Source organism: Pseudoalteromonas rubra (assembly GCF_000238295.3).
In the GTDB taxonomy this organism is placed as follows: domain Bacteria; phylum Pseudomonadota; class Gammaproteobacteria; order Enterobacterales; family Alteromonadaceae; genus Pseudoalteromonas; species Pseudoalteromonas rubra.
This window is the reverse complement of sequence record NZ_AHCD03000035.1, coordinates 1,149,678-1,265,020: the sequence shown is the minus strand read 5'-3', so window position 1 is coordinate 1,265,020 and position 115,343 is coordinate 1,149,678. Positions and strand designations below refer to the sequence as shown.

Genomic DNA, 115,343 nt, shown 5'->3' with positions numbered 1-115,343 from the left:
GTTAGTTCTTCAATATCAACCCAGGCGCTAGTGGTGATTTCACCACCGACCATCACCATGCCGGTTTTTACGTAAGTTTCACACGCAACACGTGCTTTTGGATCTTGCTCAAGGATAGCATCTAGTACCGCATCAGAGATCTGATCGGCGATTTTATCCGGATGACCCTCAGAAACAGATTCAGAAGTAAATAAATGTTTTGCCATTGTATTTATGCTCACAAATATTGCGCTTCACAAACAACAGGAATAGCGCGAAAAAATCAGAGCGATATATTATCGAAAACGCGCTCGGCTGCATAGCTTTTTTACGCCTAGACGTCTAATTTTAAACCTTTGCGAAAAACGCAGTAAAAAAGTCCCCAATGACGCTAAGATTTCATTGATTTTTAATTGCAGTGGTTACCCTAATAGGTAAGAATGGGGACCAATTTTCTAATCGAGTTACCTGCATTTCGGCGTGTCATGCATTGAATTGCCACACATTAAGGTAAACGTGACAACGTCGCCACACGGGTATATTAGGTACAGATTTGCCACTCAAATGACAAAAAAAGTAGGAGACTTCATGCCATCTCGCAAAGAACTTGCAAATGCCATACGCGTTCTGTCCATGGACGCAGTTCAAAAGGCCAAATCCGGTCACCCGGGTGCCCCAATGGGTATGGCCGATATCGCAGAGGTATTGTGGCGCGATTATTTAAAGCACAACCCAAATAACCCAGATTGGGTCGATCGTGACCGTTTTGTATTATCAAATGGCCATGGCTCCATGCTCATTTATTCTCTGTTGCATTTGTCTGGTTATGATCTGTCGATCGATGAACTGAAAAACTTCCGCCAGATGCATTCCAAAACGCCTGGCCACCCTGAGTATGGTTATGCTCCAGGTATCGAAACCACGACTGGACCTCTGGGCCAGGGTATCACCAATGCGGTAGGTATGGCGATTGCCGAAAAAGCACTGGCAGCACAGTTTAACCGCGATGAATACGACATCGTGAACCACTACACGTATGCCTTTTTAGGCGATGGCTGTTTGATGGAAGGTATTTCTCACGAAGCGTGTTCTTTGGCAGGCACTCTGGGCCTGGGCAAGCTTATCGCATTTTGGGATGACAACGGCATTTCTATTGACGGTGAAGTGGAAGGCTGGTTTAGCGACGATACACCAAAACGTTTCGAAGCATATGGCTGGCATGTGATTGCAGATGTAGACGGTCATGACAGCGAGGCGATCACGGCTGCAATCGAAGCGGCGCGCGCTGAATCAGATAAGCCAACCCTGATCTGCTGTAAGACAGTCATTGGTTACGGCTCGCCAAACAAGTCGGGTAGCCATGATTGTCACGGTGCACCGCTGGGTGACGACGAGATTAAAGCGGCACGCGAATTCCTGGGCTGGGAGCACGAAGCATTTGATATTCCAGAGTCAGTGTACGCTAAATGGGATGCTGCGGCGCACGGTCAACAAATTCAGAGCGAATGGCTGGTTAAATTCACTGAGTACCAGATGCATTACCCTGAACTGGCGGCAGAGTTTGAACGTCGTACCAAAGGCGAGTTACCTGCTGACTGGGCACAGAAAAGTGCAGAGTACATTGCACAGTTACAGGCTAACCCAGCCAATCCGGCGACCCGTAAAGCGTCACAAAATGCATTGAATGCGTTTGGTCCATTGCTACCTGAATTTATGGGTGGTTCTGCGGACCTGGCGGGTTCAAACCTGACTTTGTGGGACGGCTCTAAAGGTCTGAGCGCTGACGATGCGTCAGGTAACTACATCTTCTATGGTGTACGTGAATTCGGCATGTCAGCCATCATGAATGGTATTGCTTTGCACAAAGGCTTCATTCCTTACGGTGCGACCTTCCTGATGTTCATGGAATACGCGCGTAACGCAGTGCGTATGGCTGCATTGATGAAGCAACCAAGTATTTTCGTTTACACTCACGATTCAATCGGTCTGGGTGAAGATGGCCCGACACACCAGCCGGTGGAGCAGCTTGCAAGCATGCGCATGACACCAAATCTGGTTAACTGGCGTCCGTGTGACCAGGTTGAATCTGCGGTTGCCTGGCAGCAAGCTATTGAACGTAAAGATGGTCCTACGTCACTGGTATTTACCCGTCAGGGGCTTGAGCAACAGGCGCGTAGTGACGAGCAGGTAGCAGCCATTAAGCAAGGTGGTTATGTGCTGAGCTGTGACGGTGAGCCTGAGCTTATCCTGATTGCAACTGGTTCAGAAGTTCAGTTGGCTGTAGAAGCAGCAGCTCAGCTTCGTGACAGTGGCAAGCGCGTACGTGTTGTGTCTATGCCATCTACCGATGCGTTCGATGCACAATCTTCTGAGTATAAAGAGTCAGTATTGCCAGCTGCCGTGACACGTCGTGTTGCGATTGAAGCGGGTATCGAAGACTACTGGTACAAGTATGTAGGCCTGAATGGTGCAGTAGTGGGCATGAGTACTTTTGGTGAGTCAGCGCCTGCGGCTGAGCTGTTCAAGCATTTTGGCTTCACGGTTGAGAATGTGGTTGCTAAGGCGAATGCCTTGTTCAACTAAGCTCAAACGCTAGCATTGAAAAAGCCGTTTAAGGAAACTTAAACGGCTTTTTTGTGGCTTAAAAAAGCCCCTTTAATACTTCTTCAGGGGTAAATTGTATGGTTACTGCAGCGTTGAGCGCCAGTTCGCTTTCGTCCCGGTTGTACCAGTCGGCATGCAGATAAGTGCCTTCGAGCGTCACAAAGACATACTGAAATGGCTGATACTCGGTACTCAGGCTTAGTCCATAATTGCTGCTGGTTTGTTCGTACAGGGTACCGCTCAGGCAGTTCTGCTGACAGTGACTGCGATGGTCATCCGGGTTGTAACTGACTTCCAGGTTGCCGCGTTGGTAAAACAAGCTGCCATACAACAGCCATTGTGGCGTCAGTCGATATCCACTGATCCAGGCAATATCGTAGAGGGCTAAACTCTGTGAGTAATGGTTGCCCTGGTCATCGTTTCCTTCGCCATTCCCCGAGGCATGGTAAGCCACTGAAATCGCATGAGAGATATTGCCAGGTTTGGCCTCTTCGCGCGATTCCCCTGACAGTTGGTATTTCAGGCCGTAACCGAATGTCGGAGACGATGGGCTGACCTCAGCATTGAATTCAAATCCGTGACTTAGGGTGATATCAGCCCCAAGGTATAGGTCTTCTTCGTCATGGATTGGTTCACCTGTGTCTCTGGGTATCACATTGGTTTTGTTTGTTCCAAGCTTATAGTTGATGATAAGTGGTGTATTAGCAACCTCTGGCGCATCAAAGCGTGCCAGATGAGAGTGTACTGCGGGTGGTGTAGAACAGGCACTTAGCAACGCGCTGGCAATGAGCGCAATTGAGGGGGTTATTTTTTTCATACTGTGTTGTTAAAACCGATAGCCTACATTCAAGTTTGCAGAAGATTCAGACTTGGTTCTGTCAAACCAGTCTGCCTGGTGCAAGGTTGCTTCAAGCGTACCAAATACGTTGCGTGTGAAAGCATATTCCAGTGCGACACTGACGCCATAGTTTTTACCGTCACTGTTGATGGGATCCGTTTTGCACCCGGTTGTGCAGAGGCTAGGGTCTTTGATGTAATAGCGACCATCAATCTCGCCATCCTGATAAAACACGCTGCCATATACTAAGAGGTCGGGGGTGAGTCGATAGCCACTGATCAGTGCCACATCAATGGCGTTTTTATCAAATTCCCAATGGGACTTATTATACTCCTGAAAGCCGACAAAGTTGCCAGCTTCTACCCCGGAGTCATCGCCACTGACATAACCAATACTCATAGCAAGAGAGATATCGCCGCTACTGGCCTCCTCGCGGCCTTTGCCATAGAACTGGTATTTGAGGCTATACTTGCCTTCTCCGCCGGCTGCCCAGCCAAACTCGAAGCCGTGACCCAAAGACAGTTCTGCAGCAGCGCGCAAATGTGAATCTTCAGTCACTTCATGGTTTGCGTTCAACGCAACCACATTGGAAGTATCGGTGCCTAGCGACATACTGAGCTTAAATGGGGCTTTATTCACTTCGGGACTATGAAAGCGCGCCATACTGTTTAGAGATTCAGGGCTGGAGTAGCAGCCACCAAGTAAAGTTGATAAAGCGATAAGAGAGAGTGTTTTTTTCATTATTTTTTACTCCATTAAAAACCGCATCAGTTTGCAGGATTGTCCCTTAAATTACAACTGTAGATACCAGATACCAGATACCAGATACCAGATACCAGATACCAGATACCGGTAGTGGCGACTGTGGTGGCGGGGACTTCAATGAGGAAGAGCTATTCATCTCAAGCATCAAAAGTGATCGCTTGTTACTGACAGACTTAAAAGCATCAGTGAGTGGCCATACTGAGGATCTAAATTGGTATGATGTCCGCGTTAAAAACAAAGGCCCGCTCATTGAGCGGGCCTTTTACTTTGACTATCTCGGGTTATCAGACTCTGAACTGGTCAACAGACTGTCTCAGCTCTTCGGCTAGCTTGGCCACTTCTGAGCTTGAAATAGAGGTCTGGTTCGCGCCTTCAGCCGTTTGTTCGGCGATGGTCACAATGGATTCAAGACGTTCACTGATCTCCTGAGAGACTTGTTGCTGTTCATTAGCCGCGTTGGCAATTTCTTCACTCACGTCATGTGCACGAGACACGGCATCCGTGATTGAATTAAGTGCTTCATTGGCCACATCGCTTTGATGGACACAGGATTCAGCCTGTTGCTGGCCTTTCGACATCGCGCTGACGGCTTCTTCTGCACCGCTTTGCAACGACTCGATCATCGCCTGGATTTCTTGTGTCGATTCCTGTGTTTTGCTGGCCAGGGAACGGACTTCGTCGGCAACTACCGCAAATCCACGACCCTGTTCACCGGCACGCGCCGCTTCGATGGCGGCATTCAGTGCAAGCAGGTTAGTTTGTTCTGCAATACCGCGGATCACATCCAGGATACCGCCAATCGCTGAGCTGTCCTGATGTAGCTTGTTGATTACTTCGGACACCGCTTCGACTTCATGAGCCAGCTGTTCAATGGTGTGTTTGTTATCCTGAGAAATACCCTTAACGCGCTCGGCCTCTTTATCGGCATTCTTGATTTCCTGCAACGCCTGATGGGCACTGTTGCTTACACCATGGGCTGTGCTGCTCATCTCTGTGGTTGCAGTGGCGGCTTGCTCAACCTGAGATTGCTGACTCTTAATCGCCTGGCTCGACTCAATGGTAATGGCTGAGGTCTCTTCTGAGGCTGCAGCGAGCTGAGTTGAGCGGGATACGATACCCGTGATCAATTCGCGCAAACTGGCAATGAGGCTGTTGCAGCTGCGCGCCAGCTCACCAAACTCATCTTTTGCTGAGTCATCCAGTGTCTGGGTCATGTCGCCACGTGCGACGATATTTAAGACGCGATTAACTTCAGACAATGGTTTAGTGATACGACTGACAGTGAGGTAAGCGATGACAATTGCCAGCAAAGCAGCCATGATCATCCCAACCCAGGTCCACATATTTGCAGAGGTAACGTCTGCGCGTACTTCATCCTGAATATCAAACGCCAGTTGCTTTGATTGTGCAACCAGTTCACCAAGCTGTTTCAGTGCGGTATTGGTGGTCGCTTCTGCGGTGTCTAATTCTGTGCGGGTTGTTTGTCGTGCCGCGATTAGCTGACCTACATTGCTGGAAATGCCATTAGCGCCCTTTAGCTGAGTCAACAGGTCATCGTAGTATTGCTGTAAGTCGTCTACCAATGTGCTGTCGAGCTGAGCCACTGTCGCTGTCATTAAAGACATGTTGCGTTCCAGCTCCTCCAATACATAGGCTTGCTCCTTGTCAACGATGTCCAGCGTGTTGCGCTCTTTGATGGTCATCATATCTGTACTGGTTGTCACTGCAGAACTAAACAGGTTTTCTAATTTTGTTGCTGCCTGATAGGCGCGACTGTCATTATCCTGTAAGCCGTCTAGATCAAGGATATCTAGTACCACTGTAGTGGCATCCTCGGCGGCCATTTCTGTGTCTTCCAGTTGTTGTTTCAGTGTCTTTACCAACATGAGCTCGCGGGCCTTGTTACTCAACAAGTCCTGCACAGAGGTCGAGAATTGGTTAAAGCTCGATTCGACCTGGCGTTTGCTTTGTGCCAGACCCGGGTCTTGATCAACCACAGCACCTAACTCAGAAAAGGTTTTATTGAACGCTTGCTGACGCTCATTGAATTTTGCCTTAAGCGAGTTCAGTTCATCGGGTGATTGCGTAAAGTAACTCCCCTGGGCGAGCTTACTCATTTGAGTGAACTCAATTTGTAACGCAGCACTGCTGTCCAGAGCGGGCAATGAAAGCGAATTAACCAGTCTTGTGGAATTATCTATATTGGCGATCCTTAGCAGCGAGTTTCCTCCGATCATCAACAGGAGTAGAGTGATTATAATAAAACCACCCCAGATACGTTGGCTTACAGTCAAATTCATACGGGTACCATCAAATTAAAGCTGAATGAATGCTTATCGGATTTATTGCGCGATAGTTAAGTATTTTATAGCAGATGTGAATTCAAAATTCAGTAAAATCGGCTGAGAAACAGTTAATTGCTCGAAATTTGCTCATTTGCGTCTAAATCAAGCAGGGTCATCGGTCCTCCCCATACACAACCTGTATCTAAAGCAGTGACATTGGGGACTTTTGTGATCCCTTGCAAGGCTGCCCAGTGCCCAAAAAGGTAACGGTTAGCATCGTTTTGGAAACGCGGATGCGTAAACCAGGGACGTAATTCACCGGCATCATCGAGCGTGCCTTTATTGTCAAAATCGAGATGCCACTGCGAAGTCAGGAAGCGCATCCGGGTAAAGACATTGACTATGGTATTAAATCGGCTTTGTTCGTCTGCATCAAGTAGCAGATGAGGCTCTTTACCGTACATCGCGGGCAGAAATTGGCCGGCCTCATCGCCCTGATATTTTTGTTGCGCCCAGCGACCCAATGACAGGGCTTGTTCAATCTCCCAATCAGGGTGAATTCCGGCATGAGAAATAAAGGTGCGATAGTTATCAAGATACACACACAGTGGCTGACGGCGCAAAAAGGTCAGGTAATCTGGTAATTGGGGGTGCTGGTATAGGGCGTCGAGCTTATCTTTAGGGTTGGGCGTTTTGCCAAGCAATACATTACAGATAAGGTGCAAATCGTGATTGCCGAGGGTGATAGTGACGCAATCCTGATGGCGAAACACAAAGTCGAGACAGCCGAGTGAATCCGGACCCCGGGCCACAATATCGCCGACCAGATAAAGATGGTCACGGGCTGGGTTGAAGGCCACTTCCTGCAACAGCTGCTTTAACGGTGCAAAGCAGCCTTGCAGATCACCGACCACATAGTTGGCCATTAGTGCAGGATATCCGGACGGCTCAGTCTGAATACCTGGATTGGTGCGCGAAATTCAGTGCCAAATTCATTGCGCATCACATAGTAGCCTTCCATTGTGCCAACAGGCGTATCTAACACTGCACCGCTGGTGTATTGGTAGCTTTCTCCCGGACGGATCGTCGGTTGTTCACCGACGACGCCATCACCTTCGACTTCGGTTTCTTTACCGTTGGCGTCGGTGATCAGCCAATAGCGGCTTTCCAGCTTGGCATTGCACAAGCTGTGATTTTTAATGGTGATGGTGTAGGCAAAGACATATTTGTCTTTTTCTGGCTGAGATTGGCCTTCAACATAGAAGGCTTCTACAGATACTTTGATCGGTGAGCCGATCTCACTCTTTGTTGTCATAGATCCAGTTTGCTATCTCAATAAATTGCGAAAGGGAAATATTTTCGGCACGTAAACCTGGGTCGATCCCAAGGTCACTCAGTTGCTCGGCAGTCATCAGGTTCGATAAACTGTTGCGCAATGTTTTACGTCTTTGATTAAAGGCTTCAAGACACACAGTGTTAAGCACTTTGGTGCTCTTAGCACTGCGTTGTTGCGCGTCTTTGGGGATCAACCTTACAACCGCAGAGTCAACTTTAGGTGCTGGTTTAAAGCACGTAGGAGGCACCTGGATCACCGGAATAGCATGACAATAATATTGTGTCATGACACTCAGGCGGCCATAGGCTTTACTGCCCGGTCCGGCAACCATACGATTTACCACTTCTTTTTGCAGCATGAAATGCATGTGCTCAACCTGATCTGCAAATTCAAATAAATGAAACAGCAGTGGTGTAGAGACATTATAGGGCAGGTTACCAAAAATCTTGAGCTTTTCGTCGCCTTTCAGCAGCGTAGAAAAGTCAAACTTCATGGCGTCGCCCTGATGTACCGTGAGCTTAGGTCCCATAAATGGGTGATGGATCAGGCGTTCTGCCAGATCGCGATCCAGTTCCACAACAGTTAGCTGGTCACTCAGCTCTACCACGGGCTCAGTGATGGCGCCTAAGCCTGGACCTATCTCTACCAGATTGTCTGTGGGCTTAGGATCGATGGCCGTCACAATCTTATCGATAATGTTGCTGTCGTTAAGGAAGTTTTGGCCGAAGCGTTTACGGGCTCGGTGGCCCAAATGTACTTTATCTGTCATGAACTCTGTGTTTTCTCGGTGGCGAGCTTAATTGCTTCGCGGATCGCTAATTCGAAACTACCGACTTCTGCGTTGCCACTGGCGGCAAGATCGAGTGCCGTGCCATGATCAACAGAAGTGCGGATGAAGGGCAATCCGAGTGTAATATTTACCGAATTGCCAAATCCTTTGTATTTTAACACAGGTAAGCCCTGATCGTGATACATTGCCAATACGGCATCGGTATTTTCGAGATATTTCGCCTGAAATAGCGTGTCTGCAGGGAGCGGGCCAACAAAATGCATGCCCTGCGCATTGAGCTCGGCCAACACCGGCTCTATGGTATCAATCTCTTCATTGCCCAGATGACCACCTTCACCAGCATGTGGGTTTAGCCCGCATACCAATACATTTGGCTGCTCAATCCCAAACTTGGTTTGCAAGTCCTGATAAAGAATATGTGCCACTTTCGTGAGTCGTTCATGGGTAATGGCTTTAGATACGTAAGCCAGCGGAATATGGGTTGTCACCAGCGCCACTCTCAGTCCTTCGGTGGCAAGCATCATCACTACATCAGGCGTATTGGACTGCTGTGCAAAATATTCCGTGTGACCACTGAAGGAAATGCCTGCACGATTAATAATTCCTTTGTGTACGGGCCCTGTTACAACGGCATCGAATGTGCCGTCCATATTTTTTTCAGAGGCGATACGTAAGGTATCCAAGACATATTGACCGTTGCGCTCGTTCAGCTCACCTGCGGTAACGTCACAGCCGCGGTCTACCTGAAGGTAATAAATACTGCCAGGCGGTGCAGCTACGGCTGGTGCATTAGGGTCAAACGGGATGAGCTTAATGGTCGTATTTAGCTCCCTGGCACGCTGTAGCATGATGTCTTTATCCACAACCGCGACCAGCTGTGCTGGCCAGTCGTGTTGTGCAAGTTTGATGACCAAATCAGGCCCTATCCCTGCCGGCTCGCCGGGGGTGATTGCGATTCTTAAACTCATCTTAGTTCTTCTATTAGTCGATTACTTCTATGTGCGCCTGCTCGCGCATTTCACGCATCCACTTAAAGCTCTCTTCTTTAAACTTACGACGAAACAGAAGTTGGTGGGCACGGTTCGCTTTCGCTTGCTCTGTTTTATCAGCAACACGCTTATCAAGCAACTGAACGATGTGCCAGCCAAAGGTACTTCTGAATGGCTCACTGATCTCATTTTGCTCCAGCGACATTAAGGCATCACGAAACGCGGGCACGTAAGTAGTCGGATCAGTCCAGTCATATTCACCGCCTTTTAGCGCCGAACCGGGATCTTCTGAGTGTTCTTTGGCCAGTTCAGCAAAGTCTGCATCGCCATTGCGTAGATCGGTCACAAAGCCTGCTAACATATCACGTGCTTTTTCTTCGCTGAGGATGATAGACGGCTTCACCAGGATATGACGAGAGCGCATTTCTACCCGCTCAACCACCTGGCGTCCGCGAATGTCTTGTACTTTAAGAATATGGAAACCGGCACCAGAGCGCAGCGGACCAATGATGTCATCTTTTTTCTTGCCTTTTACCGCTTCGGCAAACAGGGTGGGCATTTCATTGATGCCCATCCAGCCTAGCTGACCACCATCCAGTGCTTTAGCACCACTGGATGAGGCGATGGCGATACGCTTAAATTCGCGGCCCTCATTGAGAAACTCAATGACTTTTTCAGCACGCTCACGGGCGTCTTCGATGTCTTCCGGATTCGCTTTGCTTTCAACTTTGATCAGGATGTGGCCGATATCATATTCTTCCGACTGGCCAGTTTGTTGTGCCAAAATTTGTTGCAAATTAGCAATTTCCTGCGGGCTGATATAGATACGGCGGTCCACTGCGGCGCGCTGTACTTGCGAAACCATGATTTCAGTACGGATTTCTTCTCGGTAGGCCTGAAAGCTTTCGCCCGTGGCTTCGATTGAAATACGTAAATCGGCAATGTTACCGCCCTGATCTTTGGCCATGCTGGCCAGTGTCTGATCAAGCTGAGCATCAGAGATTTCCATGCCCATGCGTGCGGCCATTTGTTCCATCAACACCTGGTCAATGAGTTTTTCAATGGCCTGGATGCGCAGTACTTTATCTGATGGCAGCTCTGTGTTTTGTTGCTCTGCTTGTTCTTTCACGCGGTTAAGGATCTTGTCCACTTCACTTTTCAGTACCACACCGTCGTTAACCGTTGCGACTACTTTGTCCAGCTGGACACGCTCAGCCCAAACGGGTTGTGCCAGCGTCATACTTAAAATTGGAACTAATAATAGCTTTTTTAAATTCATAAGAGTCTTTGTTGTTAATTATTTAAAAAGAACGGTCTGCGGTAACCAAAGATACCCGAACGTAGTAACTGGCTAGCATCATATCTTGATTTGCTGCCTAACCCTTTTAACACAAAATTGATACCAAAGCTTGTGTCAAAAATTGCGTCATCACGCGAAATCGTTTGGTTAAGATCAGTTTGTATTTGACGTTTACCTGTTATGCGCACTGCCCAGCAGCATGATTCGTACTGCAGGCCGGCAAATACTTCAACGCTGCGGTTTGCCGTCATATCACGATGATAGCTGGCAACCAGCTGCCAGTTTTCGTCTATCGGTAAACTACTGAACAGACCGATTTGATCAATTTCGTATCCTGAGACATCACTTGCGTAGTGATGGTTCAATTGAACGAGTTTTTTATTGCTGCCTCGATAATCGAGCGTCATGTGAGACTGGATCAGCTCTTTTTCATCGGCATCATACTGTAAACCGGCTGAGAAATACCAACGCCGGTGCCAGTGCAGCATACTTTCGGCCGCAAACAAGGCGTTGTAGTTTTTACTGCCAAATTCCTGACTGTTTTGTGTCAGCAAATTGGGTTCCAAAGATTGCTCTGTGGGCTTAGCTGAGTCACTCAGATAGAGGATCTGTCCCATGCTGAAGTTAAAGCGTTCGCTGTTGTTGCTGTCGAATAATCGGGTCGTTGCGCCCAGTGTAAATTGGTTTGCCTGTGCGATAAAGTCGACACCGGAAAAGCGCTGCTCCCGGAACAGACCAAAAAAGTCGTCCTGCATTTTGATGGTGTCATACAAAGCGATACCGGACTGGTCTTTTCTGGGTGTATACAAATACTGGATCTGTGGTTCCAGCGTTTGTGTACCTTGTTGCAAAATAAAGTTAGTTGGCCGTTCCAGGTTTAGCTGGCCATGTAAGCGCAGTTTAGGGAGCGTACGGGAAACGGATTTCTTATATTGGGATTGTGAGAATGCCTCATCTCCGTCCTGCTCATAATAGGTGTGCATCAAACTCAGGTTAGATGCAAATGACCAGGCATAGGCGTTGTAGTCATAAGACACACTTGGCTCGATGTGAATTCGGGTTGCGTCTGTGACAGTCAGCTCATCGTTAGTAAAGTGGCTGATTTGGCCTGTGAGCCCCCAATTAAACCCTTGGTAGTTTTGCGTCACGTGGTTAACCGTGAGCTGGGGCAACACCGCGTAGGACTCAGTGTGATTACCCAGCACTTCGAAGTTTTGGATCTTCAGGTCAACGGCCCATTCATCCCCCAGATAGCTGAGCTGACCGGTACGGTAGAGCTGAGTGTCTGTTTCATTGGCGTATTGGGAGTCTAAATCTGAAATATAGGCATCATCACTGACATTGGTAATGTCAACACTGGCACGCCAGTTTTCATCGAAGTAGCTGTTTTGTGTCCAGTTGACTAAATACCGCTCATCAAGTTGTTTGGCAGAGTCGTCCTGCTCCAAAAACTCTATGGCCAGCTGGCCCTGGTGATGTTTGGTCAGGTAACGAAATTCCGAAATCAGCTGAGTGCCTTTTTTAGACATATAGCGAGGTGTGATGGTTGCGTCATAATTTGGTGCCAAGTTTAAATAGTATGGCACAGCCACCCCTAAGCCTCGACGACTGGAGCTGCTAATCGTCGGCGTGAGCACACCGGATTTACGGCGATTGTCTATGGGAAATGTAAAGTAGGGCACATAGACAACCGGCGTATCTAATATTTTGAGAATAGTATGATGCGTTTCTCCCCAGCCACTGTCACGATTCATGACGATACTACTGGCCTCGATTGACCAAAAAGGGGTTTCTCCGGGACAGGTGGTAAAGCTGGAATTGAGCAAATCAACCTGACTGGCGGTGGCATGCAGTTTTTCGGCGCTGCCATGACCATTTTGTTGGGTCAGCCAATAATCTGCACCGAGCAGGCTGAATTCGTACTCCTGGAGATTGGCAAACATACCAGTACTGTTAACCAGGGTATATTTATCCTGAAAAACGAGTGGGCCAGTGGCATTGAGTAGTCCCTGCTGTTTGTCTATCAGGGCAGCCTGAGCTGACAAGCTCATGATATTGGAGCTAATCACGACATTGCCACTGAATTCAGCACTGTCGACGCCCTGCAATTCAACATTGTCAGACTGAATATCGATAGCGCCATTGGGCAAATCAGCGATGGGTTGCCAGTTTTTAGGCTGAAAGTAGTCTTTACACTGAAGGCCATCAATGTTCGAATTAGCAAAAGTCGCTGTACTGATTAGGGGAAGCACGAAGAGGCCCCAAGCTTTGCTCATTTATCAACCTTGTTTGCCGAAATTCATTTTCAAGCCAGACATAATAAATGAAAAGCGTGTTAATTACAGTAGTTAAGAATAGGAAATAGTAAGAAAAATGACCCCAAGCCTGTCACCAGAGGTTGCGCTGAGAGCGCAGGCCCGCGCGGCCTTTTTGCACAATCATTATCATGTCTTACCGGAGCAGGTAACTGCCCTTGACGGAGACGCCAGTTTTCGTCGCTATTTTCGTGTCACACATCAGGGCAACTCATTTATTTTGCTTGATGTGGCCCCAGAAGTGGGTGACGTCACGGCATTTGTTGAGCTGAACACGATTTTTAGCCAGGGCAAAGTAAGGGTACCAAAGATTATTGCTGCAGATTGTGCGCTAGGGTTTGTGTTGTTAGAAGATCTGGGGGCTGAGCACCTGGCCGACCGGCTTACTGCAACGTCTGAGGTACAGGGGTACTATGAATCCCTGATTGATATGTTGCCTGACATTGCTCGTCTGCCAGCCAGCCCACATATGAAGCCCTATGATGCGGCCTTCATTGAAATGGAATTGGATATATTCAGCGAGTGGCTACTTACTAACTGGCTGAGCTTCGAACCGCAGAAGGCCTGGTACCAACATTGGACAGATCTGAAGCAGGCGCTGATCAAAAATATGCTGGCACAGACGCAGGTGACCATGCACCGGGATTTTCACAGTCGCAACCTGATGTGGCACGACCAGCAGTGGGTGGTGATAGATTATCAGGATGCGGTGCAGGGCCCGGTAACGTATGACGTGGTGTCCTTGCTTAAAGACTGTTATTACCGGTTACCTGAAGGGCAACTGGCCCATTTGCAACGCTATAGTTTTGACGTTTTGCGTGAAACCGGGCTGCTGCCACCACACAGTCATTTTGAGGAATACCAGAAGCAGCTGGCATTGACCGGGCTACAGCGTCATCTCAAGGCGGCTGGGATCTTTGCGCGATTATATTTACGAGATGGCAAGCCCGGTTATTTACATAACATTCTGCCAACTTTGCAATACATTCTGGACACTGCAAAGTGTGTTGATGCATTTCAATGGCTTGCAACCAGTTTGCAATCCGAGATAATACCCCTGGTACAGGCTAAGCTGGAACAACAAAAATGAAAGCAATGATTTTGGCCGCGGGCCGGGGCAAGCGTATGATGCCGCTGACGGCGACTATGCCAAAGCCCTTGCTTGAGGTTGCAGGTAAGCCCTTGCTGGAATACCACATAAAACGGTTGGCTGACGCAGGCATTACCGACATCGTCATTAATCTGGCGTGGCAAGGCGAGAAAATACGTGATTACTTCGCTGATGGCAGTGCGTTTGGTGTGTCTATTCAATACAGTGATGAACCTGAAGGGGGGCTGGAAACGGCGGGGGGCATTGTCCGGGCTTTGCCTTTGTTGTGTGATGATGCAGACACCTTTGTTGTGATCAACGGCGACATTTATACGGATTATGCTGTGCATGACTTGTCTCGTTTGCACCTGTTACCAGGTGAAGCCCATCTGGTACTGGTGGAAAATCCACCTCATAACCCGGACGGAGATTTTCCTCTGGCCCATCAGAGCATCTCTACTCAGGCTTATACGTTTGCTGGTATTGGCTTGTATCATAAAGATTTCTTTAACCAAGTGACTGAACAGTTTGCCGCTCTGGGCCCTATGCTCAGAGCAGGCCTGGCGCAGGGCAGCATCTCAACGGAACTTTATTTGGGGCAATGGCACGATATTGGCACGCCAGAGCGGTTAGTTGAGATCAACAACGCAGTGGAGCACACATATGTGGGGTAAGTTGTTGGGGGCAGGTTTCGGCTTTATGTTTGGCAAATGGCTGGGCGCTATTCTCGGCTTTTATCTGGGTCATTTGTTCGACAAAAGCCTGAAGCAGGACTTTGACAAAGTGGGTGGATTTCAGGGCTTTTTAAATGGTGACGATCTCAGTGAACGCCAGGCGCTGTTTTTTTCCAGCTGCTTTTCTGTCATGGGCCATATTGCAAAGTCAAATGGCAGAGTCAGTGAGGTACATATTCGCGCGGCAACGGCCTTTATGGATGAAATGGCATTGGCGGGTGATGATCGACGCGAAGCACAGCATGCCTTCAGAGCGGGCAAAGAAGCAGATTTTTCGGTGAAAGATGCGGTGCGGGAAGTCAGAGAGGCCTTTGCCAGGCGTTATGACTTATTGCAGTTGTTTCTGGAAATTCAAATTCAGATGGCGTTTTCGGATGGCCATGTATCTGAGCAGGAGCAGGCGCTGCTGCGTGAAGTGAGCAAGTATCTGGGGATTTCTCCGACTCAGTTTAACTTCTTGTTACGGCGCTATCAGGCCGAGTATCGTTTTCGTCAGCAGCGTGCTCAATGGCAATCACAACAATCACAGCAGCGTCAGAGTGGGGGTCAGCAAAGACAGCAGCGTGATTCTGCACGTGAACCTCAATCATCAGCCGTATCACGCAGCGAAGCGCTTGCGGTATTGGGTCTCAGTGATGGCGCATCAGACAAGGACATCAAACGTGCGTATCGCAAACTGATGGCGCAACACCATCCTGACAAGTTGGTTTCTCAGGGTCTGCCCGAGCATATGATGGAAATTGCCAAGCGAAAAAGCCAGAGTATTCAGTCAGCGTATGAACTACTGAAACAAAAACGCAGTAGTTAACTCAGCCTTTAATTCAGACTAAAGCCGGCGTAAAAACCCGGTTAGTTCTTTACGCAGTCGCTGATGCTGTAAAGGCTGATGCTGCTCTCCAAAAAGCTCCCTTTGACGATAATCGAGCTTGCTGTTACGTCTGGCCCAACGGCGGCGATCGTCAATGGTTTCCAAAACCAGGGGACTGTCGAATGTGTAAAAGACATCCAGCAGGGCTGGCGCGACCAGTGACAAACTGGCTGGTAAGTGGCTGTTGCGTTGTGCATTGGCTAGCTGAGCGCTCACGGTGACTAGCGCATCAACCCGAACGCTTGGTAAAGTGGCCAGATACTCCGCAAACAGGCCTGCACTGTTGCCAAATGCTACTATGGCAATGTGTTCCTGCTGACGCAGCGCCAGGGTTTTGTAGAGGGCTTCAAAGCGGGCAATCAAAGCGGCTTTGTAATTGTCTAGGGCTAGTTCACTGAGCACCGGGATCGCCGAACTTTTCACTTCATTGGGCTGCGCGTCAATGAGATCCGCTGCAAGGTCACCGTTGCTTGTGAGATCGGGGACCGGCAAGGTATATGTATCGTAGCCATCATCCGTTAATGCCTGATGTAAGTAACTTAAGCCATTATTGTAGAGTTGGCTTTGCTCTAGTCCGGGCAACAAAACAATGATGCCACGTTTTGGTGCGGCCATATATTCTGAGAATAAAACGGAGATTTCCTGTTCTTCATCTTTAATCGTCAGTAGCTTTTCGCTGCTCAGCCAGTAGCGTAGATCGCTGTCAAATTGTGAGGACTTACTCGGTGGATTCTGTTGCTCTGCGGCCTGAGTCGGTGTCGTCACGACCAGGCTTAGCACCAGGCTGACTGTCAAAAAAAACCGGGAATAGTTAAGCATGTTTGCGCACCTTACCTTGCTAATGCCCTTGTATCGGCAATTTACCGCAAAGCTTGAGGACATTCTGGTTGTCACTATGTGCAGCGTCACAAAATTTCGGTAAACTCGTGCCGAAAAAATCGATGGAGAGTGCTTTGAGCAATAAAACTGACACCAAACGTGATTTTATCTGGTTGTTTTTTAAAGGGGCAGGTATGGGCGCCGCCGACGTCGTGCCGGGTGTATCCGGTGGCACCATTGCGTTTATTACCGGTATTTATGCCCGCCTGCTTGGGGCAATTAAAAGTGTCAACCTGGACGCCATTAAAACACTCAGAAGCAATGGATTAAAGGCCGCGTGGCAACATATAGACGGCACTTTTTTGGTGGTGTTATTTGCGGGTTTGCTGACCAGCGCCGCTTCTTTGGCGAAACTCATTACTTATTTACTTGAGCATCATCAGCTATTTGTCTGGTCGTTCTTTTTTGGCCTGATCATCGCGTCGTTTATTCATGTCGGTAAGCAAGTCTCTCGCTGGGACCTGCCGACCATCAGTGCGTGTCTGGCAGGTGCGGTCATTGCCTATGTGATCACTTCTTTGGCGCCTGCCGAAGCGGTGCCACAGACCTGGTATTATTTTGCCGCTGGCGCAATCGCAATTTGTGCCATGATTTTGCCCGGCATCTCCGGTAGTTTTATCTTATTATTACTGGGAATGTATGGTCATGTACTTAGCGCGGTCAATGAGATGCAGGTGATGTTGATCGCTTTGTTCTTGGGTGGATGTGTGGTTGGCCTGATGGCATTTTCACGTTTGTTGTCATGGTTACTTAGTCGCTTCGAGCAGGTCACCTTTGCCTTGCTATGTGGGTTTTTGCTTGGTTCACTGAACTTATTATGGCCCTGGAAGCAAGTGTTAACCACCTACACTAACTCCAAGGGGATAGAGAAGCCGTTAACGCAGGCCAATGTGTTGCCGGGAGAATTTGCTCGTCTATCTGGCCAGGAACCTTATGTTCTGAGTTGCGCTTTATTGGCTGTGGCGGGCTTAGCCCTGATCCTGATGATTGAGCGGATCAGTCGTAAAGACGCCTAGTTGGCACTGAACAGTGGTCAACTGATAAAATTTCATCATCTTATCATACGGGTGTGTGACAGTGGTTACACACCCGTTTTTTGTTGTCTGGCGGGAGAGAGCAACTCTAAGTAAGGCGGTGGGCTTAGACTTGTGTCGAATGCAGATGGAGCGAAAAGTGTGCTATCAAGTAGCCGCGCTCAAGTTAACCACGTTTTAACCCTGTTTCGGACCTGATAACACATGAAAAACTCGCTTTACGTTTTGCTCGCCTTAATCTTTATGCTCTGGCACCCGGCTGCGATGTCGGCTGCGGCCAACCACGTTGCAACACCCATCGATCTCACCTCGGCTGCCCTTGGCTGGATCTGTATCGCTATCTTTGTACTGGCTTATATTCTGGTCATGCTAGAAGAGAAGCTTCACATGCGTAAATCCAAACCTGTGCTGGTGGCGGCCGGACTGATCTGGATGCTGATCGGCGGCTACTATGTGATGCACGATATCCCTGAGCTGACTGAGCATGCTTTTCGGCATAATTTACTCGAGTTTTCAGAGTTGATGTTATTTCTGTTGGTGGCGATGACTTATATCAACGCCATGGAAGAGCGGCGCTTATTTGATGCCTTACGGGTATGGATGGTACGCCGCGGGTTTAACTTCAGAACGTTGTTTTGGCTCAGCGGTTTTCTGGCTTTTGTTATCTCGCCGATAGCGGATAATCTGACGACGGCCTTGTTAATGTGTGCGGTCGCCATGAAAGTGGGCCAGGGTGACAAAGAATTTATTAACCTCAGCTGCATTAATATTGTTGTGGCGGCGAACGCGGGTGGGGCATTCAGCCCATTCGGTGATATTACCACGCTGATGGTGTGGCAGGCCGGTATCGTGCATTTTGCTGAGTTCTTCTCTCTGTTTTTCCCGGCACTGGCCAATTACCTGGTGCCCGCTTTGATCATGAGCTTGTTCGTAAAGAATAAGAAGCCTGCGGCCAGTGATGAGCACATTGAGCTTAAGCGCGGTGCGCGGCGTATCATGGTGTTGTTTTTAGTGACCATTGCCACAGCGGTCTCTTGCCATAGTTTGTTACACCTGCCGCCGGTTCTGGGTATGATGATGGGGCTAGGGTATTTGCAGTTTTTTGGCTATTTTTTACGGAGCACTTTACCCAATTCATTGGACAGAAAGCGCGCTGAGGCAGAGCAGGCCGGCGATCAGGAACGTCTGAAAGCACTGGGCAATGTGGTGCCTTTTGATGTGTTTGCGAAAGTGTCACGCGCTGAGTGGGATACCTTGCTGTTTTTCTACGGCATTGTGATGTGTGTTGGCGGGCTGGGCTTTATGGGATATCTGAGCCTAATGTCAGAAGTGTTGTATGGTGACTGGTCTGCAACGGCCGCCAATGTGTTCTTAGGTGTGGTTTCGGCCGTGGTTGATAACATTCCGGTGATGTTTGCCGTACTATCAATGCAGCCTGAGATGTCCCATGGCCAGTGGTTATTGATCACGCTGACCGCCGGGGTGGGGGGCAGTCTGCTTTCCATTGGCTCGGCGGCGGGCGTGGCATTAATGGGACAAGCCAGAGGCTATTATACCTTCTTTGGTCACCTCAAATGGACGCCTGTGATAGCTTTGGGCTACGCTGCCAGTATCCTGGTGCACTTGTGGTTAAACGCCGAGTTATTTACGGTGTTTGACTAAGTACTCGGTGAGCACTTCATGTTGTGCCTTTATCCAGCGTGCGTCGACCGGCTTGGCGGCGCTGATCGCATGTGACAGGGGCACATCGTGTAGTGCTGTGCCTTGTTTGCCTATCATAATTCCAGTTCGGCTATCCATTACGGCATTGACGGCTTCCAGTCCCAGCTCTGTGGCCAGTAGCCGGTCTTCTGGTGCCGGGCTGCCGCCACGCTGAATATGACCAAGCACACAGACTGCACTGTCGATACCAGCCTGTTCAGCCAATTGTGCTTTGAGGGCCTGAGGTCCGCCGGGCCAGAGGTTTTCAGCCAATACAATCACAAAGCTGTCGTGGTTGTGTTGCTGTTGCACCTGGATTTGGTTTATCAGCCGATCCAGTTGTTGTCTGGTGTCGGCAGAATCACAATTTTCGAATGACAAGATAGCCTCTGCGCCGGTCGCCAGTCCGACATGAAAGGCAATATGGCCGCTATGTCTGCCCATGACTTCGACAATAAACACGCGCTCAAAGGCGTTTGCGGTGTCGCGGATCTTATCTATGGCATGGGTGGCGGTCGTGACCGCAGTGGCAAAACCTATGGTGTTGTCGGTGCCAGCCAGGTCATTGTCTATGGTCCCGGGCAGGCCGATAACCTGACCTTCCCAGTGGGCCTTAATCGCTTCAAGTCCCCTAAATGAGCCATCTCCTCCAATTACGATCAAAGCATCAATCTGGTGCTTTCTGAGTGTATTAACGGCTTGTTTTGGGCCTTGCGGTTCGCACATTGCGCGGCAACGGGCACTTTTTAAGATAGTGCCGCCAAATTGCAGGACATTGGCTACATCCCGGTGTGTCAGAGTTTGCCACTCATCGTTTAACAGGCCATTATAGCCATGGAAAAAGCCAATGCAGTCATACTGGTTGTGCTGAGCGCTGTGCACGATTGCACGGATAGCGGCATTCATCCCGGGCGCATCGCCCCCGCTGGTGAGTATTGCAATTTTGGTCATTCAGTTCCCTGTACTGTGGCTGAGCTATACACCTTGATTAATGTACAGCACAGAGCAGCCACAGTACAAGACAGGGCGCTTTACTTCTGAGTCAGCGACCAGACGGCAATACTGCCGGAGATTTCATTGCCGACGATCAGCAATGGGGTGTTGGTTGGGCTGTGCTCGGCACTTACAAAGGTCATTCCTTCCGGTGCCAGATCACCCGAAATGTCAGCCCCTTCTTCCAGACCTCGGTTAATGAGGTAAGTGGTAAAGGTGACATTGAATGGGTTGGTGACATCATAGATCAAAATACTGCCCATGCGCTCCAGTCCGACAAATGCGTAGGTACGTTCACCTATCTGGCCCAATGTCAGCGCTTCTGGTTCAGCCCCTTTGGCGTCTGAGCGCGTATCGCCTTCGTTGGTGTCTTCATCGTTGTTAAACTGCTCACCGTGTAGCGCGGTGGTGATACGTACGATTTCGTCTCCAGAGTCAAACACCCGGGCACCACGTTGATCCCAGATAGAGAATGAGCGTGCACCATAAGTGTAGAGTTTCTCATACTGGCCATCACTGTCCTGATCGCCCATCACTGTGGACACTTTCAGGCGACCCAGGTCGTCGTTGTCGTTATTGATATACGCAAAGTTATCTGCCAGAGTCAGATCTTTGGCTCGGATCTCGTCGGTATATGCCAGGCAGCCATCGTCCTCGTCGAAGTCTAGTCCGCCATTAGCGGTACACTCGGCTTCATCGGCAGCAGGGAAGAAGTACTCTCGTCCATCCCCTTCGTTAGCTGTGACGATGAAGTTCGCGCCTTGCCATTGATAGCTGGCGATGGTATCCGGTTGGTACATGCCGTATAAACCCGGATAGCTACGCAGATTGATGCCGCCATCTTTGTCGGATGCATCTAAAGTCCATTTACCCCAGTCTTTGTAACCCAAGCCCTTTATTGTTAGTGAGTTATCACTTAGGTCAACGATAGCCAGTGCATTGTTCTCTTGTAACGAGACATAGGCATAGCGGTTATCTTTACTGACAGTAACGTACTCAGGTTCAAGATCCATAGCAACACTGGTATTGATGGCCTGCCCTTTGATGGTGCGCCCGGTCGGGTTGGCGAAGACGACGCCCTGGGCCTGTAACTCGGCTTGTTGATCATTGAAGGCTTCAAACCCTAACAGAGTAGCCTGAGCGGCAACCTGACCGTTATTGACCTCTATAATGGCAATACTGCCTTGCGGGTCAACGCTATAGTCGCCTGCTGGTTCACCTTCATTGGCCACCAAAATTTTGCTGCCATCCTGATTAAAGGTCACCATATCAGGCAGGTAACCTACTTCGACTGATTTCAGTAATTGAGGTGTTTGTGCGGCAATATCATAGACCAGCACAAATCCGGTCTCACCGGTTTCGCGCGCCATTGCAACGGCGAGTAAGTCGCCATGAATCGCCAGGCTGTTTGCATCAGCGGCAACCACATCGCTGACAGCAATCGTCTCAGTAACGGTAAGGTTGGTGTTAGTTATTACACCCTGGTTGTCTTTGTTGAGCTTATCCGCATCAAGTTGTGCGGCTGAAATCAAGGCGATTTGCGGCCTGTCTCCGGAGCTGTCCAGTGCAAAGATACGCTGACTGGTCGCATGATAAGCGACGATTTCGGCTGCGCCTTCCGGGCTTGCCACGTTTAATACGGCACGGCCGACCAGCTGTGCAGACAAATCACCCGTCATGCGCGCGCCTGTCTCGCCTTGCGGGCCTTGTGCACCGGTTTCACCTTGTGCGCCAGCGTCTCCTTTATCGCCTTTTTCACCTGCTGTGCCCGCCTGGCCTGTTTCACCTTGCAGGCCTTGCTCACCTGCTTGTCCATCGTCGCCATCCAGGCTGCAGCCACTGAGTAAGCCCAGTAGCGTTAAAGAGATCAGTGTTTTTTTCATTGTCTTTATTCTAAGTTGAGAAAATCACCGTCATTAAAACAGGGATAATTGACATCAGAATGACAAAGGCGGGGTTTTGATAAAAGGAGAGAGAAAATGGCCCTCGCACTTGGTGCGAGGGAAGCCAATGATGACGGTCACTCTAAGACTGAGTGAGGCGATCAAGCTCTGCGCGTTGCGCGCTGGGTAAGTTATCAACCACAATCTGATACGAATCATCAATCATGCGTTTGATTTCTTCTTCCGGGATGCTGCCATCAAGTACGATGGTGTTCCATAATCGTTTATTCATGTGATAGCCAGGCACAATTGCAGCGTACTTGTCGCGTAACAGCAGTGCTTCATCTGGATCACATTTTAGGTTAAGCCACCAAACTGGCTCACCATTTTCACCCAATTGACCCTCTTTCCCTTCATATAAGGTGGCAAACATTTTGTGCTGCACCTTGTAAACGTCCACGTCCTGTGCAAACGGTTTTGTGATAAAGGTCCCAGGCTTAGCCTATAAATACTCATGTACGAATTTCTGATCCATCGCCCGTGTCCTTGAAATAACAAATTAAATTTAAACAACATGGGGCTGATTTTAGCAGCTTTTGTGAGATTTCTGTAATTGGGAATAAGTAAAAATTATCAGTCAGTTAAGACCAAATAAGAATATAACTGAATAACCTTATCTAAGCTGCGCAACAATATAAGTATATTTCACCCTACTGAGAAAAATACGTATTAAAACGCACAGAGGTTAACCAGTCCATTTATCTTTACAGTTCCAATTTCAAATCTGCTCAAGGAGGAGTGTCCTCCCGCTCATTGACTGCTAACCACACCATGACCAAATGACAAATGCCCACTTCATTAAACATTCACGTGCTTCTGGGTGAGACAGGAACCTCGCCAGATGCGGTGAAAGTGCAATCAAATTGGCACGCATAAGCTTTCAATCCCGTTCGGCTTAACCTAAGTGTAGGAAAATCAAACAGGATCGCCAGCGAAAGTGAGTTGTGTTCAGACCGGCCCATGATCTGATGGTGCACTTTGCTGCGCTTATTTCTAAGTCAGTGCAAATAATACCTAGTTAAAATAATAAGTTAGTAGTTATTTGCAATTTCAGGTGCCCGATGTCTCGGGTACCTGAGTGAGAAACCAATCGTTTCTGGGGACGTATTAAATTAAATAATGCAATATTTTGCAACAATTTAAGTGTTTTTGCGTGCTTTTTAGACTTATTGTACACTGCGCGGGAAAAAAGTTACCCATTTACTTAACGTGTCGCCCAGTCTGACCTTGCGTTCACGTTTGGATCTCGAATACGGAGGCGATGTGTTGGTGTTGTATGTTGTTTTGATGTGCCTGGGCGGATTGCTGATGCTTAATGAATTGCGCTGTACGGGCGTCACACGGCGCTCCTGGGTGTTGTTGGCTGCATTTGCTGGGCCTGTGGTGTGGATCCTGTTTCGTGCGCACTACCGGCTTGCCTGGCTCAAACAGGTGGGGCAGCAGTATTGTATTTTGCGCGCCTGAATAAACAGCATATATGCGCCATGTCCTTGGCATGCTCAGGAGGCACACAGTGCCTGATGCAGGGCAAATTAGCTGCGCGGCCTTTAAATCCACAAGTCTGGATGAAAAATGTGTCAGTAAGTCAGGGTTAACGGGCCCAGATAGGTGTGTATTGCTGTTTAGGGTCGTTAAGGCTGCTAGTTTACCAGCTGTAGTGTGGGCTTGTCAGACTGCTGTGCATGCAGGAATTGCTCGAACTCTTCGGCTGAGAGCGGCTTTGCGTAGTAATAGCCCTGAATGGTCTGGCAGTTCAGACGCTGTAACTGATGCAGCTGTTGTTCCTGCTCGACGCCTTCAGCGACAACATGCAGACCCAGGTTATGTGCAATCGTAACGATGGAATCCACCATGTTACAGCCACGCTCTGTATTCATATCGTCCACAAATGCTTTGTCTACCTTGAGGGTATTCAGTGGAAACTGTTTCAGGTAAGCGAGTGAGGAGTAGCCGGTACCAAAATCATCCATAGCCAGATGGATCCCGCGAGAGCTCAAAGAGCGCATAATTGAAATTGCTTCTTGTGGATCATCCATAACAGTGCCTTCTGTAATTTCCAGCTCGAGAAAATAAGAAGGAAGTTGATTCTTTTGCAAGATGAGGTCTATACGAGCGGTAAGGTCCGGTAAACTGAACTGTCGGGCAGACAGGTTAACGGCAACCCGGCCATTAAATAGTCCCATATCAACCCAGCGTTTGACGTCTTTACAGGCTTTGTCCAGTACCACTTCACCGATTTCAACAATCTGACCTGTTTCTTCTGCGATGGGAATAAACAAGCCCGGGCTGATCACGCCTTTTTTCGGTGTGATGAAGCGGACCAGGGCTTCCATACCAACCAATGCGCCACTGGCAATGTCCATTTTGGGCTGATAGTAAACGACAAAGTGATCTTCCTTTAAGCCAAAACGCATCAGGTTTTCAATTTGCAGACGCTTAACCGCTTGTTCATTCATCGAGTCATTGAAGAACAGGTAGTGGTTGCCTTTTTGTTTGGCATGATACATGGCCGTGTCCGCATTTTTCAGCAAAATCTCCGGCGTGCTGCCATCTTCAGGGAATAGTACAATGCCCACGGATGAGGTGATCACCAGCTCATGGTTGGCCATTTTAAACGGCGTTGCAATGACCGCCAGAAACTGTTTAGCGGCTTTACTGATGGTGTGAATGTCGTTTGTGCCCGACATCACCAGGGCAAACTCATCGCCACCCAGACGGTAAAATGTATCTTGCTGACGGCACAGTTTGTTGAGGCGCATGGCGAGCTTAGCAAGCAGGCTGTCTCCCAGCTGGTGGCCAAGAGAGTCATTAATTTTCTTAAAGTTATCGAGGTCAAAGACCAGCAAAGCGTGATCGCGCTTTTGGTCGACGAGCTTTTTCAGATTGGTAAAGAAGAGATTTCGATTAGGCAGGCCCGTAGTGCGGTCTCGATTTGACAAGTTGTGCAGTTGTGACTCTGCTTTTTTGCGTTCGGTCAGATCAGAGAATACCACCACGTAATTGGTAATGTGGCCATGGTTATTTTTAATCTCGTCAATGGAAATTTCGATTGGCAGCATAGTGCCCGTCTGGTCGTAGAGTTTCAGCTCTTCCTGCCAGTGCTCGCTCTTTCTCAAAGCGGCTTTGATTTGATTGATGAACTGGCCATCATAGCCCGGGAGCTTGAACTCGGTATTGATATATTGTTCACGCACACCACCAAAGATTCGAATATAGCTCGGATTCAGGTCAACCAGACGGAAGGTATGATCGTAGATTGCAATGGCATCGGTCAGAGATTCGACACATTTAGCAAACAGGTTCAGGCGCTCTTCGGTACTTTTAAGGTGGTTAATATCGCGAATTGTGCCTGTCATCCTCAGTGGATTGAGATTGTCATCTTTTTCTATAATTTTGCCTTTGTCCAGCACCCAGTGATACTGCTCCAGGCTGTTTTTGACCCGGTAAGTGGCTTCAAAAAAGGCCGTTTTCTCTGCAAAGTGGAGTTTCAGTTGCTTTTCTACCAGCGGGAGATCCTGAGGGTGTATCTGGCTGGCGTTGGGGATCAGGTGGGTGCCTGGTGTTGTATCCAGCATGAACTTATCGTTAATACGAGTGATTTCACCACTGCGGATATTCCAGTCCCAAAGTGTGTCTCCACTGCCTTCTACGGTACTTTTGAGGCGTTGCTCTGAATGTCTGAGTGCTCTCAGAGAGTGTTTTGTTCGGCGGTTTAAGATGACCAGGTAGAGCAAAGTGGCGGCTGTGACAAAGCCCACCAAAGCGAGCAGTGTCGAAGAATGATTTTGCATAATGCCTGTTGGCAGGGGCGCACTCATTGTCGGCCAGGCCAGAAGCAACAAAACAGATGTAATTGTTTTTATAATTGTTGTTTTCGTCATAAGGCTTAAAGATTCAATTACATTTGCTAATCTAATCTATGCCCCAGGCAGAGTCAAAAAGAAAGTCAGAAAAAATCCCTAATTTCGGACCTAAAAGGTACATCTGCGTGTATTTTGCGCATTGAGACGGTCATTGTGACATTTAAATGTCGAACTGATGGAGTGTGTATCACTTTATCGCTGCTAATGTTTTGTTTAGTGGTGCGCATTGGCACAGATGCGCCACTGAAATATCGGGGGCTAATTACACCTGAGCGTAACTTTCGCAAAGTCTTCAGAAATCAGCTTAACTATATACTGTTTCAGGTCATCAAACGTGAGCGCCTCAAGTGCTGCAATGAGTTTTTCCTGCATTGAAAAGGCGTGATCGTCAGTGCCGATGGCTATCCACAATCGTTGAGAGCGCAACCTCAGGTTTTTGTCCTTTTCTGCAATTTGGGAATGCAATGCTGCTTTGACTTGTGTCCATTGGGTAGCCTCATAGCTATCCAGCTGGACAATTAAATCAGCCAGGTATTGGTGATGACGTTGTAGCAAAGTGGCGCTGTCATAACCGGATGACTGTACATAAAATGCGATACCAGCGCGGGTATTGAAGGGCGCATAGCCAGCACCTACCAAATAGCCAAGCTGTTGCTGTGTGCGCAAAGACTCAAAGTAATCCTGACTGACTAGCTGGTTGAAAGCCATCACTTTGACTTTATCGTCCACGCTGCTAGTTGGTGCTTGAATGTATTCAACAAAAGCATGTTCGGCACCGGATTTTTCAATTTGCACTTGTTGATTTGACGTGACCAGGTTGAGTGGTTTTTTCAGGTCGTCCAGAATTTCGCTGTAGGCAAACAGGGCATGCAGTTGCTTTTGCATATCGAGCGCATGATCCAGTTGCCAGTTACCGTGCATAAAGGCCTTAATGTGGATTTCTTTAAAAAAGTTATCCCGAAACAGGCAAAACTCATTGAAGCTGATATTTTTGAGCGCTTTGGCCAGTTGCTCTGGTGTTGGGTTCCAGGGCATCAGGTGGGCCCCCAATAAACTGAACAACTCGCTGACCGGTTTACTCTTATTGTGGTTTTTCCAGTGCCGGATCAGTTGTTTTTTGTATTCCGCAAAGCGGGTGGCGCTGATTGGTTGTTTAAGCAGGGCTTCGACCAGTTGCAGCACCAGTTTGAGCTGGCTGGCAGACAGACCTGCGGTTTGTAAGGTCAAACCACCCTGATGGGAGCTGAGGTGATAGCTCAATCCGGCCAGTTCTGCAGCATAAAATTGTTCTGCGACACTGTCCATAAACAAATCGGCAAACAGCCTGGTCATGGCCATGCTCTTATGGTTTTCGACCGAACAACGGGAATCTATCTCTAAATAAAAATGGCCTTTGGTAACCCGAAAGCGCGTATCTTGTTTGAACCAAAAGGCAAATCCAGGCCTGTCTGTGAGCAGGGTGGGGGTTTTACGCCCAGGCTCTATGTCATACAGGCGGTTTTCAAACGCCAGGTATGGGTTCGCAGCAGGCAAGCGCATTTCAGGCAGAGGGGTGGTAATGTGTTCAAGCGTTTGTAACCACTCGGTGTTGATACGCTCTACCTGGTAGGGCGTATTGTACCATTGTGCTACCTTGCGGGTAGCATCGTTCTCGCAGGTAATATCGGGGTGGATCAGGATCAGGCGCATGTTATGCGGCGATAACAGCTCCATGAGCTCTTCATGCAGTGCATGATTGAAAGCACTCATACAGTAGTCACCATATAAAGTGTCTTCGTCGTCGTAATGGTGCATATTGATGCTCAGCGCGCTAACCCAGTCGAGTAGTTTGCTGGGTTCCTGATTTTCAAATGCCAGCTCAAGCAAGCGCTTTTTGTCTTCGTAGAGTGCAGGTAAAGCGGCAATCTGTTCGCGGATCAGGCTGATATACTCGAACAGCATTTCTACGATATCTTCGTAGTACTCAATGCCCTCGTCAGTCAACGCGAAACTGATATTAAAGTCTTTAAAATTGCTGCCGTCTGCGCCACCGCCTGCGGACAGGGCGTTGATCCAACCATTTTTCTTTAAAATTGCATAGAGTGAGCCGTCACCTTCATAACCCAATAGGTGTGCCAGAAAGCTCAGGCTTTTGAACTTATACAGTCGCTCTACGTCGGGCATAGCAAAGCTGACAATCAGCTTTTGCATGTGTTTGCGCGGTTCAATGTGGAGTAATAGTCCCAGGTCCTGTTGGCGGTATAAGGGCACTTGAATGGCCGGTTTTGGGATGTCATGACCGGTTACAGGGGTAAAGTTGCGACGTGCTAGCTCGGCCAGCTCATCTAAAGGGTGTGGCCCGGCCAGTACGAGTGTCATCCATTGTGCCTGATAATGAGCGGCAAAAAAGGCTTCAATTTCTTGTTTAAAATCACCACTGTGATCGGCCAGCGTGTTGTGGTTACCAACAGAAAATTTGGCAAAAGGGTGGGCCGGATTGACGGTTTCTTTGTGCACCTGAATGATTCTGCGGTTATCATCTTTGACCTTCAGATTAAATTCTGAGTCAATGGCGTTGCGTTCATCCTGTAATGCCTCTTCACTAAACAGCGGTGCATAGAAGAATTCACTGAATCGTTGCAACGCCTCAGCAAACAGTGCCGCACGACAATCAAAAAAGTAGCAACTGTGTTCGGTGCCTGTCCAGGCATTACTTTGTCCACCGGCGTGACTAACAAACTGAGAAAATTCGCCGCGCACAGGGAAACTCTGAGTACCGAGAAACAACATATGTTCAACAAAGTGTGCCATGCCCTGCCGGCTTTGCGGATCATCAAAATGGCCGACGTTAATTGCGAGGGAGGCTGCTGCCTTATTACTTGATGTATCTTCGACAAGAAGCACTTTTAGACCATTGTCCAGTGTCAGGTGACGATAATTTCTTTTATCATTATTACTCAGTTTCAATTGTGTGCCGCCGATATATTAGTTAGAGACGTGGCTGCTGTTTCCGGGCTACTGCTGGCAAGCGCCCATCAGGACGGTTGCGATAGCCGGTCACCTCTGAATTAGCCTGTATTTAAACTTAAGGTTTAGGTGCTTTTGTTTTAATATAGCGGACAATTTGGGGCAATAGCTACTGCTTGCTTCTAATTTTCTTGCCAACTTTCGGAGTGCTATGAAAACAATTCTGATCATGCGCCATGGCGAAGCGGGCCCTATGCAGGCCAACGATGCGGCCAGAATATTGACTTCACGCGGGCACGCTCAGGCTGCTGAAATGGGTCAATGGTTAGCTGAACATTATCCGCCACAGGCTGTCCTAGTGAGCCCCTATATCAGGGCGCAACAAACGGCTCAGGCTGTCCTGCAAAGCAACCCTGTATCATTCGAAGAGACATGCCAGGATATTGTGCCCAGTGGCAATGCTGCTGTTGCTATCGATTATCTCGAAACCTTAATCAGTATGCATGACACCTTAGACACCTGGCTGGTTGTTGCGCATATGCCGATAGTCAGTTATTTAGTTGATCAATTGGTGCCGGGTGAAATGCCGATCTTTGCAACGGCTGCCGTGGCGGTGATCCAGTATGACCCTGAGACGCTGAAAAGCGAATTGGTCAAGCTCGCCACACCTGCTACCTGAATTGAGACCGATTTTAGGATAAGTTGGCCCGGTGCGGTCTAATGTCCTCCTTTTCACTACGATGCTCTAATACAATGGCATCGCTTTCATGACACCGGTTACCATCTATGGGCGGATGGTTTTCGGTGCTACCTTATTGTTTGTCATAAAATGCACAACACCACATGTGTCTGGATAGTTTTGCTATGCAATCCAAAAAAGTAATGTGCTCATGTGCAGATCTTGTGGTTAGAGTGTATCTATTCGCGGTATAAAGAGCTGGCTGTTGATAAGAGCGAGATAGTGACACCTGTATTTCAATTCGGTAAATCCTTTTCCTGCCATCATATAGGCAAGAGTTTGGTAAGGACAATTGTCCTTATATTGAGGCTTTTTGTTGCGAAAAGTTGTTAACTCTTAGCTAACTTTCACGATATTTACAAAAATGTGGAAAATTTATATGCATAATTGCAGCAATTTGAAAATTTGCTGCTATAATTACGGCCGTCTCGTTCAGCCTCATATAGTCGTTTTGCACTCTCGCTAGTGAGGTCCGCGCTGCTTGTCATTTGCGCGTAAAATTGAGCGAACCAGCCATTGTGATACGGCGCCCAAATCAAAACCGTTGAACTTAAGAGTGCATACAAAAGGTTAAATCCAAACATGAAAGCAATGAAAAGATCTACGTTAGCAACTTTAATCAATGCGACGTTGTTCTCTGCTGTAGCAGGTACTTCATTCACTACGCTTGCAGAAGAAGCGCAAGCTAAAAGTAATCAACTGGAAGTGATCCAAATCACCGCGCGTAAGCGTGTTGAGAACGCACAAGAAGTGCCAGTTTCTGTGTCTGCTTTGCAAGGCGATAACTTGGACGCATACAGCTCAGCTGGTATGGATATCCGCTTTATGAATGCGAAGATCCCGAGCCTGTCGGTTGAATCTTCATTCGGACGTACATTCCCACGCTTTTATGTTCGTGGTCTGGGTAACACCGACTTCGATCTGAACGCGTCTCAGCCGGTATCTCTGGTTGTTGACGAAGTTGTTCAGGAAAACCCTATTCTTAAAGGCTTCCCTGTATTTGATATCGAGCGCATCGAAGTATTGCGTGGTCCTCAGGGAACCCTGTTCGGTCGTAACACGCCAGCCGGTCTGGTTAAGTTCGACAGCGTTAAGCCAAGCCAGGAATTCGATGGGTATGCCGCGGTTTCTTACGGTAGCAACAGCTCAATTGACTTTGAAGGTGCAGCCGGTACAGGTCTAACTGACAAAATTTCTACACGTGTATCTTTATTGGTACAAGATAAGCCGGATTACATCGATGTAAAAGCACCAGGATTTGAGAAAGAAGATTCACTGGGTGGCTACAATGAAAAAGCGGCACGTGTTCAGTTCTTATATGAAGGTGATGACTTCACCGGTTTGCTGAATTACCACGTACGTGATTTGGAAGGTCGTCCGATCCCGTTCCGTGCGAACCTGATTGAAAAAGGTTCGAACAACATTAACCCATTGTACGATAACGATGTGGTTTATCAGGATGCTGCATCTCGTGCTACTCAACAAGTAGACACACAGGGTCTGAGCCTGAAGCTGGAATGGGACCTTAAAGAGCACACCATTACTTCAATCACCGGCTGGGAAAGCGCTGAGATTTACTCGCGTGCAGACGTTGATGGTGGTTACGGTGGCTGGACTGACTCGACAACAGGTACACCTGTTCCTCAGGGTCCGGGCATTATTTTCTTCCAGGCAGAAACAGCTGATGCTATCCCTGACCATGACCAGTATACACAAGAACTTCGCCTTTCAAGCAACTTCTCTGGAGACTTCAACTATCAGGTTGGTTTGTTCCTATTTGAAGAAGACTTAACGATAGAAAGCTTCAACTTTGATACGTCTCAATTCGATGAGTCAACGGGCAACTATGGCTTGCAAACTGGCTATGTAGTACAAAATCAGGAAACATCAGCATGGGCGCTATTTGGCTCGTTTGATTATACTGTCTCTGAACAACTGGATGTTACGCTTGGCTTACGTTATTCAGATGATGAAAAAGACTTTATGGCAAAGCGTACCTCAGACAACCTGCAACTAGGTGCTAACCCAAGTGATAGCCATGTGAGCTGGGACTTGAGCGCTACTTATAAGCTGACTGATGACGTTAACTTGTTTGGTCGTCTTGCTAACGGTTTCCGTGCACCGAGTGTACAAGGCCGTATCTTGTTTGGTAATGAAGTAACAGTCGCAGAATCTGAAACAGTTAACTCAATTGAGTTTGGTGTTAAATCAGACGTTCTGGATGGCCAGGGTCGTGTTAACGCAACTGTATTCTACTTCCAGATGGACGACCAACAACTGACGGCTGTGGGCGGTGGCGCTAACTTCAACCGTCTGATCAACGCCGACAAAACCACGGGTTATGGCTTTGAGGTAGACAGTGAGTGGGTGCTGACAGATGAACTGAATGCAACCTTCAATGTGAGCTATAACAAAACTGAGATTGATGATCCAGACCTGGCGGTTGCCGTATGCGGTCAGTGTACTGTGACAGATCCAACCTACATGGTTGAAGGCGCATTTGGTCCAGAAGCGCGTGCAAGATTGGATGGGAATAGCTTGCCGCACGCGCCAGAGTGGATCTCTAACGCGACATTGCGTTACACCACAGAACTGGAAAACGGTGAGTTCTTTGTATACACCGACTTGTCATACCGCAGTGAAATCGACTTCTTCCTGTATGAGTCAGTTGAGTTCACTGGTGAAGCTCTGTTTGAAGCCGGTGTGCGTGCGGGTTACGCGTGGAACTCGGGCGACAACGACTATGAAGTTTCTGCCTTCGTACGTAACCTGTTTGATGAGCAGGTGGTTATCGGTGGTGTAGACTTCAACAACAACACAGGTATGCTGAACGAAGAGCGCTTTGTGGGTGCCGAGTTCAAAGTGAAATTCTTTTAATTTCACCTTAAATTAAAGTAAAAACCCGTGGATGGTCACCATCCACGGGTTTTTTTATTAATACTGTCATGCAAGCAGGCCCCAGTACTGGTAAAGTACCCGGGTAAATACAGAATTTTTGAGGAAGAAACTATGTCCGCATTTTGGAATTATCGCGTTATCTATTGTGAAGCAAATAAAGATGCGCCAGAGCAGTATCAGGTACATGCGGTTGAGTACAATGAGAATGGCAAAGCGGTTAACTGGTCTGAAACGGGTGAGTCACCTTATGGTCAGAGTATTGATGATCTTAAAGCCGATTTTACCCGTTTACAGACAGCATTTGATAAGCCTGTTTTGAAAGTGGTACGTAAACCGCGTGGTTATGAGCTGGTAGAAAAAGACAGCGGTGAACCTGCACACGCAGAGCCACCTGCTAAAGCCTGATAACATTATACTGATAAAGAAGGAGCGATGATGAGTTTAAAGGCAATCTTGTTTGATTTTGATGGGACGCTGGTGGATTCTGAAGCGCTCCATTATCACAGCTGGCTGCGTGTGCTGGCACCGTTTGGTGTTGAGTATAGCGAGCTGGCATTTTGTGATGAATTTTCTGGCGTACCCACGCTAAAAACTGCTGAAATACTCCTTGAACGTCACAACCTGTCCAGCACAGCGCAGGCGTTATGCGACGATAAAAACCGGTTTTTTGTCGACACCGCAGCGACGCTGCAGCCAAAGCTCATGCCTTATGCACATGAGATCTTAAGTTATGCGTCGACGCATTGTAAGTTAGCGCTGGTGACGGGGAGTACCCGCGCCGAAGCGATCCCGGTGCTGAATCACTACGGGTTGCAGCATTTCTTCGATTGTATTGTCACTAAAGATGACGTGACTCAGCCAAAACCTCATCCTGAGCCATACCAGCAGGCACTGTCCGCATTGCAGGTTGAGCCAGAAAACGCCATTGCGCTGGAAGACAGTACAACCGGGCTGAGCTCAGGTAGCGCCGCAGGTTTGAAGGTACTGGTGATTCCTAACGAGCATTCAGCAAAGCAAGACTTTTCTCAGGCTGCCTGGCAAGTGCAATCGCTGCTGTCGGCGCAAGCTGTTATTGAGGGGCTACTCGCAAAAGCTTAGTACCACCAACTTGCGACTGGCGATTTCCTGACGCCGCGCTAAGCTCTGAGGGAGGATATCTTAACTCTGCCTACAAGGAGCGTAGCGATGAACATTCAACTGACAGGTTGGCTGTTAGCCTGCCTGTGTTATCTGCAAATAGCCTGTGCAAGTCCAGCCCCCGATGTGCAATTGGCCAAAGTGTATCAGGCACAACGACCGGTCTCCCATTATCTGGTAAGTGAAAAGTTTGATGGCGTCAGAGCGGTGTGGAATGGTCAGCAGCTGCTTACCCGAACGGGTCAGATGATCCATGCGCCCGCCTGGTTTACCTCTGAATTGCCAGATATGCTACTTGACGGAGAGCTGTGGGCTGGCTATCAGAACTTTGAGTTTGTCAGTGCTGTGGTGCGGCGTCATCAGGCATCCGAACAGGACTGGCGCCAGATACACTATCTGATCTTTGATGCGCCCAGTGTGGCTGTACCCTTTGCACAACGGTATGACGTCTATTCTCAGCTTATCGATAAGCTGGCACAGCCCCATGTCCGCGCGGTACCTCAGTATCGGTTTACAACCAAGGCTGAGCTGGATGAATTTTTTGAGCAAGTACTGGCACGCGATGGCGAAGGAGTCATGCTGCATGAACATCAGGCACAGCATCAGGCTGGACGCAGTTCGGCCATTCTAAAGTACAAACCTTATTTCGACGCCGAAGCTGAGGTCTTGGCACATTTGCCCGGTAAAGGTAAATATCAGGGCATGATGGGTGCAATCCGGGTTAAAACGCCGCAGGGCATTATCTTTAAAATTGGTTCGGGGTTCACGGATGAGCAGCGGCGCGAGCCTCCCCCAATTGGCAGTCAGGTGACCTACCGATATCAGGGTGTCACAAAATTTGGTAAACCGCGATTTGCCCGTTTTTTACGTGTCAGGCAACCACTTTAAGGATTGTGTTGTAGAGGCACGCGAAGGCTTTTACTTGCCACTTTGCTGTGATACAGTGCGCGACCTTTTTATGGTTGTGAGGTGACAAATGATAGCAGGATTTGATTACGGTAGTTCTAATTGCGCAATCGGTGTGATGCACCAAGGCGATGTAACACTGGTGCCTCTGGAACAGGGCAAACCTTACCTGCCATCGACACTATACGCGTTACACAACAGCCTGGTGAGTGAGTATGTTGCACACAATCTTGCAGGCACAGCATTTGCTGCGGACTATCAGGCAGCGCGTAAGCCTTTGTTAGGCAATGCAGCTATGGCACGGCGTGAGCTTGACCTGGCGGCTGACGAGCAAGGGGTGTTTGTCGGTCAGCAAGCCATAGAAGAATACATCGCGTTTCCTGAAGAAGGGTACTTCGTGAAGTCGCCCAAGTCTTTTTTTGGTGCGGTTGGTCTGAAACCAGCTCAGCTGGCATTTTTCGAAGACATTGCAACGACCATGATCATGGAGCTAAAAAGCCGTGCTGAGCGTCATCTGGAGCAGCCGCTCAGCCAAACGGTCATTGGTCGACCGGTTAACTTCCAGGCCATTGGGGGCGAGGACAGCAACCGCCAGGCGATAGATATTTTGACGACCGCAGCGAAGCGCGCCGGATTTAAAGACGTGGCCTTTTTGTATGAGCCTCTGGCAGCAGGCATTGATTATGAGTCTCGCCTGACTCAGGATCAGAAAGTGCTGGTGGTGGATATTGGTGGTGGTACCAGTGATTGCTCTTTCGTGCAGATGGGACCGGACTTTCGTGCTAAGGCGGATCGCAGTGATGACTTTCTGGCCCACACCGGTAAACGAATAGGCGGGAATGATCTCGATATCGCACTGGCATTTCACACCTTGATGCCAGTATGTGGGCTGGGCAGCCAGTTTACATCTGGTTTGCCCTTGCCCAACCCTTTGTTCTGGCAGGCATGTAAAATTAATGACATTCAGATGCAAAGTGACTTCTACAGTGCGCAAATGGCGCGCGAGCTGACCGGTATGCTGAGAGATGTCTGTGAGCCGGGAAAACTTAAGCGATTGTTAAAGATCCAGCACAGCAAGATGACGCATCAATTCGTGCGTCAGGGCGAGCTGGCAAAAATTGCGCTGTCTGATCAGAATTCACATACGGCAATCCTGGACTTTCTGGATAGCGAGCTGAGCGTCGATATTAGTGCGCAGACTATGGCTGAGTCGGTGGCAAGCTGTCTTGAGCAAGCCGCAGTGCTGGCTGAGCAGGCAATAGCTGAGGCAGGCACGCGTCCCGATGTGATTTATCTGACAGGGGGGAGTGCCCAGTCTCCGCTGCTAAAATTGGCACTACAGCAACGCCTGGGCGATATCCCTATGGTCAATGGCGATAATTTTGGTAGTGTTACCGCCGGTCTGACCAAGTGGGCGAGTCAATTATACCGCTAGTGATTGGGTGCTATAGCGCCATACGATGCGCCAGATATTGCTCATAATCGGGTAGCTGGCGCTCAATTGGGGTGGTCATCATCATGGATGACAACAACATATCTGCGGTGGTCTCATTACAGGCTACCGGAATATTCCACACTGCCGCAAGCCTCAACAGCGCTTTGACATCCGGATCATGCGGCTGTGACGCAAGCGGATCCCAGAAGAAAATCAACATGTGAATTTCGTTCTCAGCGATTTTAGCGCCGAGTTGCTGGTCGCCTCCCATCGGGCCGCTGAGTAACTTAGTGACTTCCAACCCAGAGGTTTTTTCAATGAGGTGACCGGTTGTTCCTGTTGCATAGAGTTGATGCATAGCGAGCTTATCCAGGTGCGCCTGACACCAGCTGACCATAGCCTGTTTTTTGCCATCATGCGCGACCAGTGCGATGCGTTTTTTAGCCGGAATGACCTGCGACTTGGTATCCATACTTACCTCATAATAATAAGTTAATTGCCAGTGCGACGAAGATAAAGGCCGAGATCCTGTCTATCCAAATCGGTGCACTGGGATGAGCGCGAAAATAGCCGGCGATTTTATCGCCGCTGTAAACATACACACAATCAATAGGAAAGGCCAGAATTGGATAGAGTAACCCGAACATCGCAAGCTGCACTGTGGTAGACGTTGTCAGGCTTTGATCAACAAACTGAGGAATGAAGGCAATAAAGAATAACGCAACCTTGGGGTTGAGCACTTCTGTCATCATAGCCTGGAACATGACATTTTGTTGCTTCTTATTGCTGACATGGGGCTTTTCTTCGTCGTTGTTCTCTGGCTGAGATAGGGTGTCTTTGAAAGTGCGTACCCCCAGGTAGGCAAGGTAGGCCGCACCCAGGTATTGCACTGTGGTATAGGCGGTTTCTGAGGCCTTAAGGATAGCTGACAAACCAATCACTGCAAACAGTGTGTGGACCACTCCACCCAGCGCAAAGCCAAAAGCACTTTGCATTCCGGCTGTGCGGCCGTTGGTAAAGGTCTGAGCCATTAAAAAGGCATTGGAAGGGCCTGGGGCAATGGCAATAATAAAGCTGGCAAATAAAAAAGAGGCGAGTAATTCCGGGTTTAGCATGACGGGCTCTGTTCAACATAATTGCACTTAGTGTAACCAGCTTAAATAAAAAAACCTATAAAAAATGCGGGCATACGCCCGCATAAAAACTGGTTATTAATTGGTTGGGGGATACCAACCAGGCTCAGTGCAGCGAGATAGATGGGCACGCAGGGTGCCTGTGTGTCTCGTCATAACACCAGCAGGTTAGTATCAGAACACAACAGTCTGAGTTGCAGAGCAAGCAGATGTGCTGCCTTGTTCGCAAACCTGATAAGTGTAGCTACCGCCACCTTTACCACTGATGCTATCTGTGTAGCTATTATCGTTGCTGGTTGTGACAATCTTGCTACCGTTTCGGAAAATATCGATCTGCGAGGTAGAAGCGCCTTGCCAGTTCAGGTCAACGTATTTATTGCCTTTTGATTTGTATCCTGAGGCGCTGAGCTGCAGGTCACCGCCATTACCGCCACCGGCACAGCCATTGGCAGTCAGGTAAGCATCTGCGTCTGCCGCTTTGACAATGCCGTAGCCAAAGTAAACGTCTTTACCAGCCGCACCACTATCTTGTGCCGTTGCTTTGAGCGCAGCACGAATTTCCTGGCCAGTACAATCAGGGTGATTTGACCAAACCAAGGCGGCGATACCTGACACGGCCGGGGTTGCCATTGAAGTACCGCTCATCAGGCCATAATCTGAAGTACCAATTACAATGTTTGCGCTAGTGGCGGCTAACAAAGCTGTACGGTCCTCCAGTGCTGCACCAATTGCCGGGATGCTGGTGGTATTGGTGTCGCCCAGCGTACCGTAGAGCATACCCGCTTCATTATTGATGATAATTGCACCGACACCGCCTGAGTTTTCACAGTTGGCGACTTTGTCATGGAAAGAAATATTGCCCCGATCGATTAGGCACACTTTGCCATTTGCCGAGCTGTCGGTCGCTTCTGCTGTGCCCATGAAATATACTGACGAAGAAATACTGCCACTGTTTTCCATCGCAGATGAAGCAAACGCTGCACCATCAACGCTCAGACTGGACGATGTGGCAAGGCCAGCAGGGTACGTAGACAGAGTGTCAACGCCACCAGCGGTGACTTCAACGCAGATAGTTTCATCTTGACCGGCATTTTTACCTTTGCCACTTTGACAGCTTGGGAACTGAGAAAAATCCGCAATGTTATTATCAGCGTCATTTGCACCTACCATCATGACTGACGGGTAGCCAGCCGGGTAAGAGCGGACATTGTTACCATCGTTACCAGCTGCCGCAACGACCAGGCCACCAGCATTATTAAAACTTTCGAAAGCATTTTCTTCGGTGCTGTTTGCACCACCACCACCCAGGCTCATGCTGATGATATTGGCACCCGCCTGACTACACAAGTTTGCTGCGTGTGCCAGATCTGAGGAATAACCCCAGCCTTCCGCATTGAACACTTTGATGATGTGCATGTCGACACCCGGTGCCATACCAATCACACCGATGTTATTGTCCGCAGCGCCCACGGTCCCTGCCACGTGGGTGCCATGTGGACCACCATGCTCATACCAGTTGCCAGTACCTGAGTCATTATCGCCTGTGATGTTGCCCCAGATGAAATCCGGGTTGGACATATCCAGACCTGAGTCGATGACGCAGACTTTCATGCCGGCATTGGCATCAAAGGTCACCTGGTTCGCCTGCGACTGATAATATGCGTATGGGGCAACCTGTTGCTGCATTGGGTCGCCGGCATCATCATTATATAAACCCATCAGTTGACGCTTTTGATCCACCTCTATCAATTTGATATGCGGGTTGTTAAGCAGTCCCTTAACTTCACTGAGCTCTTTGCCGCTAAATGTGGCAGCAAGGAAGCCATCACCGTCTATGTGCAGTTGTGCACCCATTTTCTGTGCCAGTGCTTTGACTATGCCTTTTTTATTGTTATCAACCTGGATGATGAATCTGTCTTCGGTCGCCTGAGCTGTTGCTGTGGCACATAAACCTGCAAGTAGAAGTGACGTCGTAAACTTGTTGAATTTCATTATTATTATCTCTTGGTTTTAATTATTTTAACTTGGTTACATTGCTAACCGTTGGTTAACGCTTATTAAGATAGACGTAATATTGCGCTAACGTAAAGAGAAATTATCTACATTGTTGGAACTTGTAGGAATGAATTATTCTTTATTTATAATTAAATAATATTAGCAGAAGTCTGGATATATAGAATTTTTATTCTTTCATAATAATGAAAATTGGTATCATTATCTATTTTGTGCCTAATATGAAGATAATGATACCAAGTTGGCGGATTGTTGATCAGGTCGGGGTATGCAAATTATCTTTGCAACGACTGAACAGTAAACATAAGAAAGGCAGTCCGATGAGCATGTGCATGGCTAACTGCTCCGGAGCGGGTAACGCCAGTGGCTGGCTGATCATCGCTAATAGCCCGGCGCCACTCATTTGCATAACCCCGATCAGGGCGGAAGCTGTCCCGGCCTGATTGGCAAAAGGAGCCAGGGCATTGCCCGCCGCAGCCCCCAGCGTAAAGGCAAAACCGACAGAGGCGATGTACATAGGTAACAGATACGCCAGCGGGTGAGTTTGCGGTGTGATTAACAACAAGATCCCACCAAGGGTAAATAAACTCAGGCCAAATCTCAGTGCCTGCTGCGAGTTGCGTTTAATGAAGTGGGGCGCAGTAAAACTGGCAGCAATGCTAATCGCGGCGTTGATGGTAAACCACATGGTAAATTCCTCAACGGGACGATTAAGCCCGGTCATGATCCAGCCCGGGGCGCCGACGACAAATACCAACATAGCCGCCATACACACCATAGTAATGCTGGCGTTGAACATAAATTGGGGGCTACTCAGCATGGGGTGGAAGCGGCGAAAATCAAGTAAATGGCCAGAGTAAACAGTGGTGTCGGGTTTCGTTTCCCGGTACAGTGCCAGCACCAATACCAGGCCAACAGCGGCAAAGCCCGTCAGAAAGGTAAAGTTACTGCGCCAGCCAAACTCTATGGTCAGCCAAGCACCCAGAATAGGGGCAAGTGCCGGAATAAAGCAGACAATGCCGTTAAGATAGGTGATCATCTGACCACTGCCTTTGTGACCGAAACTATCCCGTACAATTGCGAAGGCGCTGACAAAGGTGGCACAAGCCCCTAAGCCCTGTAATACACGGGCAAGCATGATCCAGTGCCATTCATTCAGTAAGGTGGCCAGCAGTGCTCCAATGCCAAATAACAGTATGCCGGACAAAGCAACCGGGCGTCTGCCATATTTGTCGGCAAGCGGACCGGCAAGTAGTTGTCCAAGCCCTACAGCCAACATATAAATGCCCACCGTTTGCTGAATGTGCGCTTCACTGACGGCCAGGTCTTGTTGCATATTAACGAATGCGGGTAAGTAAAGATCGATCCCCAGTGGACAAAACACCACTAGCAGAGCGAGTATAAAAATCAATAGTTTGCTGGTTTTTTGCTGCATGCTGTCTCCTTATGGCGGGTATTGTAGGGATCCTAAGAAAAAAAGACAGGACAAAGCGCCGGAACAAGAAATTTTTTATTGCGATGTCCGGATGACGCTAAAATACGCTATGTAAATGGTGGTCAGGAAAGAGTGAGTGGAACTGTGTTGGTGATGTCGTTTTCTGAAGCAAGGGCAACAAAAAGGCAGATTACGGTAAGAGCGTTTTAGTTCGTGTGGTGGGTCGTTTGCTGTGTCTAACGCATTTTGGGTTAGGTTAAGTGGATTGAGTGCGGCAGCAGCACTGCCGCGATTTAATTAGCACCAGCAGGTGTGGTCGCTTTTGCCACTCAGCCGATCACAAATGTGCCCGGTTGGCAGGCAAGCACGTGGTGGTGAGCTCTCGCCAGCGCCGCCAATTTGAGGTGTGGCTTGCTTATCCAGTCGCATAGTGTTGTCTAGTTGTTTTAGTTGTTTCTTTTTAAGTGCTAGTTTCATTTTCATATCCTGTTGAATTATTTTGTTTTTTAAATGGGTCAGTTACAAGCTACTTGATGTAAATCGTATTTGTCAACGTCTTTTTTGCAGTGCGCAAATGTGCTCGTGCTGACGCCTTTGTGCTGTACATGGCGTAGTAATATGCAACTAGGCCGTACAAATGCTGTGGGCCGAGTTTTTGATTTCGTTTGCTGAAGCAAGGGCATTCGCGGTGCAAATGCTTTCTTCTGTGTTTTCAATCTCATTGCCACGGGTACGTCTGCCACCCGCGATATTGGCAGTCATAAGTACAGGCAGGCGCGTGGTGTCCTTAGAAAGCATTTTGATTTGTTTTTTGATGAGCTTCATTTTATTTTCCTTATAGTGTTAGTTGTTTTTTTATTACCTATTTGTTTTATCTCATAATTTACAACTACGCAATGGTTTATTTTTTATTCTTTTTTGTTTGTTATCCACGTTGAGTCGGTGTGGACTTAGTCAGACTGTGGGTGTCTGAGACCAGAATGCTCTGCCAGTGCCGCCTTGGTGCCGGGCTACCGGATTGCTCGGGTTCGCCGAATCGGGCGAAAAAAACGGGTAACTCAGACTGGCTGAGGCTGGCTGCTAAGGCCTCTCTGGCAGCATCGTGTTGCACAAGTACACTGATTGGGTGCATTGCCCATCCCCATTGCTGTAGTTTGAGCCATAAAGCACCTAGCCCTAAGCCTGCACGAAACAGGGCTTCATCGCCTTCTTTACTGACATTCAGCGCCAGGTAGTGCGGTCCGGTTTCAACCAACTCAGCAAGGCCCTGGGCCATTTTGGTTGGCAATCTGAGCAATTTATTCAGACCACTCAGGTGCGGGTGAAAGGCGACTTTAAAAAAGGTTTTGAAACCGCCAGAAACCGGGCCGAACAGGTTGTGCAGGTAAAAACCATCCTCGTACTGACGTCGTTCATCAAAGCGAATATAGCTATAGGTTTCGCGCCATGCGGCTTTGTTGGCAAAATCCAGCCCGGCATAAGTTTGCGTCAGGTGGGCCAGCGCTTTGCCATGCGTCTGCTGGTAATATATCCCAAGCGTCACCGGGTAAGGTTTGAGCACGGTGCTCAGCTCGTTACGCTGTTGCTCACTGAGCGGTGTGTTGCGGTACGCTGAACGTACCGTATGGCGTTGCTGGAGCTGCTCAGACAAAGTTGCAAATGCGGTTGCCTGGTGCGCCTGCTCCGGTCCCGGCATAAAACGGATAAGTGCTCGGTCTTCGCCGGCCAATACTTGTTGCTCTTGCTCATCGCACCAGCGCCAGTGTAGCTGATACCCGCGCAGGCATATTAGCTGCTCAAGAAAGTGGAAGAAAATACCACAGCTGAGCAGCATCTCCCGTTCTAATGATGGCAGGCCGGTCAGTTTACGGCGGTTGTCTATGGCCAGGTAGCCACAGTGGATAACGGGATCGAAGTGAACGGCCCAGGGCTGACAGTTGTGTGAAGACGGCGCAAGCCGTGCCAGTGCGACAGCCTCTGCCAGTGTTTGTTCAAATGCAGTGTGTGTCATGATTGTTTTCCATTGTGTTTAAAGAGAGTGTGGGGACTATCTTCTGGTGGCCGGTGATACAGACGGCACAGCAAAAATAGAGTGTTTGCCAGAGCCAATAGCTGGCAGGTGTCAGTGTGTTATTTTTGCTTGTTATGCGTCCGTATAAAGTGGCACCCAGGCTTGCATGTTGCTGGATGCGGATTGTGCGCAAATCAAATGGCAGGCCCCGGCCATGGGATTTGAGATAGGCCTCGCACAAAGACCATTGCATGGTCTGGGTGATTATGTCAGCCGACACCGTGTTATGATCAAACAAACGCTGCTGGTTGGAGACAGAAAAGCGGCGGTAGACCTGAATGTCGATGCCTACGGGGACCGGGGCCGTGGCAACAGCATACCAGTTCTGACTGTGGCTGGTGGACACAGGCTGAGCAGGCTTCCCCTGGCCCTGATCGCCAAACGGCTGCCCATACCTGGTATGATTGAGCCTGACTGAGGGATTGGCGCAGGCCCTTTGTAGTGCGAAATTGGCCAATGCCCGGCTCTGCTGCTTGACGGCTAGTCCCTGGCTCAGACGAGCGCGGGCGGGTAATAAAGCGTCAGTATACTGCCTGATGTACAAAACGGGCGAGACAAGCGTCTCTCCCTCAGGCGTTATACCGTGCTCAGTGATCACTGTTGATAACCCTGTGCGATACGCTCGCCTTTAAACTCCTCGACGACTTCAGCCATCTCATCAAAGCGACTAACCAGACTTTGGAAGAGCGGGGTGGTCATATCCTGTTCAAACGCCTGCTCAGATTCTAAGTAGATGGTTTCTACAAAGTGGAACGGGGCATCGGCTTCGGCGGACGCTTCAAACACCGCAAAGGCTTTGACTGAATCAAGTTGTTCGCAGGCCTTGTAGTCCGTGGTTTCGACCCAGTCGCGAAAGGCGCCCAGGTGCTGAATGTGTTTAAGGCGAATTTTGTGTACGATAAGTTTCATAATGATTCCTGTGAATGAGCGTGTATTAAAGTCAGGTGATAATTGATGCCACCGGTCCCAAAGGCATTGATGGCTCCAATGCGCTGTTGAGTGTCCAGCAAGGGCCAGGGTTGCGCCTGTTGTGGCACCTCAGCCGGAATGTTATCGAATGGCAATGCATCATTGAGTTCCCCCAGAATTGGGGTCGGTGGCATGCAGCCATGTTCCAGCGCTGCGAGCATTTTTGCCAGGCTAATGGCGCCGGCGCCGGCAAAGCAGTGACCAAAGTTATATTTGCCAGACCCCAGATAAAGGGGTTGTGTGTGTTCACGACGATAGGCTGCACAAAGTGATTCCAGCTCAGCCTGATCGCCGAGCGTGGTACCAGTGCCATGGGTTTCAAGGTATTGCACCTGTTCCGGATTGACCGATGCCAGCTGTAAGGTTTTGTACATGGCCAGTGCCTGCCCCTGTGGATCGGGCGCGGTCATAGAGCGGCTGTCGCAGGAACCCGAAATGGCATCAATATGGGCAATGGCTTGGGTTGCGTCTGATTTTGCCTGCAGGACAAACAGACCACCGCCATCCCCTGGGGTAAAGCCATCAGCCCCCTTAGCAAAAGGCCGAATGCGGGTGGCTGACAACATCATTTGTGCGCCACACAGTACCAGGTCCCGCTCTAGCGTGGCGGTTTCAATCCCTGCCAGCACAATGCCGTCATAACGTCCGGATTGCAGCCCTCTGACAGCATTGTGCAATGCGGCCATGGAACTGGCACAGGCTGCCTCAATGGCGATACAGTCGGCATGTGGGATCTTCAGATGTTCCGCCAACAACCGGGCCCCCCCTAACCCCGTTGCGCCATACCAGCTCCAGCGATTAATGGGCGGTGGCGTGGGGCGAGGTAAATGTGTCGGGGCTGCTGGCAACTGATCCCACAGTGCACACGCGCCTAACTGACGATCGGCATTCAGAGACAGGTTACATGCCAGGATCACTGCCGGGCGTTTGAATTCGCCAATCTCGACAGACTCTGTGGCGTTCAACAGCCGCAGCTGGGACACATCCAGGCGCGCTTTTTTGGCCGGCATCATAGGCTTATTCAGGACCTGGTCGCACGGGTCATGGCTGTCAAAGCTCATTGCTTGATCTATATAGGTGCTCAGTTTCTGGGGAGTTGCCCTGACAAATGCTGAGGCATTGAGCTGCTGTGCTGATTGTGAACGCAACAGGTCGTCACCATTGGCCAGTGTTTGCCAGAAACGGGCTTTGTCATCACCCAATGCAGTGATGGGGCAATACTGAGTAATGGCCACCTGGTCGTCACTCGCGTTGGTGTCATCGTCTGATATAGCCTGGCTTATCTGCCAGTGTGGCCCAAAAGTCGCGGCGCCGGCACAGTGCGTCGTTTGGCCCAGGAGCATTTCAAGTAACTGATAAAAGACCTGGCTTGCACCGGCGAAATAACGCGCAGCTTCCTGCTCTGTGGCTGTGGTGGTGATAGTCCCTAGCTGCATCAGTACCGGCCAGCCTTGTTGTTCGGCCATGGTGACAGGGCAGACCACCAGAGAGATGGCACCTTCGAGCCAGGGTTGTTGAGTTGAAATGCCCTGATGATGCAGGATTTCGGCTTGTGGCTGGTGGTGAAAGCACTGAATACTGGTGAGGACTGCAAGCTGGCTGTCGGCATAGCGGAAGTTGTCCTGCGCAGCCTGTAACAGACGCAAACCGCCAAGATCGCCGCCATCGAGGGTCTGACATTTCCCCCGGGTGTGGGCAAAATGTGCGATCCGGGCGGGTATGGTTGAGGCCATTTCCCCAACCCGATCGTGAGAGGTGGCCCCAAAGGTACCTGCCAGCGCCTGCTTGTACTCATCGATGCGCATTTGCGCACTGTCAGTATCAGCCAATTGTCCACCCAGGGTTCGTAACGCAGTCACTTTGGTGGCATTACGATACGCCGCGTCGCTGGCCATATGTGTTGCACAGAGTTGGTCGCAATGGTCGCGCAGCGTCTCACTGAGGTTTAGCTGGCTGAGTGCTTCTTCAGCAGCCATCAGCGCCATTCGGGTTTCTCGACTGACCGCTTTGCGAAACAAAGGGGGAATAGAAAACTTCTTGTAATCAAAGTTATCGGTGTGCACTTGCCCACCTCTGAGTGGCTCAGCAGCGACCGACCAGCCAAATGGGTGGGTAAACTGACTCGGATTGAGTGTCCCCTGTTTTGCCAGGTCGGCAAAGTTCATGCTGTTGGGCAAGGCACAGCCGATCCCGACTATGGCTAAAGGGGAAGTTGGGGGTCTGCTCATAATACGCCTCTCATAATTACATCAGCTCTGCCAGTTGTTTACGGTCAACTTTGCCATTGGCATTGAGTGGTAGCTGTGCTGTGACTATCACTTTGTGTGGCAACATATAGGCTGGCAGTTGCTGTTTTAAAAATTGCTTTAATGCCAGTAGCGAGGGTTTTTCTGCCCCATCTTTGAGAACGATCACGGCAATAAGCTGATGCTGTTGTTCGCCCAGCGAGAGATGTAATGCAGACTGCTCTATGGCCGGGTGCTGATGTAGCAGGGATTCGATTTCGCCCAGCTCAACCCGATAACCGTTTAGCTTAACCATATCGTCGATACGGCCACGATAGATAAGCCCGGCCTCGGTCAGTTCAACCAAGTCGCCTGTGGCATGACAGTTATGTTGGTGCAGTGCCGTGGCCCTGGGCAGGTCCACATTGGCATAGCCGGGTGTAACACAGCGCCCGCCAATAATCAGCTCGCCACATCGACCCAGGCTATCAGACAGTGGTGTTTGCTTTCCTGCATCATCTTCCAGCCAGCCTTGTAATTCGGGTAATAAGGACCCGATAGGCAAATGACGCAGTCCGTTCAGCTGGGAGCGGTCAACTTGCCAGGCTACGCACACATTGGTTTCGGTCGGGCCGTACCAGTTATGCAGCGCGGTACTTGCGGGCAGGCAAGTGATCAAGCGTTGCAATGCCGCCACGGCAATGGGTTCACCAGCGAAAATGACCTGCTTCAGGGTCGCGGTGCTGTGACTGTTCAGCTCTCCACTGCGCACCATCATAGACAGGATTGAAGGCACACTGTACCAGATACTCACCTGGTGCTTCTTGATCCCTCTGATCAGGGCCAGGGGATCTTTTTGCTCCTGCTCGGTGATCACCCACACACAGGCACCGGCGCGCACGGTGGCAAAGAGGTCGAAAGTACTTAAGTCAAAGGCAAAGCTGGCATGATTGGCCAGGATGTCTTCGCTGTCAATGCAAGTCGTGTGCACCGCCCAGTCAATGAAAAAGTCCAACATGTCATGACTTATCTGCACCCCTTTGGGTGTGCCAGTTGAGCCCGAGGTATAAAGGATTGCGGCAACCGTGGTATCCCGGTACTGACGCAATCGTGACATGTAAGCGCTCAGGTCTTGCTCGTAGTCGCTGTTATGGCTCAGGCTATCGAGTGTATTCAGCCAATCCTGGTCGAGTACTAATGCAGGTTTTGCTGCAGAGATAATACGTTCAACCCGGGCTTCAGGCTGGCTGTAGTCAATGGGAATATAGTGGTTACCACTGAGCCAGCAGGCGTAAATGGCGGCAACGGTGTCTGGGTGCTTTGGCAGGTTTAACAGCACCGGTGCCTGATCCAGTCCCAGTGCGCACAATGCATTGGCTATCTGGCAGGCGCGTGCAGCGAGTCGGGCGTAATCCCATTGCTGATCGGCACAGATCAGCGCCGTTTTATGCGGGGTCTGCTGAGCATGGCTCAGCAGGTTCAGTGCAAAACGGGCTGATGACGGAATTTTCGTCATACTCAGGCCTCCGCCAGTCCCGCTTTAACATCCTGGTTGAGTGGAACGCCTACTTCCAGCGCGCCTTCAACCAAAATACGATAGGCCTCATCCAGGTCGGCCTGAGTGTGTTCGCTGGTAATGCTCAGACGCAAGCGGGCATCGCCAACTGCCACGCCCGGGAAGACTACGGTCTGACAGTACAGGCCACGGGCACGCACAGCGCGGCCAAGCGCCAGCGTTTTAGCATCATCACCGACAACCACAGGCACAATGGCAGAATCTGAGTTTTCCAGATCAAAGCCTGCCTGCAATAACAGATTGCGGAAGTAATAAATATTGTCCCACAGCTTGGTCAAACGCTCTGGTTCGCGCAACATCACATCGATTGAGGCAATCACACCGGCTGCAACATGGGCTGGAATGGTTGCGGCAAAGACATAAGAGTTAGAATAGAAGCGCAGGAATTCCACCACATCACCATCACCACAGACAAATCCGCCGAGACCGGACAAGGCCTTACTCATGGTACCTAACTCCAGATCAACTTCGCCTTTCATATTGAAATGCTCCGTAGTACCGGAACCCGTTTTACCCAGTACGCCAGTGGAGTGGGCATCATCAACCAGCACGCGTGCGCCATAGCGCTTAGCAAGCTTAGTCAGACGCGGTAAATCGACAATATCTCCGTGCATACTGAAGACGCCATCGGTGACGATCAGCTTGCCACCGGGGTGGTCGGCATACTTGGCAAGCGATTTTTCCAGACTCTTCAGTGAGTGATTGTAAATCTTGCGCTGGGCACCTGCCAGTTTACAGCCATCGGTGATACTCATGTGGTTAATGGCATCGGTAAAGATCAGGTCATGTTTAGAGGTCAGTGCAGAGATACAGCCCAGGTTAGCCGAGTAGCCAGAAGGGTAAACGATACAGGCTTCTCGGCCTTTTAGTTTGGCCAGCTTACGTTCCAGCTCCAGGTGCAGGACGTTACTACCTGCAATGATCCGACAACCGGTATTGGTTGCGCCATATTGGGCGGCAGCGTCCTGGATCGCCTGGATCACTTCCGGATGATTCGACAGGCCCAGATAACTGTTGGAGCCAAACATCAGAAACTCACGACTGGTACCGGTGACTTCATCGTACATCACGGCGCGATTTTTACAGGGCGTTTCCAGTGGCATACCATACCAGTATAGTTGCTGCGCTTTTTTCTTGTCGTAGAAGGATTTGAACTCACGGGCCTTGTGAAACAAATCGCCGTGCTGGATCCCGACAAAGTCACGCATGGTGCGGTTATCGCCATCATCACTGTCGATTTGATGTTGCACGTCGTCGTTGCGGGTCGCAGGGTTGAGCAGTTCGTCAATCAAGGGGTTTTTGGTGACTAGCTCATCGGCCCATTGTGCGCCTTTTTCTTCAACCAGTAGCTTAGCAAAAGCCTGTTCCAGTTCCGCCAGGGTTTTACAACTCGGGATGCTCAGGTTGTCTCTCAGTCCCAGTGCTTTTAGCAGCTCGCCTTGTGCTGAAACCACGGTGACTGAATCTATCCCCAGATCGCTTTCAATCTCGGCATCCATACTCAGCTCTGCGGCATTGTAGCCACTGAAGCTTGCAAACACAGCAATCACTTGCTCGCGCAACCAGCTGTGTGCATTTTGCTTACCATCATTGCTTCCTGTTGCTTTGGCTTCACTGAGGTGAAATTCCTGTGCGGCGATTTGCTTCACCGCGTCAGCAATACAGTGAATATTCTGAATGGACAGGGGGTTTTTGAGTTGCAACTGCTTGGTCAATGCCGCGGTGACTTCGGCCAGCGCAATAGAGTCTATCCCGAAATCGTTCTCCAGGTGGCTGGTCAGATCCAGAGTATTAGCAGGGTACTCAGTCAGCTCAGTAAAGGTCTTCAGAACTTCCTGTTGCAGAGTTTCCATAATATCCGGGTTTACTTTTGGGTTTGTGGCACTCATATCAAGCCTCCTTATGCTTGCTCTGTCTGAAGGCGCTCAACCAGGGTAACCATGGCATCGACCGATGCAAAGTTGCCTGGATGGATCTCCTGCATACCTATGTTTAACTGGGTTTCTTGTTTGAGGTAATCGACCAGGTCAAAAATGGCCGCCGAATCAACGATATTCAGCTCAAACAAGGGGGTTTGCGACTCTAGGCCGTCTCGCTCGCCGTCGAGAAACTGTTCGGCGATATGCTCTAGTAATTTAGTGACTAACATCCTGCTACTCCTTCTGTTCGTGTCTGATCAGGCTTTTTCGCCGACAATCAGGGTCCGTGGCCCGGGGATCTCAAGAATACGGGCATTACTGAATCCGGCTTCATGGAAACGCGCCAGATATTCTTCACTGCTGCTTTCAATGCCGCCGTCTGTGGATACCAGCATGTTCAGTGACAGCAGAGCGGTAAACTCAGGGCCTGATTTGTCATCATTCAACGGGGTTTCTGACGCAATAAAGCGGCCACCGGCAGGCATGGCGTTATAGATGTTTTTGAGGATGGTGACCTGGGTTTCTGGCGCATAGTCATGCAACATCCAGCCAAGGTGGATGAGATCATAGTTGCCAATTGGCAGGTTGCCGGCGATCACGTCGCCTTCGACCACCTCAATGCGGTCACCGTAGCCTTGCTCACCCAGCTTATCTCGCAAAAAAGCCGACGCCTGCGGCAGTTCACAGATCGCCAGTGACACGCCCGGGTGTGCATTGGCTACAGCAATGGGTAAGGTGCCAATCCCACTACCGATATCTAAAAAGGAGTGATGTTGCGAGAAATCATAGTCTTTAACAAAGCCTTCGATGAACGGCGCGGCAAATTTACCCAAAAACTCCTGAAAATCAGCAACGTCATCCGGGTTTTGATACAAGATGTCGAACCAGCTGCGGTTGTCACCAAAGACGGCCTCACGCTGATTGGTGTCACTCTTCACAGCGCTGCTTAGCTCGCCCCACAGCGGATACAGGAAGGTGTCGATATGACGACCCAACCAGCCCAGCCACATGGGTTCATCACTTAATAAAAAGGTATGATGCTCCGCCGGTAATTGATACAGGTCATCTTGTTTGGTGAGATACCCCATGGCGTGCAGCGCAATCAGCATTTGCTCTGTTGAGCGCAGTGGCGCGTCGATTTTGTCGGCCAGTTGCGCTGCGCTCAGGTCAGTGTCGCGAAAATGGTCAAACAGTTTGAGTGATAATGCAGCGGTTACCGCTTTGGCCTGAAAGAAGCCCATCATATGGTTAACGACATCTTGTTTGTTGAGAGTCATAAGTAATCCTTATCAATCATGTATTACGTTTAGGGTCGGGCCTGCTCGGCTGCGCGACCCGTTTTCCTTAGTCTAAAAAGGTCGAAAGTTCTTCGCAGACACTGGCGAAAGCGCTGACAAAGCGGTCAATCTCGGGTTTGCTAATCACCAATGGCGGCTGGATCCGGATCACCGTTGAACTGTTGGCAGTAACAAAGGTGAGGATCTGATGATCCAGGCAGAACTTAGTGACAAACTTCAGGCAGAACATTTCTCCCAGCGTTTGCTCCATGCGTGTCATGGCAGCTTGCAGATGTTCGCGCACCGGATCGGGTAAGAATTTCCAGGTGCTATGCCAATCACCCGGCAGACGGGTGGCAAACTCTCTGGCAGAAGCCGCAACTGCGCCGTCAAAGGTCTGTTCAAATTGGATCCCCAGCATCAGACCCTGGCCACGAATTTCGGCGATAAAGGGGTACTGGTCGGCGATGGCTTGTAGCTCAGATTTAAAATAGCTGCCCAGCTCATCAGCGCGGGCTGCTAAGTCTTGCGCAACTATCTCTCGCAGTGCAGTGAGCGCGGCGACAGACGCCAGGTTACCGCCGCCAAAGGTGGAGGTATGGACTAAGAAGCGATCTGAGGTGCCGTAGGCACGCTGCCAGACATCGCTGCGACACAAAGTGGCACCAATGGGCAGTAAACCACCGGACAGTGACTTGGACAGCATCAGCACGTCAGGCTCGATGCCTTCCCACTCACAGGCAAAGAGTTTGCCGGTGCGGGCCAGGCCAGTCTGGATCTCATCGACCATCAGCAAGGTGCCGGTATCGCGACAGATCTGTTGTACTGCGCTGAGGTATCCGGCTGGTGGCACGTGGACACCGCCTTCCCCCTGAATGGGTTCCAGCATGAGTGCACCCACATCGTCTCTTTGCAGGGCTTCGCGTAAAGCGTCGAGGTCGGCAAAGGGCACTTCGACCATGGCCTGGATCAGCGGCTGGAAGTATTTACGGTGTTTTTCCCGTCCTGTGATAGACAAGGCACCGAGTGTTTTACCATGGTAGCTGTTTTTCAGATAAGCAATGCCAGGCTTGCCGGTGGCGGCTTTGGCCAGTTTAATGGCGGCTTCAACCGCTTCTGTTCCTGAGTTACTGAAAAACACGCGTCCCATCTCGCCGGGGGCCAGATGACAGAGGACCTCTGCCAGTTTGGCGGTGTGTTCAGGCACGGAGATATACTGAATGAAGTTGGGACCTTGCTCATCCAGGAAGGTTTTGACTGCCTGGCTGACAGCGCTGGGGTTGTGACCTAGGTTAAGGCAGCCGTAGCCCGCGACCATATCGAGATAGCCTGTGCCGTCGTTATCGTACAGCATGGTGCCTTGTGCCTTGCGGAACACATTGTCGCAGCGTTGTTGTTTTAAAAACTCCACCATCATTGGGTTAATAAACTGGTGGTGGCGGTCCAGCGTGTCTTCTTTGGCCGGGTCCTGGGCAATGATGTTGTCGATAAAGGTCAGACGCTGACTGGTGTCGCCCTTGTCGATGGCATAGATGTCCTGATGATAATAGCGCTTCAGGTTGGTGACGTGCTGGCGGTCTATACGTTCCCCAAATGACGCAAGCGGATAGGCATAAAAGCCATGTTTCTCAGCCAGCTCACCAATTTCAAGCACTTTGACCGGTTCCAGGTAACGGCCCAGAGAGTAATTTTCCCGGCGTTGCTCCAGGGCCAGTACAATGGTCTCGGCCATACACCCGTTGAGCTGCTGTTTAATGGTGACATTCAGTGATTCGCCCCCTAATTTGACGGCATCGGTGGCTGTGACGCAACCGCCATCGATGATCAAAATGTCATCGCGGGCAGGACGGGCATCGACATTGACGTCGCGTGGCAGTGCCACATCGATGAAAATGGAACCCGGTTGTAGCTTGGCCACATCAATCACGCCACCGGCTGAGGTGGCACCGGCAAATAGTTTGCACTCGTCATACAGGTCGTCCGGGTTGCCGGTCAGAGTAACTCGGTGGTGGTACTGCTCGGGCAGGTGACTGAGCATTTCCGCTTTGTCTTTGTGACCGGCGCGGTGCAGCAGTTTCAGGTTAAAGCCCTCGGCGAGCAATAACCGGCTGAGTGCCAGGCAAATGGAACCTGGATAGCCCACGATGGCGACAGTTTCTTTTTCCGGATTGATGTCCAGCCACTCTTTAATTTGCATCAGGGCTTTGTAGCCGGCATAGGTGGTCAGTGAGTTTCCTGAGGTAATGGGAATGGGGGATTTGGCGGCCGTGGCTTCACCACGACGACCGACTATGGAGGTAAATCCACCCAGGCCAACCAACTCTGCACCGTCGGCGACAAACTCTTCTACGCCTGCAACAACACGTTCAGCAATGGCTCTGGGATCAGCAATCATCTCCTCGGCGATCAGTGGCATATATTTGATCATGCCCTCACAAGTTGCGCCGCTGGCGGACGTGATTTTGGCAAAGTTCATAAAGGGTACCAGGTTTGCCTTGCCCCACAGCTCGCGGTTATAGCCGGTATGCTGATCTTGGGTGTTACGTTGCAGTAGGTCGAGCATTTTCACGTAACGTTTCAGGCCGACTGAGGTCGGGTGGGCGATAAATCCAAACTTCATGAGTTAACTTCCTGTGCTGGTGGCATATCTGAGTCTGTGTTGTGCATAACGGGATCGGCACTGTCGCGTTGCCAGCCTTTGGCTGTGGCCAGAGAAATGCCATCCCCTTCATTGTTGTGGCCGAGGACCACAGAGAACAGGGTCAGGCGTTTTTGTGCCGTGAGCGCTGTACGAACTGCGGTTTCATCGAACTGGGTCAGGGTTTGCGCAGAAATATCAAAGTCGCCAATTTGTTGTTCAAATTGTGACTGCGCCAGGTTGACCAGGCGCATCTGGCGCGAGGTGCGATTAAACAGGATCCGCTCCTGATAGGTGTTAATGACCGACAGGCCACCATTGCAGAAATAAAACACACTGATGCTCTTATCGAGTAGCTGCGGGTGGGTCAGAATATTGTCGATAAACGCCGGGAGGATATCCGGTACTATGCCTTTGGCCCCGTCGCCGATAAAGGCAATGACATTGGTTGGGCTGGTGTAAGCCAGATAACCGCTGGCGAGCAGGGCATCGCCCATCAATGCTCGGCCATACCAGCCGGAAAAGCCGCGACGTGTTTTTGCCACATTGCGCACCGCAGAAATGCCACAGCGGCCAACATCGTACACCCCGGTGTAGTCATAGTCCTCGTGCTCAATTAAGTCTTCGATCACACGGTTAAGCTGACAGAAGAAATAGTTAGGCGACATCGGCAGACTGGGCAGTTTACTGAGTACATCAGATTGCGTATCCGGGTAAGCCATGATCTTGGCCATGCGCCTGGCGCGTAATGACTCACTGACATTCAGGTGCTTTTTGACCGCCTGCAGAAAATCGCGACAGCGCATATGTAAATGCAGGTCGGCAAAGGGTGACAGGTGGCTTTGTTCCTGGGTCAGCTGGACCAGATGAACCTTACGCTCCAGGCGACCATCGGAAAATGGTGTGGCTATCTGTGCGACACGGCTTTTGAGCATAAACAAACACTGTTCATCGGTGCTGTTAAGCTTGTCATTGGTGTGAAAATAGTTGTAAACCCTGGGGGTATAACCATAAATCGCCAGGGTGCCGAGATAATTGTCGTTGCGCTTACCCTGATAGTATTTAGGTGCTGTGCCTGGGTGGGCGAGGCTGTCTACCAGGGCAATACCTGCCTGTTGGGCAATGTCATGGATCAGGGCATATTCGTCCTCGCTGACGGGGCCGAGCTGCCAGACCAATTTTTCAGGCCCGTGATTGATGAGGTCGATGGCCTGACGGAGTTCATCGGTCATGATTTCAACGGGCTCATCGCTTGGGCTGGCGGGCAGCGCCTCAAGTGCTGGCAGGTCGAGCTCTATCGAAGATTCCAGCACATTTTGCGTTGCCAGTATCACCACAGGTCCCTGACCCTGATGATAGAGACGATATACCTCCGCGAGGTTTTCACCGATCTGCTCGATTTCATCCATGTATACATAGGGAATACGCTTAGCAGCCAAAACGTCGCGCATATCTTCGCTGGCCGTGATGGTGCCCTGGAAGCTATACCATTGACTTAGGCGATTTTCTGCAACGACGATGATCCCCTGTGCAGCGGTTTCTTTCAGATTCGCCAGTGTGCCTTTGAATTCGTCCATCATGCCAGAGGTGACGACCGCCAAAAATGGCATTCGATAGAGTTGCCAGTTCGCCATGGCACCACAGGCAATTGCATGTTCATTTGGGCCACGTAGCACCAGTGCGCCTTGCTGTTCGGCGTGGCGGTCCAGGTGACCGATCAAATTAGATACGACGGAGCCGGTATAATAAGACATCAGCCAGTGCTCTGGCGCTGTGCGGGCAAAGAAGTTAATGAGCTGGTCGCCCAGGGTATTGTGCAGCGCCAGCGAACCAACTGGTTTGACCCGCCGATTGGCATAGTTCATTTCGAAAAAGTCCATCCACAGACGCAATAATTCGGTCTGGAATGTCGCCGGATCGGTACTGCGTACTATCTCTCGATATTGCTGAGGGAGATAGCTGTAGGGCGTGCGCAGTGCGCGAATAAAGGTCACTGTTGAGAAGCTGGTATAAAAAGCGGGAATGCCGATTTTCTGCATCGCCCGGTAAAAGGCATCCAGGTCCCGATCGATCTGATCTATGCTGTCGTCCTGAAACCCCATTGAGGTTTGATCATAAAACAGCATACCGACCTGAAAATCGGGCTGCTCATTGAGCGCGTTGCTGTGAATAACCTTACCGGTGGCCTCTGCCAGGCTGGCACATTGGATCACCTGGATATTGATGGCTTTCTTTTGTCCCTTTAAAAAGTGGATGGCTTTGTCTCTCACTTCGTCATACAGCGAGCAAGGCACTAAAGACGGGTTTTTCAACGCCAGCTCTGATTGAATATGTACCCGGTTAAAGACGTACTCCCGAATGTCGCTGAGTACACTTAACCCGGTATGGAAGAATTGCTCATCTCGGGTTACGACAATCACACCCACTGTGATGGTATCCTGCTTTGCACCACTGCGCTGCGTCTCGGCTTGCCAAATATGCTCAAAGCCGGATGCGCCCGACTGAGTGCTTAATCCTGTCATGCTTGTCATAATTTATTCCTTCTGCTGCCTGTTAAAACTCGGTTCGCCAGGAAAAACTGCACGCAACGACCCGCAACGGCGGCAGCACGCTACTTGCCGTTGTATTGTTAAGTTGAATGTTGGGATGCGGGCCTGTGGCCCGCGATGGATTAGATTATTCCCGCTGAATGATCACTGTGCCCTGATCTCCGTCGAGGATCAGCGTGTCGCCGCTTTTAATCGCCTGGGTTGCACTGTGTAAGTTCACAACTGCCGGGATGCCAAATTCACGCGCCACAATACAGCTGTGCGATAGCGTGGATCCGATGTCCGTAACAACCCCGCTGGCGAGTGCAAATAAAGGCGTCCAGCTGGCATCGGTAAAGCGTGCGACCAAAATTTCTCCAGGCTCCAGATCTCCAGCTTGTGCTTGCAGATCGGTGATAACCCGTGCCTTGGCGACTATCTTGCCGGGACTGGCGGCCAGGCCACTCATTGAATCGCTGTGTGTTTGTGCCGTGGCCTTCATTTTTGGCGTGTATGGGCCAATGATTGCCATGGGGGGCTCTTCAGCATGCAAGTTGAACAAGTGACTGTGGCGATTGGCATTGAGCAGGGATTCGCTGAACGCCTCAGCCGCTCCCATGCGTCCGGCGACATAATCACGCAGACGATTGAAATCGATATAGGGCAAGTCGGCAACTTTCGCCAGGTTGTCTCGTTCCAGGCGCGACAGCACTTCAAGAATGATGCAGCGATAGAACCAGGTCTCCGTAATGAAGGTAGGACGAGTCGCTTCACGGCGTTCTGCCATCACCCCATACAGTTTGATAATGGTCTTAAGTTTAAAACGCGCACCGGCGGGTAAAGCCTTAAAGAGTTGCTCACTGTCGGCTTCGCGCAAACTTTCGGTCTCTTTGAGCTTTTTCTCCAGGTCGACCGGGTGTTTCAGATACATTTTCATGACCTGTAACAAATAGCTGGGATCGTCACGCCAGCGGGGAATGCTCAATTCAAACTCCTGACGGCCACGGGCGCCAAATTCGAGTAAAAAGGCTTCAAATGGCCCTTGCCAGAATGGTTGTCCCAGCGGATGTGCGGGGAGGATGCTTACCAGTTCTTCAGCCTCAAATCGTTCAAACACGGCTTTGAGTTCAGGGTTACTCTGAACCTGTTCGACGAGATCCAGGATCCCCCGTGTCACTTCTATGGTCCGCAGATTGTTCATCGAGGCTTTGATGCGATTCTGAAGCCCTTCGCCTTGATCTTTGAAGTGTTCTTCACAGGTTTCGGCCAGTGCATCGTACAGTGCAAACGACTGTAAGAAGAAAGGCATGTAAGCGGCGCAGGAGTCCAAAAAGTAGGTGTCGATTCGGGTCAGCTCTTGGTCCAGCTCGCTGAGTGACATACTGGGCAAATCCAGCGCCAAAAAGCGCTTCGTTTCGCTTTCGCGCAGCGCAATCATCTCATCCACAATTTTACCGGCATTGCGCATATTGTGGACTTGCTGTTTTAACCAGTGCCAGGCACTTTTCGCATAATCCCAGCCCTCAACTCCTGGCCCATAAGGGTTACGGTAGTTACTGAAATCGATATCTGACGTGGCGTAGCGGGTGGTAAATTTCATCTCATCCCGGGTGGGGGGGCACTGGCGCAGCATGTGCGCGGAGCCGGAGATATTCAAATATACCTGACCCTGAATGTAGCCCATGTAAACTTGCCAGTCGCTGATGTCAGCCAGGCCCATGGTTTTGATGGCCGGGCCATGAATGTGCTTTTGATAAAACTCACAAAATGACAGGCCGAGTGGGGTCATGAGTCCGGTGACGATTTCACCGGTGTCCATCCGAGAAAAGAATGCCCCGTCTTTCACACGCTGGTCCTGTTCCCAGGGGTTCGCATAAATGGGTTCTGCTTTACTGGCCTGGGTAGTGACCGGGCGCGCCTGGAGTAGCCAGATCTTGTCGTCCTTAAGAGCCCACTCAATGTCCAGTTCGGTTTGATAGAGTGCCTGTGCCTGCTTAGCCAAAGTGAGCAACTGTGCGAGCTGAGCTTCGTTCAGACTGGCTGACTGCTGTTGCGCCTGTGGAGTATTCAACAAGGTAACCTGACCTTGTGCGTTGCGCTGACAATATTGGGGCTTAACGCGGATCTCCTGTTGCAACAGCTCACCGCTGTCTTTGTCGAGGATAAAGCTGTCGGTGCTCACTTGCCCGGATACCACCCCTTCGCCCAGACCCCAGCAGCTATCAATGACCACTTTATTGGTATCGCCACTGAGCGGGTCCTGAGTGAACATGACGCCGGCTGCATCGGCATCCACCATGGTTTGCAGCACCACAGCAATGGCGGTATCCGCAGCACTGCTGTTGCGATATCCGGCTGCACGTTCTGCCCACAAGGAAGCCCAGCATGCGCGCACTTTTTCCATCACACTGTCATTGCCCTGCACATGCAGGTAAGTTTCGTACTGACCAGCAAAACTCTGGCTCTGGCCATCTTCGTCCAGGGCGGACGAACGAACGGCTATTTGTGCATTGTCACCCAGTCCCTGATAGGCCGATGCGATGGCGGTACGTAGCTGCTCAGGAATATCGGCACTGAGGATAGTATCGCGCACTTTATCCAGCTCAGGTGCACTGAGCAAGTCATCCGGCAATGCGGTGTTAACAAAGGTCTGATAGGCCTCTGCTGTGATGCAAAAAGCGGGTGGGACAGGCAGCCCTGCACGGATCAAGTGATTCAGTGAGTGGCCTTTGCCGCCTAAGTGACCTAATTCCAGTTGTTCGTTGCCACTGAGGGCGACGACGAGTGATTGGCTCATGATACCGTCTCCTTATTGCGCGACATGGCGCTTGTATCCGTATGTTGTAATGCGCGTTTAATTTGTGTCGCAGCCTGTTTGCCAGCAAAGATGGCACTTTCAAGGTTACCGATCCCAACGCTGTCCTGGTTGGCAAAGTGCACGCTAAAATGCGGCTGTGAGGCACTTTGAAACAGACCGCTGGCCTGTTGTCCAATGACTGAAGTGATCAAGGCGTCAGGCCAGTACCAGATCTGAACGTCTTCGACTATGCGTGGGTCAACACCGATATTGTTTAACATCAGTGAGACTTCGCGGTATGTCTGCTGCTGCAATCCTGTAAAGTCGTTTTCTGCTGTGCGCCCTTGACGTTCCTTGCGTGTGGTTGGTTTGAGTAAGGTCAGCACACCGCCTTCACTGCGGCTATCGCTGTCCATCCAGTTAGCGACCAGACAGGTGCCTGTTTTGCACCAGGCGTACGGTTGGGTTGGGCGCTCAGGTTCAATCAGGTAACCGCCAAAGGAATGGCTCAGCACCGGGCGTGATAACAGTGCATTGGCGAGATAATAATCTTCGTGACGGATGGCTTTGATGGCCTTGACCTGGGTTTCCGGGAGCGTTGGGAGCCAGTCTGTCACATGATGCTTGGGCGCGGCCCAAATCAGCTTTTTGGCTTTGACCGAAATATTATGGTGTTGTACTTTTGCGGTCAGTTGTACGCTCGCTTCGGTATTGTCCAGGTTGGTCAGCTCTACATCGCTAAGCAGTGTGATATTGGATTGTTTGCTCAGGTGGGCAACTAATGCTTCACTGACATGACCATTGCCGCCTGGCAGGGTGACTAAATTGCCGCGCAGGTAACCAACGAGAAAGTGAAGGCCTACGTAGGCCGAAACTTCATGGATATCCAGACACTCCACTCTGAGCGTGGTGGTTACCGCATTTTCAACCAGCTTGCCGAGTTTGCGAGGCGGTTGTAAATGCGCTGGGAATGACGCGGTTTTTTCTGGCTCGAACAGGTAACTGTATAAAGACAGGTTGTCCAGCTGCACCATTTCTTCTTTGCTCCAGCCACTTTGTTCATGCCAGGGCACCTGTGGGAAGCGATCCGTCGTGGCGGCAAACCCGTCAAGAAACTGATACAGATCGGCGAAAATAGGATCGCCCAGTTGCTTGGCGGCGACAACATAAGGCTTGCCAATTAAGGCGTTCAGCAGCAGCTGGCCTGTTAACCCCCACACGGATGGCTTGAGCAAATAGCTGGGAAATTTTATAAAGCCTAAAGTGATCTCATTGAGGCACTTGAGCAGTAGAATCGTATCGAAGAAAACTAAGGTATCTTCAGCATTGCTTTTAAATTTATTTTGCAGGCCCAGTTTAGTCAGTAATTGATCCATATCCGATCCAGGCACGGGTTGTTGGAAACACACCCCGGCAATCGGATGAGAGAGTGAGCGATGATTGTTACAGCGCGCATTGCCGCCGAAGGTGGGGCTTTTTTCCAGTACCAGTATACGCTCTTTGGTAAATTCGCTGGCAGCGGTCAGGCCTGAGACACCCGCACCTATGATGATCACGTCATACTCATCTGCCAGCTTAGGTTTGTCGGGTGACTTTGCTTGTGCTTTGGGTTTGGCAAAATCCTGGCTGGCAAATACACGTTTAGAACCCGTACGGCGAAATTGCTGACGTAACATCGCCAGTGCAGCAATGATAAAAATGGCATCCAGCGGGATCACTTGTGGCTGAGAGCGGTGTAGTATGGTGATGAAGACTGCCATCATGGCAAGCTGGCCGTAGATAACAAAGCGCGTCCAGCGAGGGTTGAGCCATAAAACCAGACCTGAACCAAATAATACAACTGCAACAACGACATTGGTGATTTCGCCATGCTGCGCGAGCAGATTGCTGAGTCCTGCGTACCAGGTGCCCTGGTTAGCTGCGGCTGCCTGACGCAGAATGTCGGGGACATTTTCTAATTGTGGAAATGCTTTGGCCAGTCCGGCCAGCATATAGAGTACTGCAAAGATCCGTTGAACTAGCATGTTCAGGCTCCTCTTAAGCCAAGTTTTCGGGCGATGATCTCGCGTTGAATATCATTGGTGCCGGAGAAAATGCGGCTGGGCAACGTATCCAGGAGTACCTGGACAACTCCCATATCAGCATCGATTGCAGCGCCACCAAAAGTGGCAATGGCATCCAGTGAAGACTGGACGGCGTAATCCGAAATCAACAGCTTGCTCATAGCAATGTCAATCTCAGCATCTTGTCCCTGGTCGTATTTCCAGCCAGCGCGATAGAGCATCAAGCGACACTGCTCTAGGCGCAGTTTGATGTCAATAATGCGGTTAGACACGGACTGAAAATGACCGATTTTTTTACCAAACTGTTTGCGTTCAGTGGCATAGCTCAGTGTGCTCTCAAGTAACCTGTCCAGGGCACCGACAAACAGGGCAAACAGACAGCCTTTTTCCCAGATCATTGAGTCATGAAAGATAGCACCGCCGGCCCCTTCAAAGCCGATGCGCTGTGATTCGCTGACAAACACATTGTCAAAAAACACGTCCCCCATCGGGCAGCTGGCGAGACAGTCTTTGGATTGACTGGCACCGGTTGACAGACCAGCCGTGTCTTTGGGAATGATGAAAGCGGAAACCCCCATAAAGCCGTGGTCAGGGTTGGTTCGTGCATAGGCCACGAATACGTCGGCAACGGGCGCATTGGTGATGTAGGTTTTCTGACCATTAAGCCGGTAACCACCCGCTTCTTTAACGGCGGTTGTTTTCATACTGTAGATATCTGAACCTGCCCCTGGCTCGGTTGCCGCATTGGCTGCAATTAATTTTCCTGCAACCAGCGGTTCAAGAAAGTCCTGCTTTAATTGGTCACTTGCGAAACGTGCGAGGGGCATCACGCAGGCAAACAGATGAGCGCACAGCGAGAATGACAAACCGAGATCGCGGCTGCCTTTGCCCAGCGCCTCCACCATTAACATGGTGTTGAGTGCCCCCAGATCTGCACCGCCATAGGCTTCGTCTACTGCCAGCCCGGTGAAGCCAAACTGAGCAGCCTGCTGCCAAAGCTCAGGTGCGAAGTGATGATTGCGCTGGCGCTGATGTGCATCCTTGTCGAGCACCTCAGAAGCAAAGCGAAGCGAGGAATCGTATAACTCGGTTTGATAGTCGGAAAGCTTAAAATCCATAATATTGCACTTTGAGTTGGTTGAAATACTGCTTTTGCATTAAACGCTATTATGGAGACTTGTTAATGTACCTGTCAATCCTGTTAACTTGTGTTTTTTAAATGTTTTATTTAAGTTTTAATTTTGTGGTTCACATTTTCTACATGGTTTTATGGTAAATGGTTCAACAATATGTTTTTTAAGGTTATTTTTTGAATTTGACATTTGTATTTATAACAGGGTCAGAACCTGGTTGTAAACTTTTATTGTTAAATTATTGTTTGGTTTGTACTTTTTTAACTGTGGTGCCATTAGTGAAACGAGTGAAATTTGCTCTGCAGGGGTATTCCGGGCTTTGAGTGTGTACAAACGTGGGAGGCTGACTTTTTGTCACCGTGATTGGCAAAATTGTCGGCGGATAATAATTTTCAGGTGTCAGCCATTGACTTTGGTATCTGGCATGATACAAAGGTTGTTCATTAACAAATAAGAAGAAATTCATGACTCTGATGACCGTGTCTACATCGCTCACTACCTGGCTGAATAATTTGGCCTGTGTGTGGCGTGCTGTCTGCGGTTTGTAGGGGTCTCTTACTAACCGCGGCAGTATCAGCGGTTAGTCATCATTGTGTATTTCCAGCCTCTTATACTGCCCCGATTTGGGGAGTTCATCATGCCAGTTCAGGCATCTTACATTTTGGTTATCATCATCTGGTCCACGACGCCGTTGGGCATTGTGATCAGCAGCGCGGGTATGTCACCAACGCTGAGTGTTTTCTTGCGCATGGCCATCGCCCTGGTGTTGTGTTTTATCATCGTGTTGATTGGTCGTTACCGGGTTCCCGTTTCCAGGCAGGCCTGGGCGTTATATAGCTATTCAAGCTTGGGTATTTTTGGCGGTATGTTATTGAGTTACCTCGCCGCACAAACCGTACCATCGGGTGTGATCTCTCTGATATTTGGCCTTGCACCTGTGCTATCCGGGTTGCTGGCACAGCGGCTACTGAGAGAAGCCAGTTTTAGTATTGTGAAGTGGCTTGGGTTAGCTTTGTCTATGGTTGGTTTGTATCTTGTTTGTATGTCACAACTCAATGAGTTGGCCCTGGCACCCCAAGGCTTGATATATGTGCTTGGGGCCGTGAGCTGTTTTAGTCTCAGTGGTGTGATGATAAAACGCGTGCAACTGGCGATCCATCCACTGGCTTCTACCTTTGGCGCATTATTACTGGTAACACCTATGTTTGGTTTGGTGTGGTGGTTCAGCGATGGTCAATTGAATACGCAGAACTGGCAACTTAGCGCCGTTTTGGCCACTGTGTATCTGAGTGTCTTTGGCTCTTTGGTTGGGTTTATCGCTTATTTTCACGTGTTGCAGAAACTTAAGGCCAGCACGGTTGCTTTAACCACTTTGATCACGCCGGGATTTGCCATGCTGTTAGGTGCCTGGATCAACAATGAACAGATCACACTGACTTTACTGATTGGGGCGTCCGTGATTATGGTAAGTCTGGCAGTGTTTCAGTTTGGTGATAGCGGTTGGGCAAGTCTGACGAATAAGCTGAGAAGGCAATTGTTATAAATCGTTACATTGGGGTACTGATCCGAGGTTGGGAACATGTTAAGCTTGTTGAACTAACACCAGGGACATGTCGTTAATCTGATGGTCGTGTGCTCCCTGTAATGTGACAATTATTATAATTATAAAGCTGAAGGACGATGAAGTTAACATTCCAAGATTTCGAGTTTGACTGCCAGAATCTGGCATTGTCAAAACAAGGTCGAAAAATAAGTATCAAAGAAAAGCCAGCCATGTTGCTGGGGCTGTTTTTGTCTGATCCACAGAAGATCTATAGTAAAGCTGAGATCCTAGAGCATGTATGGCCAGGCAGAACAGTCACTGAGCAAGTGGTATTTCAGAATATTGGCCACTTGCGGGCGCTGTTTGGTGATGATGCGATTAAGACTTTCTCCAAGAAAGGTTATCAGTGGCAACTGCCAGTACAGCCATCCGAGCCCGTTGAAGCCCAACCCGAGGCAGAGCAACAACAAGTTCAACCTGTTACTGCACCGAACGTGACAAGCACTGAACAGGGTTCAGAAGAAGCGCAGAGCTTGCCCTGGAAATGGTTGGCGCCTTTGGCTGCTTTGATTATCGGTGCCGGTGTCGTTGCTTTGATGGTTTAAGCCTGACTTACGCTTTACCTTAGATAGTATGCGCTGCGTGGCGACGTTTCATGCTGGTGAGACTTGCTCATTGAAGCCTCAAAGTGTGCTTATGTCAGGCTGGCATGACTGTGCCTAAGCTCTCTGTTGGTGAGGTCAATTGCTGGCGACCCACTTCGATGAAGTCTTGGTTGTTAATCTTGTATTAACTTTTCTCTCTTTATATTGACGTTTAAATCGGATATTCAGCAATTTATTGTGATTATCAGGTCAAAAAGGCCCGGTCTTAACAATAAGTTTGGGTTATTTTGAATTGAAGGAACGTCACTAAGGAGCGCTTTTGACAACCATCGCCTACCATCATGACTCTAAAACCATCTGCACAGACAGTCTCACTTCGACCAGCCAAACTATTGTGTCCTGGGCAACACGTAAGTGCCAACGCGTAGAAGATGGCTTTGTGTTTGCATCCGGTAATTGCGCCGAAATTGAACATTTGTTGACTCACTGGCACGATAATCAATTTGATAAAATCACCTGTACCTTCTTTTTCGTTGATGATGAAGGGGCAGTGTTTTTTGGTGAGATCCGCCATGGCCGCCGTTTTCTGGAACCTTTGTCGTTAAACTGGGCAATTGGCAGTGGTGCTAACTGGGCAATCGCCGCCATGGACTTTGGCCGCTCGGCATTTGAGGCCGTGGAGTATGCCTGCCTGCGGGACAAGTCCAGTGGGGGCACGGTCATGACTTACCGCCATGATGAACGAGCTCTTTGGCTGCGTACGCCAGTCAAGTCTAATTCATCGTTGATAGTGAACTAACTGACACCTGGTAATAACTGGCGATGAGCGTGAGGCGATGCTGATTGCCTGACAATCCTGCCATGTTTGGGCCATTCAGGTGAGTCATCACTTTAGTCAGGTTATCATTGTTTACCCCGCCTAATTTGCGCAGAGCCTCACATAACGCCAGCCAGGCAGTCAGCTCATGCTGGGGGAGCGCGCTGTGTTGTGGATTGAAACTCAAATAAGCTTCCAGTGCATTGAATCCCTGGTGATTGCGTATGACTAATGCTTCGGCCAAAGACTCATTGCGCTCAAATAAGAGCAAAGAGCGAATGTAATTAAACGGGGGAAGCGGGTTAGCGGGGTTGGCAAACAGGCAGTGCAAAAATGTATTGCCCTGATGATTAGTTGCGTTAAAGGCACTCGCAGCCTGCAGTGCTGGCATAAAAAAGTCGACCCGCTCTGTGGTATTGAGCCCCGCAATCACACCCGCAGGCAGACCATGCTGACTGATACAGTGGGCTGCGATATTTTGGTAATGTTCGTAGTTTGATGTGTGGCTGCTGGCGGCTTCAAAACAGTGCCTGAGTTGCGCCGTGCGTTGGGTGTCAGTGGCTTGCTCATAGCATTGTTTAATGCGCTCAAGATTATGGCTGCGTATCGCCTGGATCATGTCTGTTACTGCAACAGTGATATCTGGAGATGTGTGCTCTTTGCTCGTGTGCGTTGCCATAAATATTACCTTTATTAACAGGGCTTTCAGTATGCCACATACTCATCGTGTGTATAGATATGACGGTGACATTGTGTGCCTGTTACGCTTTTTCCGTACCAAATGAAACACAAAATAGTCGATGACGCGTTAAAAATAAACGGTACAATGAATAAATTAATCATACAGGAATGACTTTAATGAAGGATCTGACTCAGGGGAAAATCGTTACACACCTTATTACTATGGCCGTTCCGATGGCGATTGGCATGTTTATCCAGATGCTGTATTTTTTGGTAGATCTGTATTTTGTTGGTGCGCTGGGGGCAACGGCGCTGGCAGGCGTGAGTAATGCGGGCAGTGTGTTCTTTTTTATTATGGCCCTGACTCAGGTTTTAAATATTGGCTGTGGTACTTTAGTGGCCCATGCGGTTGGCAGAAAGGATCGCGCGGAGGCCAACGCTTTATTCCATCAGAGTATGTTGATTGCCGCGTTTTGCACTGCGGCGTTTGCCGTACTTGGCTATGTATTTGGGCATCTGTTTTTTGAGTTCATGACGCCTGATGCCGCGACTCGCCAAGCCGCAACAGACTATTTTTACTGGTTTCTGCCCGCTCTATTACTACAGTTTGGGCTCACCGTTATGGCGGCGGCACTGCGCGGAGCGGGTGTTGTTAAGCCCGTTATGCTGATTTCGATGTTGGCGGTGGTCCTGAATATTATTTTGTCGCCCATTTTGATATCCGGCTGGGGCACCGGCAATGCCCTGGGCGTGACAGGGGCTGGGTTAGCCAGCTCTCTGTCTGCGCTCGGTGCTATGGTGATGACGCTGTGGTACTTCATCAGAAAAGTCGATTATCTGTCTTTGCCGAATAGGGCGCTGCTCCCCGATCGTAAGCGGATCCTCCAGGTTATTAATCTGGGCTTACCGTCAGGTGGTGAGTTTTTACTTACTTTTATGTACATGTCAGTGATTTACTGGGCGCTTAGTCAGTTTGCTGCAAGTGCACAGGCTGGGTTTGGATTGGGTGTCCGGATCATGCAAGTGCTTTTCTTACCCGTTATGGCCGTTGCATTTGCTGCTCCTGCAATCGCAGCCCAAAACTATGCTGCTGGTAAATATGACCGGGTACAGCAAACCTACCGCTATACCAGTTTACTGACCTGTGCGCTGATGGCCATACTTACCCTGGGCTGTCTGATTAATGCAAGCTGGTTTTTTGCTCCATTTAGCGATGAGCCTCAGGTCATTTTGGTTGCCGCGACGTTTTTAGGATATGTCTGTTTTAATTTTGTCCCTGCGGGTTACACCTTTACGGCCTCAGGTATGTTTCAGGCGTTGGGTAATACCTGGCCGGCGTTATACAGTACCGCCAGTCGGTTTGTGCTGTTTGCAGTGCCAGTTGTCTGGCTGGCAGGGCAGCAAGACTTTGAAATCGAGCAGATCTGGGTATTTTCTGTTTCGACTGTGTATTGTCAGGCTGTGATCAGCTATTGGCTGTTGCGTCGAGAAATGCATAAAAAACTGGCGCTAAGCGAAGCCGAAATAATGCCACCGCCTGTGCGCAGTTAACCGTGCAGAGGCATTAGCATAAACACTTCTGCTTGGACTATCCTTAAAGTGCAGTCAATGAATTGATGGTCACCGAGGCTCAGGAGACAAGTATGCATAAAGGTGAGGTGGATTATGGAGAGCGACATCCAAAAGTAATCATGATTTGTGATGATGCGCACGAAATGGTGGGTGTTTGCAAAGTTATCAGTTCTCAGGTTACGGCGCTCAGAACGTTAGAGGGCACACACGATGCTCATAAAGTGATCCAAGCGGGCAAACCGCCTGTGCTTATTTTTGCTATGCTGCATGTTAAGGCGAGCATTGAGTCATACAGTGCTTTGGCGCGCAGGGGCGTGCTAGATTATCCGCATAAGAGTATTTTGTTATGCGAAAATAAAGAATCGGGGGTTGCCTTTCGGTGCTGTATCAAAGACATATTTAATGACTACTTTGTCTTTAAACCTATGTATGAAAATTATCGGCTCAGGATGATCTTACATAATATCTTGCAGCAAGCGGAAGACACTCAGCAGATTACTGAACTAAAAGAAGAGCACTTTGGCCGAATAGATAACGGGCTGAAACAATTGATTGATCAGGCGGCTAACTATCGGGTTAACACTGAGCAGTCTTTCCTGCAAGCCAGAGCATCATTAAACGAAGCGCAAGAAGACGACGAAATAAAAGCGCAAATGTTACAGCAGCTAAAAGAAAAACATGTCTTGCCTTTACTGGACATGTTGCAGCAGCAGTTGATCAAAGACATCCAACAGATCACGCAGCAACTTAATGACAGTCACTTTACCCTCAATGAGCTTGTCGACATGTTCAATGGCTCACAGGCATCGGTATTTTCGTCGGTTCTGGACCATGGTGGTGCGCACAAAGAAGCGCTAGAACATGCTGAGCGGGCCCGTGTTGAGCATGAGCCAGAGTCACATGAGCATGAGGTACATGAATCCGGTGCACAGCCTCATGGTTCTGAGGATCATCATGGCGACCACTCAGATCATGGTCATGGCTTTGATGCTGCGCATGCCTTCGATGCTGCGCAGGTGTCTGAGCCTGTGATGCCCAGAGATAAACGGATCATGATAGTTGAAGACAATGAAATCTATCGCGAGATGATCTCAGGCATACTGCGTGAACAGGGGTTTTCGGTCGATGGCATGGAAAACGGACTGGCCGCAATCAAAGAGCTGAGAAAGCATCGCTATGATATGATTTTCATGGACTTATTTATGCCGGGCCTGGATGGCTACAATACCACAAAAAATGTCCGGGCTATTGAACATTGCCGTGGCATACCCATTGTGGCGCTCACCAGTAACCGTAACAAAGACCTGATCCGGAAATGGGCTTCGCTGGGTCTCGGTGGCTATATTGTGAAGCCATCAACCAAGCGCAGTATTCTGGATGCGGTAAACAAGCTGTTAGGCACGGAATGTGCCTGATCCTCTGCCGAGATCGCATGTCACGTTGTGTGAGCTGGGTTAATTAATCAACGCGTTAAGGGCTTTGACTTCCTGCGCTATATTGATCAACAGCGAGCGACAATGTTGACGGTCGGCTGACAGGGCTGCCTCTTCGAGCTGAGCCAGGTATTCACTGCACCGCTCTGCGCCTATGGCCCGGGCAGATGTTTTAAGAAAATGCGCATGTTCCTTTAGCTCTGGATAAGCTGCGTTGCTGTAGGCGCTTAAGAATAGCTTGCAACTGGACTCGGCCTGAGTGACAAAGTCGCGCTGAAATTTTGCTATGGTGGGCAAGTCTTCGCCAATCAAATCTATCAGCGTTTGTTGATTCAGTCTGGTTAGCTGTGCGTTGTTACTTTCCATACCATTTCTCTATGACGGTTTTAAAACGTTCGAGCTGAACGGGCTTGCCAATGCAATCATTAATGCCGTACAAGTGGCAGTTTTCTAATTCATTTTTAATCGCTGCGCCAGTCACTGCCACAATTGGAATGGCCTTGAGCGCCAGCTGCTTTTCGGTCTGGCGAATACGCTTCGCCATCTCATACCCGTCAACAACCGGCATGTGGCAATCGGTGAGGATCAATTTGAACTCTTCCTGACGCCAGCTTTCAAACCCCTCTTGGCCGTTTTCTGCGAGTGTGCAGGTGTAGCCTAACTTCGCCAGCTGTTTGACCATTAAGTTTTGATTAAAAGTGTTGTCTTCAACCAGCAGAATACCCGGACGAAGGTCCCTTACCGTACCCGGTTCGTCAGTACCTGCATGTGTGCTGCCGGGAACCGCTGGCAGGGGAACATTCGAAATAGCTTGTTGATCTGCTGTATAAGTAAGTAGATGCATCGCCTGACGCGTGATGCCATAGCGGGTTGTCAGATCAATATTCAGAAACGTTGCATCTGGTAGCAAGTTTTTCAGTTGTTCGGTAAAACTACTTTGGTGGCAGATTAATACCCTGTGTGTTTTAAGTGTTTCCTGGTAGTCACCTAATTGCACAAGGTCCTGTTCTGAAAGAATAAAGCAGCATATTAATGCCTTGTCCGAATCAGGCGGAGGCAGTTGTTCTAAGTCCACCTGGTGCAGGTGTACTGCTAACCCTTCCAGTACTGAATATGGATATGACTCTGGCGGATTAAGGTGAGCGGGCGTGATATAAATGTCCTGGAATAAAGCTGTGTCGCAGTGATGTGAGAATCGGTGGATCGGAATACTGACTCTGAAAATACTGCCGCGATCCACTTTACTTTTTAGTCCTATGCGTCCGCCCATCAGGTTAATGATTTGCCGCGAAATGGCCAGCCCCAGGCCCGTTCCACCATACACCCGGGTGGTTGATTTATCGGCCTGGGTAAAGGGGTGAAAGAGCTTTCTCTGGGTCTTTTCATCAATACCGATACCATTGTCTTTCACTAAAATACAGAGCTCGCCCTGACTGTGACTTTGGATCTGCCAATCCACTTCAATGACGACATTACCGCTGCCTTTGGCTGGGGGACCACTGAACTTAATGGCATTGCTGAGGAGGTTGAAGAGTACCTGACGGATCCGGTTTTCGTCGCAGTAAAGCATCGTGGGCAGCTGCTGTGACTCAACGACCTTGAGACTGACATGGCGCTTTTCGGCATTGGAGGCAAAGGTCAGCAGTACATTATGCAGCGTTTTTGAAATATCAAATTCCCTAAACTCTAACTCTAACTTGCCTGCTTCTATCTTGTTGATATCCAGAATATCATTCAGAATGTCGACCAGATTCTTAGCGGAGACGGATGCGGTTTCGAGCAGCTCCATCTCTTCAGGATCATGCTTTTGCAGTGAGAGCAGCTCTAGTGAGCCGATAATGGCATTCATCGGTGTTCTCAGCTCATGGCTCATCATCGCTAAAAAGTCAGATTTTGCGCGACTTGCGCGCTCAGCTTTAGTAACAGCACATTTCAGATCTGATGTGCGGGCTTTGACGCGTGTTTCAAGCTCGGCATTTAATTTGGAAAGCTCCATGTTGGCACGATACACTTCGGATTGATCGACACAAACACCATCAAGGCGATAATTGTTGCCATAATCATCCTGAGCAACCACGCCTTTGGCGAATATGTGCAACTCCTCGTTACTAGGCAGGGTAGCCCGAAATACCTGTTCAAAATCATTGCCGCTTTCAAGGGCTTCTTTGAGTCCATTTGAGACACGTTCACGGTCTTGCGGGTGAATACGTTCAAGCCACTTTTCATAGCGTCCGGTATCTTGTGCTGCCAAATCAAAGATGGAACTGGTTTGCGGGTCCCAGTCCCAATACCATTGAGCGTTTTTTCTGATCACACTCCAGGTACCGACTTTGCCAGCTTCCAGAGCTATACGTCGACTTTCATGGGCACTGTTGAGGTGGATGAGCATTTGTTTTTCCTGGGTGCATTCACGCAAGGTACCAAACAAGCTCAGATGATCACCGCAGCCGTGGCGCTGATCGCCACTGAGTTCAAACCAGTGTGGTACAGCGTCTATTAATACACGAAATTCAAATTTTAGCCGGACGTTAGACTGAATATGTTCCTCAATGAAACTCAGTGCCAGTGGACGGTCATCTTCATAAATTAAATTGGTAAAATCATGCCAGTCGGTTAATGATGGGCTGTGCAGAAGTGTACAAAAAGTCTGAGAAAAGTAAGGGCGTTCAAAGGTGGTATCAACCTGCCACACACCTATGTCACCACATTGTAGCGCCAGTTCAGCCAGCTCACCGAGATGTGGCAGGTGGTGATGGCTAATTGGATTAATGATCAGGCAGGTCTCAGCGCGGAGGTGGTTACTGACAATAATATTGAGTCGCACGCCTGAGGGTAAGATGGCGAGCGCCGAGCTGCCCGCTGCCTGGCTGAGAAAGTCACTGTCCGCTTCGCCAGGTTCTGCAATTTGGCACAGATCAAAAAAGCAAACAGGTTGCGTTTTGTGATTGCTCAACTGCAGGAGTGTCTCTGTAGCCTGGTTGAATTCAATTACTTGCCATTGACTGTTTACGGTAAGTATCGCGAGATCCAAACTCTGGATATCCATTTCTTTTCCCTGCCTGACTATGCCTAACTTTATTATTGTCCAATTTGCGACGATTGGGGAAAAATCGACTCAGATAATGCGGCGAAGTGTCATTGTGCGTGTTCAGAGGTATCTGGCACAAGCCATGCTAATAAAGTGCCGTATAGGGAGTAGGCTTAATGATGTCTGTGCCCTGAAATTGGCCCCCGCATCCGGAGGCCAATGCTGACATAACTTAGAACTTGCTGGCAGGTGGCCACTGTGAGTTCGCGATTTCGTCTTCCCCGACGGCACTGTTAGCCTCAAGGCTGATAGAGTGAGGTGTATCTGTTTTGGGAATAGATACCTCTACAACATAATTGTTGTGTGTATCGGTTCTGATCTCCTCCATCACAGCCATTAACTCACTCAGGTTATTCACTCGCCGTCCTTCACCACCAAATGCCTGGGTAATATTGGCGATTTTCCAGGCTGGTAAATCATTGTAGCTGTAGACCGTGTCGAGCAGTTTGTCCTGATAATCAACCGGCGGTGTTCGGAAAGGGTTAGGGTTGACCAGGTATTGCTCGATACCGTAAATACCGTTTGCCAATACAAACACGACGGTGTTTTGTCCATAAGCATGTTGGTCAGCAACGGCCTGGCAGGTTTCATGGAAGGCTCCATCACCAACGACAACAACCGCACGTTTATCCGGGAAGGCACATTTAATTCCCGTGCCGGCAGGTACAGAATAGCCGATGGACAGCCAGGCAGCCTGAGCAACAAAGCCATCTTGCGCTGGTATTTTTACACTTTGTGCACCAATCAGCGGGAAGCCCGCATCTACGACCAGAACATCATCTTCATCAAGCCATTGGCTGAGGGTAGCAAAGAAGCTGTCATAGCCTAGCTGGGCTTCCGCTGTTGCGCGCTTCATCAGTGGTTTTTGCATACGCAACCCTCTTAAATTGGCGGGTTGCTGCTTTGCCAGTGTAGTGAACTCCTCAATCAGACACTGTAGGTAATCTTTAAGGGTCGCAGAGGCATAATAGTTGGCACCAACATATACCCCTCCTTGCGCAGCGAGCACAGTGCGGCTGCTGCGAATATCCTGATTGCCGGTATCTTTGCCTGTCGTCCAGGCTCCAACCCCAACTAAAATCCCGTCTTCTCCAACCAGAGAATCTACTTCGGAGGGACTCATGGTGACACAGCCTTCAAACCAGGGGTGGGTTTCAGCAATAACCGATTTACTTAATGCAGAGGTGACAAAGTGAATATGCCCTTCGGGCACCGTATGACTGCGATTGATTACTTCAAGTAATTCCAAAAAGGTATTTTGCAGGCCAAAACGTTGTAGCTCTACGCCTGCCCAAAAAATACTTTTTGGCTGGCTAAGCATCAGCTCTACCGTTGCTTTAGCTGCCTGCTGTGCTTCGCTGACGGTGACGCTGGCTGGATTATTCAGTGCAAGAGGCTGAGCAGGTTTGATGCACTCTGCCCGCCAGACATCTTCACTGACTTCGAAATACACGGGTCTGCGCTCTGACAGTAAAGCTGCCAGGGCTGAATCAATTTGATAAGGCGCCTGATTGGCATTGGTGATACGTTCAGCCGCGACGGTGACTGGTCTGAACATGTGAATATCGACAAATTCGTAGCCGGTGGTGTGTGAGTAGAGCAGTCCGGCATTCTTTGAGATCTGCTCTTCTTTGTTGGTAGGAGCCCCGTTTATCAGGATAACTGGGACCTGTTCAACGAAAGATCCGGCAATGGTGTTGAGCAGGCTAAATGCGCCTACGCTGTAGGTAACGTACAAAGCACTTGGGCCTTTTAATCGGGCATATGCATCTGCAGCAAATCCGGCACAAATTTCATTGGCATTGCCATTAATTCTAATCGGTGAGTGATTGTCAGCCAGTATGGTGTCGAGTAAAGCCGCAGTATAGTTGCCGGCGACACCAAACATCTGGTCGACGCCAATTTCTTCCAGTCGTGCTTTGAAATAGTCCGCGACTGTAAAATGATGCGTTATTTGAGTCATAGATTCTCTCCTGGGCAAGCTTGGCAGGTGTCTCCTGCCTGTAGGTCGTGAGGGCACCTGAAACAGGTGCCCAATGCAGGATCATTTAAGGTCGAAGTAGCTAAGGTTCACACCCAGCACGTTTTCAACCTCTGATGGTTTCTCAACCGGGGCGCTACCCGCTGAGAAGTTTGGCTCAATATATTGATTGATAAGCTTGCTGGCGTTTTCTTCATAGGCAACTTTAATGGCTTCGGATGAGCTGATGTGTGTCGTTTGCTCATACACTTCGCTTAGCGGCTGGAGTCCAAATCCTTGCTTGAGTGCGAGGTCGGTAGAGCGCAATGCACCTTCTACCCAACCCTGGTAGTCAGAAAAGGCTTCACCACAAGTAAACAGGTTTGGCAGGGGCTCTGTGAGTTCAGCCATCACTTGCTTGTCATCAGCACCCACCGCCCATTGGTGTACACCAAAGCCAAATTGTTGGCTTGGTGGCACATCAAAACGTACACCACCTTGCCAGATCCGTGCACTGGTCAGGATTGGCTCCGGGACGTAGTGTGTATTGAAAATGTCTTTGAAGAACTTAGTGGCTTGTTCAACTACCGCGGTTGATGCTGGATAGATATCACCCGGGATATCGGTGACATAGTCGTCCTGGTGTGGGTGGTGATAGGTCTCTCCAATATTCTGCAGCGCGCTCCAGAAATTAATGTTCAGGTAGTCACAATATATTGTTAATGCAGCGGGGCGCTCATATTTTTCACTGCTGATATGATCCAGTTTTGCCTGGGTGCTTTGTGATGGTTCGGTTTTACGCTCCTGATACATCAGGGCCGCAACCAATTCTTCGTTTACTGCATAAAATGGGTATACCGAGCCGGTCGGCAGATCGGCAAAGTTGGGTCCAAACTCGACGGCAGGACGTCCGGTGGTGCCGCGTCCCAGTATGGTGTCGAGTAAAGCCGCAGTATAGTTGCCGGCGACACCAAACATCTGGTCGACGCCAATTTCTTCCAGTCGTGCTTTGAAATAGTCCGCGACTGTAAAATGATGCGTTATTTGAGTCATAGATTCTCTCCTGGGCAAGCTTGGCAGGTGTCTCCTGCCTGTAGGTCGTGAGGGCACCTGAAACAGGTGCCCAATGCAGGATCATTTAAGGTCGAAGTAGCTAAGGTTCACACCCAGCACGTTTTCAACCTCTGATGGTTTCTCAACCGGGGCGCTACCCGCTGAGAAGTTTGGCTCAATATATTGATTGATAAGCTTGCTGGCGTTTTCTTCATAGGCAACTTTAATGGCTTCGGATGAGCTGATGTGTGTCGTTTGCTCATACACTTCGCTTAGCGGCTGGAGTCCAAATCCTTGCTTGAGTGCGAGGTCGGTAGAGCGCAATGCACCTTCTACCCAACCCTGGTAGTCAGAAAAGGCTTCACCACAAGTAAACAGGTTTGGCAGGGGCTCTGTGAGTTCAGCCATCACTTGCTTGTCATCAGCACCCACCGCCCATTGGTGTACACCAAAGCCAAATTGTTGGCTTGGTGGCACATCAAAACGTACACCACCTTGCCAGATCCGTGCACTGGTCAGGATTGGCTCCGGGACGTAGTGTGTATTGAAAATGTCTTTGAAGAACTTAGTGGCTTGTTCAACTACCGCGGTTGATGCTGGATAGATATCACCCGGGATATCGGTGACATAGTCGTCCTGGTGTGGGTGGTGATAGGTCTCTCCAATATTCTGCAGCGCGCTCCAGAAATTAATGTTCAGGTAGTCACAATATATTGTTAATGCAGCGGGGCGCTCATATTTTTCACTGCTGATATGATCCAGTTTTGCCTGGGTGCTTTGTGATGGTTCGGTTTTACGCTCCTGATACATCAGGGCCGCAACCAATTCTTCGTTTACTGCATAAAATGGGTATACCGAGCCGGTCGGCAGATCGGCAAAGTTGGGTCCAAACTCGACGGCAGGACGTCCGGTGGTGCCGCGTCCCCACCAGGCAGTGTCGTAATAGAGATTAATCTTCAACAGTGGCTGGTTTGAGGTGGATTGCAAAGTGTTCCACAGTTGTTCTGAGCGCTCTTTATCCAGCGTGTTAAACGCGTTAGAGCGAACAAAAAGTTTTTCCAGTGCTAATCTGGGCAGGGCAAGAATGACTTTTTCGGCGGTGACTTTACCTTTGTGGCTGCGTCCGCTGTCGTCTGTGTGGAGGTAGTGCAGTTCGTAGTGATTGTTTTCTTCTACAAAAGAGATCTCTTCAATACTGGTTTGCAGGTGGATGTTGTCAGTGCCTATTTTATCGACTAATGAATTGGGCAGTGTGCTGAATCCGTCTTTAAAGGTTTTAAATTGCACTCCAGCCGGAAAGTCTTCCAGCAACTGATAAGCTACGCCGGCATTCATCTGTGACAGGAAGGTGCCATTGAAGCCAAGTACACGGTACAGCATGTTTATGCATTCCTGAGAGTAACCCATGGCCGTGTAAAGGTCCCATAACGTCCACTCATTGAGCGTTTTGCCTTGCCATTGGCATTCCAGCCTGAATGCCTGCCAGAATTCCGGGCCTCTTACTTCAGGTCGGGCTTTAAACTGAGGATTAGCCTGAAGGATTCGGTTGAAGACCACATTCACAATGTCCTTAGGATTAACGCCCTGCTCAGATGGCGCAAGATTATAAAGCTCAGACCAAATCTGATAGTTATCTTGCGCTGCGGTGTTAACGCTGAAGCTTTTACCACGGAAAAATAATCGGTTATCGCCGCCGCTGTTCATGGGAAAGGGCACTATCTGGTCCTGGAGGTCAAGGTTCAGGAACAGCGCCATCAAGTCATCCATGCCATCGAATAAAAACCGCATGCCACCTTGTTCTTCTTTTACTGTAATCGTGGGGGGCGTATCACTGCGTTGATTTTTGAATTGAATTAAATCTGAATCCAGTCGACCGCCGGTGCGATTAGATCGCTCAAAGATTGCCAGGTTGTCACAGCCTGATTCATTTTGTAGCCGCCATGCACTGTATAATCCGGCCATACCAGCCCCTACAATGGCCACTTTCAGATGCTTAGGGAGGCTTTTGTCGCTGATCTCATTGCCAAAAGAATAATGCGTCATAGTAGTTCCTTAATTCGTTATTTACCGTTTTTTGTCACAAACGACGGCAACAATCTTTACGACGACTTCTGTTCAGTTGTGTGGGCTTGTTATCGCTGTCTTTTGGTGAAGACCTGAAAGGCATGAGCCAAAAATAGAGAGCAGCCTTATTACAATGCTGACACCAAAAAGACATAATCCACATAAAATGTAGCACAGGGGTTAATTTTTATATGGTTTGTGTCCAAAAAATCACAGTAATTACACTAGGTCTCTGAATATAAAACAGTTAAATTTGTCACCTGACTAATTCTATCCACTATGTCTGCTTTTAGGGGACTTGAGCCCGCTAAAGAAATATTGCACACTCATGACGGGAACACCGTGCTATCCGGTGCCAGAACCGTTTTTGCAAGAGAAGGAACGATGCGTTATCTGCTCAATCAGGTTGAAATAGACTTACTTAAAGGCACCGCAACCACACACGAGGCATCGCAAGATATTCGTGCTAAGACATTGGCGGTGCTGAAAATATTGATCCAACATTCAGATCAGGTGGTGACCAAAACACAGTTGTTGGAAACTGTCTGGCAGGGGGTGGTGGTTCAGGAACAAGTGTTGGTTCAGTCTATCCGTGAACTGCGTGAAATTCTGGGCGCAGATTGCATCAAAACACATCCCAGAATCGGTTATCAACTGGCTGTGGCGCCAATTCCCATTCAGGGATCTAAAGTGACCGACAAGTGGCGTTTTGCTGTGGTGTCGGTCGTGCTTATGCTTATCATCAGCGGACTGTGGCTAAATGGGATGCACGCAGTCAATCAGCCTGAGACACGATATCCTACCGTTGCGTTTCTACCGGTAGAGAACGCCATGCTCGACGATGTGCATGCTGCTGTGCCTTTGCATGGTCTTGCCTATTTAAGTGAACACACTCAGGCAGAAGGGGGGTTGCCCGTCGTTGCGGCAGAGCATGTGTTAACAACTTTATCTCACAGCCCCTGGTATTCCAACGATACTGCGCAGATCCGGTTGTCCCGACGCCAGGATGTGTTGCAACTCCAGGAGCGATTGGGAGCGGATTTACTGGTCGAAACCCGTCTTAGTGGCTTTCCGCAAGATATGCAGTTGCAATACACGCTGCACTTTAATCGCGGGGCTGAACAAGGCGTGGTCTTTGCGTCGGGCCCTGAACTGGCCTATCAGGCGTTGATAGCGCGGCTCGCGACGCGATACGGCGAACATGACCAGAGATTAGACGTACAAAGCAATCTGGATTTCAGCAATGAGGCCTTTGCCCGGGGCTTGCAGATGTATTTATCGCGCAGCTATCAGGAAGCGATTGCTTTGTTGCGCTCTGCCTTGCGTCACGCTGCCGATCCCTTGACGGTCAGGCGTTACCTAGCGGCAAGTCTGGCAAATAATGGCGACGTAGCGGCAGCGTTGTCTCTGTTGCAGCAAAATATTGTGGCAACCGGCGATGACGTCGTGACTCGGCGTGAGCGCATGCGTGCCAATCTGATGATGGGTTATTTGCTCATCAACTGGCCTCAGCAAACAGATCGTGAGCACGAGCTGAGCAGGGCGGAAAAGTACATAGCGACTGCGCGTGAGCAGGCCAGTGATAATTCGGATCATTTATTTATTGCTTACGCGCTGGAAGAGCTGGGTAAGATAAAACGTATGCAGGGTCGATATAGCGAGGCTTCTCGTTTATTGCACTCAGCGCTGAGCTATCATCAGCGCTTTGATGCGATTTATGGCCAGACCAATGCATTGATTGAGCTGGCTCGGATTGCAACTGAGCAGGGAGAGCATCAGGAAGCAACGCGTTTATTTGCGCAGGCACACCAGGTGGCTGAGGCCAGTAACGCCGTCCCTAACCAGATTTGGATCTGGCTGGCGCAGGCTGATTTGCTGCGCCAGGCTCGTCAGGTTGAGCAGGCAAATCAGCTCGCATTACGTGCCAAAGCCTTAGCCAAAAGTGCAGATGATCCGGTGTTGATTGAACGTGTTGAGGCCTGGTTTGCCAAAGCCCCTATTTACACGGTCAACTAAAGGCACAGTACCGCGCTTTTACAGGCTACAATAGTCTTCATACCCTGAGGATGGCACGGTATCTTTGTGGCGCACATTCTGTTTGCGTAATTGTTCAACCTGCTTGCCGACCTCATTGACTGCGACAATCTTATCTTTGACGAAGTAAACCCAGTCAACGTCCTGATAGTACTGGCGCATCTCGTTGGAATTGACGATTTTATTGGGGTCAAACCATTGGTTAAAGTTTATCGACATTGCGACTTCCGGGTATACGTCGCTGCCATGCTCCGCGTACAGTTTGCCGTTAATGTAGTATTTCAGCGTGTTGTTGCCAACTTGCAGCACCAGCGTGTTCCAGCCTTCCAGCGGGTTGATGTCGTAGTCATAGGCGTTAACCTTGGTCCAGGGCGTGAGCTGAAAAGTTTCCCAAGAGGTTGCGAACAAGGCATGGCGATCGGTGCCCCATCCTCCATTTGGCAGGTACTCAAAATCCATTTCACTGTAGTTCTTGTCCATAGGGGCGGCCAGTGGGCTGATCGCATAAAAAGTCTGGATCACTCCGTCACCGTCTGGTCCATATTGGGGTCTATCGGTAAAAAAGACCCGTGCGGCATAGGTCCCTTCAAGGTATTTTCGTTTATGGCATACCTGTACATGGCGGGTATTTTCGGCACTGCCATCGGTTTTTGAGGTTAAGCGCATGACCTGGTTATCCGGATTATGTGGATCAGCATGAAAGGTCACGCCTTCATGCCACCAGGTGGCATTTTTTATGCCGGGATGGCCGACGTCTGAACGCAGTTGCCAGCCATTATCTTGTGCTTGCTCAAAACGCGTATAAGTGAAATCGTCAAACATGATTTGGACTGGCTGAGCACCCAGAGGTTGGCTGGTACAGGCGATCAGCATACTGGCACCTAAGACTGAAAAAGAAAAAAAGACGGGGTTTTTCATCGCGTATTCCTTGTTGTTATTGGACAGCACCAGCGTTGACCGAAACAGCAGGATATACCAGTTAAAAACGCTTAAATTGATAAAAGCGCGCTTATTAAAAAATATTAAATGTTTGATTTTAGTAGATTGAATTTAAAAATGAGCCTTAGCTCTTCCTTAAGCAGGCTCATTGGGCTAGTAAGCTGTGTTAATTTTGTACCTCAACTTCCTGACCATCGGTCAGTCGCTCTGCGCCGCGTACCGCAACTCTGTCTCCTGCGATAAGCTGATGGCTTGGCTTAGGGGTAATGGCCACGCGCTGGCCCTGACCCTGGCCGACTGTCACGGGGATTTGTGTTGCCGTGTTACTGGCATCGATTTTGACCACATGAATACCTTGTTTGCGCAAGATCAGTGCATCACGATTAACTAATAATGCCCGGTTACTGGCTGCCAGTGGCACTGATACATCTATCAGTTGCCCGACTGCCCAGTGTTGCTGGTTATCTGACTCACCTGGCTGGTCGAGCATTGCACGCACTTCAAAGGTTTGCGAGCGCGGATCGGTGGCTGGGATCACGGCACTGACCTGCGCGGTTGTGGTTTGCGGGGCATCCAGATTTCCGGCACTCACAGGTAAGGATTGGCCAGTGCGCACATAGCTGAGGTATTTCACGGGTACATACAGGCGCGCTTCAAGCTGGTGGATGTCTACCAGGTTCAGTAATTCATCAGCCCGGCTGACGTCTCGACCGGCGCGATGGTAACGTTTGCTAATGATGCCTGAGAATGGGGCTGTTACCGTTGCCCGGTTGAGTTGATCTTCAATCACCCTGAGCTCAACTTGCGCCAGCGCGATATCTGAGAGCACCAAATCATGGGCATTTTGTACTTTGTCTACCTGACTGGCAGCAGCACTACTGGTTTTAGCCAGTTCAGTCAGGCGTGCGAGTTCTTGCTTCTGAAATCGCAAATTCACTTGGGCGCGTTTGAGCATCTCCAGCTGGCGTGCTTTTTCAAGTTCAAGCGGCAGGGTATCCATTCGCACCAGCACATCACCTTTACTAACTTCCAAACCGGGCTCTGCAACGTAGTGCAACCGGCCAGACACACCGGCCGTGATGACCATATCACGCTTGCCATGTAAGGTCCCATTGACGGCCAGTTGACTGGTAAGCTGGCCCTGAGATACTGGCTCAACTGTCACAGGCTGGGCTGCGTTAACCAGCTGACTGAAGCTGATGGCACTGGTCAAAAGGACGGTGACCAGAGCGTGTTTATATTGACTTGCAAACATTGTGGACTCCTACTGATTCGCGACCAGATTTAACTGAGGTTTGTTGTTATCGTTATTGACCTTCGAGGTCGGCTGTTTATCCGAACCAAGCTGTAACAGACTGGGCATCAGGACCAACGTAAACAGGGCACTAATGGCCATGCCGCCGACGATAACTGTGGCAAGGCCACGATAAATCTCTGATCCAACGCCGGGCATCAGCATCAGCGGTAGCATGCCGAACAGGCTGGTCAGCGTACTGAGATAGACTGGTCGGGCGCGCATCAAGACGGCTTGCTCGACGGCATCGCGGCGGCTCATACCCTGCGCTTGTGCATGGCGGGTTTGATCAACCAGTAAAATAGCGTTGTTGACTACCAGGCCCAGCAAGATGATAAAGCCGATCATGGTGAGCAAGTCCAAAGACTGGAAGGCAAACAGGTTGAGCACATAGAGTGCGACAACACCACCAGCAATGGCCAGTGGCATCACGAGCAGCACCAATGCACTGTCGCGGACTGATTTAAATAATGCGGTCATCAATAAAAATAGAATGAACAGAGCGAGGAAGAAATTGAGGGTCATTTCTTCTATAGCGCTGTTCATTTTTTGCGCATTGCCACCGAGGATCACACCGGCTGTTTCAGGTAATTGTGCTTTGATCTTAGGCATTACTTGTTCGGTCAGGATTGCCTGTGCTTGCTGCAGGCTCATTTCTGCTGGTGGTGTGACTATGATGCTGACTGTACGGCGGCCATTGATCCTTTGGAGTTGACTGGGCCCCACGGTACGGGTGACATGGGCAAGCTCGCCCAGTGTCTGGATCCCGGCATCTGGCGTGAACAAAGGCAAAGCTTTGAGCTCTTCCGGTGTTTTCCACGTCTGGCCTCGTAAAATAACGTTCATTCGCTCGTTACCGTTAAAGTACTCATTGATAAATAGCCCGCCGGTAAACGCTTGTACCGCCTGTGAGACATCCTGACGAGTCAGCCCGGCCTGAGTAATACGGCGGTCATTGGGATGCAACCTGAGCTCCGGCTCTGCCATATCCAGGCGAGGCTGTGGTCGCGCAGTGGCGTCAGGCATTGCAGTTTGTACCGCTTGCAGGGCAACTTCAGCCCCGGCAACCAGGTCGTCCATATTTGGCCCGGTGAGTTCGATGTTGATATCGCGACCGTCACCGCCGTTGGCAATGTTGATCATCGAACCCCGGAAAAAGAACACCTGAGTATCTGGCAGATCGATAAAAATTTCTTCCCGGGCCACTTGCATCAACTCCTCAACACGCTGCGGATCTGAGGAGTAAATAAACCCACCGGCATTGGCGCCAAAAATGTAAAAGTTGAAGTCTTTGATCCCGGGTTGTTTGTCGCCATGATAGTAAGGCATTAGTCGCGCTCTGACGCGTTTTAGCAGCTCCTCTTCCATATAAGCCATATTCCCTCCAGGCGGCGTGACCAGATTGAAGAAAAAGCCATCTGTCGGCGCGCGTGGCATGAAATCAGTTTTTGGCAACATGGTCAGGGTGACGAGCGCAGAGCCGCCGAGTAAGGCACAAACCCAGCTGAGTTGCTTTAACTTACTGTTGGTCAGACGCATGATGAGAGCGGTCAGTTTGTGCCAATAGTATTTGTAAGGATCGGCTTGTGTTTTGCTATCAGGCAAATAGCGGTTGGCGACCGGAATAATGGTCAGGGCGCATAACAAGGAAGCGACAACAGCGATGGAGAGGGTCAATGCCAGGTCGGAAAATAATTGCCCTTCAATACCTGCCATGAATAAGATGGGCAAAAAGATGGCGACGCTGGTGGCTGTAGAGGCAAATAGGGCACCGGCAACCTGCCCCGCACCGCGTAAAGCCGCCTTATAGTTGTCAAATCCGTTAGACTTCAGACGAGCGATATTTTCCTGCACTATGATGGCTGCATCCAGCACGAGCCCGACTGCAAAGGCCAGACCTGCCAGAGAAATTACGTTCAGGCTGCGCTCGAACGCATTGAGTGCTAAAAAGGCGACCATCAGAGAGACTGGGATGGTCGCTGCGATGATCAGCGTGGTTTTTATCCCTCTAAAGAACAGCCAGAGGATGGCAAGGGATAACAATACGCCCAGTCCGAGGTTGCTCTTTACCAGCAATAATGCATTTCGAATATGGATCGAGGCATCGTAGCTGAGCTCTATCGCAATGCCTGCTTCGGGCAGCGGGCCTGCGTTTAGTTCGGCTATTGCCTGGTTGATGCCATCAAGCAGGGCCACCGTATTGGCACCATTAGCCCGGGAAACGGTGATATAATAGGCCGGTTTGCCATTACGGCCACTCATCGCCCGGCGGTCGGAGTAAGTTTCGGCAACGGTAGCGACATCACCGAGGTAGATGGGGCGATCCTGAGAATAGCCAATACGCATTTGCAGCATATCCTGAAGATCATATTGACCGGTAAAGCGCACAGTGTATTGACGTCGCCCTACATCGGCCAGGCCCCCTGAGGTGTCTCTGGAACTGGCCAGAGTTTGTCTGATCTGTCCTAACGTGAGCCCCAGAGCGGCTGCTTTGTGAGGATCAAAGGTAATGCGCAGCTCTTTTGGCCGCTCGCTGGCAAGGTTAACCCGGGCAACGCCCGGAATGCTTGCAAGGCGCGGCTCAATGAGTTCTTCAATGGTTTTTTGGTACTGTGCCATATCCAGGTCTAAACCATCACCTTGGTAGTTTAGCGGGGTGACGAGCAAAGAGGCCGCATTTGGTCCGGCGGGACCACCATTACCACCAGCACTGACCACAGGGTCAATGGCGTCTAATGGCAGTGGCGGCGCCTGATTTAGGTTAGTCAGTACATCCAGCATCGCTTGCTGCATATCAGTACCGACGGCAAAAGTTAAGGAGATAAAGCCGTTGCCACGGTTGATGGTGGTGTTTACCTCCAATGCGCCGGGCGTATTTTTAACCGCATTTTCGAGTGGTTCTATGATAACGGATTCGATTTCTTCGGGAGCCGCTTCCCGCCAGCCAGAAAATATGGTTATTTGTGGTTGTTCTATATCTGGCGTAAGTTGGATCGGTAACTTAAAAATACTGAGAATGCCAAACAGTATTAGCAGCACCAGGATCACGATGACAGCGGCAGGGTTTTTCAGTGAATTGCGTGTCAGGTTCATAACAACGTCCAAGTGTTGAGCTTCACTGTGCAGTTTAATGAAATGACAAAAAACTGCTAGCGTCAGGTAAGCTCCTGTTTTTGAATTTCACGACAAATAGCAACATATTAGCGGTGATTGACCAAGCTGTAATACCTTGTAACGATTTCATCGATTTAGACACATTTTAGACTACCACAGCCCCGCGCCTTCTGAGTGTTTTTTGAACGAACGCCGTATTAAGTACGCTTGGCTCAGTGCGGGTAAAAATGTATTGGGTGAGTCATTGATTTCCTAATCCAGATCAGAAAATGTCATGAAAAAAACGGTGAATTGACTACTTTTTGACAATAATTTCCGGTAAGCTTCGCGCGCATTCCGAGGTACGATCCCAATTTAGTATGGGAGAGACCGAACGGACCAAGATGAATTGAGCTTAGAAGGAGAGTTGAGATGTTTGTTGCGTTGAAGTGGGATCACCAGATAGGGGCCCATTTTGTTTCCTGGATTGTCGTTGAGTGTTCGGCCATAAGAGAAAAATTTGGCTTACCTCAGGCCCTGCCACCGCGTCGTGATGTCGCCTATTTTGTCGACCCTGCCACAGCTGAGGAAGACGCAAAAGCATTCGCTGACTATAAAAACGGTGTAACTAGCATTGAAACCTCTGGCGACTACGCGCCCTATCTGTCTGATCACCATGGTTACTGCCACTACAGTTGGGATCACACTTACCTGGAAGAGCTGGTCAAGCATGCTGTCTTGTATTGGGAAGATGGTAAACACGCCCGACCGGAGCCGGTGCGCGACGATGTCGCTTACTTTGCCTGCCCTAAAGACTCAGAAGCAGACAGTCGCTTTTTCGCCCAGTATAAATTGCAAACTTCCGCTGAGACACTTGCCAGATCAGCCTAGCTGTAGTGGCCCACTTATAGCGTGGGCCAAAAGCCCAGATTACTGAGCCGCTAATACGTCAGCTGTGGTATACGTTGGATAGCCTGAAGGCTTGAATCGATTGAGGTTAGTCAGGAAACGGCTGTCTTTTACTGGTAAAGTTGCCGAGCCGTAGTCATATTGGTTCAGCTTGTCACGCAATCCCTGATTGTCTATGCCATCTCCCGACATAGTGTACCAGCTGATAATATTTGGCGTAACAAAGCGGTTGTAACCATTTTCAGCCACTTCATTGGATTTGGCGAATCGAAATGCATGGGTCAGAATGCCGTCTTTGTGATAGACAATTTTCAGATGGCCGTTTTCAAAAGGTAACTCATTGGCTGGTTTTGTGTAGAGGTCACCGTGAGCGCTGTAACTGCCATGAGTCACCTGGCCATCTTTAGTCCATACCGCTGCATATTCCCAATCATGGCGGTGGCCACCTCCAAAGTATGGGAATACCTGATCCTTCTTAAAATACATGGCATAGAAGTGACCACAGAAACGACCCTGGTCGGTTTCTTTACAGGCATGGCGATGAACCGTATTTGATGTGTTTAAGAATTGGCTGTCACGGCAATTGCCACCCAGACTGCCTGAGGTTTTTAACCCTGCATTTTGCTGTCCGCTGCGGCTGATCCCTGCACTGGGCAGGCAACCGTCACCATCAAAATCAAATACAGGCTCGGTCCCATTGATTGCATAGCCAGAAGGTAAGGCTTGATCGAGTGCCGCAAAGTCATTTGCCAGCGCCCCGCCGCTCAGCAGGCTGGCAGTGACCAGAGTGAGTGCACGTAAGTTTAGTGTTGTCATGTTTGTTCCTTACATCATAAATTGTCGTCATTGTGAGACGACAATATGACACAAGGGTAAATGTGATGTGAAGTTTTTTGTTTTTTTAGAGTAGATTGTCTGTATCCAGCTTTTTGGCAAAATCTGCCTGAACGATTTCCAGTGCGGCGAGTACCTGCTCTGCCGGTACATTATTTTCTTCCAGCAACATGATCAGATCGACGGCCAGCTTAATGTGCTCAGGTGCGTGTTCTAAGGTATTTTGGGTCATGGCTGAAATTGTTTCTTTTTCGAAATTTGTGAAAGTGCATAATCAACGGCTTCCTTAACGCGTGCTTCCATCTCGGTTCTTTCGTCTGTCGGCAGATAAAACTCCATATCGACATCGAAGCGAATATAGCGAGCAGGTAACCGGTTCAATGCAGTACAACACAGGTCTGCCATGACATCTTCATCATACTTGTGGTCAAGGCCGCGTTCCTCAATATTTTCGAGCACAATCTTTTCGTAATAATTGTGCAAATCATCATGAAGTTTCATCGTCATGCTCCATTTTGAAGTTATTGTAATTGTACAACATAAACCACCTCAGTGGTTAATACCAGCGGCAATTTTTAACGACGGGTGTGTGAATAAATGTGTTGTTATTTAGGGGACGGAGAGGCTGCGAAACGTTCCGGCCAGATCTGCTGCAATGCGATAAAAAGCTGCATATGCACGTCGACTAAACGGCTAACGTTACGCTGATAACCACCGCCAAGTGCTGCCATCAAAGGAATACCCTGCTGCCTGGCATGGCCTAATACCTGTTTATCTCTTGCCAGTACTCCGTCCAGGCTAACCGCAAGATGGCCGAGTTCATCCAGGCGAAATATATCTGCACCGGCATTGTACAAGATGATGTCTGGTTGATGGAGGCGGGTGCACAGAGACAGGGCGTCGTGGAGCGTTGCCAGATACGTCGCATCTGAGCAATCCACAGGTAAGGCAAAGTCGTAGTCGGATTGACGTTTCAGTTTGGGAAAGTTCTGCTCACAATGCAGCGAGCATGTGATTATCTGCGTATCGTCAGCCAGAATTTCTGCACTGCCGTCACCCTGGTGTACATCACAGTCCAGCAGTAGCACCGTATCGACCTGACCGGTTTGAATAAGGTATCTGGCAGCAATGGCCAAATCGTTGAAAATACAAAAGCCGGCAGCCCGGTCGCTAAAAGCATGATGATAACCACCGCTCAGGTTGGCAGCAAAGCCGTCGCTGAGTGCCAGTTGCACAGCTTCTAATGCAGCCCCTACAGAGCATAACGTACGTTCTACTAATTGCTCTGACCAGGGGAACCCCATGCGTTTGACTGCGCCGTCGGGCAGGGTGCCATTGAGAAACGCAGTGACATATTCTGGTTCATGACATAACGTGATGTGCGCTGGTGAGGCGACTAAGTTAGGTTGAGTCAGCCAGCTGGCACAGGGGGTCTGCAATAGCTGTTGATAGAGCAGGCGATATTTATCAATAGGAAACCTGTGCTTTGGGGGCAAGGGGAGTGCACTGTAGCTGGGGTGGTAAAACAACATAACGGCACTACTACCTTGTTCAAGAACGATTCTGCTTTTCTTGCAGCTGAATCTTATCCTCGGTCGCACTGATGGCTTTTCGGCATCGTCCAAGTCGGCCATGCAGAGCAAGGATTTCTTTGTTTAGTTGACTCGCCTGGTCGGGCGATGCTTTGATCAGTTGGTCCTGACGTAGCGAGATCATCTCTTGCAGTCGTCGCTCGAACTCATGATTTTGAGATAACTCCTGATAGAGTTCATGAGAGGGTTGCATGATCTTTTTCACGGCCTGACGGTACACTTTTGCCTTTTTATGTGGCTGAAAGCGGTTTTCTTTGGCCCAGACAGGCGTTGATTTAAGCACTTTAATAATGGCTTCAATTTGTTCACCAATGTGTTCCACCGCATATTGCAAAGCATGACGCTGCGACTGTGGAGGCAAGTTTGCGAGTGCTTCTTTTACTTCATCCACATAGTCACCGAGTTTCAGGCTTTTGCTACGAAACACATGGCTGTCAAACAGGCTAGGTTGTGACTGAATATAGCGGTTTTTATCAAACCACTTTGCGTTATCAAACTGTTCAGCATGATGTTGCAACTCGTCAACGCGTTGTCTGAGCTTCTCCAGTGGCTGACTCATACCATGTACGCCTCAAATATCAATTTGGCGGTCAACATGATCACCACAGCATTAAACAAGGGTTTAATCAATCGGCTGCCAAATTTTATCGCTGAATGTGCACCAAGCCAGGCGCCCAGCATCAGAAATGCGCCCATCGTTAGCCCCAGTAGGAAATTAACATGACCCAATGCGACAAATGTGATCAGGGAAATGAAGTTCGAGACAAAATTCATCGAACGCGCCAGACCACAATTAAGTAATAGACTCATTTTGTATAGCATGTCATTAGATGCAGTCCAAAAAGTGCCTGTGCCGGGGCCAGCCAGACCATCGAAAAAGCCCAGGGACAGGCCTTGTAGCCATTGTTTGACTTTCAGCATGCCTGTCTTTGGTGGTAAGTCGATGGAGTCGCTGTGACTCATCTTGCCAAACAGGCTATACAAAGCAACCAACAAAATGATGACCGGAATGAGCTTATTGAGAAACTCAATGCTCAGAGAATCAACCAGCAAAGTGCCCAGTGCAGCACCAATGGCCGTGGCCAATACAGAGGCGGCCCAAAACCTTGGATTAAAGAGGTTTTGTTTGTAATAAGTGAAGCTGGCGGTTAACGATCCAAAGCTGGCTGCCAATTTATTGGTGCCCAGTGCCATATGAGGTGGCAGGCCTGCGGTGAGTAAGGCGGGTACCGTGAGCATGCCGCCGCCGCCGGCAATCGCATCAATAAAACCAGCGGCTAGTGCAACTGTACATAGTAACGCCCAGGTAGCTGGGTCTAAAGCAAATTCGAGCATGGATTAGTCTATTTGTTTTGCAAAGGGTGGCAGCGTATCCAGCATCGCCTTGCCGTATCGTTTAGTAACCAGGCGTCTGTCAAGTATGGTGATGCGGCCAGAATCCGTTTCTTTGCGCAGCAGTCTACCACAGCTTTGCACTAATTTCTTGGCAGCATCCGGCACAGTGATAGATAAAAACGGGTTGCCACCCTTTGACTGAATAAATTCAGCTTGAGCTTCTTCAACCGGAGAGGTCGGTACGGCAAAGGGGATTTTGGTGATCACCAGATTTTCGAGATATTTGCCTGGCAAATCGAGTCCTTCTGATAAGCTCTGAGTGCCAAATAAAATACTGCCTGCGCCCAGGTCGATGGCCGCCTGGTGGCGTTTCAATAGCTCTTCACGTGATAGCTCGCCTTGTACCAGGATTTGCCAGTCTTGTTTTCGCAGCTTAGCAACCACGTGATCCATCTGCCAGTAGGAAGCAAATAGCACCAGGTTGGCTTTTTTCTTGTCCAGGAAATCAGGCAGTGCTTCGGCCAGATAGTCGCTAAACGCTTTATCGGTGGGATCGGTTTTAGTTTGGGGAATATGCAACTGCGCCTGTTTGGCATAATCAAATGGTGAGTCGGCTTTGATGTATTTGACGCCGGGTTCATTGCTGAGCCCACTTTCGCGCGCGAAGTGATCAAAGTTGCCCATGGCACTGAGGGTAGCAGAGCACAGCACGGCACCGGCGCACTCTCGCCAGAGGTGATCTTTGAGGTAAAAGCCAACTTCTATCGGGCAGTCGCACAATAAATAGTCATGGTGATGTTTGTAATCGAGACGTTTGATCCAGCGAGCATGGGGTGTGCCTTCGCCTTTTGTTGCGTAGCTGAACCACAGCTTGTTGAGCTGCTCCAGACGATTAATATACTGACCGCTTTCGGCCAAGATGGGATCGGCAATGAACCCCTGTACATCTCCGTCATTCACATCCAGTGTCAGCGCATCATGCATTTTGCTCAGTGCCCGGAGTGCATCCTGAGTTGCATCGGCAATGTCTTTGGCCCGTGCTTTCAGTTGCTCTGGTACTTCACCATGTAAGAAGCGGTGCGTGTCATCATCGTTATAGCTGTAGTCAGATTGATCCAGCATGTCTCTGACCTGACGTAACACCTTATTGGCGTCATTGGCGGCATCGTTGAGTTTAAAGTTCTGTCCGATGGCTTTTTGAGAGACCACGACATTGGCCATTTTGCCGCTGAATTTGAGTAACTTATCGAGCCACTCTATGGTGCCTTTAATGGTTGCGGCAGCCGATGAAAAATCACGGGTAATATGCGGCAAATGGTGGGCTTCATCAATGACGTAAAAGGTATCTTCGGGATCGCTTAAAATTGTACCGCCTCCGAGTTCCAGATCAGCCAGCAACAAGGCGTGATTGATCACTAATACATCCATTTGGGCAATTTTTTGTCTAGCAAGGTGAAAAGGGCACAGATTATGAGATTTTAATTGTCGTTGGCAGGCATGTTTATCACAGGCAATGAGGTTCCAGACTTTGTCGGGAATGGTATCTGCCCAACTATCTCTGTCTCCTTGCCAGCGTTTATCCTGATAGGCTTTCGCCAGTTCCTGTAAACAGCGTTGTTCCATGGCAGATAAAGGCGCACTGGTGGTGGGCATCAGGGACATTTGTGTCTCTTCGCCGCTCACCGCAGCCAGCAGTTTTTGTACACAGATGTAGCGCTGGCGCCCTTTAACCAGGTCAAATTTGAAGTCGAGCCCGGAGTGCTCTCTAAAAAAAGGCAGCTCTTTATTCAGCAACTGCTCCTGCAGCGCTACCGTTGCCGTGGAGATGATCAGTTTTTTCTTTTTTGCCAATGCCATGGGAAGTGCGCCCAGACAATAAGCCAGCGATTTACCTGTGCCGGTTCCTGCTTCAATGACGCAAACACGCTGAGACTTGTGGTAGTCGCCTCCCAGTGTTTTAGCGATTTCTGCGACCAGATAATTTTGCCCGGCGCGAGGGCGATAGCCTTCCAGTTGTTCAGCAATGTTGGTGTGCGCCTGGCGGATGGTTTTTTTTAAAGAATCTGACAGCATGTAGGATCGCTTAAGCAAAAAAGTATGGATATAATTACAGGTATTCTATTCTAGGCGGGGATCCCCTTTGGCACAAGCGGTATATCAGGGCTTTATCCTTTCACGGCAGCAAATCCACCTTAACAACCGGTTACACCTCTGTTATTGGCTGAAATCTGCCGAAGGCTTGTTAAAGGTGATCACCGAAGCACAACAAGCGGTGCTGTTTCTTCGCACAGAGGAGGCTGAAAAGGCGCAGGCTCTCCTGGCTGGGCAAGTCAAAGGGGTGGAGTTCCGACCGCTTGCACTTAAACACTTTGATCAATCTGCTGTGACGGGCCTCTATTGCCCTACATTGAGTAGCTACTACCAGTGCAAGGAGCACCTGGGCGCTCAGGTTACCTTATATGAAGCTGACATTCGTCATGCGGATCGTTATCTGATGGAGCGCTTTATACGCGGTGGTGCCTGGGTATCCGGTCATGCAGTAAACAAAGCTGGTTATATTGAGATCCAGCAAGCGCGCCTGAAACCGGCACCGCATTATGTTCCTGAGTTGTCTATGTTGTCGCTGGATATAGAATGTAGTGGTGAGGGGGTGTTGTTTTCTGTTGGCTTGGTGACGCAAACGCAGCGGCGCGTCATCATGATTGGAGATCCCCAGAAAAGTGATGTTGATGTCCGCTGGGTTGATGATGAATTGGCTCTGTTGCAGGCATTAGTCGAGGAACTCAACCGCCTTGATCCAGACGTGATCATTGGCTGGAACGTGATTGAGTTCGACTGTGTAGTACTTCATGAGCGCTCAGAAGCATTGGGTATCTCATTGAGTATTGGCCGGGATGATAGCCCGATACAGGTATCCAAAGGGAATTTTACCCGTGTGCTGATAGCTGGTCGTGTGGTGCTGGATGGCATAGATACGATGAAGAATGCCACCTACCATTTTGAAACATTTAAGTTGAGCTATGTTGCCCAGCAGGTGCTGGGGGAAAGCAAATTACTCACTCAGGATGACAGGCTGGAGGAGATCATCCGCCTTTTCCACCATGATAAGCCGGCACTTGCAGCCTATAACCTGCAAGATTGCGTATTGGTCTGGGATATCTTTACCCAGTTGTCTTTGCTTGAGTTCGCTATTGCCCGGACTCAGTTAACCGGTCTTGAGCTGGAGCGTATGGGTGGCTCAGTGGCTGCTTTTACAAACTTGTATCTGCCGTTATTACATCGCAGCGGTTATATCGCGCCCAACCTGGGGGAGCATGGCCTGACATTCGACAGTCCCGGAGGGTATGTGATGGACTCGCGGCCAGGGTTATATCAAAATGTGCTGGTGCTGGACTTCAAAAGCCTTTACCCCTCTATTATACGTACATTCCATATTGATCCTATGGGGCTCATCGAAGGGCTCAACGCGCCTCACAATGCAATTAGTGGGTTCAATGAAGGTGTGTTTTCCAGAACCTGTCATCATTTACCTAAACTCGTAGCCCAGCTGGCACTAGCCCGACAGGAAGCCAAAGATCGGGGCGAAAAAATGCTGCAACAGGCCATCAAGATCATTATGAATAGCCTGTACGGGGTGCTGGGTTCCCGGGGCTGTCGATTTTATGACCCGCGTTTGTCCAGCTCCATAACACTGCGTGGCCACGAAATTATGCAGACTACACGTCGCTGGATTGAAGAAATGGGTTACGAGGTGATCTATGGTGATACAGATTCAACCTTTGTATGCGTGCCAGAATCTTTGTCTCCTGTGCAGTGTCAGCAGCTTGGTGAGCACCTGATGAAAGCAATTAATCAACGCTGGACGCAGCAGGTTGACAGTCAGTTTAGTTTACCCAGTTATCTGGAAATTGAGTTTGAAACCCACTACAGCCCGTTCTTTATGCCAACCATCCGTGGTCAGGAAACGGGATCTAAAAAGCGTTACGTCGGTCAGACCCAAACTGAGCAGGGGGCCGAGTTGGTGTTCAAAGGGTTGGAAACGGTGCGCAGTGACTGGACCGAGATTGCCAAAGAGTATCAGCAGGCGGTGATCCGGGCCCTATTTGATAACGAAGATGTGGTTGCGGTAACGGAGCAATACATTGCATTGATCAATAGCGGTCAGGTTGACAATAAGTTGGTCTACAAAAAACGCCTGGGCAAACCGCTGAATGCCTATGTTAAGAATATCCCGCCTCATGTCAGGGCTGCGAAAGAAGCACACAGTCGTGGGTCTGCAAGAAACCTGGGTAAGGGAAGTCAGGTAGCCTACTATATAAGTACAACAGGCCCAAGGCTAATGCAGGGCGTGTTATCCAACCCTGATTACAGCCACTATATAGAAAAACAGATTTTACCTATTTACCAGATGCTACCGGATGTTGACCTGGATGCCATTACCTTAAATGGCCAACGTACGCTGGATTGGTCCTCAGATTTGTAATAGCGTGCAAGCGGTTTTTTAGCTGCTTGTAAGCAAATTTTTTTTTCCGTTTATTTGACGCTCATCACAGAAAAGCAAGTGAAACAAAGCTTTATTTGAATGTAAATACATACTAACGAAATTGGTAATGGTTTGTTTGGGTACTATTTTTCGCATAAAAAAACAGCAAACAAACCAAATTTAAAAATATTTTTTTTAACTAAAATGCGACTTGCATTTCTTTCCTGATATTGGTCCTTGTGTTCTTTGTGTACAGCTCTCATGTGAATTCAATTAAAAAACACATTTATTTTGAAGTGAGTGGTAATTAACTTTAAAACCCTGTTAAAAGCGTGGGTTTCTATTGTTTTTTTGGTGTTCTTGTCTGTTAAGTCTGGGTGGTTTGACGCTTAACACAGGTCGCGATTAGTATCCGTCGCGAAAATTCAGAGACTGCTGAAATCTACTCGGCAAGCTCGTTATAAATACCAACAATACTCATGCTTACCGCCACGTGTAAGCCCAGGGAGAAAACACATGTTGAACACTAAAGTAACTAAGGCCGTGCGTTTAGCACTGGCATTTGGTGCTGCGTCTACGGCTGTGATCGCACAGTCTGCAACTGCTCAGGAAGGTGCTGAAAAAGTAGAACGCATTGAAATCACAGGCTCGCGTATCAAGCGTGTCGACATGGAAGGTGCAAGCCCGGTTGAAGTAATCTCAACCGCTGAATTCGAAGGTCAGGGCCGTGTCTCTGTGGCCGAAGCACTACAAAGTGTGACTTCTAACAGCTTTGGTTCTGTTATCCCAAGCTCAGGTAACAGCGGTCAGTCTCAATCGACAGTGAGCTTGCTGGGCGCTGGTGCTGGTCGTACTCTGGTACTGATCGACGGCAAGCGTATGGGTAGCTCTCCTTCACTGAATGGTGGCGGTGCTAACCTGAGCTCAATCCCGATGGCGGCGGTAGAGCGCATTGAAATTCTGAAAGACGGCGCTTCAGCTATCTATGGTTCTGACGCCATTGCCGGTGTTATCAACGTTATCCTGAAAAAAGACTTCGAAGGTGTGTCTTTCGATATTCAGGTTGGCCGCCCTGAAGCAGAAGGTGCTGACACCAAGCAAATGTCGATGGCATTTGGTGTAAGCTCTGACAAAGGCAACATTACCTTTGTTTACGACCACCAGCAGCGTAACCCAATCTTCTCTCGTGACCGTAGCTATACAGCAGCGTCTATGGAAGATAAAAATGGTGATGGCCTAATCTCTATTTACGACGAGACAGTAGGTATCAGCTACTATGGTGAAACATTCAAAAAGACTTCTGGTGGAGGTTACATCGCCTCGCCTAAATGTGATGAACTAACGAAAACGGTACCTGGTTTTGTCGGTGTGCTTGACCAAGGTAGCAACCTAGGTGGTGTTGGTGGTGGTGAAGTTTGTGCTTATGCTCATGCCGATGTTTCAGCCAACATGGCATCGACCAAGCGCGATTCAGCGATGGCCAGCGTTAACTATGAGCTGACCGATGAATTAGAGCTATATGCACGCGCTATGTTCAGCCGTAATGATTCGTTTGGCCGTTATGCGCCACCTGCGGATTATTTGGACAAGATGGCGGCAGACTACCCGCTTAACCCAACAGGTGAAGAAGCAAACGGATTTTTCCGCTGGTATCAGACCGGTAATCGCGATGGTGAAGTGACGGACTATCAGCAGGATTATACCCTTGGCCTGAAAGGCATGTTTGGCGATACTGCTGAGTGGGAAGTGTCTTACCATAAAGCTAAGCTAGACTACCGTACAGCTGGTCGTTACTACCTGAGTGTAGCTGGTTTGTCGCACAATATTCTGAACGACATTTCACTTGACTCTGAAGAGGGTAAAGCGAATATGCGTGCCACCACCTACACTGAAAGCCAGAGTGAACTGGATCACCTATTTGCAGGTCTTGGCTTTGAGCTGGGTGAACTAGAAGCCGGTGCGATTTCACATTATGTGGGCGCAGAATACTTCGATATGACTTTGGATCAGCGTTACGATGCGCAAAACGAAGCTGGCCTGATAGGCGGTGACGCTGGCGGCTCAGGTGCCGGTGAGCGTGATGTCACGGCGGTATTCTACGAGGTGGCTTTCCCACTACTTGATAACCTGACACTAAGCGCTGCATATCGTTACGACGATTACAGTGACTTTGGTGGTGAAGGTAACCCAAGTGTGAAACTGGACTATCGTCCTATGGATGATCTTTTACTTCGTGCATCATACTCAGAAGGCTTCCGTGCGCCATCTTTGAAAGAGCTGAATGCAAAAGATTCTAAAGGCAGTCCGCGCGTGACTGACTACGTAAGCTGTGCAGCTCAAGGTACGCCTGCTATCAAATGTAGCACGGTTGCAGTCAGTGAGATGCGCAAGGGTAATGACCAGCTTGGTCCGGAAGAATCAACCTATATGAACCTGGGTGTGGTTTACTCTGGCTTTGAAGATGTCTCAATCAAAGTTGATTACTTTGAGCTTGAAATCGACAATGTCATCTCAATCATTACTGCTCAGGATCTGGTTCACATTGAAAACGCCGGTAAGCTTGACGAAGTTCAGGCAAGATACTCATATGTTGGCATCGAGCGCGACGCTGATGGGGTTATCTCAAAGGCATATACTCAGTATGCAAACGGCGCTTCCATGTCTCGTAAAGGGTTTGATATTGACCTGTCTTACAAGTTAGAAACTTCGTTTGGTGACTTTAAGTTCAGAAATGTAACTACATTGCTGACAGAAGTGGGTGAAGATGTCTACTTTACTGGTCCTCGTGAAGATGAGAAGGGCGCGCCGGAAACACCGGAGTGGCGTTCTCAGTTTACTATCAACTACGCAGTTGATAACTACACAGTGAACTGGACGACAGACATCATTGCAGATACTTACGAGACGCAGTCTGTTGTTAAAGTAGATGGTCAAGAACCGTTCAACGTATATGATGGTTCGCTTCCGACCTATGTAACCCACAACCTAAACATGAAGTACTACAGCGATGGCTATGGTACGTTCACGCTGGGTGCACGTAACCTGTTTGACAAAGGTGTGGTTTACGATAGCCAAGGTTTCTATGAAGACTATGCAATTTACAACGCTGGCCACATTGGTCGTGAAATCTTTGCGGGTTATAACATCAGCTTCTAATTTGCAGATGAACTAATTCAGTAAAAAGCCCCGTCAGGGGCTTTTTTTTGCCTCATTCCTAAGCCTATTGCGGGTCTGATATTCTAGCCTTACCTGCTTTAAACATGTCTCGCCCGCCTCTTTTCTGATTACAAAACGACCTCTTTCTAGTCGGTAAGTTCCCCTTGTTCCCCTAAAATCTGTTGTTTTCAAGCGCAATGTGATGGGTTGGAAAAATTGTACCCATTTCAAACATTTTGTTCACAACCTCATGTTTAATATGTGGTTGTCTATGTATTAAAGATCATAAAATGATATAGAAACTGTTAATATCGAGCGTTCCCTATACAGGTAATTGCAAAAAACACATCAGACTGTGTTGACCTAGTGTCTAGTTGTTGTTTAAGATGCATCACTAAGTTACCGTTTTGGTAAAAATACAAAGCGTTTGTTAACGCAAAAAATAAATATAACCATCTTGTATGGTCCAGGGAGAATCCAATGTTAAATAACAAAGTAACAAAAGCGGTTCGCTTAGCGATCGCGTTTGGTGCTGTGTCAGCAACTGCGTTCGCAGCCAATGCTGAACAAGGCGAAGATAAAATCGAGAAGATTGAAGTAACCGGTTCTGCTATCAAGCGTACAGACCTAGAAGGTGCTTTACCTATCGATGTAATCGACGCTTCTGATATCGCAAAATCTGGTGTAACTAGCGTACCAGACCTTATTGCTAACCTACCTGCGATGCAGGGTTTCACAGCTGCTGGTGAGTCAGTAGGTGGTGGCGGTGGTGGTATTCAAACTGCGTCACTTCGTAACCTTGGTGCTGAATATACGCTGGTTCTGGTTAACGGTCGTCGTATGGCTTCTTCGGATTCAGGTTCGAGCATCGACATCAACTCAATTCCTCTATCTGCGATTAAGCGCGTAGAAATTCTGAAAGATGGTGCTTCTGCACTATACGGTTCAGACGCTATCGCGGGTGTTGTTAACTTCATTCTGAAAGATGACGTTCAAGCTACTACTGTAAGTGCGCGTTACGACCAGCCTTCAGACACGTCTAGCTCAAACTTCTCTATCACAACAGGTTTCGGTGATCTGGACAGTGATGGCTTCAATGTTATGGTGAGCTATAGCCGTGATGAGCAGGATAACCTACGCTCAGTTGACCGCGATTTCGCAAAAACAGGTTTCGTTGAGTTTGAGCACGCAGGTCAAAACCTAGTTGCAATCGCGGGTTCTTCAAACGCGATCCCAGGTAACGCTTACGTTAAGTACTACCAGCGTGATGATGCTGGTGAGTTTGTACTGGATGACAACGGCAACCGTAAAACAACAACTTACTCTCTGAACCCGTACAAAGAAGTAAACGGTTCATGTCACACAACAAGTGCACCTTCTGGTAACGCGTGTCAATTTGACTACACCAGCACGCTAGAAATTCAACCAGAAAGTACGCGTGACAACTTGTTCCTACAAGCGATTGCAGCAATTAACGACGACATGGAAGCATATGTAACTGCGTCTGCGTCTAAGTTTGAAATGATTACGCGTATCGCTCCATACCCAACTGGTGGTTTCTCTCTTGATGAAAACAGCCAGTTTGTACAAGACAACGTCATTACGCACCTACCTGATGCAGTTAAAGCCGATATGGTTGAAGGTGGTGTGTCAGCACGCTGGCGTGTACTTCCAGGTGGTAACCGTACTGATGAGTGGACTGCAACTACGTCTCACATCGTTGCTGGTCTGCGTGGTGAATTCAACGAGTGGTCTTATGATTTCGCTATCACTAGCTCAGGTGCAGAGCGCGAACAAGTTCGCCTTACTGGTTACCCGCTAGAGAAAGAGTTCATGGAACTGGTTACTTCTGGTCAGATTAACATCTTTGACGCACCAGAAAACCTGTCTGACGAGCAAAACCAAATGGTTGCAAACACTATGTTTAACGGCCTTTGGGATACCACAGACACTGATTTGCTTGCTATTGAAGGTAAGACTTCAGGCGCAATCGCAGAACTGGATGCAGGTACTGTATACCTAGGTGTTGGTTTCGACTATCGCCAGTCAAGCTACTCACTGACCAATGGTGCGGGTCAAAATGCAGAGATTGTTCTGTTTGAATCTGCGGGTACTGAGTTCGACCTAGAGCGTGACAGCTACGGTGCATTTGCTGAGGTAATCGTGCCGGTATTGGAGAACTTAGAAGTAACTGGTTCACTACGTTACGATGAAATCGGTGAAATCACTGATTCAAAACGCACTGGTAACCAGACTGTTAACGAGAGTGCTGACGACACAACTTACAAGATCAGCCTTTCTTACCGTCCTACTGACGAATTGCTACTACGTGCAAGCTACGGTACTGGCTTCAAGGCTGCGACCATGCGTCAGATTGCTGCACCACGTCTAGAGTTCGGTGTAACGTCATCTCCATATGATTGTCCGGCTGGCTTAGCTCCTGAAAAGGCGCAGTACTGTCACCAGGATAAACTGCAATATGACGTATACCGTGAAGGTGAAAAAGATCTTCAGCCTGAAACATCTAAGCAGTACACATTTGGTTTCGTGTGGGCTGGTGACACTGGTACAAGCTTTGGTATCGACTACTGGAACATCAAGATGGAGAACGAAGTTCGCCGTCTGACTCAGAACCAAATCTTCGGCGACCCGGTAACTTACGACGAGTTGTTCACAACTAAAGTTGACAGAGGTACAGGTGATACAGTTCTAGCTATCATCCAGCCTGCGCGTAACGTTGGTGAATCTCGCACTTCAGGTATCGACTGGCACGTTGATTTCACAACTAACTTCTCATTTGGTGAGTTGAAGTCTAGCCTGATGGGTACATACTTAATCGAAGACGAAAGCCTGCGTGTTGGTACTACAGATACTTGGGATACTAGCCTTGGTAAAGTAGGTACAGATGAAGAAGTTGCTTTCCGTAACATCATCAACTTCAACAACACATTAACGCATGGCGACTTCACGCACAGCCTGAACCTTAAGGCGCGCAGCGGTTACACTGATGCAAGTGCAGACGTGAGCTTCTATGTTGCTCAGGCTGACGATTGGGATTCAGCAGTAGACGGTAGTGTTATCCAGAAACACGTTCCTGTTTACATGACATTCGATTATCGTCTTGCTTACGCTTGGGGCGACAATGCAAACATCGCGTTCGGTATTAAGAACCTGTTCGACAAAGAGCCTCCGTTCACTCTTAACGCAGCAGCTGGTCACCAGGTTGGTTACGACCCGCGTTATGCTGACCCGTATGGTCGTACTTTCTACCTACAAGCAGATTACACATTCTAATTCTGCCTGACTAAGTAGAATCTACTAATGAGCCCCTGCACTGAGCAGGGGCTTTTTTGTTGCAAATATTCGCAACCTTTATTGTTGTAATTTATGCATCAATTGGTTTTTATAAAATGCTCACATTCGTCTAGATCCAACCCCGTTCAAATTTTGTTATTCATTCTCAGAATAGACCGCCTAAAACCCATCAAGGTGATTAAAAAGTCGTCAAATTATCGTGAATAAAGGCCCTGAAATCCCTACACATATGAGTCAGATAATTTCATTCTTGTAACCCATTGTTTTTATAGTGTTTTCTTGTTTCTTTTTTGGGTTTTTTGTTTCCGTTTTAAAAAAGGTTGTTGACCTTTTGTTTTTCATGCGATTAGTATGTTTCACCAATATGGCTAAAAGTGCACGCACTTGTTACCCATATAAAATCAAGAAAATACATAAAAACAATGCTTTAAAAGACTTATTTAAAGCCAGGGAGAAAACAAATGTTAAATAGCAAGATCTCGAAAGCGGTCCGCTTAGCACTGGTATACGGTGCAGTATCTGCTACAGCTTTTGCAGTAAATGCAGAAGAGTCAGAAGAGAAAATTGAGAAAATCGAAGTAACAGGTTCAAGCATCAAGGGTACAGACCTTGCTGGTGCACTGCCTGTAAACATTCTTAGTGCAGAAGACATCAAAAATACTGGTGTAACATCTGTACCTGATTTGGTTGCTCAAATCCCATCAATGCAGGGCTTTACAACACCTGTTTCTTCTGTAGGTGGCGGCGGTGCCGGTACAGCTACAGCTGCACTACGTGGTCTGGATGATGACTACACCTTGGTGCTTCTAAATGGCCGACGCATTGCACCATTTGGTTCATCTAACACTGTTGACTTGAACACTATTCCGCTGGCTGCTATTGAGCGTGTTGAGGTTTTATCAGACGGTGCTTCTGCACTATATGGTTCTGACGCAATCGCTGGTGTTATCAACTTTATCCTTAAAGATGAAGTAGATAAGTCTACAGTTTCTGTTCGTTATGATCGTCCTCAAGAAGAGGGTGGTGAAGCTATGAGCCTGAGCTTCACGACTGGTTTCGGTAACTTTGAGCAAGATGGTTTCAGCATCGTAGCGTCTGTGACTCATGACTCTACCGACCCTATGCGTTCAAAAGATCGTGAGTTTTCTAAGACTGGTTTCTTGGAGTTCGAACACAATCAAAATCAATATTACGATATCAATGGTTCAGCGAACTCTATCCCTGGTAATGCCCAGATTCTAGTTGGTGGTCGTGACCCTGAAACGGGTGCAATCACTGAAGGTTCATACTTCAGATGGTTTACGCCGCACCTAGAGGAAGGTGGTTCATGTGCTCCTGATACTGCGCAACCTATTGGTGATCCACGTTGTGTATTTGATTACACCAGCACATTAGAAATTTACCCGGAAACAGAGCGTACCTCGCTAGTGTTGCAGGGTGATCTTGCAATTTCAGATAACCTAACTGGTTTTGCAACAGTAACTTACACAGACTTTAGTCAGATTCCACGTATTGCTCCAGAGCCGACAGGATTCATCAACATTGGTATTAATAGCCCATTGTTTGCAAAGTATGCTGAGCCACACTTGACTGAAGATGAGAAAGGCAAGGTTACTGAGTTCCGCGGTACTTGGCGTGGTTTGCCTGGTGGTAACCGTACAACCGAATGGTCTGCTCAAGCGCTTAACATCATGGGTGGTATTGAAGGTACTCTATTAGACACTATCGATTTCAACACGGCGTTTGTCTACTCGACTTCAGAACGTGACGAAACGATTCTGGATGGTTACTACAACGGTGATACTTTCGCACCTGCAATCGTTGCCGGCGAAATCGATATCTTCACAACTTACGAAGATTTCATCGCTAATGAAGGCGCAATGAGTGCACTTGAAAGCACTAAGTGGCGTGCACCTGAAGCAACGACTAATACCGAGTTGGTGTCGTTAGACTTCCGTGCGTCTCAGCCTCTGTTTGAACTGCCTGCTGGTGAAGTTTATGTAGGTTACGGTGCGGATATCCGTGAAAATAGCTACGAAAATACGCGTTCTCCAGAAAACATCTCTGATAAGCGTTTTGGTGACAACGGTGGCGACTTTGACTATAAGCTAGAGCGTCAATCTTGGGGCCTATTCACAGAGTTCCAGATCCCTGTTCTTGAGAGCCTGAACTTCAATGTTGCGCTACGTTATGATAACGTTGGTGCGGTAGACGATACGCTGAATGGCACGACGCTTGGTGAAGATGAAAACGATACCACGTACAAAGTCAGCTTCCGCTACAATGCAACTGATGACCTAGTACTTCGTGGTTCAATCGGTACAGGCTTTAAAGTGGCATCACTAACTGATATCGCTCGCCCATTGTCAGCGTGGGGTGTGACAACTTCACCTTACACTTGTCCACTAGCGGCAAATGATCCAAAAGCGATCTTCTGTCCAGCGGGTAACACTCAGTACCAGTACAGCATCGAAGGTAATGCAGCACTAGTACCTGAGCAGTCTACGCAAAGCACATTTGGTTTCGTTTACTCGCCGTCTACAGATTTCACTTTCCAAATGGACTACTGGAAAGTAGAGATTGAAGACCAGGTTCAGTACCCAGATCAGTCATACTTGTTCGCAAACGCGAGCCAGTTCCCAACTTACTTCTTCCTGGAAGCTAACCGCTCTGACCCAAGTATTCAGGAAGTTGCTCTGAGAAACTCACCAATTAACATCGGTGAAAGTGTTACAGCTGGTGTTGACTGGCAGGTAATGTTAACAAACGAGTTGTCTTTCGGTGAACTGAAAACAGTCGTTCAGGGTACTTATATCACTGAATCTGAGTACACACGTCCAGGTGTTGTTCCTTTCGAGTGGACAAGCAGCTTAGGCCGCTATGGTGAAGATCAGGATGTTGTATTCCGCAACGTTATCAATGTTCAGAATACATTGTCTCACGGTGACTTCGCGCATACTTTACGCTTCAGCTATAAGTCTGGCTGGGAAGATATGCCAACGACTGTAAGTGTTGGTACTATTGATGAGCCTGTACTTGACAGCGAAGGCAACCCAACTACTGAGCGAGTTCAACTTCACATTCCATCTTATGTTAAGACGGACTATAAGCTAGATTATCGTGGCTTTGAAGATACAACTATCACGTTTGGTATCAATAACCTGATGGACAAAGAGCCACCTATGTCACTGGCGGATCCTGAAGGTCACCTGGTTGGTTACGAAGGTCGTTACTATGATCAGTTCCTACGCACTTATTACATCAGCGTAGACTACTCTTTCTAATGAGTTAAACAGCTCATTTAACGAAAGCACTATGCCAGTCAGGTTATCTGACTGGCATTTTTATATCTGCGTGTTTTAAAAAGTTTTAATTATAAAAAACTGTCTACGAACAGGTATAAGGGTTGGTCGCATTGTTTGGCTGGTTTATTGCAATGTTCTACATTGAATGCTTAAAGAAATATAGATATTAGGGCAGTAAATGGGGGTGTAAACAGTTGAACGAATTTGTTTTTATTTACGCCAGACTAATAAAATGGAGATTAATTATATTGGAAATAGTTTAGAACTATTTATTGTTTAATTCTCCTCTCTCCAATACATAGAGTTAGTCGTACTCAGCTTTATGGTCTCATGTCACTTTTATCGATAAAATGCATCTCTCAGGACTCTGGCCCGGGATAACATCAGACTTCGCATTACCCACCTCTCTTTGTCTAATTTGACTAATGATTTTGTCCTTTGAATTAATATTATGTTTTTTTGTAGGTTTCTCTCAATCCATTGTTATATTTAGAGGGAGTTATGCATTTTCATTATGTAAAAATTAATGTTTGGTGACTCATGTTGACAGCGCGGGTTACTTGTATTTATATTAGGTATGTAGTATTAAATTTTAGTGCTGTCTTTTTTGTCATGGCTTTAGCTAAAGTTTTAATGCTTTACACTTCGGGATATAGATAAAGGATGAAATATGAAGCTTAAAATGATTTGCTCGATACTCGCTATGGTTCTTATGAGTGCATGTAGTACTACAAAGTCTGATAAAACAGCCGGTACTGATTACCGCTGTAAACAAGTTCGCTCGCTAGGTAGTAATATACCGAGTACTTACTGCTCTACTAAAAAAGAGAGACAAGAAGCTCGTGAAAAAGCCAAAGAAGCAGTAAGAAACTCTCGGCAAACGAGTGTTATTAGTGGCGGAAATGGTTGATATTAAAATTAGTTAAAGGAGATATAATGATGAGAATAGTACTTTCCCTTCTGACAATAGCATTGCTTTCAGGTTGTAATTCAACGTCTACTGACCGCACAGCCAGCAATGATGGATACCGGTGTAAGCAAGTAACAGGTCTGGGTTCCAACATACCAAACGTATATTGTTCAACAAAAAAGGAAAGAGAAGAGGCTGCTAAGCGCGGTATGGAGTCTGCCCGAACTTCACAAAGAGTTGGTTTGATTACGGGCGGAGACGGAAATTAAAAGCTTTCAGCTGATAGAAAAGTTCAGGTTTTTTTTGTACAACCAACACGTTCAAGTGACGTCAAAGAGCCAAGTGAAAACTTGGTTTTTTGACCTCGTTACTCAAGGCAAATTCTGCCCTGAACTACTAAAACTAAAAAGCCACTGTGGTTGTAAAACTACCGTTAGTGGCATGCTTTAGATGTGTGCTACAAGATGCTCTAAAACCTCGTAGTGTAATATTTTAGGTCGGATTTTAACTATTTACCTCACATCCACCACTTTACTGGCTTTTTTATAGCGTATCTTAAATCCTGCCCAGGCAGGGAGTTCCCAGCGCTTTGGCGCATCTTTGCGATCACCATGCACATATTCGAGGGTAATACGCTTGGCGGTAAAGCTGTAAGTGACCAGCATGGTCAGTTCAGGCAAAGTGACTTTTAGCGGGTACTTCTCCATAAAGGGTTCAATAATCCAGGTCTCTAGCGGTAAATAAAACAAATCCTGTGCCTCAATTAATTCAAGGTCATCCTGTGTTTCAATGCCTAAATCCATGAGGGTTTGTGTTAGCCATTGGATTGCGCTGGGGAGTACCGGTAAGTCACTTTGCTCATGCTGATGGTAAAGGTGTTGGTAGTCCAGCATAGTATTGACTTGTTGCCAGACGCCATCGAAGAGCTGCGCTTGCTCGATCAGTTTCACACACGCAGGGATCAGATGCGGTCCTTCAGCAAGCTGCTGTTGACGCGCTAGTACTGTCCCCGCATAGCTATGTGTCAGCTCAGCCCATATCGTGCCGTCTTCCAGATAAGCCTGCTCAAGGCTGATGTTTGTTGGTGCATATTGGGAGATCAATGCACGCGAAACAGGCGCTGCCAGGGTAGCCAAAGTGGTTGCCTGCTTTACACCTTTTCCGGCCAGAGCATAGGTATCTAACACCAGGATAGCTTCACTAGTGTCACAGATGCGTGATTCTTTTGCTGGCACCACTTCACTGTAACCATTACCAAAACCACCGCGACGGTTATCCTTTTTAATAAACAACCAGTCCGGGCGGGCAGAGGCAATAGCGCACAGTAGCGCATCTCTGTCATAACTGGCAGCTTTATCCAGTGGTGGTAACGAAAAGGTTTCTCTGAGTTGCTGGCTGAATTGTCTGGCTTCACGAATGGCCTCGTCTTCAGTCAGTACGCCAGGGGCTTTTCCACGCAGTAGTGCAATCACCAATTCCAGGTCGCAGTTGTGGGGCAGTGCTTTACTGAGTGCTTCGAGTTGCTCCGTTTGCGCTGGCAACCGATATACGCGTGCCGGTACCGACATAACGGCCACTGCATCGATCATCGCCTGACGCAGACGGTTATCCGGCATACAGGTTATGAGATGGCCCAGTTCGACATCGATGGGTAAGGGATAAAGCTGTCTGCCAAGGTCGGTTGCACGGCTATGTTCGTCCAGTGCACCTATTTTCCTGAGCAGGTCGCGTGCGCGTTGCCCGGAGCTGGCAGGCAGGGGGTCGATAAAACTGAGTGTGTCTATCCCCTCGGTGGCACAGCCAGCTGCCAATACTAGCTCTGTGAGAGCCTCTCTGTGTATTTCTGGTGGGGTACTGTCTATGAGCGGTGCATATTGCCCGTACAGACGCAGACAGAGGCCTTCCTGAGTGCGTCCGGCCCGGCCCAGGCGTTGTTTAGCCGAATCTTTACCGATTGCATCCAGACCGAGTACTGTTTTGCCATTTCTTAAATGAGTGCGTCGTTCCAGGCCCGAGTCAATCACGCAGGTAATATTGGGTATGGTCAGTGAGGTTTCAGCCACATTGGTAGCCAGAATGATCCTTTGTCGGGGTTGTTGTTGCAAAGCGCGTTGCTGATCGTCCGGCGCACAGCCACTAAATAACGGGACTATTAGCGCATCAAGCGATTTGCATTGAGCGGCACACTGGATTATCTCTCCTTTGCCGGGCAGGAACACCAGGATGTCGCCACTGGTATGTTGCAGAGCATAGTCGCAGGCGGCCGTAACTCTTTCACTGAGATTGTCTTTACTTGGCATAGTGCGCATATCTTTGGCAAGAAACCGCTCTTCCACGTCGAACATCTTGCCTTTGGAGGTCAGTAATGGCGCATCCAGGTAGCGGGCCAGCCGCTGCGTTGACAAAGTGGCAGAGGTCACAATCAGGTGATGCGTAGCTTGTTGTTTCAGCATGGCAAGCAACAGGTCCATATCCCAGCGTCGCTCATGGAATTCATCCAGCATGACGGTGTCAAAGTCGGTTAGCTTATTGTCGAAGTACCAGCGTAACGCCACTCCGGGTGTGACAAATACGATTTGCGAGTTGTCACTAAACACGCCTTCGAAACGAATGGCATAGCCAACCTGCTCACCGAGTTTACACCTTTGTTGCTGGGCGACGTATTCAGCCAGTGACGTGCAGGCAATACGTCGCGGTTGGATCACCAGGACCCGGCCTTGCTGGGCGGCCCAGACGGGGAGTTGGGTTGATTTTCCTGAGCCGGTGGCGGCAGCAACAATCACGTTGCCTGCGGCTAAATGATCACAAAATTGGGCTTTAATCTGTTCGATGGGCAAGGACATACGGGCTTGATACTGTTAGATATTTTTTAAAGTGTTGAGGATTTTAACAAATCTTGCTTGAAAAGACTGCCTGTGGTGCGCATCTCTGAATAAAATATCAACGCGTATTAATCAATGACAGAAATCAGTTTACTCGTCGCTCTGGTGGTATTTTGTATCATTTACTGGCGACTCGACGACATCAAGCGTGCTTACTGGCAGCGTAAATATAGTGCGCAAACTTTAAATGAGCTGGACAGGCAGGTACTGCTGCGATATATGCCGATTTATCGCAATATGACTGATCATGATCGGGCCCGTCTGGAGCGGCACATCGTGTGGTTTTTAGGCGAAAAGCGGCTGCTTGGCCGTGATGGATTGAAAACCAACCGGGCTATGGCATTGATCATTGCGGCAGATGCGTGTTTGCTGGTGCTTAATCAACGCTGGCCGCTGTACCCAAATGTGAAAGAGATTTTGTTATACCCTAGCAGTTATTATGCCGGGCAAAATAATCGTGACAGCGCGGGGCTGGTGAGTTTTCACACGGTAGTGCGGCAGGGCGAATCCTGGCCTGGTGGCACACTGGTCTTGAGCTGGCATGATGTGCTTGAGGGTAACCGCTTGCCAGAAGATGGTCATAATCTGGTGTTTCATGAATTTGCACATCAGCTCGATCAACAGACAGGCCAGACTAATGGGACGCCCCGGTTACCAAAAGGGATGAGTTACAAAAAGTGGGGAGAGGTATTATCGCGGGCGTATCAGCAGTTAAAAACGCAATTGGCCTACCACATGCCACATGTTGTACACGAATATGGGGCTACCAACGAAGCTGAGTTCTTTGCGGTGATAACAGAGACGTTTATTGAGAAGCCATTGCAACTTAAGCAGGAAAATCCGGAGTTATTCTATTTGCTGAGCGATTACTACCGTTTTGATCCGCGTGATTGGATCAAATAGTGGTGTGCGTCACCTGGCTGAGATGTATCAAGCTCAGACATAAAAAAACCGCTTCAACTGAAGCGGTTTTTTATCTAAATCAGATTATGAAAAGCTGATCTCACCACGCTCTTTGCGTCTGTTATCACGCTTGTCACCACGTGGGTCTTTAAAGCTGCGCTTGCGATCGCCACGGCCTTCATTGCGACCTTCAAAGCGACGCTCATCACGACCGCCTGAACGACGTTCGCCACCACGACGCTCACCACCGTTGCCCTGATCGGCCGGGTGCGTGCTCTTGGTCATCTTCATTGGGCGCTGACAAATGTAAACGCTCTGGAAGTGTGACAGCGTATCTGCAGGCATATCCTGAGGCAGTTGCACTGTGCTGTGCTCATCAAACAAACGGATTTCACCGATAAACTTGCTTGAGATATCAGCTTCGTTGGCAATCGCACCAACAATGTTCTTCACCTGTACGCCATGTTCACGACCTACTTCGATACGATAGGTGTCCATAGGACCGGTGTTGCGACGTGCATTGCCTTTGCGCTCGCCACGTTCGCCACGACGCTCGCGGTTGCCGTCACGGTTACCATCGCGTTCACGACGTTCACGTTGTACCTGGATTTCCTGAACTTTCAGCGGAGACTGCTGCTGTGCCAGGCACAGTAGTGCAGCGGACAGCTCTGTTTGAGTCAGCTCCAGCTTTTCAGCCATGCCCTGTGCCACTTCACTGAAGAACTCAATGTCTTTGTGATCCAGCGCCAGGCTTAGTTTGCTTTGTAGTGCTTCAATACGCTTTTGCTCAACAACTTTCGCGTTAGGCAGTTCCACTTGCTCGATGTCTGAGCGAGTGTGGCGCATGATGTTACGTAGCAGGTAACGCTCATTACCTTTAACAAACAGGATAGCTTTACCTTTACGGCCAGCACGACCTGTACGACCGATGCGGTGAACATAGGCTTCGCTATCTTGCGGGATATCGTAGTTGATAACCAGGCTCAGACGATCTACGTCCAGACCACGTGCAGCAACGTCAGTTGCGATAACGATATCTAACAGACCACTTTTCAGACGCTCTACTGTGCGCTCACGGGCTTGCTGGTTCATGTCACCATTAAGTGGTGCCGCAGAGAAACCTTCGCGCTCAAGTAGTTCAGCCAGCTGAACAGTATCGTTACGAGTACGAACAAACACGATAGACGCATCGTAATCTTCCGCTTCTAAGAAGCGTACGATGGCTTTGTTTTTATGTGTCGTTGCACGCCAGTAAACTTGTTCAATGGTGTCAACCGTTGAATTACGTGGTGTGATTTTTACTTGCTCTGCGTTATCTAAATACTTAGAACAAATAGATTGGATCTGCTTTGGCATGGTTGCTGAGAACAAACAGGTTTGCTTCTCTACTGGTGTTTTTTCCATGATGCTTTCAACATCATCGATAAAGCCCATGCGTAGCATCTCATCGGCTTCGTCCAGCACTAAGGCTTTCAGATCCGACAAATCAATGGTCTTACGGTTAATATGGTCAATCAAACGACCCGGTGTTGCCACAATGATTTGTGCGCCACGACGTAGTGCGCTTAGCTGCACGCCATAGCTTTGTCCGCCATACAGAGCCAATACTTCAACACCTTTGGTGTATTTAGCGTATTGGTTGAAGGCTTCCGCGACCTGTAAAGCCAGCTCGCGTGTTGGAGTCAATACTAATATCTGTGGTTGCTTAACGGATGCGTCAACATTGTTTAATAGCGGCAACGCGAACGCCGCCGTTTTGCCCGTACCCGTCTGCGCTAGTCCCAGCACGTCCTTTCTTTCTAGCAATAACGGTATACATTGAGCCTGGATCTCAGAAGGTGATTGATATCCCAGCTCTTCGACTGCCTTCAAAATTGCAGGAGAAAGATCTAAAGATTCAAACGTGACTGGTTCTGACATTAATGCGCCTCAACAAGTTAAAAGAGGCGGCATTGTACAGCAAAGAAAAAACAATTGCTTGCATAAATTGGCACTAATTTTGTAGGTGTTTGATATTGGTCAAAAAATAAACTTATTTATTTTTTTGCTCGTTAAATTGGCTGGTAAGTGGCTATTTTTAGGAGGAAATCATGCCTGAATGGCGGTTTAAAGGTGATTCAGGCACTGATGAGGGGGCTGTGTTACTGATACAGGCCCAGATTTTCTTTGGCATAGGCTTCAAACTCGGTAAATCCGCCAATATGGCTTTGGTCAACAAAAATTTGTGGTACCGTCGGGCAAGGCTTGCCAGCGGACTTTTCCAGATCGGCCTTGCTTACGCCTTCTTTAATGATGTCAATGTAGCGAAATTTAAAATCGTCACGTTCAGTCGTCAGACGTTCGGACAGGTCTTTAGCACGGACACAGTATGGGCAGCCTTCACGGCCAAAAATTACAGTAAACATCGGTTTCTCCAAATCATTTTGTTTGATGATCAGTATATCGGCCTGCGTACAAAATGAAACCGCCAAAAACCGATGACAGTGATTGAGAAAACCGATGATGCCTCAGGAGCGATACACGGTTTTAATTAGGTGATAACCGAACTTGGTCTTGACTGGGCCATGAACTTCATACAATGGCTTTTTAAAGACCACGTCATCGAATGCTTTCACCATGTCGCCTTTATTGAACTCGCCTAAATCACCGCCCCGTTTTTTCGATGGACATAATGAGTGTTGTTTGGCCAGTTTGTTAAAATCGCCGCCTTTGGCAAGTTTGGCTTTAATAGCCAGGCACTCTTTTTCGGTTTTAACTAAAATGTGGTAAGCGCAGGCTTTTGGCATGGGCAGGATCTCCGGACAATCAAAGGCGCAGATCATGCAAGGAGAAGGCCGAAAACGCAAGTCTCATTTGTCTGCGCCCGGCCTTTTCAGGGGAATCGCTTAGAAAGTGACGCTAAAACCAATAGAAGGGCGGATAGAGAAATCGTCTTCCTCTTCTTCTATATAGAGGTCGTTAACCGATTTGACTCTGTCGTAATCGAGGTCGATATAGGCAATGTTCTCCTGGCCGTAGGCATTCATCAATTCGAAAATTAACTGGCCATCGTTGCCAAATATCTTAGTTTTTCGCTCGAAACGAATATCCAGGCGGTGGTAGACCTTGAACCGCTCTGAGAAAGGTTCGCCATAAACAGGTAAGAAACGACCATCGTGGTCGGGGTTTTCTCTGACACCGACAATCGGCGTGTAGGCCTGACCACTGCGCGCTGTAAAGTTAAAGCCACCTTGCCATTTTTCATTGATTTCATAGTGGAATACTGCATTAAACACCAAAGGCGTATCAGCGTAATAATCCCGGGTGATATTGCGGCTGAGGTCGGTGCGCTCACTCTTGGCATAGCTCAGAGCCACCCAGCCATACCAGTTATCGGTCTTATTCTTGTTGATCAGCAGATCCACACCGTAGGCGCGCCCTTCAACGTCATTGTTATACAAATCATCTGCATTTGGTCCGTCATCTATGGCCAGAGGAAGGTCGTCCATGGTTTTGTAATAGCCTTCGACTGACCAGCTCCATTCGTTGTCCAGCTCCTGACTAAAGCCAAGAGTAAAGTGATCCGCAACCTGAGATTTTAGTTTAGGATTACCTATTTCTGGCAGGATATATTCTACATTTTGCATGCGATTGTAGCGTCCTGCCTTGGCCGAAATGATACTGTTTTCAGTCACAAAGTAGCTCACTGCCAGACGAGGTGAGGTGAAGGTTTCATCCGTGTATTTGTTGTGTTGGCTCTGCACGCCCAGCTCTGTTTGCCAGTCATCGCTCAGTTGCCAGATATGCGCCAGGCCAACAAAGCCGCTGTCGATATCAATCGTCCGTTTGCCGCTGATCCGCTCACCTTTTTTAAGATCGCAATCGGGGTCCAGTTCAGTACACAAGTATTGGAAAGTGTCGTAGCTATATTCTGTTTCGTTGTCAAAATAGGCCGCATCCACAACCAGTTGGTGGGCTGGATTAATACGATAGTTCAAACGAGCTTTGTAGGTGTACTGTTTTTCCGATTCTTCTTCAAAATAACCGTTGGAAATGGTTGCACGGCGGCCATACTCTAGTCGGCCTGAATGGTCGAGCGCGCCAACACCAACACGAAGATGAAACTTGTCATTGTAGTGGTCCCACAATACGTTCTGGCTATTGAACTCCCGGATAAAGCGCGCATCGCCCTGGAACTCCGGTGTTTTTTGCGCTAATTCAGAACGTTCATTGAAACCTGCAGCGGCCGAGTCTTCCGCACCTGTAAAGTTAAAAGTTAGCGTATTGTTGGCATTGATGTCCCACAGGAATTTACCCTGGTAATCATGGTCATCCGGAGCATCATTGATGGTGACGCCGGTTGGCTCGCCATCTTCATCTTCGAGTTCTTCGCCTTCTTCAAAGAACAGGGGGAGGGTACTTTTTCGCCCCGATACATAGAAAGCCGTACTGTCGCTGAGCTGGCCTTCCACAAACACGCCAGCGTTGAACATGGTCAGGTCCAGCGTAGTGGTGATTGGCTGATACTTGGGATTACGAAGCGTTACGTCAAAGACTGCGCCCGTTGCATTACTGTAGCTGCTGCCGTAGCCCGCAGAGTAGAGCTGGAAATCCTGAATGATATAGCGGTTAAATATTGAACTGCCAAAATCATGGAAAATATAACCCGCAGGCATAAAGTCCACTTCGAACATGTTATCACTGGGGCTTGAGCCACGCACGGCCGGTTCACTCATTGAGCCGCCAGCCGCAACCACTCCTGGTAGTGCATACACAGCCCGTAGCGGGTCGCCCATAGCACCTGGCATTTCGATGAGCTTTTCCGTGTCTTCTGTGATCTCAGAGGTAATTGAGCTGCGTTTATAATGCACTTCGATGTGTTCCATGTCTGTGCTGGTGTTTGCTTGTGCCTGCAGTGCGATGCAAAGCATGATAGGCGACAGTGCAAACGTTTTGTTGAATGACGAGCGCGTCATGGTAGTCCCTTATTGAATCTAAGCTGAATATGAATGGGACTAGTGTATGAGAATAAATCGTACCTTTGTTTTACCTAAGGGTAAGAAATTGTCGATTACCCCTACACTTTCTTACACTTAGCTTCGTAGTTTGAGGATGTTAAAGTCTGGCACGTATTCCCAGCTCACTGGAGTAACCGACAGAGCGTTCGACTACTTTCAGGTCATCAGATAACACATAATAGGTGGGGTAAGCCTTAACCTTATAATCTGAAGCGGTATGACTGTTGCCGAGCAGTACAGGCATGCTCAGTGATAAATCTTCAACAAAGCTGCTGACCGCATCTGGATTGTCAAAATCCAGTGCAATGGCGACGGCGTTGACTTTGCCTTGCTCATGTAATTTATTGAGGTTAGGCATACTGTAGCGGCAAATACTGCACCAGGGGGCGAAAAAGTACACTACAGATTGCTGCCCTTGCAGAGACTTGATGGTGACTCGCTGTGTGGGTTGTTCGAGTAGAGGTAAAGAGAAATAAGGAGCAGGGGCTTTGCCATCGTCAGCCAGCATGCCCAGTTCCTGGTAGGCAGTGATAGCCAAAAAAACAATGGCAAAAATAATGAGTTGTAGAATAGTTTTTATCATGCGCGCTCGCAAATTTTAATCTCCGAGCGCGAGTATAAATAAAAAAACAGCAACAACACAATCAGTCGTAGATATTCTCTCCCAGATATCGTTTGGCTTTTTGTGGCTTGATCCGGGTCAGATCAACCAGCACCAGACCATCGATACAGTTGTTGAAGTCTGGATCTATGCTGAAGCTCAGGAAGTTCACCCCGTCAGGTTCGCACAACTCGGTATATTGTTTAAACAAAGTCGGAACCTGGGCACCCATATTGGCCATGATATGCTTGAGCTCTGCAAAGTCTTCTTTAATATCATTACCACAAAATAGCTGGGCAAAGTCTTGTTGCTGCGTCGGCGTAAACTTAAATTCGTTTTTGGGGGTTGCCAGAGATGCCAGATTGGAGAAGTAATGCTGGTAATGGTAAATCAGCATAGCTTTGGCTTTATCTGGCAGTGCATTGGATAAACTGACAGCGCCAAAAAGGTAGCGATGCTGTGGGTAGCGTTTTACAAAAGCACCAATCCCATACCAGAGGTAATCGAGACTCTTGCGTCCCCAGTATTTAGGCTGTACAAAGCTGCGTCCCAATTCAAGACCATGCTCGAAGTAGGGTTGCATGTGCTCAGCATAATTGAACAAACTGGTGGTGTATAAACCTTCAGTGCCCTGTTCATTGATGACAGATTGTGCGCTGGCCAGTCGGTAAGCGCCGACGAGCTCCAGGTGTTTTGCATCCCACAACACCAGATGTTGATAGTACATGTCGTACTTGTCGATATCACGGCGCTTACCACTGCCTTCTCCTACAGCACGAAAGGCAATTTCTCTGAGCCGACCCAGCTCGCGAAAAATGGGCGAACTGCCCTGATATTGATAGAGGTAGATTTGCATGCCATCCTGGGTTTCACCGAGTCGCTCACACATTTCAATCGCTTGTTTCAGCTCTTTTTTACATTCAGGCACGGCAATGGGCGACTGGGTTTTCAGTGGTAAAGACTTTTTCGAAGCCAGCCGGTACAGCTGTTTGCGGATCAGTGCGACGATTTCTTTGTCTTTGAGGTTTTCTAGTAAATAGGAAGCCGGTGGGATGCTGGCGCCAATCTCAAATTCCAGCGACTTTTGACGTTGTTTAAACATCTCCTTAACCAGCAACAGGCTGGCTAAGGGCTTGTAGATCATTGACGTACCGTAAAACAGCGGACTGTTTTTCGCTTTAATGAAAATAGGCAGAATAGGGCAGTTGGCTTTTTTGGCCATGCGCAAAAAGCCCGAATTCCACTTACAATCTTTGATACCGGTTGGTCCAAGCCGGGACACCTCTCCGGCAGGAAAAATCAGCAAGGCACCCTCTTGTTTGAGGTGATGATGAATATTGGCCAGCTCCTGCTTGCGACTTGCGCCAGACAGGTTGTCCACGGGTAACAGCAAGGAGTGCATGGGCGTGAGGGACATCAACATTCTGTTGGCAACGACTTTCAGATCAGGACGTACCTGAGCCAATACCTTGATCAGTGCCAGTGCATCCAGTGAGCCGATGGGATGATTAGCGACAATCACTACACTGCCTTCGCTGGGGATATGTTCTATTTGTTTGGGCTTGAAACGGGCGTCGAAATCCAGCTCTTCCAGCACCTGCTCGACAAATTCAATCCCTTGCAGGTGTGGGTAGGTATCAGCAAATGCTACAAATTCCTGTTCATGGAGCAGGTAGCCCAGGCCTTTCTTTACCAGGCCTTTTACTTTCGGTGAGTTCTCTAATTGAGGCAGGTTTGCTTCAATGACCTTATCAACACTGATCATATATTCATTCTCAAGTTCTATAACCGCTTTCCGTCA

Annotated in this window: 82 protein-coding genes and 2 pseudogenes (1 of these 84 only partly in view); 26 read left to right on the top strand and 58 right to left on the bottom strand. The window is 48.9% G+C overall.

Annotated features, from left to right (window positions below):
* A protein-coding gene (gene metK / locus PRUB_RS16855) for a methionine adenosyltransferase (protein ID WP_010382626.1) crosses the window boundary here: on the bottom strand, positions 1-206 show its start. It extends 946 nt beyond the left edge of the window; only the first 206 of its 1,152 coding nucleotides appear in the window; its start codon is at positions 204-206; the stop codon falls past the left edge of the window.
* A 361-nt stretch (positions 207-567) separates the two neighbouring features.
* On the opposite strand from metK, the gene tkt reads away from it, so the two are divergent.
* Complete coding sequence (gene tkt / locus PRUB_RS16850; protein ID WP_010382622.1) at positions 568-2,562, top strand: transketolase; 1,995 nt, start codon at positions 568-570, stop codon at positions 2,560-2,562.
* 58 nt (positions 2,563-2,620) lie between these two features.
* Here the strand turns inward: tkt and PRUB_RS16845 are convergent, their stop codons facing one another.
* From PRUB_RS16845 to lptD, 9 genes are all read right to left on the bottom strand, one after another.
* A complete protein-coding gene (locus PRUB_RS16845; protein ID WP_010382620.1) occupies positions 2,621-3,400 on the bottom strand; it encodes a hypothetical protein in 780 nt (259 codons plus the stop codon).
* 9 nt (positions 3,401-3,409) lie between these two features.
* Positions 3,410-4,162 (bottom strand): hypothetical protein, encoded by a 753-nt coding sequence (locus PRUB_RS16840; RefSeq protein ID WP_010382618.1) that lies wholly within the window; start codon positions 4,160-4,162, stop codon positions 3,410-3,412.
* Between the two features lie 308 nt (positions 4,163-4,470).
* Positions 4,471-6,486: a methyl-accepting chemotaxis protein gene (locus PRUB_RS16835; RefSeq protein WP_010382616.1), complete on the bottom strand. Its 2,016-nt coding sequence runs from the start codon at positions 6,484-6,486 to the stop codon at positions 4,471-4,473.
* Positions 6,487-6,599: 113 nt separating this feature from the next.
* Positions 6,600-7,397: a symmetrical bis(5'-nucleosyl)-tetraphosphatase gene (locus PRUB_RS16830; protein WP_010382614.1), complete on the bottom strand. Its 798-nt coding sequence runs from the start codon at positions 7,395-7,397 to the stop codon at positions 6,600-6,602.
* Positions 7,397-7,786 carry a Co2+/Mg2+ efflux protein ApaG gene (gene apaG, locus PRUB_RS16825; protein ID WP_010382612.1) on the bottom strand — a complete coding sequence of 130 codons (390 nt, stop codon included), beginning with the start codon at positions 7,784-7,786 and terminating at the stop codon, positions 7,397-7,399. Before apaG ends, PRUB_RS16830 begins: the two co-directional genes overlap by 1 nt.
* Complete coding sequence (gene rsmA, locus PRUB_RS16820; RefSeq protein WP_010382610.1) at positions 7,770-8,576, bottom strand: 16S rRNA (adenine(1518)-N(6)/adenine(1519)-N(6))-dimethyltransferase RsmA; 807 nt, start codon at positions 8,574-8,576, stop codon at positions 7,770-7,772. The genes apaG and rsmA overlap by 17 nt, the downstream gene beginning before the upstream one ends.
* Positions 8,573-9,565 (bottom strand): 4-hydroxythreonine-4-phosphate dehydrogenase PdxA, encoded by a 993-nt coding sequence (gene pdxA / locus PRUB_RS16815; protein ID WP_010382609.1) that lies wholly within the window; start codon positions 9,563-9,565, stop codon positions 8,573-8,575. Before pdxA ends, rsmA begins: the two co-directional genes overlap by 4 nt.
* Positions 9,566-9,578: 13 nt before the next feature.
* The gene (gene surA / locus PRUB_RS16810; protein ID WP_010382608.1) at positions 9,579-10,865 is read right to left on the bottom strand and encodes a peptidylprolyl isomerase SurA; all 1,287 of its coding nucleotides are present in this window, start codon (positions 10,863-10,865) and stop codon (positions 9,579-9,581) included.
* 14 nt (positions 10,866-10,879) lie between these two features.
* Positions 10,880-13,162: an LPS assembly protein LptD gene (gene lptD / locus PRUB_RS16805; RefSeq protein WP_010382607.1), complete on the bottom strand. Its 2,283-nt coding sequence runs from the start codon at positions 13,160-13,162 to the stop codon at positions 10,880-10,882.
* Positions 13,163-13,259: 97 nt separating this feature from the next.
* Between lptD and PRUB_RS16800 the strand changes: the two genes are divergently transcribed.
* The 3 genes from PRUB_RS16800 to djlA are packed head-to-tail and all read left to right on the top strand — an operon-like array spanning position 13,260 to position 15,833.
* Positions 13,260-14,291 (top strand): aminoglycoside phosphotransferase family protein, encoded by a 1,032-nt coding sequence (locus PRUB_RS16800; RefSeq protein ID WP_010382606.1) that lies wholly within the window; start codon positions 13,260-13,262, stop codon positions 14,289-14,291.
* Positions 14,288-14,965 carry an N-acetylmuramate alpha-1-phosphate uridylyltransferase MurU gene (gene murU / locus PRUB_RS16795; protein WP_010382605.1) on the top strand — a complete coding sequence of 226 codons (678 nt, stop codon included), beginning with the start codon at positions 14,288-14,290 and terminating at the stop codon, positions 14,963-14,965. Before PRUB_RS16800 ends, murU begins: the two co-directional genes overlap by 4 nt.
* Entirely contained in the window at positions 14,955-15,833 is an 879-nt protein-coding gene (gene djlA, locus PRUB_RS16790; RefSeq protein WP_010382603.1) for a co-chaperone DjlA, read from the top strand. The genes murU and djlA overlap by 11 nt, the downstream gene beginning before the upstream one ends.
* Positions 15,834-15,851: 18 nt before the next feature.
* Here the strand turns inward: djlA and PRUB_RS16785 are convergent, their stop codons facing one another.
* On the bottom strand, positions 15,852-16,712 hold the full coding sequence (locus tag PRUB_RS16785) for a DUF3530 family protein (RefSeq protein ID WP_010382600.1): 861 nt from the start codon (positions 16,710-16,712) through the stop codon (positions 15,852-15,854).
* 122 nt (positions 16,713-16,834) lie between these two features.
* Here PRUB_RS16785 and PRUB_RS16780 point away from each other — a divergent pair, with 122 nt between their 5' ends.
* Together PRUB_RS16780 and nhaD are read left to right on the top strand one after the other, a co-directional pair.
* Complete coding sequence (locus tag PRUB_RS16780; RefSeq protein ID WP_040644642.1) at positions 16,835-17,788, top strand: polyprenyl-phosphate transporter; 954 nt, start codon at positions 16,835-16,837, stop codon at positions 17,786-17,788.
* 282 nt (positions 17,789-18,070) lie between these two features.
* Positions 18,071-19,468 carry a sodium:proton antiporter NhaD gene (gene nhaD, locus PRUB_RS16775; RefSeq protein WP_040644652.1) on the top strand — a complete coding sequence of 466 codons (1,398 nt, stop codon included), beginning with the start codon at positions 18,071-18,073 and terminating at the stop codon, positions 19,466-19,468.
* Here nhaD and PRUB_RS16770 read toward each other — a convergent pair.
* From PRUB_RS16770 to PRUB_RS16760, 3 genes and pseudogenes are all read right to left on the bottom strand, one after another.
* Entirely contained in the window at positions 19,448-20,458 is a 1,011-nt protein-coding gene (locus PRUB_RS16770; protein ID WP_010382596.1) for an ATP-dependent 6-phosphofructokinase, read from the bottom strand. The two genes, nhaD and PRUB_RS16770, sit on opposite strands and share 21 nt — an antisense overlap.
* Positions 20,459-20,538: 80 nt before the next feature.
* Entirely contained in the window at positions 20,539-22,383 is a 1,845-nt protein-coding gene (locus tag PRUB_RS16765; RefSeq protein ID WP_010382595.1) for a choice-of-anchor I family protein, read from the bottom strand.
* Positions 22,384-22,525: 142 nt separating this feature from the next.
* Positions 22,526-22,918 (bottom strand): annotated as a pseudogene (locus PRUB_RS16760) (MmcQ/YjbR family DNA-binding protein).
* A 788-nt stretch (positions 22,919-23,706) separates the two neighbouring features.
* Between PRUB_RS16760 and PRUB_RS16755 the strand changes: the two are divergent.
* Positions 23,707-23,907, top strand: a complete 201-nt coding sequence (locus PRUB_RS16755; RefSeq protein ID WP_010382591.1) for a hypothetical protein — start codon at positions 23,707-23,709, stop codon at positions 23,905-23,907.
* Positions 23,908-24,083: 176 nt separating this feature from the next.
* On the opposite strand, the gene PRUB_RS16750 is transcribed toward PRUB_RS16755, so the two are convergent.
* Both PRUB_RS16750 and PRUB_RS16745 read right to left on the bottom strand, forming a co-directional pair.
* Positions 24,084-26,324: a sensor domain-containing protein gene (locus PRUB_RS16750; protein ID WP_040644643.1), complete on the bottom strand. Its 2,241-nt coding sequence runs from the start codon at positions 26,322-26,324 to the stop codon at positions 24,084-24,086.
* Positions 26,325-26,564: 240 nt separating this feature from the next.
* Positions 26,565-29,252 (bottom strand): insulinase family protein, encoded by a 2,688-nt coding sequence (locus PRUB_RS16745; RefSeq protein WP_010382588.1) that lies wholly within the window; start codon positions 29,250-29,252, stop codon positions 26,565-26,567.
* 211 nt (positions 29,253-29,463) lie between these two features.
* Here PRUB_RS16745 and sixA point away from each other — a divergent pair, with 211 nt between their 5' ends.
* From sixA to yegD, 6 genes are all read left to right on the top strand, one after another.
* A complete protein-coding gene (gene sixA / locus PRUB_RS16740) occupies positions 29,464-29,931 on the top strand; it encodes a phosphohistidine phosphatase SixA (RefSeq protein ID WP_010382586.1) in 468 nt (155 codons plus the stop codon).
* A gap of 642 nt (positions 29,932-30,573) precedes the next feature.
* On the top strand, positions 30,574-32,868 hold the full coding sequence (locus tag PRUB_RS16735; protein ID WP_010382585.1) for a TonB-dependent receptor: 2,295 nt from the start codon (positions 30,574-30,576) through the stop codon (positions 32,866-32,868).
* A 132-nt stretch (positions 32,869-33,000) separates the two neighbouring features.
* Positions 33,001-33,294: a hypothetical protein gene (locus PRUB_RS16730; RefSeq protein ID WP_010382584.1), complete on the top strand. Its 294-nt coding sequence runs from the start codon at positions 33,001-33,003 to the stop codon at positions 33,292-33,294.
* A 30-nt stretch (positions 33,295-33,324) separates the two neighbouring features.
* Positions 33,325-33,987 (top strand): HAD family hydrolase, encoded by a 663-nt coding sequence (locus tag PRUB_RS16725; RefSeq protein ID WP_010382583.1) that lies wholly within the window; start codon positions 33,325-33,327, stop codon positions 33,985-33,987.
* Between the two features lie 87 nt (positions 33,988-34,074).
* Positions 34,075-34,914, top strand: coding sequence for a DNA ligase (locus PRUB_RS16720; protein WP_010382582.1), 840 nt, complete (start codon positions 34,075-34,077; stop codon positions 34,912-34,914).
* A gap of 88 nt (positions 34,915-35,002) precedes the next feature.
* Positions 35,003-36,367 carry a molecular chaperone gene (gene yegD, locus PRUB_RS16715; protein ID WP_010382581.1) on the top strand — a complete coding sequence of 455 codons (1,365 nt, stop codon included), beginning with the start codon at positions 35,003-35,005 and terminating at the stop codon, positions 36,365-36,367.
* A 10-nt stretch (positions 36,368-36,377) separates the two neighbouring features.
* Here the strand turns inward: yegD and PRUB_RS16710 are convergent, their stop codons facing one another.
* The 19 genes from PRUB_RS16710 to pigA all read right to left on the bottom strand — a co-directional run bounded on the left by PRUB_RS16710 (position 36,378) and on the right by pigA (position 62,129).
* Positions 36,378-36,839, bottom strand: a complete 462-nt coding sequence (locus PRUB_RS16710; protein ID WP_010382580.1) for a methylglyoxal synthase — start codon at positions 36,837-36,839, stop codon at positions 36,378-36,380.
* Between the two features lie 7 nt (positions 36,840-36,846).
* On the bottom strand, positions 36,847-37,482 hold the full coding sequence (locus PRUB_RS16705) for a LysE family translocator (protein ID WP_010382579.1): 636 nt from the start codon (positions 37,480-37,482) through the stop codon (positions 36,847-36,849).
* Positions 37,483-37,674: 192 nt separating this feature from the next.
* The gene (locus PRUB_RS16700; protein WP_010382578.1) at positions 37,675-39,492 is read right to left on the bottom strand and encodes a S8 family serine peptidase; all 1,818 of its coding nucleotides are present in this window, start codon (positions 39,490-39,492) and stop codon (positions 37,675-37,677) included.
* 277 nt (positions 39,493-39,769) lie between these two features.
* The gene (locus PRUB_RS16695) at positions 39,770-40,948 is read right to left on the bottom strand and encodes a multidrug effflux MFS transporter (RefSeq protein ID WP_010382575.1); all 1,179 of its coding nucleotides are present in this window, start codon (positions 40,946-40,948) and stop codon (positions 39,770-39,772) included.
* Between the two features lie 297 nt (positions 40,949-41,245).
* Positions 41,246-41,425 (bottom strand): hypothetical protein, encoded by a 180-nt coding sequence (locus PRUB_RS16690; protein ID WP_040644644.1) that lies wholly within the window; start codon positions 41,423-41,425, stop codon positions 41,246-41,248.
* 147 nt (positions 41,426-41,572) lie between these two features.
* Positions 41,573-41,773 carry a hypothetical protein gene (locus tag PRUB_RS16685; protein ID WP_010382574.1) on the bottom strand — a complete coding sequence of 67 codons (201 nt, stop codon included), beginning with the start codon at positions 41,771-41,773 and terminating at the stop codon, positions 41,573-41,575.
* A 100-nt stretch (positions 41,774-41,873) separates the two neighbouring features.
* Entirely contained in the window at positions 41,874-42,959 is a 1,086-nt protein-coding gene (locus tag PRUB_RS16680; protein ID WP_010382572.1) for a nitroreductase family protein, read from the bottom strand.
* On the bottom strand, positions 42,940-43,617 hold the full coding sequence (locus tag PRUB_RS16675) for a 4'-phosphopantetheinyl transferase family protein (RefSeq protein WP_155946247.1): 678 nt from the start codon (positions 43,615-43,617) through the stop codon (positions 42,940-42,942). Before PRUB_RS16675 ends, PRUB_RS16680 begins: the two co-directional genes overlap by 20 nt.
* Complete coding sequence (locus PRUB_RS16670; RefSeq protein WP_010382568.1) at positions 43,614-43,928, bottom strand: RedY; 315 nt, start codon at positions 43,926-43,928, stop codon at positions 43,614-43,616. Before PRUB_RS16670 ends, PRUB_RS16675 begins: the two co-directional genes overlap by 4 nt.
* Positions 43,925-46,216 (bottom strand): prodigiosin MBC biosynthesis protein PigJ, encoded by a 2,292-nt coding sequence (gene pigJ, locus PRUB_RS16665; protein WP_010382567.1) that lies wholly within the window; start codon positions 46,214-46,216, stop codon positions 43,925-43,927. The genes PRUB_RS16670 and pigJ overlap by 4 nt, the downstream gene beginning before the upstream one ends.
* A gap of 16 nt (positions 46,217-46,232) precedes the next feature.
* Positions 46,233-47,729: a D-alanine--poly(phosphoribitol) ligase gene (locus PRUB_RS16660; RefSeq protein ID WP_010382566.1), complete on the bottom strand. Its 1,497-nt coding sequence runs from the start codon at positions 47,727-47,729 to the stop codon at positions 46,233-46,235.
* Positions 47,730-47,731: 2 nt separating this feature from the next.
* Complete coding sequence (locus tag PRUB_RS16655; protein ID WP_010382565.1) at positions 47,732-49,678, bottom strand: aminotransferase class I/II-fold pyridoxal phosphate-dependent enzyme; 1,947 nt, start codon at positions 49,676-49,678, stop codon at positions 47,732-47,734.
* 11 nt (positions 49,679-49,689) lie between these two features.
* Positions 49,690-49,938 (bottom strand): hypothetical protein, encoded by a 249-nt coding sequence (locus PRUB_RS16650; RefSeq protein ID WP_010382564.1) that lies wholly within the window; start codon positions 49,936-49,938, stop codon positions 49,690-49,692.
* Positions 49,939-49,965: 27 nt separating this feature from the next.
* A complete protein-coding gene (locus tag PRUB_RS16645; protein ID WP_010382563.1) occupies positions 49,966-50,985 on the bottom strand; it encodes a methyltransferase in 1,020 nt (339 codons plus the stop codon).
* A gap of 67 nt (positions 50,986-51,052) precedes the next feature.
* Complete coding sequence (gene pigE, locus PRUB_RS16640) at positions 51,053-53,605, bottom strand: prodigiosin MAP biosynthesis aminotransferase PigE (RefSeq protein ID WP_010382562.1); 2,553 nt, start codon at positions 53,603-53,605, stop codon at positions 51,053-51,055.
* Entirely contained in the window at positions 53,602-56,154 is a 2,553-nt protein-coding gene (pigD, locus tag PRUB_RS16635) for a prodigiosin MAP biosynthesis protein PigD (RefSeq protein WP_010382560.1), read from the bottom strand. The genes pigE and pigD overlap by 4 nt, the downstream gene beginning before the upstream one ends.
* A gap of 145 nt (positions 56,155-56,299) precedes the next feature.
* Positions 56,300-58,948 carry a prodigiosin ligase PigC gene (gene pigC, locus PRUB_RS16630; RefSeq protein WP_010382559.1) on the bottom strand — a complete coding sequence of 883 codons (2,649 nt, stop codon included), beginning with the start codon at positions 58,946-58,948 and terminating at the stop codon, positions 56,300-56,302.
* The gene (pigB, locus tag PRUB_RS16625) at positions 58,945-60,972 is read right to left on the bottom strand and encodes a prodigiosin MAP biosynthesis oxidoreductase PigB (protein ID WP_010382558.1); all 2,028 of its coding nucleotides are present in this window, start codon (positions 60,970-60,972) and stop codon (positions 58,945-58,947) included. The genes pigC and pigB overlap by 4 nt, the downstream gene beginning before the upstream one ends.
* A 2-nt stretch (positions 60,973-60,974) precedes the next feature.
* Positions 60,975-62,129 (bottom strand): prodigiosin MBC biosynthesis dehydrogenase PigA, encoded by a 1,155-nt coding sequence (gene pigA, locus PRUB_RS16620; protein ID WP_010382557.1) that lies wholly within the window; start codon positions 62,127-62,129, stop codon positions 60,975-60,977.
* 652 nt (positions 62,130-62,781) lie between these two features.
* On the opposite strand from pigA, the gene PRUB_RS16615 reads away from it, so the two are divergent.
* From PRUB_RS16615 to PRUB_RS16605, 3 genes are all read left to right on the top strand, one after another.
* A complete protein-coding gene (locus PRUB_RS16615; protein WP_010382555.1) occupies positions 62,782-63,687 on the top strand; it encodes a DMT family transporter in 906 nt (301 codons plus the stop codon).
* A 137-nt stretch (positions 63,688-63,824) separates the two neighbouring features.
* Complete coding sequence (locus PRUB_RS16610) at positions 63,825-64,292, top strand: winged helix-turn-helix domain-containing protein (RefSeq protein WP_010382554.1); 468 nt, start codon at positions 63,825-63,827, stop codon at positions 64,290-64,292.
* Between the two features lie 319 nt (positions 64,293-64,611).
* On the top strand, positions 64,612-65,091 hold the full coding sequence (locus PRUB_RS16605; protein WP_010382553.1) for an Ntn hydrolase family protein: 480 nt from the start codon (positions 64,612-64,614) through the stop codon (positions 65,089-65,091).
* On the opposite strand, the gene PRUB_RS16600 is transcribed toward PRUB_RS16605, so the two are convergent.
* On the bottom strand, positions 65,066-65,788 hold the full coding sequence (locus PRUB_RS16600; RefSeq protein ID WP_010382552.1) for a hypothetical protein: 723 nt from the start codon (positions 65,786-65,788) through the stop codon (positions 65,066-65,068). The genes PRUB_RS16605 and PRUB_RS16600 overlap by 26 nt on opposite strands.
* Positions 65,789-65,967: 179 nt before the next feature.
* Between PRUB_RS16600 and PRUB_RS16595 the strand changes: the two genes are divergently transcribed.
* Together PRUB_RS16595 and PRUB_RS16590 are read left to right on the top strand one after the other, a co-directional pair.
* Positions 65,968-67,341, top strand: coding sequence for an MATE family efflux transporter (locus PRUB_RS16595; RefSeq protein WP_010382551.1), 1,374 nt, complete (start codon positions 65,968-65,970; stop codon positions 67,339-67,341).
* 92 nt (positions 67,342-67,433) lie between these two features.
* The gene (locus PRUB_RS16590; RefSeq protein WP_010382549.1) at positions 67,434-68,777 is read left to right on the top strand and encodes a response regulator; all 1,344 of its coding nucleotides are present in this window, start codon (positions 67,434-67,436) and stop codon (positions 68,775-68,777) included.
* Positions 68,778-68,816: 39 nt separating this feature from the next.
* Here PRUB_RS16590 and PRUB_RS16585 read toward each other — a convergent pair whose 3' ends face one another.
* The 5 genes and pseudogenes from PRUB_RS16585 to PRUB_RS16565 form a co-directional block, all read right to left on the bottom strand.
* On the bottom strand, positions 68,817-69,161 hold the full coding sequence (locus PRUB_RS16585; protein WP_010382547.1) for an Hpt domain-containing protein: 345 nt from the start codon (positions 69,159-69,161) through the stop codon (positions 68,817-68,819).
* Positions 69,151-71,841 carry a PAS domain-containing hybrid sensor histidine kinase/response regulator gene (locus tag PRUB_RS16580; protein ID WP_010382545.1) on the bottom strand — a complete coding sequence of 897 codons (2,691 nt, stop codon included), beginning with the start codon at positions 71,839-71,841 and terminating at the stop codon, positions 69,151-69,153. Before PRUB_RS16580 ends, PRUB_RS16585 begins: the two co-directional genes overlap by 11 nt.
* 214 nt (positions 71,842-72,055) lie before the next feature.
* Positions 72,056-73,846, bottom strand: a complete 1,791-nt coding sequence (locus PRUB_RS16575) for an alpha-keto acid decarboxylase family protein (protein ID WP_010382543.1) — start codon at positions 73,844-73,846, stop codon at positions 72,056-72,058.
* Positions 73,847-73,927: 81 nt separating this feature from the next.
* A pseudogene (locus PRUB_RS16570) lies at positions 73,928-74,770 on the bottom strand (FAD-dependent L-amino acid oxidase); the annotation flags it as partial.
* Between the two features lie 207 nt (positions 74,771-74,977).
* Positions 74,978-76,939, bottom strand: a complete 1,962-nt coding sequence (locus PRUB_RS16565) for an FAD-dependent L-amino acid oxidase (RefSeq protein ID WP_021032748.1) — start codon at positions 76,937-76,939, stop codon at positions 74,978-74,980.
* A 300-nt stretch (positions 76,940-77,239) separates the two neighbouring features.
* Here PRUB_RS16565 and PRUB_RS16560 point away from each other — a divergent pair, with 300 nt between their 5' ends.
* Positions 77,240-78,976, top strand: coding sequence for a helix-turn-helix domain-containing protein (locus tag PRUB_RS16560; protein ID WP_081694291.1), 1,737 nt, complete (start codon positions 77,240-77,242; stop codon positions 78,974-78,976).
* An 18-nt stretch (positions 78,977-78,994) separates the two neighbouring features.
* On the opposite strand, the gene PRUB_RS16555 is transcribed toward PRUB_RS16560, so the two are convergent.
* The 3 genes from PRUB_RS16555 to PRUB_RS16545 all read right to left on the bottom strand — a co-directional run bounded on the left by PRUB_RS16555 (position 78,995) and on the right by PRUB_RS16545 (position 84,320).
* Complete coding sequence (locus PRUB_RS16555) at positions 78,995-79,912, bottom strand: glycoside hydrolase family 16 protein (RefSeq protein ID WP_010382540.1); 918 nt, start codon at positions 79,910-79,912, stop codon at positions 78,995-78,997.
* Positions 79,913-80,099: 187 nt separating this feature from the next.
* Positions 80,100-81,188, bottom strand: a complete 1,089-nt coding sequence (locus tag PRUB_RS16550) for an efflux RND transporter periplasmic adaptor subunit (RefSeq protein ID WP_010382538.1) — start codon at positions 81,186-81,188, stop codon at positions 80,100-80,102.
* Positions 81,189-81,197: 9 nt separating this feature from the next.
* Positions 81,198-84,320 (bottom strand): efflux RND transporter permease subunit, encoded by a 3,123-nt coding sequence (locus PRUB_RS16545; RefSeq protein ID WP_010382536.1) that lies wholly within the window; start codon positions 84,318-84,320, stop codon positions 81,198-81,200.
* A 432-nt stretch (positions 84,321-84,752) separates the two neighbouring features.
* Here PRUB_RS16545 and PRUB_RS16540 point away from each other — a divergent pair, with 432 nt between their 5' ends.
* On the top strand, positions 84,753-85,211 hold the full coding sequence (locus PRUB_RS16540; protein WP_010382534.1) for a hypothetical protein: 459 nt from the start codon (positions 84,753-84,755) through the stop codon (positions 85,209-85,211).
* A 39-nt stretch (positions 85,212-85,250) separates the two neighbouring features.
* Here PRUB_RS16540 and PRUB_RS16535 read toward each other — a convergent pair whose 3' ends face one another.
* From PRUB_RS16535 to dinG, 7 genes are all read right to left on the bottom strand, one after another.
* The gene (locus PRUB_RS16535) at positions 85,251-86,045 is read right to left on the bottom strand and encodes an NPP1 family protein (protein WP_010382531.1); all 795 of its coding nucleotides are present in this window, start codon (positions 86,043-86,045) and stop codon (positions 85,251-85,253) included.
* A gap of 85 nt (positions 86,046-86,130) precedes the next feature.
* Positions 86,131-86,295 (bottom strand): YbaM family protein, encoded by a 165-nt coding sequence (locus PRUB_RS16530; protein ID WP_010382528.1) that lies wholly within the window; start codon positions 86,293-86,295, stop codon positions 86,131-86,133.
* Positions 86,292-86,564, bottom strand: coding sequence for a late competence development ComFB family protein (locus PRUB_RS16525; RefSeq protein WP_010382527.1), 273 nt, complete (start codon positions 86,562-86,564; stop codon positions 86,292-86,294). The genes PRUB_RS16530 and PRUB_RS16525 overlap by 4 nt, the downstream gene beginning before the upstream one ends.
* Before the next feature lie 104 nt (positions 86,565-86,668).
* Positions 86,669-87,595: a histone deacetylase family protein gene (locus PRUB_RS16520; RefSeq protein WP_010382524.1), complete on the bottom strand. Its 927-nt coding sequence runs from the start codon at positions 87,593-87,595 to the stop codon at positions 86,669-86,671.
* A gap of 19 nt (positions 87,596-87,614) precedes the next feature.
* The gene (locus PRUB_RS16515; RefSeq protein WP_010382523.1) at positions 87,615-88,214 is read right to left on the bottom strand and encodes a primosomal replication protein; all 600 of its coding nucleotides are present in this window, start codon (positions 88,212-88,214) and stop codon (positions 87,615-87,617) included.
* Positions 88,211-88,990, bottom strand: coding sequence for a TSUP family transporter (locus tag PRUB_RS16510; RefSeq protein WP_010382520.1), 780 nt, complete (start codon positions 88,988-88,990; stop codon positions 88,211-88,213). The genes PRUB_RS16515 and PRUB_RS16510 overlap by 4 nt, the downstream gene beginning before the upstream one ends.
* 3 nt (positions 88,991-88,993) lie before the next feature.
* Entirely contained in the window at positions 88,994-91,063 is a 2,070-nt protein-coding gene (gene dinG / locus PRUB_RS16505; protein WP_010382518.1) for an ATP-dependent DNA helicase DinG, read from the bottom strand.
* 67 nt (positions 91,064-91,130) lie between these two features.
* Here dinG and PRUB_RS16500 point away from each other — a divergent pair, with 67 nt between their 5' ends.
* The 5 genes from PRUB_RS16500 to PRUB_RS16480 all read left to right on the top strand — a co-directional run bounded on the left by PRUB_RS16500 (position 91,131) and on the right by PRUB_RS16480 (position 104,159).
* A complete protein-coding gene (locus tag PRUB_RS16500; RefSeq protein ID WP_010382517.1) occupies positions 91,131-93,473 on the top strand; it encodes a DNA polymerase II in 2,343 nt (780 codons plus the stop codon).
* Between the two features lie 516 nt (positions 93,474-93,989).
* A complete protein-coding gene (locus PRUB_RS16495; RefSeq protein WP_010382515.1) occupies positions 93,990-96,629 on the top strand; it encodes a TonB-dependent receptor plug domain-containing protein in 2,640 nt (879 codons plus the stop codon).
* Between the two features lie 480 nt (positions 96,630-97,109).
* The gene (locus PRUB_RS16490; protein ID WP_010382512.1) at positions 97,110-99,923 is read left to right on the top strand and encodes a TonB-dependent receptor; all 2,814 of its coding nucleotides are present in this window, start codon (positions 97,110-97,112) and stop codon (positions 99,921-99,923) included.
* A gap of 482 nt (positions 99,924-100,405) precedes the next feature.
* The gene (locus tag PRUB_RS16485; protein WP_010382510.1) at positions 100,406-103,228 is read left to right on the top strand and encodes a TonB-dependent receptor domain-containing protein; all 2,823 of its coding nucleotides are present in this window, start codon (positions 100,406-100,408) and stop codon (positions 103,226-103,228) included.
* Between the two features lie 691 nt (positions 103,229-103,919).
* A complete protein-coding gene (locus PRUB_RS16480; protein ID WP_155946387.1) occupies positions 103,920-104,159 on the top strand; it encodes a hypothetical protein in 240 nt (79 codons plus the stop codon).
* Between the two features lie 512 nt (positions 104,160-104,671).
* Here PRUB_RS16480 and PRUB_RS16475 read toward each other — a convergent pair.
* Entirely contained in the window at positions 104,672-107,002 is a 2,331-nt protein-coding gene (locus PRUB_RS16475; RefSeq protein WP_010382508.1) for a helicase-related protein, read from the bottom strand.
* A 114-nt stretch (positions 107,003-107,116) separates the two neighbouring features.
* Between PRUB_RS16475 and PRUB_RS16470 the strand changes: the two genes are divergently transcribed.
* Positions 107,117-107,944, top strand: coding sequence for a M90 family metallopeptidase (locus PRUB_RS16470; RefSeq protein ID WP_010382507.1), 828 nt, complete (start codon positions 107,117-107,119; stop codon positions 107,942-107,944).
* An 84-nt stretch (positions 107,945-108,028) separates the two neighbouring features.
* On the opposite strand, the gene PRUB_RS16465 is transcribed toward PRUB_RS16470, so the two are convergent.
* From PRUB_RS16465 to olsF, 6 genes are all read right to left on the bottom strand, one after another.
* Positions 108,029-109,864, bottom strand: a complete 1,836-nt coding sequence (locus tag PRUB_RS16465) for a DEAD/DEAH box helicase (protein WP_010382506.1) — start codon at positions 109,862-109,864, stop codon at positions 108,029-108,031.
* Between the two features lie 221 nt (positions 109,865-110,085).
* A complete protein-coding gene (locus PRUB_RS16460; RefSeq protein ID WP_010382505.1) occupies positions 110,086-110,349 on the bottom strand; it encodes a GrxA family glutaredoxin in 264 nt (87 codons plus the stop codon).
* A 102-nt stretch (positions 110,350-110,451) separates the two neighbouring features.
* Positions 110,452-110,730 (bottom strand): peptidylprolyl isomerase, encoded by a 279-nt coding sequence (locus PRUB_RS16455; protein ID WP_010382504.1) that lies wholly within the window; start codon positions 110,728-110,730, stop codon positions 110,452-110,454.
* A gap of 99 nt (positions 110,731-110,829) precedes the next feature.
* Entirely contained in the window at positions 110,830-112,899 is a 2,070-nt protein-coding gene (locus tag PRUB_RS16450; protein WP_010382503.1) for a TonB-dependent receptor plug domain-containing protein, read from the bottom strand.
* Positions 112,900-113,038: 139 nt separating this feature from the next.
* Entirely contained in the window at positions 113,039-113,524 is a 486-nt protein-coding gene (locus PRUB_RS16445; protein ID WP_010382502.1) for a TlpA family protein disulfide reductase, read from the bottom strand.
* 61 nt (positions 113,525-113,585) lie between these two features.
* Positions 113,586-115,307: a bifunctional ornithine lipid synthase OlsF gene (gene olsF, locus PRUB_RS16440; protein WP_010382501.1), complete on the bottom strand. Its 1,722-nt coding sequence runs from the start codon at positions 115,305-115,307 to the stop codon at positions 113,586-113,588.
* Positions 115,308-115,343 lie beyond the last annotated feature (36 nt).

Coding starts and splice junctions, on each gene's coding strand:
- tkt (WP_010382622.1), top strand. CDS start 568: ATGCCATCTCGCAAAGAACTTGCAAATGCCATACGCGTTCTGTCCATG.
- PRUB_RS16845 (WP_010382620.1), bottom strand. CDS start 3,400: ATGAAAAAAATAACCCCCTCAATTGCGCTCATTGCCAGCGCGTTGCTA.
- PRUB_RS16840 (WP_010382618.1), bottom strand. CDS start 4,162: ATGAAAAAAACACTCTCTCTTATCGCTTTATCAACTTTACTTGGTGGC.
- PRUB_RS16835 (WP_010382616.1), bottom strand. CDS start 6,486: ATGAATTTGACTGTAAGCCAACGTATCTGGGGTGGTTTTATTATAATC.
- PRUB_RS16830 (WP_010382614.1), bottom strand. CDS start 7,397: ATGGCCAACTATGTGGTCGGTGATCTGCAAGGCTGCTTTGCACCGTTA.
- apaG (WP_010382612.1), bottom strand. CDS start 7,786: ATGACAACAAAGAGTGAGATCGGCTCACCGATCAAAGTATCTGTAGAA.
- rsmA (WP_010382610.1), bottom strand. CDS start 8,576: ATGACAGATAAAGTACATTTGGGCCACCGAGCCCGTAAACGCTTCGGC.
- pdxA (WP_010382609.1), bottom strand. CDS start 9,565: ATGAGTTTAAGAATCGCAATCACCCCCGGCGAGCCGGCAGGGATAGGG.
- surA (WP_010382608.1), bottom strand. CDS start 10,865: ATGAATTTAAAAAAGCTATTATTAGTTCCAATTTTAAGTATGACGCTG.
- lptD (WP_010382607.1), bottom strand. CDS start 13,162: ATGAGCAAAGCTTGGGGCCTCTTCGTGCTTCCCCTAATCAGTACAGCG.
- PRUB_RS16800 (WP_010382606.1), top strand. CDS start 13,260: ATGACCCCAAGCCTGTCACCAGAGGTTGCGCTGAGAGCGCAGGCCCGC.
- murU (WP_010382605.1), top strand. CDS start 14,288: ATGAAAGCAATGATTTTGGCCGCGGGCCGGGGCAAGCGTATGATGCCG.
- djlA (WP_010382603.1), top strand. CDS start 14,955: ATGTGGGGTAAGTTGTTGGGGGCAGGTTTCGGCTTTATGTTTGGCAAA.
- PRUB_RS16785 (WP_010382600.1), bottom strand. CDS start 16,712: ATGCTTAACTATTCCCGGTTTTTTTTGACAGTCAGCCTGGTGCTAAGC.
- PRUB_RS16780 (WP_040644642.1), top strand. CDS start 16,835: ATGGAGAGTGCTTTGAGCAATAAAACTGACACCAAACGTGATTTTATC.
- nhaD (WP_040644652.1), top strand. CDS start 18,071: ATGTCGGCTGCGGCCAACCACGTTGCAACACCCATCGATCTCACCTCG.
- PRUB_RS16770 (WP_010382596.1), bottom strand. CDS start 20,458: ATGACCAAAATTGCAATACTCACCAGCGGGGGCGATGCGCCCGGGATG.
- PRUB_RS16765 (WP_010382595.1), bottom strand. CDS start 22,383: ATGAAAAAAACACTGATCTCTTTAACGCTACTGGGCTTACTCAGTGGC.
- PRUB_RS16750 (WP_040644643.1), bottom strand. CDS start 26,324: ATGACGAAAACAACAATTATAAAAACAATTACATCTGTTTTGTTGCTT.
- sixA (WP_010382586.1), top strand. CDS start 29,464: ATGAAAACAATTCTGATCATGCGCCATGGCGAAGCGGGCCCTATGCAG.
- PRUB_RS16735 (WP_010382585.1), top strand. CDS start 30,574: ATGAAAGCAATGAAAAGATCTACGTTAGCAACTTTAATCAATGCGACG.
- PRUB_RS16730 (WP_010382584.1), top strand. CDS start 33,001: ATGTCCGCATTTTGGAATTATCGCGTTATCTATTGTGAAGCAAATAAA.
- PRUB_RS16725 (WP_010382583.1), top strand. CDS start 33,325: ATGAGTTTAAAGGCAATCTTGTTTGATTTTGATGGGACGCTGGTGGAT.
- PRUB_RS16720 (WP_010382582.1), top strand. CDS start 34,075: ATGAACATTCAACTGACAGGTTGGCTGTTAGCCTGCCTGTGTTATCTG.
- yegD (WP_010382581.1), top strand. CDS start 35,003: ATGATAGCAGGATTTGATTACGGTAGTTCTAATTGCGCAATCGGTGTG.
- PRUB_RS16710 (WP_010382580.1), bottom strand. CDS start 36,839: ATGGATACCAAGTCGCAGGTCATTCCGGCTAAAAAACGCATCGCACTG.
- PRUB_RS16705 (WP_010382579.1), bottom strand. CDS start 37,482: ATGCTAAACCCGGAATTACTCGCCTCTTTTTTATTTGCCAGCTTTATT.
- PRUB_RS16700 (WP_010382578.1), bottom strand. CDS start 39,492: ATGAAATTCAACAAGTTTACGACGTCACTTCTACTTGCAGGTTTATGT.
- PRUB_RS16695 (WP_010382575.1), bottom strand. CDS start 40,948: ATGCAGCAAAAAACCAGCAAACTATTGATTTTTATACTCGCTCTGCTA.
- PRUB_RS16690 (WP_040644644.1), bottom strand. CDS start 41,425: ATGAAACTAGCACTTAAAAAGAAACAACTAAAACAACTAGACAACACT.
- PRUB_RS16685 (WP_010382574.1), bottom strand. CDS start 41,773: ATGAAGCTCATCAAAAAACAAATCAAAATGCTTTCTAAGGACACCACG.
- PRUB_RS16680 (WP_010382572.1), bottom strand. CDS start 42,959: ATGACACACACTGCATTTGAACAAACACTGGCAGAGGCTGTCGCACTG.
- PRUB_RS16670 (WP_010382568.1), bottom strand. CDS start 43,928: ATGAAACTTATCGTACACAAAATTCGCCTTAAACACATTCAGCACCTG.
- pigJ (WP_010382567.1), bottom strand. CDS start 46,216: ATGAGCAGACCCCCAACTTCCCCTTTAGCCATAGTCGGGATCGGCTGT.
- PRUB_RS16660 (WP_010382566.1), bottom strand. CDS start 47,729: ATGACGAAAATTCCGTCATCAGCCCGTTTTGCACTGAACCTGCTGAGC.
- PRUB_RS16655 (WP_010382565.1), bottom strand. CDS start 49,678: ATGAGTGCCACAAACCCAAAAGTAAACCCGGATATTATGGAAACTCTG.
- PRUB_RS16650 (WP_010382564.1), bottom strand. CDS start 49,938: ATGTTAGTCACTAAATTACTAGAGCATATCGCCGAACAGTTTCTCGAC.
- PRUB_RS16645 (WP_010382563.1), bottom strand. CDS start 50,985: ATGACTCTCAACAAACAAGATGTCGTTAACCATATGATGGGCTTCTTT.
- pigE (WP_010382562.1), bottom strand. CDS start 53,605: ATGAAGTTTGGATTTATCGCCCACCCGACCTCAGTCGGCCTGAAACGT.
- pigD (WP_010382560.1), bottom strand. CDS start 56,154: ATGACAAGCATGACAGGATTAAGCACTCAGTCGGGCGCATCCGGCTTT.
- pigC (WP_010382559.1), bottom strand. CDS start 58,948: ATGAGCCAATCACTCGTCGTCGCCCTCAGTGGCAACGAACAACTGGAA.
- pigB (WP_010382558.1), bottom strand. CDS start 60,972: ATGCTAGTTCAACGGATCTTTGCAGTACTCTATATGCTGGCCGGACTG.
- pigA (WP_010382557.1), bottom strand. CDS start 62,129: ATGGATTTTAAGCTTTCCGACTATCAAACCGAGTTATACGATTCCTCG.
- PRUB_RS16615 (WP_010382555.1), top strand. CDS start 62,782: ATGCCAGTTCAGGCATCTTACATTTTGGTTATCATCATCTGGTCCACG.
- PRUB_RS16610 (WP_010382554.1), top strand. CDS start 63,825: ATGAAGTTAACATTCCAAGATTTCGAGTTTGACTGCCAGAATCTGGCA.
- PRUB_RS16600 (WP_010382552.1), bottom strand. CDS start 65,788: ATGGCAACGCACACGAGCAAAGAGCACACATCTCCAGATATCACTGTT.
- PRUB_RS16595 (WP_010382551.1), top strand. CDS start 65,968: ATGAAGGATCTGACTCAGGGGAAAATCGTTACACACCTTATTACTATG.
- PRUB_RS16590 (WP_010382549.1), top strand. CDS start 67,434: ATGCATAAAGGTGAGGTGGATTATGGAGAGCGACATCCAAAAGTAATC.
- PRUB_RS16585 (WP_010382547.1), bottom strand. CDS start 69,161: ATGGAAAGTAACAACGCACAGCTAACCAGACTGAATCAACAAACGCTG.
- PRUB_RS16580 (WP_010382545.1), bottom strand. CDS start 71,841: ATGGATATCCAGAGTTTGGATCTCGCGATACTTACCGTAAACAGTCAA.
- PRUB_RS16575 (WP_010382543.1), bottom strand. CDS start 73,846: ATGACTCAAATAACGCATCATTTTACAGTCGCGGACTATTTCAAAGCA.
- PRUB_RS16565 (WP_021032748.1), bottom strand. CDS start 76,939: ATGACGCATTATTCTTTTGGCAATGAGATCAGCGACAAAAGCCTCCCT.
- PRUB_RS16560 (WP_081694291.1), top strand. CDS start 77,240: ATGTCTGCTTTTAGGGGACTTGAGCCCGCTAAAGAAATATTGCACACT.
- PRUB_RS16555 (WP_010382540.1), bottom strand. CDS start 79,912: ATGAAAAACCCCGTCTTTTTTTCTTTTTCAGTCTTAGGTGCCAGTATG.
- PRUB_RS16550 (WP_010382538.1), bottom strand. CDS start 81,188: ATGTTTGCAAGTCAATATAAACACGCTCTGGTCACCGTCCTTTTGACC.
- PRUB_RS16545 (WP_010382536.1), bottom strand. CDS start 84,320: ATGAACCTGACACGCAATTCACTGAAAAACCCTGCCGCTGTCATCGTG.
- PRUB_RS16540 (WP_010382534.1), top strand. CDS start 84,753: ATGTTTGTTGCGTTGAAGTGGGATCACCAGATAGGGGCCCATTTTGTT.
- PRUB_RS16535 (WP_010382531.1), bottom strand. CDS start 86,045: ATGACAACACTAAACTTACGTGCACTCACTCTGGTCACTGCCAGCCTG.
- PRUB_RS16530 (WP_010382528.1), bottom strand. CDS start 86,295: ATGACCCAAAATACCTTAGAACACGCACCTGAGCACATTAAGCTGGCC.
- PRUB_RS16525 (WP_010382527.1), bottom strand. CDS start 86,564: ATGAAACTTCATGATGATTTGCACAATTATTACGAAAAGATTGTGCTC.
- PRUB_RS16520 (WP_010382524.1), bottom strand. CDS start 87,595: ATGTTGTTTTACCACCCCAGCTACAGTGCACTCCCCTTGCCCCCAAAG.
- PRUB_RS16515 (WP_010382523.1), bottom strand. CDS start 88,214: ATGAGTCAGCCACTGGAGAAGCTCAGACAACGCGTTGACGAGTTGCAA.
- PRUB_RS16510 (WP_010382520.1), bottom strand. CDS start 88,990: ATGCTCGAATTTGCTTTAGACCCAGCTACCTGGGCGTTACTATGTACA.
- dinG (WP_010382518.1), bottom strand. CDS start 91,063: ATGCTGTCAGATTCTTTAAAAAAAACCATCCGCCAGGCGCACACCAAC.
- PRUB_RS16495 (WP_010382515.1), top strand. CDS start 93,990: ATGTTGAACACTAAAGTAACTAAGGCCGTGCGTTTAGCACTGGCATTT.
- PRUB_RS16490 (WP_010382512.1), top strand. CDS start 97,110: ATGTTAAATAACAAAGTAACAAAAGCGGTTCGCTTAGCGATCGCGTTT.
- PRUB_RS16485 (WP_010382510.1), top strand. CDS start 100,406: ATGTTAAATAGCAAGATCTCGAAAGCGGTCCGCTTAGCACTGGTATAC.
- PRUB_RS16480 (WP_155946387.1), top strand. CDS start 103,920: ATGAAGCTTAAAATGATTTGCTCGATACTCGCTATGGTTCTTATGAGT.
- PRUB_RS16475 (WP_010382508.1), bottom strand. CDS start 107,002: ATGTCCTTGCCCATCGAACAGATTAAAGCCCAATTTTGTGATCATTTA.
- PRUB_RS16470 (WP_010382507.1), top strand. CDS start 107,117: ATGACAGAAATCAGTTTACTCGTCGCTCTGGTGGTATTTTGTATCATT.
- PRUB_RS16465 (WP_010382506.1), bottom strand. CDS start 109,864: ATGTCAGAACCAGTCACGTTTGAATCTTTAGATCTTTCTCCTGCAATT.
- PRUB_RS16460 (WP_010382505.1), bottom strand. CDS start 110,349: ATGTTTACTGTAATTTTTGGCCGTGAAGGCTGCCCATACTGTGTCCGT.
- PRUB_RS16455 (WP_010382504.1), bottom strand. CDS start 110,730: ATGCCAAAAGCCTGCGCTTACCACATTTTAGTTAAAACCGAAAAAGAG.
- PRUB_RS16450 (WP_010382503.1), bottom strand. CDS start 112,899: ATGACGCGCTCGTCATTCAACAAAACGTTTGCACTGTCGCCTATCATG.
- PRUB_RS16445 (WP_010382502.1), bottom strand. CDS start 113,524: ATGATAAAAACTATTCTACAACTCATTATTTTTGCCATTGTTTTTTTG.
- olsF (WP_010382501.1), bottom strand. CDS start 115,307: ATGATCAGTGTTGATAAGGTCATTGAAGCAAACCTGCCTCAATTAGAG.